Origin of the sequence: Streptacidiphilus fuscans, assembly GCF_015690355.1 — a bacterium.
In the GTDB taxonomy this organism is placed as follows: Bacteria; Actinomycetota; Actinomycetes; order Streptomycetales; family Streptomycetaceae; genus Streptacidiphilus; species Streptacidiphilus fuscans.
The window spans coordinates 57672-147806 of the sequence record NZ_JADPRT010000017.1 but is presented as its reverse complement, the minus strand read 5'-3'; the positions used below and the strand labels follow the sequence as shown (position 1 = coordinate 147806).

Below are 90135 nucleotides of genomic sequence, written 5' to 3'. Positions count from 1 at the left end.
CCACACCCTCGGCTGACGAGCGCGCCCCCCCCCCGCGTGGCCCGGGCCCCCGCGGTGGCTGGGGGGGGCCGGCACCTCTCGGGGTTTGCCGGGAGCGCTCGGATCAGCCGGTGAGGGCGGTCCGGGCAGCCAGGACGGTCGGGGCGGCCTGGGCGGTCAGGACGGTCGGACGTGTCAGGCGCGGTGGTACTGGATCGGGGTGGCGACCTCGCCGTCGAGCGCGGCGGCGGCCTGACGCGGCCAGTAGGGGTTGCGCAGCAGCTCCCGGCCGAGCAGGACGGCGTCGGCCCGGCCGGAGGCCACGACGGCCTCGGCCTGCGCCGGCTCGGTGATCATGCCGACGGCCGCCACCGGCAGGTCCGTCTCGACGCGGACCCGCTCGGCGAACGGGACCTGGTAGCCGGGGCCCGCCACGATCTTGGCGTCCGGGACGTTGCCGCCGGTGGAGACGTCCAGCAGGTCCACGCCGCGAGCCTGGAGCTCCTTGGCGAACTGGACGGTGTCGTCCGCCGTCCATCCCGACCGGGCGTCCTCCGGGTTCTCGTCGACCCAGTCGGTCGCCGAGATGCGGAAGAAGACCGGGAGTTCCTCCGGCCACACGGCGCGGACGGCGTCGACGACCTCCAGCGCGAACCGCGTCCGGTTCTCGAAGGAGCCGCCGTACTCGTCGGTCCGGTGGTTGCTGTAGGGGGAGAGGAACTGGTGGATGAGGTAGCCGTGGGCGCCGTGGATCTCGGCGACCTGGAACCCGGTCGCGAGCGCCCGCCGCGCGGCCTCGGCGAACTGCTGGACGATCTCCTGGATCTGATCCTGCGTCAGTTCACGCGGGGTGGTCGACTTCTCGCCGAAGGCGAGGGCGCTGGGGCCCACGGGGGTCCAGCCGTACTGCTCGTCGGGGCTGATCGGCCGGCCGCGGTCCACCCAGGTGCGCTCGGTCGACGCCTTGCGTCCGGCGTGGGCGAGCTGGATGCCGGGGACGACGCCCTGGCCCTTCAGGAAAGCGGTGATCCGCTGGAACGCGGCGACCTGGGTGTCGTTCCAGATGCCGAGGTCGTAGGGGGAGATCCGCCCCTCCGGGCTGACGGCGGTGGCCTCGGTGATGATCAGCCCGGTGCCGCCGGTGGCCCGGGCGGCGAGGTGCGTGAAGTGCCAGTCCGTGGGTGCGCCCACCGCTTCGCCCTCCGGCGCGGCGCTGTACTGGCACATGGACGCCATCCAGATCCGGTTGGGGATCGTCAGCGACCGCAGGGCGAAGGGGGTGAAGAGCGAGGTCACGGCAACTCCTGAGGAAAGCACGAGAGGGACGTGGCCAGCCCTGCGGCGGAGACCGTCGCAGCAACTGTGCCTCTGGCGCAATAGTTGCACACACGCTCTATCTGCGCCAGCTCGATAGATGTGAGGGAAAGAACTTTGGTCGACCGTCCGGGCTCGTTTGGGTCGAGGGGCCGGTCGAGCGTGGTCAGTGGTGGACGCGGGTCCGGGTCTCGGGCGTGGCGGTGAGGTCCGTGGTGCGCACCGGGTGCGTGCCACGGCGTTCGAGGGCCGCGGACCAGAAGGCGAGGACGAGGGCGGCTGCGGCGAGTGCCGCGCCGACCCAGTTCGGGGCCGTGTAGCCGAGGCCCGCGCTGATGACGAGGCCGCCGAGCCACGCCGACAGCGCGTTGCCGAGGTTGAACGCGCCGATGTTGACCGCCGAGGCCAGCGTGGGCGCTCCGTGGGCCTGGTCCAGCACCCGCTTCTGCAGCGGCGGCACAGTGGCGAAGCCGAGCGCGCCGATCAGCAGGATGGTGACGGCGGCCAGGACCTTGGTGTGTGCGGTGAGGGTGAACAGCGCCAGCACGACGGCGAGTCCGCCGAGGCTGGCGTAGAGCATCGGCATCAGCCTGCGGTCGGCGAACCGGCCGCCGAGCAGGTTGCCGAGGAACATGCCGACGCCGAAGAGCACCAGCAGCCAGGTGACCGCGCCGTCGGAGTACCCGGCGACGTGCGTCATCATCGGCGCGATGTAGGTGATCGCGGCGAAGACGCCGCCGAACCCCAGCACGGTCATCGCCATGGCGAGGACCACCTGCGTGTTCCGGAACGCCGCCAACTCCCGGCGCAGGTGCGCGCCTTCGGGCCGGGGCAGGGCGGGGACCAGTTTGGCGATGCCGAGCAGTCCGACCACGCCGAGCGCGGCCACGGCGCCGAAGGTGATCCGCCAGCCCACGACCTGTCCCACGAAGGTGCCCAGCGGCACGCCGACGATGTTGGCGACGGTCAGGCCGGTGAACATGGTGGCGATGGCGCCCGCCTTCTTGGACGGTGCCACGAGCTCGGCCGCGACCACGGACCCGATGCCGAAGAAGGCGCCGTGCGCCAGCGAGGTCACGATCCGCCCGGCGAGCAGCAGTGGGAAGTCAGGCGCGAGCGCGGAGAGCACGTTGCCCACGGTGAATAGGCCCATCAGCAGCATGAGCATGTTCTTGCGGCTCACCTTGGTGCCGAGCACGGTCATCAGCGGCGCGCCGACGACGACTCCGAGCGCGTAGCCGGTGACCAGCAGGCCGGCGGTGGGGATGGAGACGCCGTAGGACCCGGCGATCTGAGGCAGTAGGCCCATGACCCCGAATTCGGTGGTGCCGATTCCGAAGGCCCCGATGGCCAGGGCGAGAAGCGCGAGTGGCATGACGCGGTCCTCCATGCGATTGCTGGTGCGTCTTACGAGCCTCGACAATAGTTGCACACGCGCTATAAAAGCAAGTGCGGGTTGTCTGTCCGTGCATCGGGTTCGGGGTGGTGGACACGATGCTTGCATGGGCTTCACGTGCGGCTTGTCTGTCCGCGCATGGGGTTCGGCGGGGACGGGCGTGTGCGGGATGCTTGCACAAGCTTCAAGTCCGCTCTCGCGGATATTTCCAGGAGTGGCTATCCTGGAGGGCAGTCCTCCCCGGAAGGAGACACGGACCGATGACCGCAACGGACCCCGCGCTGACCGCCCTCGCCAACGGCTGGGCCGCCCTCTCCCTCCTCCACGGCAGGATCGAGGCGCACGTCGAGCGTGCGCTTCAGGCCGAGCACGACCTGAGCGTGCGCGAGTACTCGCTGCTCGACGTGCTGAGCCGCCAGCACGACGGCGACGGCGGGCACCTCCAGATGAAGCAGGTCGCCGACGCGGTCGTGCTCAGCCAGAGCGCCACCACCCGCCTGGTCACCCGCCTGGAGGACCGCGGCCTGCTGGCCCGCTACCTGTGCCCCACCGACCGCCGTGGCATCTACACCGACGTCAGCGACGCCGGTCTGAAGCTCCTCGAGGAGGCCCGGCCGACCAACGACGCCGCCCTGCGCGAGGCGCTCGACGTGGCGGCCCGGAACCCCGAACTGGCGCCCCTGGTCGAGGTGGTCGAGGGCATGCGCAGCTCCGGCGCTCCCGCGCGGCGTTAGACGCTCGGCGCTCGATCGGTCAGCGGCGCGGGGGCGCGGCGGCCCGTCGTGGTGCCCGACACGCGAGCGGGGACAGCAGAATCGTTTGGCCACGGACGACCGGCCCTAGTGTGAGCGCCGTCCCCGTGACCACTCCGTTCGAGGAATACCCATGCGCCTGCGCAACGCCGTCACCTCGGCCGCCGCCGCCCTGCTGCTCGCACTCGCCGTCCCCGCCTCCGCCCACGCCGCCTCAGGCGAGTTCCGCTACCAGTTCGGCCCCGGCTACACGTCCTCCCTGGAGGACCCGCCGAGCGGGGTGTGCATCGACATTCCCGAGGCCACCATCGACAACCCGGCCTACGCGCCGCAGAACTTCACCGACTCGACGGCGACGGTCTTCCGGGACCTCGGGTGCGACGGCGACGTCTACTACGTGATGCCCCCGGGCATGGTGCGCGGCCAGCGCCTCATCGTCCGCTCCGTCATCTTCTCCTGACGTCCTCCTGATTCTCCTGACGTTCTCCTGACCTGACGCCAGGAGCCGTACCGCGTCGCACCACGGCCACGGCCGCCGCCCACTGCACCTGGGCGGCGGCCGTCGCCGTGTGCCTCCCGGAAAGGGCGTGCAGCGGGGCACGTCCGTTGCACTGCGATGATGGGACCCGTGCGCTACCGCATCCTCGGCACCACCCAGGCGCTCCGCGACGACGGCACGGCCGTCCAGGTCGGCGGGGCGCGGCTGCGTGGGCTGCTCACCGTGTTCGCGCTGCGGCCCGGCCGCGGCGTGCCCGTCGCGCTGCTCGTCGAGGAGGTGTGGGGCGCGGACCCGCCCGCCGACGCGCCCGGCGCGCTGCAGGCGCTGGTGGGGCGGCTGCGGCGAGCTCTCGGGCCGGGCGCGATCGTCTCGGTCGACGGGGGCTACCGGCTCGCCGCCGCAGCCGAGGACGTCGACCTCTTCCGGTTCGACCGCCTTGCCGCGGACGGCGCCCGCGCGCTCGCGGACGGCAATCCGGCCAAGGCCGTCGAGGTGCTCGACGACGCGCTCGCCCTGTGGCAGGGGCCCGCTCTCGCCGATCTCCCCGACCGGGAGGCTGAGGCCTCGCGGTGGGAGGTCCGGCAGTTGGACGCGCGCCGCGCCCGGCTCGACGCGCTGCTGGCACTCGGCCGCGCGGACGAGGCGCTGCCCGAACTCGCCGCCCTGTGCGACGCGTCCCCGCTGGACGAGCTGTTCCAGGCGCAGCGGCTGCGGGCGTTGCGGGACTCGGGCCGCACCGCCGAGGCGCTGGCCGGGTACGAGGACGTCCGCCGCAGTCTCGCCGACCGGTTGGGCGCCGACCCCGGCCCCGAACTGCGCGCGGTGCAAGCCGAGTTGCTGTCCCCGGCCGAGCCCGCCCGCACCACCGCGTCCCCGCGACCGGCTCGGGCTGCCGATGCCGTCGCCGTGCCGGCGCGCACCGCCGCCGCAGCCCGTACCCCCGGCAACCTGCGCGCGCGGCTCACCTCCTTCGTCGGCCGCAGCGCCGACATCGACGCCATCCGTGCCGATCTGGGCAGGGTCCGACTGGTCACCCTGATCGGTCCCGGCGGCGCGGGCAAGACGCGGCTCTCGCAGGAGGTGGCCGAGGGGCTCGGCGGCACCGCGGCCGCGCCGGACGGCGTCTGGCTCGCCGAGCTGGCTCCCGTGGGAGACCCGTCGGCGGTGCCGGAGGCGGTCGTCAGCGCCCTCGGCGTCCGCGAGACCGTGCTCTCCAGCGCCGGTGCGGAGGAGCTGCGTGCCGTCTCCGAGCGGCACGGCGACGACCCGCTCGCCCGGCTCGTCGAGCACTGCGGTGACCGCCGCATGGTGGTGATCCTCGACAACTGCGAGCACGTGATCGACGCCGCGGCCATGCTGGCCGAAAACCTCCTCGCGCGCTGCCCCGGCCTGACCGTTCTCGCCACCAGCCGTGAACCGCTCGGCGTGCCGGGGGAGTTGCTGCGACCGGTGGAGCCCCTCCCGGAGCCCTACGCGCTGCGGCTCTTCGGTGACCGGGGCGCGGCGGTGCGCCCCGGATTCACTCCGGACGAGGACCCGGAGGCCGTCGCCGAGATCTGCCGCCGCCTGGACGGGCTGCCGCTGGCGATCGAACTCGCGGCGGCCCGGCTACGGATACTGGCGCCGCGTCAGATCGCGGACCGGCTCGACGACCGGTTCCGGCTGCTCACCTCCGGTTCGCGTACCGCGCTGCCCCGGCAGCAGACGCTGCGCGCGGTGGTGGACTGGTCCTGGGACCTGCTCGACGAGCCCGAACGCGCCGTGCTCTCCTGGCTGTCCGTCTTCCGTGGCGGCTGCGACCTCGCGGCGGCCGAGGCGGTGTGTGGTCCCGACGCGCTGGACGCCCTGGCCTCGCTGGTCGACAAGTCGCTGGTCGTGGCCGGTCCCGACGAGGGCGACGGCGTGGGCGGCGTGGGCGGTGTCGACAGCGGCGTCGCGAGCGGCGGTGGCGGGGGCATGCGCTACCGGCTGCTGGAGACGGTCGCCGAGTACGCGGGCGACCGGCTCGACGAGCGCGGCAGCCGTGCCGACGCCGAGCGCGCGCATCTCACCTACTACCGCGAACTCGCCCGCACCACCGACCCGTTGCTGCGCGGGCACGGCCAACGTGACGCGATCGCCAGGCTGGAGCGTGACTACGAGAACCTGCGGACCGCGCTGCACCGCGCCGTCGACGCCCGGGACGAGCAGGAGGCGATCTGCCTCGTCCTGTCGCTGAGCTGGTTCTGGCAGATGCGCGACCTGCGTCCTGACGCCCGCACCTGGGCGGAGGCGACCTCCGCGCTCGGCCCCGACCCGTTCGCGGGTCCGGTGCGCCCGGCGCCGCCGATCTTCCAGCGTTGCACGGACACCCCACCGCCGCTGACCGGCGACCTGCTCGACGAGGCCCGACGCCAGGTCCAGTTGCACCGGCTCGCGTACCTGGACGTGGAGTCGGAGCAGTGGCAGACCGAGGAGGGTCAGGCCCGGCTGCGCGCCATCATCGACACCTACCGCGCCGACCTGCCGCAGGCCTGCCGTCCGCCCGGCAACGTCTGGTACTTCGCGGTCCTGTTCGCGGGCCGACCGGAGACGCTGCGCGAGCTCAGCGACCTGACCGTGCGCACCTGCCGCGAACTCGGCTACGTCTGGGAGCTCGCCCTGGTGCTGGAGACACGCGCCAACCTCCTTGCCAACCGCAGCGAGTGGGCGCAGGAGGCGCTCGCGGACGCGGACGAGGCCATCGAGCTGTTCGCCCGGCTCGGTGACGAGTGGGGCGTCGCCGAGGGCCTGTCGGTGCGCGGTGAGGCCCACGAGAAGCTCGGCCGTCTCGCCGAGGCAGCCGCCGACTACGTGAGTGCCCGTGAGGTCGCCGAAGGCATGGGTGCCCACACCCAGGTGACGATCCTTCAAGTGAGGCTCGGTCAGGTGCTCATCGACCAGGGCGAGGGGGAGCGCGGTGAACGGATGCTGCGCGAGACCCTGGAACCGTCCCGCCGACTCGCCAACGAGGCACGCCCCGCCGCCCGGATGTTCCTGGTCACGCGGCTCGGCGAGACCGGTCGCCTCACCGAGGCACGGGAGCAACTCGCCCTGCTGCGCGAGGAGGTCACGTCGCGCGAGGCCCCGTTCGTCCACGGCGTGCTGGCCGGGATGGAGGCGATGATCGACGTGCTGGACCGGCGTCCTGACGCCGCACTGGAGCGGTTGGAACAGGCTCTCGCCCTCGGCACCGACCCGATCGTCTCGGTGATCATGCCGCACCTGAGGGCGACGTATCTGCTCACGGCCGCCCGCGCCCTCGCCCAGCGCGGGGACCAGGACGACGCCCTGCGCGCCGCGCGGCTCGTCGGCGCCTCCGACGCCGCGCTGCCGGACGGCCATGTCGGGACCGCGACCGAACAGCGTTGGCGGACGGCGGCCGAGGAGGAGGCACGGGCCCTGCTCGACGAGGTGGACTACGACCGTGCCTACGCCGAGGGCGGCAGCCTCTCCGTGGAGGAGGCCGCCGCCCTGCTGTGACGCGTGTCGGGGGGTAGGGGTACGCCGTCGGGGCGAGCCCCGATTCTCAGCTCTTCCTGGTGAACTTGCGGATGGCGATCGGGGCCATGACCAGGGTCAGACCGGCGGTCCAGACGAGCGTCACCGTCAGCCCGTGGGCGATCGGGCCGCCGGTCATCAGGCCGCGCGCCGCGTCGGCGAGGCCGGACATCGGGTTGTACTTGGTGAAGCTCTCCAGCCAGCCCGGCATCGAGGTGGTCGGGGCGAAGATCGACGAGCCGAACTGCAGCGGCATCATCACCAGGAAGCCCATCGCCTGCACGGACTGGGCGTTCTTCATGGTCACACCGAGGACCAGGAAGATCCACATGACGGCGGAGCCGAACAGCGCGGACAGCCCCATGGACGCCACCAGGCCGGCCCAGTGGCCGTTGATGTGGAAGCCGACCAGCAGCGCGACGATCATCTGGACCGTCATGGCGACGACGAGTCGGGCCAGTTCCACCGCGATCTTCGCGACCAGCACGGAGCCGCGTCCGATGGGCAGGGACCGGAACCGGTCCATGATGCCCTTGTTGAAGTCCTCGTTGAACCCGGTGCCGACGGCCTGCGCGATGTTCATGCTCATCATCGCGATCATGCCCGGGATCACGTACTGGACGTACGCGTCCTGGCCGCCGCCGAGCGCCCTGCCGATCGAACCGCCGAAGACGTAGACGAAGAGCAGGGTGAAGATGATCGGCATCAGGACCGCGTCCATCATGGATTCGGGATCCTGCTTGATCCACAGCAGGTTGCGGCGTATCAGCGCGCCGGTGTGGCGGAGGTGGCCGCGCAGCCCGATCTTCGGGTCGGCCTTGACGGTGATGGTGGGGACGGTGGGGGAAAGGGTGGCGGCGCTCATGCGGAGACCTCCTCGAGAAGCGGCGCGGTCTGCGCGGTGGACGCCTTCTGGCCGGTGAGAGACAGGAACACTTCGTCCAGGCTGGGCAGTTCGGTGGTGATCGAGCCGATTGTGAGACCGCGGGCGCTGACCGCGCCGACGACCGTGGTCAGCTGCTCGTCGCTGACGATCGGCACCAGGACCTCGCCGGACTCGGCGTCGACGGCCGGTTCGCCCAGGCCCAGTTGGCGGAGAGCGTGCGTCAGCGGATGCAGCTCCAGCGGGTCGGCGGGTCGTATCCGCAGGGTGCGGCCGCCGACCTTCGCCTTGAGGGCGTCGATGCCGCCGTTGGCGATGACCTTGCCGCGGTCGACGACGGTCAGCTCGGAGGCCAACTGCTCGGCCTCCTCCATGTACTGGGTGGTGAGCAGGACGGTTACGCCGTCCCGCACCATGCTTCGCACCTCGCTCCACACCTCGTTGCGGGTGCGGGGGTCGAGGCCGGTGGTCGGCTCGTCCAGGTACAGCACGTGCGGGCGGCCGATCATCGACGCCGCCAGGTCGAGCCGGCGGCGCATGCCGCCGGAGTAGGTGCGGGCGGGGCGGGTCGCGGCGTCGGTGAGCGAGAACCGCTCCAGCAGCGCGTCCGCACGGGAGCGGGCCTCCTTGCGGGACAGGTCCAGCAGGCGGCCGATCAGATAGAGGTTCTCCCGGCCGGAGAGCTTCTCGTCGACCGAGGCGTACTGGCCGGTCAGGCCGATCACCCGGCGCAGCTGCCGGGGCTGCCGCACCACGTCGTACCCGGCGACGACGGCGTGGCCGGCGTCCGGGGTGATCAGGGTGGAGAGGCAGCGTACGAGGGTGGTCTTGCCGGCGCCGTTGGGGCCGAGGACACCGAGAACGGTGCCCTCGTGCACGTCCAGGTCCACGCCGTCCAGTGCCCTGGTCTCGCCGAAGTGCTTGACCAGTCCCCGGACGGACACGGCCACCGGACGGCCGGATTCGGGGGTCTTGTCGATTCGCGTCATGCCGACCAAGCTGCCAGGCCCCGCCGACAGGCCGCCGACACGGCGCCGACAGGCGCTGTTGCGGCACGGCGTCCGCCGACAGAACGCCGACAGAACGCCGACAGAACGCCGCCGGGCCGCCGGGCCGCCAAGCCGCCGAGAGGCTACTCCCCGGACCCGGCCATGGGACGAGTACGGAGCATTTCCGGCCATTGTGCGACCGGGTGCCGTTGCGTACTACACCTACACCGGGACGTGGACTACGTTGGCGACGTAGTTAGGTGTTCATGCCATGTACCTGGAGGCCCGTCATGCGCGTCAGTGTCGACCCGGACCGTTGCTGCAGTTCCGGTCAGTGCGTGGCAGCCGTCCCCGAGGTGTTCGACCAGTCCGAGGACGACGGGGTCGTCCTGCTGATCCAGCCCCTGCCCCCGGCGGAGCTCCAGTCCGCCGTGCGCACGGCGGCCGGGATCTGCCCGGGTCGAGCCATCTCCGTACAGGAGCTCTGAGCGGCCGGGCGGCGCCCGTCCCCCCGCGCCGCCCGCCGCGGAACCGTGGAGGAGAACCACCCGTGACCACTGTGGAGCCGATCGACGCCATCACCTTCCCGGCCGCACGCGGCGGCTGCCCGTTCGCGCCGCCGCCCGCGTACCAGGAAGCCCTGGAGCAGCGGCCGATCACCCGGATCTCGCTCTGGGACGGTTCCCGCGCCTGGCTCGTCACCCGGCACGAGGACGTCCGCACCATCATGGGCGACCGGCGCTTCAGCGCCGACGCACGCAACGACGGCTTCCCGTTCCTCAGCAACGGGCGCCGGGAGCTGGCGGCGGAGAAGCCGTCGTTCATCAGGATGGACGACCCGGAGCACGCCCGGTTCCGGCGCATGCTGACCGGCGACTTCATCATCAAGCGCGTGGAGGCGCTGCGGCCCGAGATCCAGCAGATCGTCGACGACTTCCTCGACCGGATGACCGCGCACCCCGCCCCGGCCGACCTGGTCACGGAGTTCGCGCTGCCGGTGCCGTCGCTGGTGATCTGCAGGCTGCTGGGCGTGCCCTACGAGGACCACGACTACTTCCAGGAACGCAGCCGGATCCTGCTGCACAACCTCAGCACGGCCGACCAGGTGCGCCAGGCACGCGACGAACTCACCAACTATCTGGAGGAGTTGGCCGACCGCAAGGCGCAGGAGCCGGACGAGCGGATCGTCAGCCGTTTGGTCGCGCGCGGGGATCTCACCCGCGACGAGGTGGCGAGCATGAGCCTGCTGCTGCTCATCGCGGGCCACGAGACCACGGCCAACATGACCGCGCTGTCCACGCTCGTGCTGCTGCGCGACCCCGCCCAACTCGCCCGGCTGCGCGAGGATCCGACGCTGATCAAGGGCGCGGTCGAGGAGTTGCTGCGCTACCTGAGCATCGTCCACAGCGGCACGGTCCGGGTCGCGGTCGAGACCGCCGAGATCGGCGGCACCACCATCGAGGCCGGGGAGGGCGTGGTGTGCATGCTCTCCACCGCCAACCGCGACGCCTCGGTCTTCGCCTCGCCGGACGAGCTGGACGTGGGCCGGGAGGCCAGGCGGCACGTCGCCTTCGGGTTCGGCGTCCACCAGTGCCTCGGACAGCCGCTGGCCAGGCTGGAGTTGCAGATCGCGCTGGACACCATGATCCGGCGGCTGCCGGACCTGCGGCTCGCGGTCCCGTTCGAGCAGATCCGGTTCCGCAAGGACGCCGCCATCTACGGCGTCGAGGAGCTGCCCGTCGCCTGGTGAGCGGAGCCCTCGTGCCCGACCTCGTGCCCGCCCTGCACTGACGCAGGGCGGGCACTCGGCCGTGCGCGTGCGTCAGCGATGTGCGCCTGCGTCAGCCGGCCCGGTGCGACCCGCAGTCGACGGGCCGAGCACCCCCCCGGACTTGGTGCTCGGACCGGACTGCGGGTCGCACACTTCGGAGTGCGGGGCCGGCGCTCCCACACCCGGGTCGGACACTTCACCCGGCGCCTGATTCTGGGTCGGGCGCGGCGAAGGTCGGACCTCCTCCGTGGCGGACAGCGATCGGTTGTCAGCCTGGGGTGATCCTTTCCTGGCAAAGAGAACATGTCAACTGTCAGTTAAGTCCAGGAGTGAAGTCCGGCCATTGGCAGTGAGGTTGGGGAATGAGGGAGATTGACGGCGCTCATTGCCGCAGGGGCTCGGCATGGTTGCACTTAACTATCAGTTTTTGTGGTGAGTAGTCCGCAGACGTCCCTTGGCAGTACAGTGCCAAGCATTTCCCGATCATGCTCGACTGCGGTGGCTCTGCCCTCGGCCCGCCGTCGCGACCGACGCGCCACCAGGAGGAAGACAGTGGACAGCGCCGTTCCTGACCCGGGGTCCGTGCCCGAGGTGAATGTGGCGTCCCTGGCCGCACAGCCGTACGCGACACTCGAAGGGCTTCGTGGAGCCTGCCCGGTGGCCAGGGCGGTCGGACCGGACGGGGCGCCGTTCTGGCTCGTCACGCGCTATGCGGACGTCGCCGCAGGTCTGGCCGATCCTGATCTGTCGCTGGACCGACGCAACGCCACTCCGGGGCAGTACCACGGGCTCAGCCTCCCCCCTGCTCTGGACGCCAACCTGCTCAACATGGACGCGCCCGACCACACCCGGGTACGCGCGTTGGCCGCGCGGGCGTTCACCGCGCAGCGCGTCGAGGCACTCCGGCCGTCGATCCAGCAGGCCGCAGACGAACTGATCCGAGGATTCGCGGCGCGGGGCGAGGCCGACCTCGTCGCCGACTACGCAGCCCCGCTGCCCATTCTGATCATCTCTCAGATCCTCGGAGTGCCCGCGCCCGACCGCTCCGACTTCCGTCTGTGGACGGACGCCATTCTCGCCGCGAGCGCCGATCCGGCCGCAGCGAAAGCCGCGATGGTCCAACTGACCGGATTCCTGGGCCGACTGGTCGCCGACAAGCGCACCTCGCCCGGTGCCGACCTGCTGTCGGACCTGGTGCAGGCCCGGGACGAGAACGGCAGCCTCAGCGAGGAGGAGCTCACCTCACTGGCCTTCCTGCTGCTGTTCGCCGGATACGAGAACAGCGTCCACCTGATCGGCAGCAGCATCCTCGCCCTGCTCGACCACCCGGACGAGATGAAGCGCCTGCTGGCCCAGCCCGAGCTGCTGGAGGGGGCGATCGAGGAGCTGGCGCGCTACGACGGTCCGGCTCCGCTGGCCATCCGACGCTTCCCCACGCGCGACGTGGAGATCGGCGGCACCAGGATCGGCGCGGGCGAGACCGTCATGCTCTCCCTGGCCGCCGCCAACCGCGACCCCGCCCGGTTCCCCGAGCCCGACCGCCTCGACCTTCAGCGTTCCACCGGCGGGCACGTGGCGCTCGGCCGAGGCGCGCACTACTGCCTGGGCGCTCCGCTCGCCCGCCTCGAACTGCAGATCGCGGTGGACACCGTGGTCCGCGGACTGCCGGGGCTACGCCTGTCCGTTCCCCGTGACGACGTGCGGTTCCGTCCCTCGATCCGCACGCGCGGACTCACCGCCCTGCCGGTCGCCTTCGACGCCGGTGACGGCCGTCAGCCGCAGCTCCAGGAGGGGCGGCAGTGACCGAGACCCTCGGGCAGCGTCTCACCTACCTGTTCGAGAACATCCACCCCGAGTCCGGCCCGTACACCAACGCCTACGTCGCCGAGCAGATCAACGCGAACCCGGACAAGTTCGGCGGGGTCCGGGTCACCGAGCAGTACCTGTCGATGCTGAGACGCGAGCGCCGCACCAACCCGCACCAGGACCTGGTCCGGGCGCTGGCCGCCTTCTTCGGAGTCTCCGCCGGGTACCTGCGCGGAGACGACTCCGAAGCCGACCACCTGCGCACCACCGAGCAGGTGGCCTTCATGGCCGCCATGCGGGACCAGAACGTGCGGACGATCGCACTGCGCTCCGCCGGTCTGCCCCCGGAGGTCCAGGCGAGCCTGACGGGGATCATCGACCAGTTCCGCGCGCAACTGGGACTGCCCGAGGACCCGACGAGCGCGGACGAGGCGCAGAGTGAGTGAGCTCAGGTTCCGCTTCTGGAGACGGCCGGACAAGCCGCAGGGCTCGCTGTCGCGCTGCCGGGCTGCCGTCAAGAGCCTTGACCTGCCGCCGAACGCCGGCATGGACCTGGTCTGCAGGCAGGTCGGCGCCGCGCTCGGACGCCCCATCAGGACCCAGCCCTTCGCGTTCGGTGGCGTGACGTCAGGAATGACCGTGTTCCACGGCAACACCTACGTGATACTGCACGAGCGCTACACCTCCGCGTGGCACCAGCAGCAGATCACCGCCCACGAACTCGGCCACCTGCTCATGCGGCACGAGGCGGACGGGTCGACCGCCCGCGAGGCACTGCAGGTCTTCGTCCCCTCCCTCGACGTGGACACCGTCATGCGCCACATGGGCATCGGCCCCTCCTTCGCCCGCCACAGCGCGTACTCCAAGGACGCCGAGTGGGAGGCCGAGTACATCGGCACGCTGCTGGTCGAGCGCATCTCTCCCGGTCTGGGCGAGGACGACGCGCTCGACGCGGAGGAGTCCGAGATCGCCGCCCTCATCGGCCCCGCGCTGCAACTGCTGCGCACGTCGGGGCGCGCCCACGGAAAGGCCGACCCCCGTGCGTGACGTCCTCTACCTCGCCATCGCCTGCGTCGGCTGGGCGATCTGCCTCACCAAGACCGGCGGCTGGCTGCGGGACCGCGGCAATGCGGACCTCGGCCTCGTCGCCGTCATGTCCGGGGCCATCGCCTCCGTGATGATGTGGTCGTCCCCGGCGCTCTACATCTGGCTCGACCAGCGGTTGCGCGTACCCAACCTTGGCATCGCCGTCATCTACTCCAGCGTGATCGTCTTCGTCGCCGGAGCCCAGGCGCTGCTGCGCAACTGGACGGCCCGAGGCGACGACGCCGCCCGGCTACGTGCCAGGCGCCGCACCCGGATCAACGTGGTCACGCTCACCGTGCTGTGGGCGGTCGCCCTCGTCGGCTTCGCCGTCGGCCGCCCGGACGCGGTCGAGCACCCGAAGGACTTCTCCACGGTCTACACCGGCCGGGCCGGGGTGATGGTCTTCCTGCTCGTCTACATCGCGCTGTTCGGCTGGTGCATGACCTCCCTGGGCCTGCTCTGCCGCCGCTACGCCGCTCCGCTGCGCACCAAGCGGCCCTGGACCGCCCGTGGCCTGGGGCTGGTCACCCTCGGCTCCTACGCCATCCTCTTGTACTGCCTCGCCAAACTCGCCACCCTGATCGGCAGTTGGGCGGGCGCGAACATGGACGTGCTCGGTGATAGCGTCGCCCCGCTGTGCGCCTCCGTCGGAGCGCTGCTCGTCGTCGCCGGCTTCGCCGTCCCCTCGGCCGGAGCCCGCTGGAGCGCCCGACGCCGGGTCCGCCAGTTGACTCCGCTGTGGCGGACGGCGGTCGCGGCCGCCCCCGACGTCGAGATGGAGGACCGGGCCCGATACGTGCGGGTGTCCGCCGAGTTGAAGGCGACGCGCCAGATGACGGAGATCCGCGACGCGCAACTGATGCTGCGCGCCTACGTCGACCGTGACCTCATCGAGGCCGCGCTCCAACTGGCCCAGGGCGACGGTCTGGACGCGGACGAGACCGCGGCCCTGGTGGAGGCCGCAGCCCTGCAACGAGGGCTGGCGAACCGGAGCGCAGGGCGTCCGGCCGCCGAGCCCGCGGTCACCATCGTCACCGTCGGCCAGGGCGACCTCGCCCGCGAGCACGCCCACCTCGTGCGCGTCGCCCAGGCCCTGGACGGCGAGCGCGCGGACCGCGTCCTTGCCGCCGCCCCGACCCGACAGGCGGGGTAGCGACGTCAGCAGTGCTTGATGATCCTGCTCCACTGGGCGTAGGTGCCGGTGGTCAGGTACCGGTCGTTGACGTAGCCGTTGAAGTTGGAGCCGTCGTCGACGGAGAACCAGTAGTGGTCACCCGTCCCGTCGGCGTCGTCGGCCCCGGTGGCCCAGCAGTAGACGATCAGCTGGTTGCCGTTGTGGCCCTGGTAGTACGCGTTGTGTCCGTGGTCGTAGTCCGGCGCGTTCTGCAGGGAGAGGTACGAGCCGGAGGCAATGCCGGTGACGTGCGCGCACCAGTCGTTGGGGTTGCCGCCGATGGAGCACTTGTAGAGCCCCGACGGCGGCCCGGGGGTGGGCCCGGCGCACTGAGGCACACCCGGCAGCCACGCAGGCCCCTTGAGGAAGACGTTGGCGATCCACCCGTGCTGGGCCGGCAGGTAGGACCAGACGTCGTTGGTCACCCCGCCCGCCGTGACGGGGTCGGCGTGCTCCTGGCAGCTGACGTAGACCGTCGTGGGGGAGGGGAGCGTCGCCGCGACCGCCGCCTGCGTCGTGGGGGCGGTCCGCACGTGGACGTTGGTGGCCCACATCTGCTCGGGGGTGCCGCTCGGCGGCGGCGGTGTGGGCCCGGGGTGGACGAGGTCGCGCTGGCGGATCGCGGCGGCGACCGCGCGCTCGGCGGTGTCGGCCGCCACGGCGTGCGCCTTCACGTCCTCACTCGCGGCGTCGCCGTAGTCGCGGTACGACACGTGCGGTGGGTCGTCGCCGATGAAGGCGCTTTCGGCGAAGTCCGTGAGCCACTTCTGCTGCCAGCTGGAGGAGCCGGGAGGAGCGGACTCGTTGCAGACCGCGTCGTCGACGCGGCACACGTCGAAGTACCGTCCGTCGCCCGCGAAACCGGCGAACACCTCGGGCACGGGCAGGCGCTGCATCAGGCCGCCGTGGTCGACGTCGGCGGTGCCGACGGAGAAGTCGGGGTTCAGCGTGGTCATGTACCCGCGCTGGGCCAGGCCCACCTGGCCGTTGTAGCGCGACGCGTCGCCCACATTGACGATCGCGCCGATCTCGTCGGACGCTCGCTGGTCGCCCGCGATCGCCGACTGCGCGATCGCGTTCTTGACCACCTGGGCCCCCTGCGAGTAGCCGAGCAGGATCAGGGTCGGGCGGCTGGGGCAGGCCGCGTAGAACTGGACCGCCTGGACGAGCTTGTGCCACCCCTCGTCCATCGACACCGGGTAGTCGACGGGCCCGAGGTGCCAGGGAAACCACGAGGGCAGGTTCGCTGCCGACGCCGGGTAGGGAAGATTGCGCACGGTGAGCTGGTCGGACGGCACGTGCTGGTCGGCCAGCGCGGTCTCGAGCGCCCTGACGTAGGTGTTGTTGACGCCCACGTCGCCGTACGGGAAGACCGTCCCGGTGGAGTTGTCCCTGTCGTACTCGCCCGTTCCATAGGCGGAGAGGATCACCCAGGGCTTCGTACAGTCCATCGCCGGCTGCGGCGCCGGATACTCCGCGTGTGCCGTCGTCGCGTTGCCCAGCGACAGCAGGGACGCCAACGCCAGCAGCAGTGCCAGTGCGGCTGCCCACACCGGCCTTCGGAACTCCCCACTCGTCGTCGGCATCAGCTGCCCTCCTCCGCGCGATCCGGTCCGCACCTGGGCATCCGTCAACTGGCGTGTGTCCCGGGCACGTGACGACCGTACTGGACGTGTACGTCCGATCTCAGGGCAAGTCTGTTTGACTACTCGATCGAGTGAAGGAATGCCCCGCCGGCGCACGCGCGAGTGCGCCCTTTTGCTGACTGTTCGTATGCGCGATGATGCGGAGCGCAGTCGACCGAACGCGGAAGGGGGTGCGTGGTGACGACCGACGCAGCGGGCCACGCGGTGGTGGTCGGGGCAGGGGTCTCCGGTCTGCTGGCCGCCGAGGTGCTGGCGAGGCGCTTCGAGCGGGTGACGGTGGTCGAACGGGACGCGTTACCCGAGGGGGAGCCTCGGTTCCGCGCCGGTGTACCGCAGTCGAGGCACGTGCACATCCTGTGGTCGCGCGGCGTCGCCGCCTTGGAGTCGCTCCTGCCCGGCGTCGTGGCGGCGCTCGAAGCCGCCGGGGCCGTCGTCGTCCACACGCCCGAGCAGATGCGCTGGCTCTCCCCGGCGGACTGGTTCGCCGGGGTGACGGGCACGCACTTCCTCTCCGCCTCGCGGGAACTGCTGGAGGCGACCCTGCGCCGTCGGCTCGCCGCCCGGTCCGCGATCACGCTGATGGACCGTCACGAGGTCGCCGGGCTCGTCCCGACGTCGGGCGGCGGGGCCGTGGGCGGCGTCCGGCTGCGCGAACGCGGCAAGGACGGCCGGGAGTCCGCTCTGGACGCGGAGCTCGTCGTGGTCGCTGCCGGTCGCAGCGCCCGGATCACGGACTGGCTGGCCGCGCTCGACTACCCCGCTCCGGTCACGGACCGGTTCGACGCGCATCTCGGCTACTCCTCCCGCTACTTCCGGCCCTCGGCCGTGCGGCGGGACTGGACGGCGATGTACGTGCAGGGCAATCCGGACGTGCCGCGCGGCGGCGTGATCGTTCCGATCGACGGCGGACGCTGGGTGGTCACGCTCATCGGTCAGGGCGAGCACCAGCCGCCGATCGAGGAGAAGGAGTGGCTCGCCTTCGCCGCCTCCCTGCGCTCCGGCGAGCTGGCGGAGGCGCTCGCGGATGCGGAGCCGCTGTCGGACGCGGTCGCCTACCGGGCGACGGCGAACGAGTGGGCGCACTTCGAGCGACTGCGGCGCTGGCCGCGCGGGCTCCTCGTGGTCGGCGACGCGCTGTGCCGGTTCAACCCCGTCTACGGGCACGGGATGACGGTCGCGGCCCTGCAGGCCCAGGTGATCGCCGAGCGGACCGCCGCGAGTGAGCCGGCCGCGGTCGCCGCCCAGGCACGGCAGTTGCAGAAGGCGGTGGCGAAGTGCCCGAGGGCGGCTTGGGCGATCGCCACGGGAGAGGACTCGCGCTACCCGAGCACGGACGGGCCGGCGCCGGGCCGACTCGTCAGGATGCAACAGGACTACATGGCCCGCGTCCTGGCCGCGGCGAACACCGACCCGGTGGTGGCCGAGGGCTTCTTCGCGGTGCTCTCGCTCAACCGCCGCCCGGAGACGCTGTTGACGCCGCAGATCGCGGCACGCGCCCGCCGCCGTCGGGCCTGAGGTTCGCAGTCGGAGCGGCTCAAGGGGTGGCGTGGCCCCTCTCGGAGGGCGAGGACGCCCGCCGGGCGGGCTGCACCGGCTGTGCGGGCACTGCGGGCTGAGAGGCGGTCCGGGCGACCGCCCGGACGGCGGACGTGGTGGGCAGACCGGCGCCGCCCGTGGTGCGCACGGGCGTGGGGGCGCCGACGGACTCGGTCGAGGGACGGTCGCCACGCCCCGGGGCGGAACTCGGGGCGGACTTCGGGGCGGCAGCCGGGGTGGTGGCCCGGATCCGGTCCACCTGGACGACGATGTTGCGCTCCAGGGTGTCCCAGGGCCAGTCGACGTCCTTGCTGCGGACGACCTGGCTGCGCACGTCGCCGTTGTCCTGCCAACGGCTGTGCAGGTCACGGACGTTGGCCGACCAGCGGCCGTCACGCTGGTGCTCCAGGGTGAGCCGGAAGTCGGTCTCGACCGTCACGGTCTCGCCGATCCGTCCCGCGAGTTCGATGGTGCCGCCGTACTCGACCTTGACCGTCGCGCGCTGCGGAAAGTCCGAGTCGATGCCGATCACGGTGATGCGGCAGGGGCCTTCGTACCAGGCGGCCATGTGGTCTCTCCCTCGGTCGGGCGGCGTCGGTGCGTCCCGGGTTCAGGTTCAGGTTCGGATCTCAGGTCTCAGGTCTCAGGTGTCTCGGACGGGAGAACGGGGCCGCCGCCTGCGTCGGTTCACCGGCCGTCAGGGTGGTCACGATATTGGCCGGTTCGGTCACTTGGCGTACTCTCGTGCCATCCTTGCAGCTCAGTGGGTGGGGTGGACGGTGCAGCTTCTGCTTCTCGGGCCGGTCACGTTGCGCGATGCGGGTGGCCGGACGGTTGAGGTGGGAGGACCGAAACGGCGCACCGTCCTTGCCGCGCTCGCGATCCAGGTGAACCGTCCGGTGTCCGTGGAGCGGCTGCTCGACGTCGTCTGGGACGGTGAGCCGCCCGCCCAGGCCCGCGCCGCGCTCCAGGGCCATATCGCCGCCCTGCGCAAGGCGCTTCCACCGGGCTTCGCGCTGGAGACGCTGCCCGCCGGATACCGCCTGAGCTGCGATCCGCGGCAGGTGGACACGGCCGCCTTCGACGAGAGGGTGCGGCTCGCCCAGGGGGCGAAGGACCCCGGCGAGCGGTCGGACCTCTTGCAGCAGGCACTCGGCCTCTGGCGCGGCAGCGCGCTGGCCGACCTCCCGGCGTCCGAGTTCCAGCGGACCACCGCCGCCTGGCTGCGCGACCGGCGGCTGGCCGCGCTGACGACCTGGACGGAGTGCGAACTCGCGCGCGGCGAGGGAGCGGGGGTGATCCCGTGGCTGCAAGGAGCGGTCCGCGTGGACGGCCTGCGGGAGAACCTGGTCGCCGGGCTGATGCGCTGCCTGGCCCAGGCGGGCCGTCAGGCGGAGGCGCTGGAGGAGTACCAGCGCACGGCCGCGCTGCTGCGCGACGAGCTCGGCACCCGTCCGGGCCCCGAACTCCAGGCGGCGCTGGCGGAGGTGCTCTCGGGCGAGCAGGCCCCGGAGCCTCCGGCCCGCGGCGTCCTCCCGGCGTCCGAGGAGCAGGTCGCGCAGGAGCAGAACGGGCTGCCCCGGCCGGTGCGGCTGATCGGGCGTCAGGAGGACCTGGACTGGCTGGACTCCGTCGTCCGACCGCACACTCACGCCGCGCCCGCCGCCGTGGTGGGACCGGCCGGGATCGGCAAGACCTCGCTCGTGCTCCACTGGGCGCACCGCGCGGCCGAGCGCTTTCCGGACGGTGTGCTCTTCGCGGACCTGCGCGGCTTCGCCGACGAGGAGCCGCAGGACCCGCAGGACGTGCTCGCCGCCTTCCTGCTGAGCCTCGGCGTCCCCCAGGGCTCGATCCCCGCCGCGCCGGAGGCCCGTGCGGACCTCTACGCGCGCCTGACCCGCGACCGCTGCCTGCTCGTCGTGCTGGACAACGCGCCGTCGGCGGAGGCGGTGCGGAGCCTGCTGCCCGCCGGGGACGCCGGCGCGGCCGTGGTCACCAGCCGGGCGGCGCTGCTCGACCTGGTCGCCAGGGACGGCGCGGTCTGGCGGGCCCTCGATCCGCTGTCCGCCGACGAGTCGGTCGCACTGCTGGCGACCGCCGTCGGCCGGGCACGCGTCGACGCGGAACCGGAGCAGGCCCGGCGACTGGCCGTGCTGCTGGACCGACTCCCGCTGGCGCTGCGGATCTGCGGCTCGCGGCTGGCCGTCCGCCCGGCCTGGACGCTCGCCCAGCTGGTGGCCGAGTTCGAGGACGAGGGCGCCGGTCTCGACGGTCTGGACACCGTGGACGCGAACGGCATCCGGGCCGCGCTCACGCTGTCGTGCCGGCACCTCGCGCCCGCCTCGGTCCGGCTGCTCGCGCTGCTCGCCCTCTATCCCGGGCCGCGGATCACGCCGGGGGTGGCCGCGGCGCTGCTGGGCACGGGTCTGCCGACCGCCCGCCTGGCGCTCGACGATCTGGCGGCGCATCACCTGGTCACGGAGGAGCGGCTGGGCGTCCACTCGCGCACCGGCCTGGTGCGCCGCTTCGCGCGCCATCTGCTGGAGGAGACCGTCCCGCAGGAGGAGCGCAGGGACGCCTTCGACCGGCTGCTGGACCACGCGCTGGCGGTCAGCGCGTCCGCGACGCTGCCGAGTCAGCTCTTCCCTTGGCTGGTCGAATGGCCGTCGGGCGACCGGCCGGTGGGCGTGCGGCACTGGACCTCCGGTGGGGAGGCGCAGGCCTGGCTCGACGAGGAGGAGCCGACGCTGCGCTTCCTGCTGCGGGAGGCCGCCCGGACCGGTCGGCACGACCACGCCTGGCGGCTGGCGGAGAACCTCTACACCTACTACGTGCGGGTCGCCGCCCACGGCGACACCTGGGTGGAACTCGCGGGCGTGGCGCTGAGCTCCGCGGAGGCCTCCGGCTCCCCGCTCGCGGTGCGCCGGATGCGGAGCCATCTGAGCACGGCGCTGGCCGGGACGGGACGTGCCGAGGAGGGTCTCTCCTACGTCCGGAGTGCGCTGGCGCTCGCGGGCGCGGCGGGCGACCTGGAGAGCCTGTGCGTCGCCCAGGTCCGGCTCGGCGTCTGCCTGGAGCTGCTGGAGCGGCCCGCGATGGAGGTCAGGGCGGCGTGGGAGGCGGCGTTGAGCATCGCCCGCGCCCTTGACGAGCCGCGGGCGGCGGCGGCGATCCGCAGCCGGGCGGCCCGCGCGGCAGCACTGTGCGGCGACCCCGAGCAGGCGCTGCGCTATGTGGAGGAGCCGGAGGACTTCCCCGAGACCGGTTCCACCGACCCGGCTGACGCCGCCTACGCGGCCGTCACGGAGGAGACGCGGATCGCGTTGGCACTGGAGCGCGCCAGGGCCCTGCACGACCTCGGACGGTCGGCGGAGGCGCTCGTCGCCGCGCGGGACGTGCTGGCCCGGATCGAGCAGATGCGGGAGCACGTGCTGGTCCGCAGGGAGACCTGGCTGTCGGACGCGCGTCGGCTGGTCGAGGCAGCAGAGGCAGCCGAGGCAGCAGCGGCGGCTGAGACCGAGGCTGCTGGGGGGTGACCCGCCCGGCTTCGCCGCACGCCCGGTCGTCCGGTGGGCCGCTCGACCGCTCACCCGTTCGTCGAACGGTCGCGCACCCGGACCGCTCGTCCGTGACGGGAACCACTGAACGCACGCGCCGCCCACGCCGTGGAGCCTGAGGGAACTCCGCGTGCTGCCGGACGGGCCGGACGCGAGCACGGGGGAATCGGCCGTCCGCGGCCGGGAAGGTGGGCCGAGTTGGAGCACGTGAACGGCATGTCCGAGCCGCCGATCGACGGATCGACCGATCACGCGACGGAGTTGGCGATCCGTCAGCTTGTCGCGTCGTGCCGGTCGGGCGGTGCGAGTACCGATGGTGCGGACACGGACGACGGCGACAGGCCAGGTCAGGGCACGGGTCTGGAGCTGCCCCCGGCGGACGCGGGCACGGTGGCCCGTGCGGCCCGGCGGCTGGCGCGGAACCGGCGCGTCCGACTGGTGCCGCCGCTGCCGATCGCGGCGGCGCTGTGGGTCGCCCGCGCGCTCGTCGTCGACGAACACCCGTCCGCCGCGGAGTGGGAGCCCGCCGACCGCGAGGAGGTGGTGGCCTCCGTCGCGCTGCTGCTCCAACGCTCCGGCGAGGACGGCGTCCGGATGCTCGTCGACGCGCTCGGCGGTCGGCGGCCCGGCGCGCGGTCAGCGGTCGGAAGGACGAACGGCTGACGTCGCGTCGAACGGCTCGGGCGTCCCGGCGCGGTTCGCCGGACCGCGGGCGTCAGCGGCATTGGCGCGGACCGGCGCCGACCGACATCGCCGCAGGTCAGAGCGGCAATAGCGGTGCCCGCTCCGGACGTTGGCGCTTCGTTGGACCAGCGTTGGTGACGGACGTCACTGTTTGTTCCGTGAGACAGCGCGAACGAGCCGGCCCCGCTGTGACGGCCCTCGTTCGGTCCTTCAACGGTGATGCGGACCAACCGGGAGTGGTGGCAATGCGGGCACAGGAGATCGGGACGGCACGGACGGCACCGGACGCGGACGCGGACGTCGAGGCGGCGGCGCGGACGGCCCGGGCGGCGCGGCCGACCCTCGACCAGGACACCCTGGCTGAGCTGGTCCGCCTGCACGGCCCCTACCTGCTGCGGGCGTTGATGCGGCTGACCAACGGCGACCGGGGCCGCGCCGAGGACATCCTGCAGGAGACCATGGTCCGCGCCTGGCAGCACCCCGAGGCCATCATCGGCGGGCCGGAGGCGAGCCGGCCGTGGCTCTTCACGGTCGCCCGGCGCATCGCCATCGACCACTTCCGGATGCAGGCGGCCCGTGCCCGCGAGGTGATGGGCGAGACGCCTGAGGAGCGCCCCGTCGCCGACCCGTTCGACGAGGTGCTCGGCGCCCGCGACATGGCCGCGGTGCTCGCCGAACTTGCGCCGCACCACCGCGAGGTCCTGGTCGAGCTGCACCTCAACGGCCGGTCGGTCGCGGACACCGCGGTGCTGCTCGGCATCCCGGAGGGGACGGTCAAGTCCCGCAACTTCTACGCGATCCGGGCGATCCGGCCGCTGCTGGAGCGCTACGGGATGAGCCTGGTCGCCTGAGCTGAACCCGGAGGGGACCCGCGTCCGTGGAACCGGGAGACGGGACAGATCGCGCCCTGACGGATCACGCCCTGACGAAGTCCGCCCCGACGAAGGGAAACCCCGGCATGTCGCGCCCTATCCTGACGGTGTGCGCGGAGCAGCGAAACGGCTCCTACCGCACGATCGGCGAGGCCTTGGAGGCGGCGCGCAGCGGCGCGGTGATCTCGGTGCGCCCCGGGCAGTACGAGGAGAGCCTGGTCATCACCAAGATGGTGACCATCACGGCCGAGGAGCCCCGGGGGAGCGTACGGATCTCCCCCGAGCGTGGCCCGGTCGTCCAGGTGGTCGCCGACGCGGTCCAGCTCACCGGCCTGGTGCTGCAGGGCCGTGACGACGACATGCCCGCCCTCGACGTCCCGCGCGGCCAGGCCGCGTTGCAGGACTGCGACGTGATCGGCAACGCCTGGACCGCCGTACTGACCCGCCAGCAGGGCGCGTTGGCGATGCGCGGCTGCCGGATCGTCAACCCGGCCGGTGCGGGCCTGGTGGAGACGTCCTCCGGCACCAGCGTGGTCGAGGACTGCGTGATCGAGCATCTGGCCACCTCCGCCGTGGTCATCGGGGAGCGCGCCAATCCGGTGATCCGCCGCACCGTGATGCGTGACGCGCGCGGCAACGGGGTCTGCGCCAACGGCGAGGCCCGGGGCAGCATCGAGGACTGCCAGATCTCCGCGACGGACAAGCCGGGCATCGCCCTGGAGGAGCGCTGCTCCACCCGCGTGGTGCGGACGACCGTGCGCGACGCGCCGCTCGGCGTCTACATCAGCTCGGCGGGGCGCGCGGTCCTGGAGGACTGCTCGGTCACCGCCAGCAGCGGCTACGGGATCGCCCTGTCCGGCGGGACCGATCCGGTGCTGCGCCGCTGCCGCACCGGGCGCACCAAGGGCCACGGGATCCATGTCACCGCCAAGTCCCGTGGCAGCTTCGAGGAGTGCGAGGTCAGCGGTGCCGACGGGGTCGGCGTCTGGGTGGGCGAGGCGTCCAGCCCGGCCTTCACCCGCCTCTCCGTCTGGGACTGCAAGGACGCGGGCGTCGAACTGACCGGCGACAGCGCGGCCGAGTTCGACCGGCTGGAGGTCCGCGACATCCCCGGCGAGGGCGTCGTCGTGCAGGAGGGGGCGAACCCCCTGCTGCGCCGGGCCAGCGTCTCCGACGTGCGCGGTCACGGCGTGGAGGTGCGCCGGGACGGGCGCGGGCGGCTGGAGTCCTCGGAGGTGACCGCCACCGGCAAGTCGGGCATCCGGTTCGCGGAGGGGGCCAACGCCTACGTCGGCAACACCACCGTGCGCGAGGCCGGCACGTCGGGCGTCAGCGTCGGCGGCGGCGCGCAGGCGACGCTGCGCGACTGCGACCTGTCCCACTCCCGCGAGGAGGGCCTGGTCGTCGAGGACGGCGGCGAAGCCTCCGCCACCCGGACCAGGGCCCGCGGGAACGGACGGCACGGCTTCCTGCTCGCGGCGGGCGCACGGGCGAGTCTGACCGCGTGCGAGGCGTTGGACAACCAGATGGACGGCCTGCGGATCGACTCGGTCGACCCGGTCCGGATCATCGACTGGACCGCCACCGGCAACCGCGGCTCCGGTCTGCGGCAGAGCAAGCCCAGCGAGCGGCTGTCGGTCGAGAACGTGGAGAGCCAGGACAACGGCGTGCCGGACGCCTTCGGCCAGGCGACGGCGGAGGCCGAGGACGCGTCGGCGGACGGCACGCTGGTGCAGGCGACGAGCCTCGCCGGGCAGGAGGAGCGGGTCGACCCCGAGGGCCCGATCGCCGTGCTCCAGGGGCTGGTCGGCCTCGACGGTGTCAAGGAGCAGGTCAACACCCTGGTCAACCTGAACAAGCTGGCCAAGCGGCGGGAGCTGATGGGCATGCCCTCGCTCCCGATGAGCCGTCACCTGATCTTCGCGGGACCGCCCGGCACCGGCAAGACGACGGTGGCCCGCCTCTACGGCTCGATCCTCGCCGAGCTCGGCGTGCTGCGCTCCGGCCACCTGGTCGAGGTCGCGCGGGCCGACCTGGTCGCCTCGATCATCGGCGGCACGGCGATCAAGACCACGGAGGTCTTCACCAAGGCCCTCGGCGGCGTGCTCTTCCTCGACGAGGCGTACACCCTCTCCCAGGGCGGCGGCGGTTCCGGCCCGGACTTCGGGCGCGAGGCGATCGACACCCTGGTCAAGCTGATGGAGGACCACCGCGACGACGTGGTGGTGATCGTGGCCGGGTACTCGGCCGAGATGCAGGGCTTCCTCGACTCCAACCCGGGCCTCGCGTCCCGCTTCAGCCGCACGGTGGAGTTCGAGAACTACTCCGTCGAGGAGCTCACCACCATCGTCGAGCGGGCCGCGGTCGAGCACGGCTACGAACTGGCCGAGCAGACCCGCGAGGCGCTGGCCTTCCACCTGGAGAAGCTGCCCAAGGGCCCTGACTTCGGCAACGGCCGAGCCGCAAGGAAGGTCTTCGAGGAGATGGTCGACCGCCAGGCCTCCCGCCTGGCGACGCTGCCCGAGATCGGGCCGCGCGACATGGTCCAACTGCTGCCCCTGGACGTGAGCGTGGCGGCGGCCGAGGCGCTGACGCAGCCCGTCGGCGCGGTGGGCGCGGTCGGCGCGGAGCGGACCACCGAGCTGCTCGACGAACTGCGCGCGATGATCGGTCTGAGCGCGGCCAAGCAGCAGGTCGAGGACCTGGTCAACCTGGTCAAGCAGATCAACCGGCGCAAGGAGGCCGGTCTGGCCACCGCGACCATGAGCCACCACTGCGTCTTCAGCGGACCGCCCGGCACCGGCAAGACCACCGTGGCCCGGCTCTACGGCCAGATCCTGGCGGAGCTCGGCGTGCTGCCCGGCGGCCAGCTGGTCGAGACCGCCCGCGCCGACCTGGTCGGCCGGTACGTCGGCCACACCGCACAGTTGACCAAGGACGCCTTCGAGCGGGCCCGGGGCGGCGTGCTCTTCGTCGACGAGGCCTACACGTTGACGCCGCGCAACGGCGGCGGCAACGACTTCGGCCAGGAGGCCGTCGACACGCTGATGAAGCTGATGGAGGATCACCGCGACGAGGTCGTGGTGATCGTGGCCGGATACCAGGACGAGATGCGGCACTTCCTGGCCTCCAACCCCGGCCTGGCGTCCCGCTTCTCGCAGAACATCGTTTTCGAGCACTACAGCGACGACGAACTGGTCACCATCGTCGAGTCGATGGCGACGGCCTCCGGCTACGTCTGCGCGCCCGAGACGGTCGAGGCGCTCGGCGGGCTCTTCGCCGAGCTCCCGCGCGACCGCACCTTCGGCAACGGCCGTACGGCGCGGCAGATCCTGGAGGCGATGATCACCCGTCAGGCCGGCCGGCTCAGCAAGCTCGACATCGACGACGTCAGCGAGCTCAGCCTGCTGCTCCCCGCGGACCTTCCGACGGAGCCCGTGGGCAGCGCGGTATGAGCAGGGCCTCGGCGGTCCCGGCAGCTCCTCCTGCTCTCGCGTGGGACCGGGCCGACGGTCCGGCGGCGACGGCGACGGCGACGGCGACGGCGACGGCTACAGCGACGGTGGCGTGGGCGGTGGCGCTCGCGGAGGTGCTGCCGCGGCTGAAGGACCGCGGGCGGGAGGCGGGCGCGGCGGTCAACTCGGCCGTGGGCGCGGCGTTCTCGGACGGCGAGGGGCCGGTGCCGCCGGAGGTGGCGCGGATGCTGGCGGACGGCGAGCGGCTGACCCGGCTGCTGGAGTCCGGCGCACCGGAGAGCGCCGAGCGCCACGAGGCGAAGCTGGTCCGGGAGGCGCTCGAACTGCTGCCCGCCGGGCGCGAGTTGCCGGACGACCTGGCGGGGCGGGCGGTCGCGGCAGCGGCTGCGGTCGCCCGGGTGCGGTGCATCGCCGCAGCGTTGACGGACGGTGCTGCCGAGGAGGACGTGGCCGCCGAGCGCCCTGCCGCCCCGCCGTCGGAGCTCTTCACGCTGGTGCCCCGCGCGCGGAGCGCCGCCGTGGCCCGCGCCGGTGCGGCGGAGCTGGACCGGCGCCTGCCCGAACTCGTGTGCGCAGCGGAGAGGTTGGCGGAGCGGCTCAGTGCGCCCGGGGCCTCTCCGGCGCGGGCCACGGCGCTCGAACGCTCGGCGCGGGCCGCCGTCCGGAGCCGGATCGGCGCGTCCCGCAGACGCCGCCTCCGGCGCGCGGCCGAGCTTGTCGAGCAGGTGCGGGAGCGGCTGTCGGACGGTACCGCTCCGGCCTGCGCGCCCGCTCCGCCCGGCGATCCCGCACTGCTGACCTGGCTGCGTCGGCTGACCCAGTACCAGCTCCACGCCCCGGAGTTCGAGGCGGTCCAGGAGGCCTGGCTGGCCGGTGACCCGTTCGGCCTGCGCGCGTTGCCCCCGCCGCCGTCCTTTCTCGACGGCCTGGACATCGGCTCGCTGCCCGCCGCGCACGTCGCGCCGCTGCTCCGCCGGATCAGCCTGACCCGTGCCGCGCCGAGCGCCGACGAGCTCACCCCGGAGGCGCTCGCCGCCGACGCGGGCTCTGTCAGCGTTGCCACCCGCACGGCGGAGGCTCGGCGTTGGGGCCGCGCCCGGGGGAGCGGAGCGCCGCTGCTGGCGGAGACGACGGCGATCCCGCACGTCGTGCACGGGATCTGGGTGGGCGGGCCGATGCCCAGCACCACCGTCTTCCGGGAGAACTACGCACGCGCCGCCCGCCGTTACGCAGGGAAGGTCGACTTCGTCGTCTGGACCGACGTCCCGCGCGCACAGTTCGACGCGGCACGGGACGCGCGGGAGCAGGGGCCTGGGGAGCGCGCGCGGCCGTCGGGGTCGGCCGAGGTCCGCTCCATGCTGGACTGGGCGGTGGACAATGGCATCCACCTGGTGAGCATCCACGAGGTCTTCCACGCCGGGGCCCCGATGCGGCTCCACGCGCCGTTCGTGCTGGAGATGACCAAGCAGCTGCCGCGCGGATACGCGTCCGCCAGCGACCACCTGCGCGTCGACATCGTCTCCCGCCTCGGCGGCGCCTACGTCGACGGCGACGTCGTCCTCTGCGGCGACGAGCACGGGACGGCCGATCCGGAGGAGCCGCTGCCGGACTTCCTCGACCGGATCGCCGGGTCGCTGCACGGGTTCACCATGAACCCGCTCGCGGGCCAGGGCGTCTGCAACGACATCGTGGTGGCCCCGGCCGGGCATCCGGCGCTCGCGCTCTGGATCGAGTGCGCCCGGATCAACTACTGCCGTACCCAGCCCGAACTCTTCGGCGGCGTCCGGACCATGGCGAAGCCGTACGTCGGCCAGAGCGACCAGGCGCTGCGCTACGTCGCGCCGAGCCGGACCGGTCGCGTCCACCACACGGTCCTGCAACTCCTCGGCATGCCCAGCGACGACCTGCCACCCTGCGACCGCGCCCGCCACTACGGCAGCGAGGGCAGCTGGGCGCATGCGCTGCCGGAGTGCCCCACGGCTCCGCGCACGGTCCCGGCCGAGGCGGTTCCGGACGTGCTGGCGCGCTGCCTGACCTTCCTGCGCTGGCAACTCCTGGCCAGGGACGGGGACCTGTACCTCGCCCCGGTCGACACGGTGCTCCGCCGCCTGCCCGACCCGGAGGCGGCCTGGAGCGCACTGCTCGCCGTCCTGCCCGAGCTGCTGGACGGGCTTCCCGTCGCGGTCGCGTCGGTCACCGACGGCCGCCGCAACGACGACGGAACGCTGGAGCGGACGGCCCTCCCGCCCGAGGCGGAGCTCGCCCTGGACCGAACGGCCCGCCCGGAGCGGTGGATCGGCGCCCCGGTGTCGGCGACCGGCGGTCCGGTGACGCTGCTCGACGAGTTCGTCGGGCCGGTCGCGCTGCGGGCGGAGCCGGCGGACCGTCCCGAGGTGGGGGTGGTCGCGCGGGCGACGCGGGCCTGGCGGGCCTGCGCGGCCTGGGCCGACTGGACGGAGGTCGCGCTCGATCCGCTCGGCACCGTCGTCGGGCTCTGGCTTCGCCCGCCGCACGGCACCGACGTGTGGCGCTATCCCGGACGCTTCACGGGAGTTGCCGACGGGCGGCTGCGGATCAGCCTCGGCCTGACGCCGAGCGTGGACTGGGCCCGTGAGCTGGAGATCCACCCCGAGACGCTCGCACAGCTCGTCCTCGCCGTCGGCGCGGCGGGCCGCCCGGTGGAGCTGGCGGTGCCGACCGGATGCGCGGACGGCAGAGGCGCGTTCGCGGAACGGCTCCAACGGTTGCTGGGAGCGCCGGTCTCGGTGGTGGAGTTCGGCCCGGGGGCCGTCGCCGCTCCGCCGACCGTCGCGCCGGTCGTGCCGGAGTTCCGCTGCGTGCCGCTCTCGGCCGTGGCCAAGGGACTCCGAGCGACCTGACCGACTCTGAGTGACCGTCAGAGCGGTGAACCAGCGGGGCCCACGGCCCCGTAGAACCGATTGCCCGAGACCGGGACATCACTGCGACAGGGAGAGACATTGCGCACAATAAAGGCAGCCGGAGTCATGGGCGCGGCTGCACTTCTGACGATGCTGGGGACCGGGACCGCGTTCGCCTGGCACAAGGGCGACGCGACGCTCACCGAGGGATGCCGTCCCGACGCCTCGCACGTCGAGCTCTACATGCACAACAACTACACGGGCAGCGGTCCCTACAAGCTGACCGAGGCGGGCTCGGCGAGCTCGGCGTCCTCGTACACCGGCGTGATCAAGGCCAAGTCGGTCATCGAGGTGACGGTGCCCTACACCGGCCCCGGTGACGTCTGGCACCTGGCGATCGCCGACGCCACGGCCTCGCTCACCGTGGGCGACGTCTCGCTGTGCTCGTCGAGCACGCCGAGCCCGAAGCCGAAGCCGAAGCCGAAGCCGACGCCGACGCCCAAGCCGACTTCCACGCCCTCGCACACGGCCGTGCCGACGCCTGCTCCCACCACCCCCGCGTCCCCGCCCTCCGGGGGCAAGCTGGCGGAGACCGGCGCCGGTGACACCGCGCTCATCGGCGTCGGCGCGCTCGCGGTCACGGGCCTCGGCGTGGCCCTCCTGGTCGGCACCCGACGCAGCCGTCGGCGTGCCTGAGACCTGACGCGCAGAAAGCGGGCCTCCTGCGGTGGTGTCAGCGCCACCGCGGGAGGCCCGTACGCGTGCGGGCGGCGCGGCGCTAGCCGCCGGTGAGCGCCATCTCCTCGCCGACGAGGGCGGCGAGGTCGAAGAAGGCCTGCCCGGTGGCCGGTTGGAGCAGGTCCAGGTCCACCCGGCCGCCCACCGAGAGGTGCTTGTCGAACGGCACCACCACGACGGCGCGGCACCGGCTCCCGAAGTAGGTGACGAGCGAATCCAGGTGCACGGCCCTGGACGTGTCGCGCGCGGACGAGACCACCACGACTCCCCGGCGCACCAGGTGGCCGTAGCCGTGGGCCTCCAGCCAGTCGAGCGTCGTGGCGGCACTGCCCGCGCCGTCCACGCTGGGCGTGGCCACGACGACGAGTTGGTCCGCCAGGTCGAGCACACCGGACATGACGCTGTGCAGCAGGCCGGTCCCCGAGTCGGTGAGGACCAGCCGGTACTGGCTGCTCAGCGTCTGCATGACCTGCCGGTACTCGGCGTCGTTCAGCGCGGTCGACACCTCGGGGTCGACGTCGTTGGCGAGGACCTCGAGTCCGCTCGGCGTCCGGGAGGTGAAGGCGCGGAGGTCCATGTAGGTGGAGACCGACGGCAGGGCGGTGACCAGGTCGCGGATCGTGCGGTCGGTCTCGGCCCGGACCCGGCGGCCGAGGGTGCCCGCGTCGGGATTGGCGTCCACGGCGATCACCCGGTCCGAGCGCTCACGCGCCAGCAGGGAGCCGAGGCCGAGGATGGTGGCGGTCTTGCCGACGCCGCCCTTGAGGCTGATCACGGCGATCCGGTGGCAGCGGTGCAGGGGAGTCCGGATCGCCTCCAGCTTCTGCTGGTGCTCCGCGCCGCCCGCGCCACGACCAAGGCGCAGGCGGCGTCCCCAGTCCGTCCTCCTGGACTGACGCCGCACGAGCTGCTCGTCCGAGAGCGGGGCCGGGACGGCGGCCGAGGTGGGCAGCGGCTCGGGCAGCGGTTCGGCCAGCGGTTCCGGTGCGGGCGCGGGCTGGTACGCAGGCGCGGGCTGGTACGCGGGCGCGGCGGGTTGGACGTCCGGTGTCCTCGGGAGCTCGATGGTCTGCTCGGCGAGCTCGCGTCGGGAGGCCCAGTCCTCGGGGGTGTAGTCGGGGGCGCGTTCCCAGTCCAGGTCCGCGTCATGACAGTGCACGACGGCTCCGCCGCCCTGCTGTCCCTCGGTCATCGAATCCTCCCGGCACGAGGCATGCGTGCAAAGCAAGAGTGCAAAAGGGTGCCCGACTGGAACACGTGGGCCGGTTGCGGCGGGTTCAGCACTCCGACGACTGTTCCGGGACCGGCGGGCGCAGGGGATGGCATGCTGGACGGCGTGGATGTCGGCCCGGAGGTACCCGAGACGCCGGAGACCCGGGAGACCCGGGCCTTCGTCGCCGCCCTGCTCGCGGACGGTGCAGCGGATCACGATCCGGACCCGGCCGCCGCGCTGCCCGTGCCCGAGGCGGACGCCCGGACGGTGGTCCGCGAGGCCCGGAGGCTGGCGCAGCGCGGGCTCAGCGGCTCGGTGCGTCCCGTGCCGGACGAGGGCCTGACGGCCGTCGCGGAGGCGCTGGTCGTCGACGAGCATCCGTCCGCCCACCGCTGGTCCGAGGGCGAGCGGCGCGAGGTGGTGCGGTGGGTGGCACTGCTGATCGAGCGCTTCGGCGAGGACGGCGTGCAAGAACTCATTCTGGCGCTGGCCGAGCGGCGAGCTGAGGCGTAGCGCAGCGGAGCCGAAGCGGAGCGCGACCGGACAGGCATGGAGGGCTGAACAAAGCTGAACCTCGTTGAACCCCGTTGCTGTTCCCGCCCGTCGAGTGGGGTGTCGGGAACAGCCAGTCGAAGCGGCGCGCACGCGCGCAGCGCACGAGTGAACACGGGAGCCAGACGTGGAGACGCAGCGGCACGGTAGCGCGAACGGGTCGGCGGGGGAGGCCGGAAGTGCCTACCAGTTGCCGACGGTGGCCTGGGAGATGGCGGAGCCGGAGGAGCAGCCCGCCGCTCCGGCTCTTCCCGAGGCCGAGGCGGTAACCGAGGCCGTGGCCGAGACGGAGCCCGAGGGCGAGTCCGAGTCCGAGTCGGGTGAGGCGTCGGGCCTGTCCATTCTGACGCAGGGTCAGGTGCCGGACCTCCCCGCCGAGGCCGAGTCCGAAGCCGCCGTCGGTGCCCAGGCGGCCGAGGCGGCGGAGGGGGTCGAACTGGCCCAGGCGCCCACGGAGTTGGAGGCCGTCGCGGGGACGCGGGTGGCCTCCGTCGGGAAGTCCGGGCGGCTCTCCAAGCCGTTGATCGCCGCGGCGGCCACGGCCGGAGTCGTGCTGGTCACGCTTCCGCTGCTGCTGATGCACGTCGGCAGTCCGCAGGCCGGCGGTCCGAGCACGCCGCCGCACCAGCCGCCCGCGGGCTTCACGCAGCCGAACGGAGGCACCGGGTTCGTCCCGGGCGGCGGCAGTTCGGCCGCTCCCGTCGGAGGCGCGCCGTTTGGCAGCGGGTCGAGCAGCGCGCCGCACACGCCCGGCCACTCCGGCGGCGGGTCGGCGCCGTCCCACGGGGGCGGTTCCACGTCCGGCGGCGGGTCGCAGTCCGCGCCGCAGGGCGGCGGCTCCGGGCACACCTCCGGTGCGGGGAACGGATCGGGCGGATCCGGTGGCTCGGGTGGCTCCGGCGGCTCGGGTGGTTCCGGTGGAAGTGGCGGGGGCGGCTCGCACCCGCAGCCGGCGACCTACAACTCCGTCGCGGGCCCCGGGTGTTCGGGCGGCGGAACCGGCTTCACCACGAACGGCTGGTTCAACCAGGGCACCACCGGTTGGAAGAACTACTCGGGTGGCCTGTCCGGAAACGGCTGCAACGGCACCTTCACCGCCGTCCCGATGTCCGGCAACGCGAGCGCCGACGACGGCAACTCCGCGGTGTGGACCTTCTCCACCGGGGCGGTGACCCGGGGCAACTGCCAGATCTCGGTCTACATCCCCGCCAGCGGCAACATCGAGCAGGTGGGCGGCGACCCGACCTACTACACGGTCCAGAACCAGTTCGCGGCGGGGTCGGGCACGATCGGCTCCTTCTCGATCACTCAGATCGACCAGCGAGGCCAGTGGGTGAACGCCGGGAGCTTCCCGGTGAGCAACGGTCAGATCGCCGTGATGCTGCACACCCGCGGCCAGGACTGGAGCGGCAACACCGTCACCTACGCCCACCACGCCGCGGACGCGGTGATGGCCGCGTGCACGGCCTCGTGAACGGCCTGGTGAACGGCCGGTCGCGGCTGACGGCACTGGCGCTGGGCGGTGTGCTCCTGTTCGCTCCGGCCGCAACGGCGGCAGCCGACGCCTCCGCGCCGTCGTCCGCGTCCTCGGCGTCGTCCGCGGATCCGACCAGCCTGCCCGGACTCGCGCAGACCGACAGCAACATCCAGCAGGACGGCTGCCGCAAGCCGTCCACCGCGGTCAGCGACCGCGTCCCGTGGGCGCAGGCCTATCTCCGGCCCGACCTGGTCTGGCCGTTGACCGAGGGCGCGGGTGTCACCGTCGCGGTGGTCGGCTCCGGGGTGGAGGACACGGCCGGGGTGCTCGGCGGGCGGCTGGCGCTGGGCGCGCGCGCCTGGGGCAGCACCACCTCCGGGCAGGACTGCATCGGCCAGGGCACCTTCGTGGCGGACCTGATCGCCGCGGCCCGCCGGTCCGGCACCGGGTTCGCGGGGATCGCCCCGGCGGCGAAGGTGCTCGCGGTCGGCGTCACCGACCAGACGGGCATCACCATCGGGGACGTGCTCGCCACCGGGATCCGCACGGCCGTGGACGGCGGCGCGCGTGTCGTCGACGTCGCGGTGCCGGTGCAGGCCGGAACGTCCGCGCTGGCCGCCGCAGTTGCCTACGCCACCAGCAAGGGCGCGTTGATCGTGGCGCCCGACGCCTTCGACGGCGGCGGGCAGGCGAGCAACCAGAGTCCGGTGTATCCGGCCGCCTACCCGGGCGTGCTCTCGGTCGCGGACCTCGCGCCGAGCGGGAGCACGCCGCAGGGCAGCACGCCCGTGCAGCGGGTCGACCTGGCCGCTCCGGGCGACCAGGTGATGAGCCTCGGCCCGGGCGGGGCCGGGTACTTCACGGCCACCGGCCCGAGCTACGCCGCCGCTCTGGTGGCCGGAACGGCGGCGCTGGTGCTGGGCGCGCAGCCGAAACTGACGGTGGCTCAGCTGCGCTCCCGCCTGGAGTCCACCGCGTACCACCCGGGCACCGCACTGCCGGATCCCCAGGTCGGCTACGGGACGGTCGACCCCGTGGCGGCGGTCACCGACGTGCTGCCCGGCGAGGCTGGAGTGACGGCGTCGGCAGGCCCTCGTCGTACCCAGGCCGACGCTATGACGCGGCCGGTCGTCGTCGACAACTCCCGTGCCGAGGACTCGGCGTTGACGGTCGGGGCGGGCGCGCTGGTGGTCGTCCTGGTGGCGGGCGCGCTCGGACTGGCACTGCCGAGGGCCCGCAGGCGCGGCTGGCGGACGGGGCCGGTGCCGCCGGGCGCCGCTGCCTCCGCTTCCGCGCGCGAGGTCTGAACCCGGACCGCGTCGCGGGCCGTTCCATCCATCAGGGCGTCCGGAACCGGATCCGGTGACGGTCGTATGCCGCGAAGGAGTTGATCATGGCTTGGTACCAGGGACGCTGTCGGATCACGGTGACCGCGGTCGAGGGCGACCGGCCGCAACGGGCCGTCGTGACCGTCCGGGGCAGCCGCCGCACCATCGTCGTTCCCGGAACGGCGGGGGAGAGCCAGATTGTCGACGAGGACAGCTGGGACCTGGCCGTCGAGCACCGGATCGACGGCGAGTGGCACCCCAACATCCGTGCCGTGCAGTCCCGTTGGCAGGAGAGCGGCGGCGTGACCAGCCAGCTGGTGCGCAGCAAGGACCGGGACCGTCCCGGGGACCGGCGTGACCGGACCCTGGTGCTGCGCCTGGAGCGGCTCGAACGAGACATCCCCGCCGCCCGGCCGACCGAGGTCCTGGAGGACCGGCCCACCGTGCGGACGACGGCCGGTGGCCTCGGCCGTACGGCCGGCGGTCCCGGCCGGGTCAGCACCACGGCGTCCGGCCCGGACGCGCCGGCGCCCGCGCCCGCGCCGGTACGGACCACGACGTCGGGCAGCACCACGACGTCCGGCGGAACGACGCTGACCAGCAGCGGCTTCTGACGGAGCCACTGACAGAGCCGCTGACGGGGCCACTGACGGGGCCCGAGCGAAGCCAGAGGAAGAGGAGAGGGAGACCGTGAGCAGCAGTGTGGTGGCCGGACTGTGCCGCCTTCGGTTCCGGACGTCCGAGGGGAGTTTCGAGCTCGCGGTCCCGACGGACGTCCAGCTCGCCGACGTGCTGCCGACCGTGCTCGGCTACGCGGCGCCCGGTTACGCGACTCCCGGACCGACGCTGGAGAAGGGCGCGGGCGAGCCGGACGAGTGGATCCTCCAGCGCCTCGGCGGCGAACCGCTGAGCCCTGACCGGACGCTGGCGGTGCTGGAGCTGCACGACGGCGACGAGCTCCACCTGCGGCGGAGTCATGAGGCGCTGCCGCAGGTCCGCTTCGACACCGAGGCCGAGCAGTCCGAGGCCTCGGCGCGCGGGGGACGCGCCCGCTGGCGTCCGCTGTTGACGCATCACGCCGCGCTCGGCTTCTGCGTGTTGGCGCTCGCCGGTGGGCTCGCCCTGCTGACGCTGCCGGGACCGCACGCGCTGCGCGCGTCGGCGGCGGCGCTGACCGCGCTGCTCCTGCTGGGCGCGGCGTTGGCGGCGGCGCGGAGCGTCGGGGACGCCCTGGCCGGTACCGCGCTCGGCATGCTGGCCGTGCCCTACCTCGCCATGGCCGGTCTGCTGCTGCCCGTCGGGGCCTCGGGGCTGGCGCTGACCGGTTCGCGGCTGCTGGCGGCGGGTTCCGCCGCGGCCGGGGCGGCGGTGCTGGCGCTGGCCGCGGTCGGCGGCTCGGCGCCGATCTTCCTGGGGACGGTCGTGCTCGCCCTGCTCGGCGTGGTCGCCGGGGCCCTGGCGCTGGCCGGACTCGCGGTGCCGGACACGGCGCTGGTCGTCGGCGTGGTCGTGGTGCTCCTCGGGGCTGTCATGCCGTCGTTCTCCTTCCGGCTGTCGGGTCTGCGGCTTCCGGCGCTGCCGCGCAACGCGGAGGAGCTCCAGGAGGACATCGAGCCGTTCGAGGCCGAAGGTGTACTCAACCGCGCGCTGGTGGCGGACGGTTACCTGCTCTCCTTCCAACTCGTGGGCGCTGCCGCCCTTGTCGCCTGCCTCTCGCTGGCGGCCACCGCGCCGAGCACCGGCGCGCACGCGTACACCGCCACGCTGAGCGTGTTGCTGCTGCTGGACGCGCGGGTGAAGGGCAGCAGCCGGCAGCGGCTCTGCGTACTGCTGCCGGGTCTGTACGGGCTGGCCCTGCTCGCGGTCGGATCCGCGCTGCGGGGGTCGCCGGCGGAGCGCGTCGGCGAGCTGGCGGTGCTGGTTCCGCTCGCGGCGGGTCTGCTGGTGGTCGCCTGGACGGTGCCAGGGAAGCGGCTGCTGCCCTACTGGGGCCGGGCCGCGGACCTGCTGCACACGCTGTCGGCGGTGAGTCTGGTGCCGCTGGCCCTGTGGGGCATCGGCCTCTTCGGCAAGGCCAGGGGCCTGGGCGGCTGAGCGCGCAGCCGTGTCGGTGAGTCAGGGCAGGTCAGAGAGCTAGGTCTGAGGAGGAAAGATGCAGTCCAGACGCGATCAGGTCCAGGCGCACCTGTTCGTGATGAGCAGGCTCGCCTCGGGCATGCAGCGGGGAGAGCCGGACGCGCCGGACGCCCCGCACGTCCGTACCACCCGGGGGACCTCGGTGGGTGTGGCGCTGGGCATGGCCGTTGCGGCGGGCCTGGGAGTCTTCGGCCTGATCTCCCCGGCCGCCGCCACCGCGCTGCCCAAGGTCGGCACGCTCGTCGTCGTGAACGAGACGGGCGCTCGCTATCTCAGCACGGGCGGCGCGCTGCATCCCGTCCTCAACGAGGCCAGCGCCAAACTGCTGGAGGGGGACCAGATGGCGGTTCAGCAGATGAGCCTGGCCTCCCTCCAGAACCTGCCGATGGGCGCGCCCGTCGGCATCGTCGGAGCCCCCGACGGCCTGCCCGCCGCGACGGGGCTGGTCTCCGGCGCCTGGTCGGTCTGCGGGGTGCAGAAGCCAGGCACGTCCACGGCGACGGTGCCGCAGACGGTGCTGTCCGTGGGCCGCGGCCAGGCGGGGATGCCGCTGACCGCCGGTCAGGGGACGCTCGTCGTCACTCCGGACGGCACGGTCTCGCTGCTCTGGGACGGCCAGCGGCTCACTGTGGACACCGCCGACAGCGCGCTGCAGGCCCTCGGCTACGCGCAGACCGCGCCGACCCCGGTGGCCGCCGACTTCCTCGACGCCCTGCCCGCAGGGCCTGAGTTGGGGCCGCCCGCTGTGGCGGATCGCGGCAGCGCCGGTCCGGTGCTGGCCGGGGCCCGGACCCGGATCGGCCAGCTCTTCTCCGGTCCGAGCGGCGGGCAGTACCTGCTCACCACGGCCGGTCTGGTGCCGCTCACGACGACCCAGCTGGACCTGCTGCGCGGCGACCCGCACACCCAGCAGCAGGCCTACCACGGCGGCGCGGTCACCCTGCTGCCGCTCGGCCCCGAGGACCTGGCCGTGCATCTGGCCGCAGGCGCTCAGTCCGCCGCCGGACTGCCCGCCGCCGGACTGCCCGCCACGCCGCCGACGCTGGTGACGGCCGACCAGAGCCAGGCCGTCTGCGCGGACGTGGCGCCCGGCGCGGCGAGTCCGGTGACCACGATCGACATCGCGGACGCGCAGTCCGTGGCCGGAACGCCGCCGGTCCCGATGCCGGGAGTCGCGGCGTCGTGCACGGCCGCCGACGCGATCTCGGTGCCCGCCGGCGGCGGCGCGCTGGTGCGGGCGGTGGCGGGCGGCGGCAGCGGCGCCACGGAGTACCTGGTGACCGACACCGGGGTGAAGTACCCGCTCCCGTCCGCCGACGTGGCGAAGACGCTCGGTTACGGCGCGGTGGTCCCGGCCGCCGTCCCCGACGGGGTGCTCGGCTTTCTGCCGACCGGGCCCAGCCTGGACCCGACGCTGCTGGGCAACGGCGGCGTGGTGCAGGAGGCGGCCCAGCAGTCGCATGCCTGTCCGTGAGCTGCCTGTCCGTGAACGCACGGAGAGCTCGCGTCCGCTGCGCCCGTCGTCACCCGACGGCGGGCGTGGCGGCGCAGGACGCCTGAACTCCCCGGTGGTACTTGGGAACCCGCACGGTGATCTTCATGCCCGCCCCCATCGCGGTCTCCACGACCAGGCCGTGGTCCTCCCCATAGACCTGCCGGAGGCGCTCGTCCACGTTGAAGAGCCCGATGCCGGAGTCCACCCGCCGTTCCCCGTCGAGGATGCGGCGCAGGCGTTCCGGGTCCATCCCGACGCCGTCGTCCTCGATCTCCACGACGGCGTCCGGTCCGGAGTCCCGGGCGGTGACGGTGATCAGGCAGGGCTCGGTCCGGTCGGCCATCCCGTGCTTGATGGCGTTCTCGACCAGCGGCTGCAGGCAGAGGAACGGCAGCGAGACGGGCAGCACCTCGGGGGCGATCTCCAGGCTGACCTGGAGCCGGTCGCCGAAGCGCGCGCGGGCCAGGTTGACGTACTGCTCGACCGAGTGGAGCTCCTCCGCCAGCGTGGTGAAGTCGCCGTGCCTGCGGAACGAGTACCGGGTGAAGTCGGCGAACTCCAGCAGGAGTTCGCGCGCGCGGTCCGGATCGGTGCGGACGAAGGAGGCGATCACGGCCAGCGAGTTGTAGATGAAGTGCGGGGAGATCTGGGCGCGCAGCGCGCGGATCTCGGCCTCGATCAGCCGGGTGCGCGAGCGGTCCAGCTCGGCCAGCTCCAGCTGGACCGAGACCCAGCGGGCCACCTCGCCCGCCGCGCGCACCAGGACCGCCGATTCGCGCTCCGCGAAGGCGATCAGGACGCCCTGCTGGGTGTCGTCCACGGCCAGCGGCGTCGCCACCGCCCACTGGAGGGTGCAGTCCGCCACCCGGCAGCGGGTCGGGAAGGCCTTGCCCCGGCCGGTCGCCAGCACCGAGGCGACCTGCTCCATGATGAGCTCGCCGTGGTGGGCGAGGCCCGGACCGTCCCAGGCGAGCACCTGCTCCCGGTCGGTGAGGCAGAGCGCCTCGGTGCCGAGCAGCGCGCGCAGTCGACGGGACGCCTTGCGGGCCGACTCCACGGTCAGGCCGCCGCGCAGTGGCGGGGCGGCGAGGGAGGCGGTGTGCAGGGTGAAGAAGGTGGCGGCCTCGGTCGGCGTCCCCAGATCGCTGTCGCGCGTCCCGTGGGCGCAGCGCGAGCTCCAGCGGCCGAGGGCGACACCGCAGCCGAGGGCGACCAGGGCGGTGACGAGGGCGGTCAGGGTCAGCGCGGTCATCGGCGTGCTCCGGGAACGGCGGGGCTGGAGTGCGCGGAGAGCCCCTCGGGGGTGTGCAGTCGGGTCATGAAGGCCCCGGTGCCGGGCGGGATCCGGTGCCGGGTGGCCAACGAGACCGTGACCGTGGTGAACAGGCCCAACGCCACCGTCCAGACGGCGGGCGAGGACAACAGGGCGTACAGCCAGCCGGAGCCGGTGACGCCGGTGATGGTCAGCGCGATCGCCACCAGCGCCGCGCCGCCGCCGACCAGCATGCCGGCGATCGCGCCGGGCGCGGTGAGCCGCGGCCACCAGATGCCGAGCAGCAGCAGCGGGCTGAACGCGGCGGCGGCCAGCGCGAAGGCCAGGCCGACGGAGTCCGCTACCGGCAGGTCGCCCACCAGCGCCTGGCACGCGGCCGGTACCGCCATGGCCAGGGCGGCGGCCCAACGGAAGCGCCGCACCCACCAGTTGGCCTCACGCTTCCGTTTCGGCAGATGCTGGGTGAGCACGCCCGTGACCGCCATCGTCAGCCCCGAGGCCGTCGCCAGGAACGCGGCGAAGGCCCCGGCGGCGAGCAGCGCGGCGAGCAACTGGCCGGGGACGCCGCCGATCGCGCGGACCGGGAGCTCCAGCACGGCCGCGTCCGCGTCGCCGGTCAGGGTCAGGCCCGGTAGGTAGGCGCGCGCGAGCGCGCCGTAGAGCGGCGGCATCAGGTAGAACGCGCCGATCAGGCCGAGGACGGCGACGGTGGTGCGGCGCGCGGCCACCCCGTTCGGGCTGGTGTAGAAGCGGACCACCACGTGCGGCAGTCCCACGGTGCCGAGCAGCGTGGCGATGATCAGGCTGTAGGTGCTGTAGAGCGGATGCGGTCGAGGCCCGCTCGCGAGCGAGCTGGACACCCCGCCGTTGGCGACCGACTCGCTGACGGGGACGGCGGCCCCGGCGGGGAAGGTCAGCGTGGTGGCCGCGTCGAGATGGTGCCGCCCGGGCGTCAGCTCGGCGGCCTGGTCGGCGTAGTGGCGGCCGTCGACGACACCGGTCGCGGTGACCCGGACCGGTGCGGTGAGCGTCAGGTCTTCGGCTCCCCCGAAGGACACCCGCGTGGCACTGGGGAACTGCAGCGGCCGGTCCAGGCCCAGCGTGCCGCTGCCGTGCGACTGCCAGGCGAGCAGCAGGAAGACCAGCGGCACCAGCAGCGCGGTGAACTTCAGCCAGAACTGGAAGATCTGGACGAAGGTGATGCTGCGCATCCCGCCCGAGGCCACGATCACGAACACCACGACGCCGACCAGCAGCCCGCCGAGCCAGTGCGGCGCTCCCGTCAGCACGCCCAGCGTCAGGCCCGCGCCCTGGAGTTGCGGGATCAGGTAGAGCCAGCCGACGACCACCACGAACGCGGCGGCGATGCGCCGCACGGCCACAGAGCCCAGCCGTGCCTCGGCGAAGTCCGGCAGCGTGTACGCGCCGGAGCGCCGCAGCGGCGCCGCGACCAGCAGCAGGACCAGGTATCCGGCGGTGAAGCCGAACGGGTACCAGAGCATGTCCGTGCCGTAGACGAGCAGCAGCCCGGCGATCCCGAGGAACGAGGCCGCGGACAGGTACTCGCCGCTGATCGCGGCGGCGTTGAGGGCCGGCCGGACCGAGCGGGAGGCCACGTAGAACTCCGAGGTCGTCCGGGCGACCCGCACGCCGAACGTGCCGATCAGCACCGTGGCGACGACCACGAGCGCGATCGCGGGGATGGTGTACGCGGGGTTCAGCGGGGTCTCCCAGGGCGAGGTGCGAACAGGAGCCTTGGGGGGCTCCGGAGAGGGTGGTGGCGGTGCTCAGTCGGTGTCGACCAGTCGCGCGAAGGCGCGCTCGTTCTCGTCGACCTGACGGACGTACCACCAGCCGAGGGCGACCAGCAAGGGGTAGGCCGCCACCCCGAGCGTCAGCCAGCCCACCGCGGCCTGGGAGCCCCACCCGCCGGTGCCCTTGGGCAGGTGCGCCAGCACCAGCGGCAGGATCGCGGACGGGACCGCGAGCAGGATCAGCACCACCAGGGCCGTGCGGATCTGCGTGCGGATCAGCGAACTCAGGTAGCTGCTGCCCAGGGTCGTCTGGTCGTCGATCTCGACGCGGGGAGCACGTCCGCGCTGCTGCTCCGGCCGATGCGAGGAACGCGTCACGACGACCCGGGCCGACGCCGGGTCGGACATCGCCGCACGGTCCGGGCGCGGGGCCGGTTCCGGCGTCATGGCAGCCCCTTCCCGGTGTGGAACGGTGTGTTCCTCGCTCCTGGTAAAGGGAGTTTACTCAGCTGACGGGGCCACGACCAGAGCCGTCACGCCCTCTGTGTGAGGGGAGTTTGTGCAGGGGGAGTCGTTCGAGGGCCGCTCCGTGGGCGATCTCCAGCTCCACGTAGGACTGCTCGGCGCGCCGGAAGGCGATCTCCAGGGCTGCGGCGCTGCCGGGTTCGGCGAGGGTGCGCGTCGCCTCGCAGACGTCGCCCAGCACGTCGGACCAGCGGGCGGCGGCGGAGCGCAGCCGGGCCAGCAGCGCCGTCAGTTCCGCGGGGTCGCGCGGGTCGAGGGTGGGGATCCCGAGGAGCTCGCCCACCAGTTCGTCTACTCCGCCCACGGGTGACTCCGCCCATGCTCCGATCAGCGCGGTCGGAGCGTGCCGCTGTCCTGAGCCCGCTCAGCGGGTGGGACCACGCTAGCCCTGCGGACGGCGGCCCGTCGTGCCTCGGGCACGGCCGGGTCCGTGAATGGTGGTAAACGTGCGCCGAATGGCAACTGGCGCACGCCGAACGGTTCGCCGAACGGGTTCGTCGGCGAAGCACCGTTCCCCGTCAGCGCTTGGTGCGCTTCACCAGCAGCTCGCGGAGCTCGCGGGAGTGGCGACGGCTCACCGCCAGGATCACGTCGCCGATGCGCACCTTGAGCGCGGTGCCGTCGAGACGCATCTCGTCGATGCGCTTCCACGCCACCAGGTGACTGCGGTGGATCCGGATGAAGCCGCGGTCGCTCCAGCGCTCCTCCAGCGTGGTCAGCGGGATGCGCACCAGATGGCTGCCGGTGGCCGTGTGCACCCGGGCGTAGTCGCCCTGGGCCTCGACGTAGGTGATCTCGTCGATCGGGACGAACCGGGTCACTCCGCCCAGCTCGATGGGCAGTTGGTCCGGGGTCGAGATCTGGGCCCTGGGCGCCTCGACGACCTCCCGGTTCTGCCGGGCCGGCCAGGCCGCAAGGGGCGGCTGGGCGGCGACGGGCGGTTGGCTGGCGACGGGCGGTTGGGCCATGCTCGCCGGAACGGCGGCGAGCGCCGCGGGAGCAGCGGGTTGGGTCGCGCGTCCGGCATCCAGCCGCTCGCAGGCGCGGCGGATCGCCTCGGTCAGCCGCTCCCGGCGGACCGGCTTGAGCACGTAGTCCACGGCCTTGAGATCGAAGGCCTGGACGGCGAAGCCCTCGTGGGCGGTGACGAAGACGACCAACGGCGGCGCGGCGAACCCGGCGAGCAGGCGCGCGACGTCCAGGCCGGTCAGGCCCGGCATGTTGATGTCCAGGAAGACCACGTCCACCCGGTCGTCGCTGTCGGGGGCGGCCTCCACGGCCGCGCTGATCCGGCGCAGCGCGTCGGTGGCGTTGGACACGCCGTCGGCCCGCGCGATGCGCGTGTCCGCGCGCAGCAGGTAGAGGAGCTCCTCCAGCAGTGGCGCCTCGTCCTCGACGGCCAGAACTTGCAGCATGGAGCCGGAGTGTACGGGGCGAAGCCGCTGACGACGAGTGCCCGGATCGATGCGGACGGCCCTGGCGGCCCGTGGTTTCCCAAGTTCTAGTAAAGGACATTAACTCAGGGTGAACGCGATCGGGGTGGCGATCCGTGGAGCACCGTGAGCTGGTCGTCCGAGCGGCTCGGGTGAATTGTCAGACTCTGTGCTATGTGTGCGAGTTGTCCGAGGGGGACGGATGCAGGTACCAGGGGGCGGGGTGTGGCGGCGCGAGCGTGCGGACCGGGCGCGCGTCGTCGGCGTCCATGTCGCGCAGTTCTTCTCCGTCCTGAGCAGACCCCACGGCATCGTCCCCACCTGGGACACGCCACTGAGCTGCCTCGACCGCGACCACCTGCTCGCGCTCGCCCGTCAGCGCGGTGTCGCGGCCTCGGCGCGGACGCGGATCGACTTCAACAGCATGGCAGTTGGCGCGCTTGATGAAGTTGAGGTGGCTGGCGGCACGTCACCGTGGTCGCGGGTCGAGGGCGCGTCCGACGCGTCCGCCGCGGCGGCGCTGGTGGAACCCGCAACCGGACGCCGGGGCATGCTGATCAGGTCCGGCTCCTGGTTCGCCTACGCGCGCGACCGCGCGGTGGCGCTGGACGCGGGCGCGCCGCTGGTGGAACAGGTCCGCTGCGCCGCCACCACGGCGGAGGCGGTGGCCCTGCTCGACTGCGAGATCTCGCTCGGGCGCATCGACGCCGGCCGCTGGCTCGTCACCGAGTCCACGCTTCCGCACCGGATCTCCACCTGCCCCGGGCCGGAGCTGCGGGGCAGCATGTTCGAGCTGCTGTCCGTGGCGGACACCACGTGCGAGGGCCGGGAGTTCACCCGCACCTGGCAGATCACGGAGGCGACCGGTCTGCTGCACACGCTGTCGTCGATCGTGCGCTGACGGAGGATCGCAGCGTCTCGAGCGCGCGGCGGTGGTCGGCGGTCGGCGGTCGGCAGTCAGGCGCGCAGCGCCAGGCCGGGCGTGAGGTGGAAGCGTTCCGGGCGGTCCATGCTCCGGCGCTCGTGGGCGGCCACCCCGTCGCGACGCTCCAGCCAGGACCGCAGGCGCTGCGCGACGGCGCGCTCCCGCTCCGGGTTGGGCTCCTCGTCGACCGGTCCGACCTCGCGCAGCAGGATCCGGTGGGGCGTGCCGGGCTCGGTGCCCGGTTGGGTGCCTGGCTGGACGGAGAGCACCTGGAACCGGCTGCCGGGCGGGAAGACGACGCAGGCGTCCTCGCCGGGAGCGGCGAAGAGGGCGGTCCTGCGGCCCGTGGTCGACCAGACGGCGAACTCGACCAGCGCGCCCAGGTCGACGTCGTACGCCGGGAGCGCGGTGACGGGGGCGGGTTCGACCAGGACCGCGCCCTCGGTGTAGTGCTGGACGTCGCTGTCGCTCGCCAACGCACCGAGCAGTACGGCGCCGTGATGGCTCGGCAGCCGGCGCAGCCCTGAGCCCAGGCAGGAGAGGAACGGTGTCAGCGGGCCGGGCGCGCCGTTGCGGGCCGCCGCGACGACGTCCGCGCGCGGCGCGGGAACGCCGGTGTCGGCCTGGTGGAGCAGCACCGCGACCAGGTCCGCCTTGATGTCGTCGGCCGGAGTGGACCGCAGCGCGGGCAGCCGGGTGGCGATCTGGTCCGCCTTGTTGGCCTGCCGCACGAACGCCGGTCCGAGCAGCGCCTTGAACCGCTCACGGTCCTCGGCAGAGCTGGCTCCCGGGGTCGCGGCGGCGTCCGCGCGGGTGAACGCCCGGGGGGACGCGGGGGGTTCGGGGCGCGCGGCGGGCTCGGGGCGCGCGGCGGCTTCCGGCTCGGCGGGCTCGGGGCGGACGGACAGGTCCCGCTCGGCGACCACCGGTTCGGCGACCAACGGCTCGGAGGGTACGGGTTCGGACCGTACGGGCTCCGAAGGTACGGGCGCGGCAGCCGTCGTGGAGACGCGCACGGGCGGTTCGACGACGGCCACCGTTGCCACGGGCGTAGCCGCTTCCACGGGCTCCAGCGGTTCGGCCGCCTCGGAATGCTCGTCAGGTTCGGCCGGCAGCGAGGGCGCAGGCGGCCCGGCGAACACGATCGGCTCGGGCTCCACCTCCACCTCCACCTCGACCTCGACCTCGCGATCGCGCTCGACCTCCACCTCGCCCTCGGGCGTGACCCAGCCGAGTCGGTGGGAGCGGGCCGCGGAGCGCGCGAGCGCGGCGTCGGCCGTGCTCAACTCGTGGTTCGCCAGCAGCGCCAGGCGTGCCTCGCCGGAAAGCGGCAGGCCGTCGAGCAGCTCGCCGAGGCACTCCCACAGGAACGTCGGCGCAAGGTGGTCGGGGTCGCCGACGACGAGGAGCGGATGCCGAGGGTCGGGCCGCATCCGGCGGGGAGCGCAGTCGGCGGGGCAGCCCTCCGCGCGGAGCCAGAGGCCCGCCGGTATCGCCTCCAGCACCCAGCCGGGCGCGGCCGGGTGCCGGAACACCGCGGCCGTGACCGGCCGCCAGGCGCCGCCCGCCGCGCGCCACGCGGACGGGACGACGCGGAGCCGCCGCGACGACGCGGCGAGCTCGGTGAGGAACGGCTCCCAGGTCGGCAGGCACTCGCCGTCGAGCAGCACGGAGGGGGTGGCGTGCGTGATGTCCCTTGCGAAGCCCACTGCCGCGCGGACGTCACCCCCGAGCTCCACGGCGAGACCGAGCGCCAGCTCGGCCAGCTCGACCGGCGTCGCCCACGGCGCGCTGAGGCAGGCCGAGCTCGCGTCCGGTGCGCAGCTCCGCAGCGCGGCGGCCAACTGGTCGACCGGAAGCGTCGGTTGTGACGGCGAGCCGACGACCAGGACCGCGAGGTCGTCGACGGGCCCGCTGTTCAGGAGCAGCGCGTCGAGCCGCTCGCGCAGCAGGCCGTCCTGCTCGCTCGTGGCCGAGCGCACCCACGCCGCCCCGCGCAGCAGGTCGAGGGCGAAACCCTCGGCCGCCCGCTGCGGGGGCCAGGCGGGCCAGGCGGGCCAGGTGACGCCGAGGCGCTCGGCCTCGGCTTCCGCCGTGCACCGCCACCACGACGCGTCCTCGCCGACGACGACAAGCATGCCGTCGGGTTCCAGGGAGACCGTCCCGTCCGGGGCGACGACTGTCAGCCCGGTCATGGCGGCGATCTGCTCGGCGGGACGCTGTACGCCCGGCGCGGCGGAGGCGAGCCCGGAGGCCGCGAGGACGACGGTGGTCGCCCCGCGCTCGGCCGCCGTCCGGGCGAGCGCCGGGAGTTGCTGCCGGAGCGCCGGAGCCGCGTTGGGCGTGGCCACCAGCAACGTCAGCGCGTCCGCCACGGCGGGCAGCCTGCCGAGCGCCGACCACAGCCGCGCGTCCTCGGCCCCGGGCGGGGCGAGGACCAGGTGCGGCCCGACCGGATGCAGGATTCCCGTGACCGGCGCCGGAGTCGGCGCGCCCAGGATCGGCTCCTGGCCCCGCGGTGTGCTCGTGAGGGTGCCGTTCATCGTGTCCTCCTGCCTGTGCATGAGTGCGAGCCTGTGCGTGCGTGCCTGTGCGTGCGTGGCGGTGTGTACGTGCCTGTGTGTACGTCAGCGGTGAGTGCTCGTCAGTTCACGTCGAGCTGCCCGGTCTGCACCTGGACCGTGCGGCGCCGGGTGATGTAGAAGGCGCGTCCCGGGACGAGCTGACGCGGCTTCACGCCGCCGAAGAAGACGCCCTCTGACGGCGGGCAGGAGAGCAGCACCGCCGGGGAGTTGACCTCCTGGATCTTCCGCAGCAGCGGGTCGTTGAGCCCCCGGGCCACGCCGTTCGCGCCGCGCGCGACGACCAGGTGGAGGCCGATCTCGGTGCCCTGGGCCAGGTACTCCAGGATCGGGGCGAAGGGATGGCCGCCCGTCCCGGCGCTGATCAGGTCGTAGTCGTCGACCAGCACGAACAGCTCCGGGCCCTGCCACCAGTCGCGCTTCTTGAGCTGCGCCGGGGTGATGTCGGCGGAGGGGACGCGGTTCACCATGGCCCGCGCCGCGCCGTCGACGATCTGCCGGACGTTGTCCACCGAGACCGCGTAGCCCAGGCGGTAGGACTCCGGCACGGTCTCGTAGAGCTCGCGGCGGAAGTCGACCAGCATGATCCGGGCTTCGGCGGGCGTGTAGGCGGCCATGATCGACTTGGCCACCAGCTTCATCAGGTTGCTCTTGCCGGACTCGGTGTCGCCGACCACCATCAGGTGCGGGTCGGTCTCGAAGTTGTGCCAGAGCGGCGAGATCTCCTGGTCCTCCAGACCCAGCGCGATCTGCAGGGCGCCACGCGGGGCCGGCAGGTCCGCCGCGTCCAGCGAGATCGGGAGCATCCGGACCTGCGGCGCGCGCGGGCCCTGCCAGTGGTCGGACACGGCGTCTACCAGGTCGGCGATGCCCTCGCCCAGGTCGTCGGTGGTGCCGGAGCCGTCCATCCGGGGGAGCGCGGTCAGGAAGTGCATCTTGTCGTCCGTCAGGCCGCGTCCGGGGAACTTGGGAACCTGCTGGGCGGCGCGCATGTTGATCTGCGAGTCCACCGCGTCGCCCAGGCGCAGCTCGAACCGGGTCTGCAACTGGTCGCGCAGCGCGCCGGAGAGCTCGCCCCAGCGGCTGGTGGCGATCATCAGGTGGACGCCGTAGTTGAGGCCGCGCTGCGAGATCAGCGCCAGGACCGGGACCAGGTCGGGGAACTCCTGGCGGACCGTGTTCCAGCCGTCGATCACCAGGAAGACGTCGCCGTTGGGTTCGTCCGGGAGCTCGCCCGCGGCCTTGAGCTTGCGGAACGCGGTGATCGAGTCGATGCCGCGCTCGGCGAAGGAGCGCTCGCGCCGGGTGATGATGCTGTTGACCTCGGCGATGGTGCGCACCACCCGCTCGGGGTCGTGGCGGCCGGTGATGCCCGCGATGTGCGGCAGGCCGCGCAGCGCGGACATGGTGCCGCCGCCGAAGTCGAGGCAGTAGAACTGCACTTCGGCCGCGGTGTGGGTGAGCGCCAGGCCGGTGATCAGGGTGCGCAGCACGTTGCTCTTGCCGCTCTGCGGAGCGCCGGCGATGCCGACGTGGCCGCCCGCGCCGGACATGTCCGCGTACATCACCTCACGCTGCTGCTGGAACGGCCGGTCGATGACGCCCACCGGGACGCGGAGCGTGCCGCGCTCGCTCGGGCTGTCGACGGTGAGCCCGTACTGCGGGTGCGGGGTGAGCGGCGGGAGCAGCTCGTCCAGGGTCGGCGGCACGTCCAGCGGGGGGAGCCAGACGCGGTGCGCGGGCGGACCGGCGTCGTAGAGCTTCTCGGCGGCGAGTTCCAGCAGCGAACGCGTCTCGGTCGCGGCCGGGGTCTCCTCCGGCAGCTCGGCGGGCAGGGTGCGCGGGGTCACGTAGTCGGTCCCGTAGCGCACGACCTGACCGGCCACCACGGCCTGTCGGGCGGCCTTGCGCTTGAGCTGGTAGGTGCCGGAGACGTAGGCGGCCTTGAACCGGCTGAGCGTGGAGATGTCGCTGCGCAGGAAGCCGTTGCCGGGCTGCGAGGGCAGGTGGTAGGCGTCGGGGACGCCGAGCACGCCGCGGCTCTCCATGGCGGAGAAGGTGCGCAGACCGATCCGGTAGGAGAGGTGGGACTCGAGCGCGGTCATCCGGCCCTCGTCCAGGCGCTGCGAGGCCAGCAGCAGGTGCACACCGAGCGATCGGCCGAGGCGGCCGATCATCACGAACAGCTCCATGAAGTCGCGGTGCGCGGCCAGCAGTTCGGAGAACTCGTCGACCACCACGAAGAGGCTCGGCATCGGGTCGAGTGGAGCGCCGGCGAGGCGCGCGGTCTCGTACTCCAGCAGCGAGGAGTAGTTGCCCGCCGCGCGCAGCAGCTCCTGACGGCGGACCATCTCGCCGTGCAGCGAGTCGCGCATCCGGTCGACCAGGTGCGCCTCGTCGGCCAGGTTGGTGATGACGGCGGAGGTGTGCGGCAGCCCGTCCAGGCCGAGGAAGGTGGCACCGCCCTTGAAGTCGACCAGGACGAAGTTGAGCATCTCGGAGGAGTGGGTCAGCGCCAGCGCCAGCACCAGGGTGCGCAGCAGCTCCGACTTGCCGGAGCCGGTCGCGCCGATCAGCATCCCGTGCGGGCCCATGCCGCCCTGCGCCGACTCCTTGATGTCCAGGTCGACCGGCTGGCCGTCGGCGCGCAGGCCGATCGGGATCCGCAGCTTGGTCGCCAGCGTGCGCTTGGCCCAGTGCGCGGCGACGTCGTGCTCGTAGAGGTCCGGGATGCCGAGCAGGGCGGTCAGGTCGAAGTCGGTCTCCAGCGGCTCGCTGGTGTCGGCCGAGTCGCCGATCCGGTAGGGGGCCATCAGCACCGCCAGCCGGCTGACCGCCGCGAGCGACATGCCGTCGGGGCGGCCGAGTTCGGTGTCCTGGTCCTTGCGGTTGCGGTCCGCCGTCACCATGGAGAGCGTGCCGTCCTGGATGCGCAGCCGCAGCGTGTACTTGGCGTGCTTGAACTCCAGCCCGCCGCTGAGGTCGACGAGGATCGCGTTGCGGTAGCCGGTCAGTGCGGCCCGGCTGGTCGCCGGGACGACGGGACCGTCCACGATCAGGACGGTGAACGGCTCCTCACGGTTCGGGACGGCGTCGGCCTCGTAGGGCGGGCGGCTGCCGAACTCCTCGCCGAGCAGCTGCTCGACCTCCAGCACCGAGCCCGCCACCAGACGCACCGCGCCCGCGCCGTCCGTGTCGGTCGGATGCAGCGCGTGGGGCAGCCACTTGGCCCACTCCCACTCCTCACGCCGCTCGTCGTCCGCGACGACCGCGACCCGCAGCTCCTCGGGCGAGTGGAACACCGACAGCTGCGCGACCATGGCCCGCACCATCGCGCGGGCGGCGTACACGTCGTCGGTCTGCATCAGGAGGTGGGAGAAGCCGCGCAGGTAGATGGCGATGGGCTGGTCGGACAGCGTGCCGTAGGCGTGGATGAAGCGCCGCAGCGCGTGCGCGGTCAGCGGCTCCAGGTCCTCGACGGGCTTGGTGGCCAGCGGTGCGAGCTTGGCGGCCAGCCGCTGCGGGCCGGTGCCGATCCGGACGTCGCTGAAGTCGGGGTGCTGGGTGCGGCGTTCCCACAGCCGGGTGGTGCGCACCAGCCCGGCGAGCTCGTCGGTGACCGGGTGGCGCCAGGCCTGCGCCTCCTGCTGCTTGGCGATGGTCTTCCGCACCTGCTTGCGCATCTGCGACAGGTAGCGCAGGTAGTCGCGGCGCTCCGCCTTGAGCTGACGCTTGCGGTCACCCGCGCCGCGCAGCATCGACACCACCAGCATGCCCACCGCGGACAGGCCCATCATGCCGATGGCCACCCACGACATGGCGCCGCCGGACCCGCCGGGGCGCAGGAACATGAAGACCATCGAGAGCGAGCCGAGTGCCATCGGCGCCATCTGCATCATGCTCGACATGGCGCTCTGGGGTTCCGGGAGCGGCGGCGGCTCCTGGAGCTGGATCTCCCCTTCCGGCATCTCGGGGCCGGGGCGCCTCGGAGTGCGACTGACCAGGACAACGCTCAACGCAGGCTCCTCCGCGTGCGGGTGGACATCGTTCTGGTCCACGGGCGGCGCGGCGGCTCCGGTTCACCCCGGGTTCGGGCGCGGCTGAACCTGCCTGATCCCGCCCCCCGTTGGTCCGGTTGAGCCGTGAGCGTCGAGGTGTGCGCCGAAGGAACCGAAGGGGTGGCCAGCGTGGTCGGGAGTGTCGCGAGTGAAGTGATCGTCGGGTACCGCCGGTTGAGGTTCCGGACGCCGGAATCCGGCTTCGAGCTCGTCGTGCCCGCGGATCTGCGGCCGGCCGAGCTGCTGCCGGTCGTGCTCGGCTACGCCGGGGGAGCCGAGCTGGAGGAGAAGGGCATCGAGCACGGCGGGTGGGTCCTGCGCCGGGCCGACGGCACCGCCCTGGACGAGGAGTGCCCGCTGTCGGAGCTGGAGCTGCGCGACGGCGACGAGTTGGAGCTCTGCCCGCGACGGGCGGAGTTCCCCGCGGTGCACTTCGACGACATGGTCGACGCGGTCAAGACCGGCGTGGAGGAGCAAGGGGACAGCTGGCGTCCCGCGCTGACGCACCATTTCGCCCTGGGCTCGGGCCTTCTGGCTCTGGCCGTGGGGTGGGCGCTGCTGGCTCTGCCGGGTGCGCATCCGCTGCGGCTGACGGCCGCCGCGGCCGTCGGCGTCCTCCTGCTCTTCGGCGCGGTCAGCGCCGCTCGTGCCGTGGGCGACGCGGTGGCCGGGGTCGCGCTCGGCGCGACGGCGGTGCCCTACCTGGCGCTGGCCGGTGTGCTGGCGCCGACGGGTGCGACGGGCCGCGCGCACCTCGCCGCGCACCACGGCATGGAACTGCTGACGGGCGGCGCGGCCGGGCTCTGCGCGGCGCTGCTGGCGCTCGCCGCGGTCGGTTGCGACGCGCCGCTCTTCCTCGGGGCCGTGCTGCTCGCCCTGGTGGGCGTGGCGGGCGGGGCCTCCCTCCTGTCCGGCCTGTCCACGGCGGACGCGGCCCTGGTCGCCGCCCTGGTCACGGTGGCGCTCGCCGCCCTCGTGCCCTGGCTCGCGTCGTGGCTGTCCCACCGGAACGTCGCGGCGCTGCGGCGCGGCGTGCCCGGGCAGGAGGCCGAGCCGGACGACGTCGAGGCCGACCTCGACGCGGTGAACGACCGCTACCGGTCGGCGTTCCGGATCGCCGCCGCACTGGGTGCGGCCGCCTGCCTGACCGTCCTGGCTGCGACCAAGGGCACCCCGCCGCACTCCTTCGCCGCGGCGCTGAGCCTGCTCGTCGTGCTGCACGCGCTCACCACCGACAACGCCTGGCAACGACTCGCGTTGCTGCTGGCCGGCGCATACGGAACGGCGCTGCTCGTCGCACACGAGGCCGTCAGGCACTCCGCCACCGTGCGGCTCGGCCTGCTCGGGGGACTGCTCGTGCTCGGCGCGCTGCTGTTGCCGGTGGCCTGGCGCGTCGCGGGCAGGCAGACCCCCGCGCTGTGGCCGCGCGTCGTCCAGGCGCTGCGCCTGGCAACGGTCGTCGGGCTCCTGGCACTTGCGGCGTGGGCGATCGCCGGAGGGTGAACCCGGGGCTCCCGGCGGTCCGTGGAGACCAGTGAGACCGGACCGGTTCTCTTCATCGAGACGGGAGCGAGAGTGGCAACCTCACAGAAGAACCAGGCGGACGTCCAGTCGGTCATCAACGGCCTGCAGGAGCACGTCTCGCAGATGATCTCGCACGCGCAGGTCATCGAGCAGGTCACGCAGGACGTCGAGACCAACTTCCAGTCCCTGGCCAGCACCAACTTCACGGGCGCCATGCGGGAGTGGAACACGAACTACACCGCGCTCATGAACGGCTTTCAGACGTTCCTGGAGGCGACCGTCCACGCCGACACCGTGCTCAACCAGGCGGAGGACGAGGCCGGGGTGATCGGCGGCAACTGGGGCAGCAACAGCCTCATCACCAAGACCCTCGGCGGCTGAGCAGCGCGCCGGGCCCGCACGCCGGGCCCGCACGCAGGGCCCGCACGCCGGGCTCGCACGCAGGGCTCGCACGCAGGGCGCGCAGCACCACGCAGCAGAACCGACCACGGGAAGGGACCCAGAGACATGGCCGACCAGAACCTCCTCATCCGCTATGAGGAGATCGAGAACGACATCAGCAAGTACAGCTCCGCCGCGCACGCGATGGAGGACGACATGAGCTGGCTGATCCAGCAGCTCGCCGCGCACACCGAGACCTTCCAGGGTCCGTACAAGCAGCCGTTCGACGACTTCTCCGCGCTGCTCCAGCGCAGCCACGACCAGCTGACCTCGGACCTGACCTCCGGCTCGGCGGCCCTGCAGCACATCGCCGACGCCCTGCACGAGGGCGACGCCGCCGCCACCCGCGCCTTCGCCCACTAGCGGGGAGGCGAGCGGCAGTGAGCACGAAGAACCCGATCATGGACACCGGCAGTACGGGCGTCACCAAGGTCACCGACGCCTGGTTCAGCGAGTTCATGGTCCCTCACCTCAACGACCTCTACCACGATCTGACCGGTAGCTCGACGAACAACGGGACCTACCTGATCGACCGGGTCAAGGAGTTCTCCGAGGGACCGGGCGGCGCCAGCACGACCAACCCCCCGCAGGGAGGTGGGTGACCGTGGCCAACAACACCAACCCGGGCAACTCCTCGCCCACCGACGGCCGTGGTGGGCCGGGCAGGTACTCGCTGCTCATGCCCGGCAACTCCGCCTACTTCACTCCTGCCGGGGACCTCCAGCAGAAGTGGAAGGGCTTCTGCACCGCCCTGCTCACCCAGATCGGGACCATCCAGACGCGTGTCGAGAACACGTCGCTGGACCTGCAGCGGGCCCAGACCGTCCTGCACAACGCCGACACCGACAGCCTGACGGCTGCGGACATCTGGCTGATCCTCGGCGACGTGATGCCGGGAGCGAGCACGGGGACGAACCCCAACCTCACCCCGCCGCCCGTCACCGGCTGACACCGATCGTCGCTGCGGCGCCGATCACCGCAGGCCCGGCCGATCCGCGGCCGGGCCTCGTCCTCACTCAGGAGAAACCGTGGCGGCAATGTCATGGGAGAACGCCTTGGCGACCTTCGCCGACACGAAGGAGTTCCCATCCATCACCCAGCGGGCCACCGTCGCCGCCGACGGCACCGACTCCAGCGGCAACGGCGGCTATCCGTGGTTCACGCCGTCCGAGCGCTACGTCTGGACGAACAACCAGGACCTGAGCAGCCTCTTCGACTTCTACTGGTCCGTCAGTTTCGACACCGGCGGGGGCTTCTACAACTCGACCACGCTGAGCGGCAAGGTGAACGACTCCAGCGGCTCCGGCATCGTCTACACCACCTGGATCGGCTTCAAGGCCAACCAGGCGGCGTTCACCACCGGCAGCCCGTACGACGGCTTCATCACCCAGCCCGCCACCACCTGGCAGGAGCTGCTCTACGGCCCCAGCCAGAACAACACGACGAGCGTGTGGAGCTTCGACGCGGCCTCGCAGCTGATCCGCGACCTCGACGTCGCGATGAGCGGCTGGCAGCAGTCACTCAACAGCTGGCGTGACACCGTCGGCGATCCGACCAGCGACTGGCAGGGGAGCGCCGCCAACGAGTTCCGTGTGGTGCTCGACATGCTGATCAACGACTTCAACAGCCTTCAGACGCAGCTGGACCAGCACAACCTCGCGCCCGCGCTCGACTCCGTGCGCCAGCTGCTCGGCCAGACCAACTCCCAGCTCTACACGGCGTACTGGAACTGGCGCGCGGACACCTACTCCAACCCGCTGAACTGCCTCGCCTGGGCGATCTCCGTCGACGGCGGCATGGCGGGGGCGAGCGCCACCGGGGTCTTCGGCAGCCAGGACCACTACCAGCCCTCGCTGATCACCGTGAACACCCCGTACGGCGTCGTCGTCGACCACCCGGACAGTGGCTCGTACTACACCCCCGGCCTCTTCGCCTCGAACCCGCAACCCGACTCCGGGCATGCGGACTTCTGGAACAACCTGAAGCAGGGCGCGTGGAACAAGTGGCTGGACAGCATCACCCGGCTGCTCGACCCGACGGCGAACAACGCGATGGGGACGTACGCCAACGCCCTCAACCAGCTGACCGACGCGATCCCGTCGGCGTTCACGCTGCCGCCCAACAACCTTCCGGGCATCACCGACACCGGCAATCTGAACGCCAACCTCAACGCGAACGCGAACGCCAATGCCAACGCGAACCTGAACGCGAACGCCAACGGCAACGCGAACGCGGGCGGCAACGGCAACACCACCGTCACCTCGGGTCCGGCGACCAACGGCGGGAACGGCAACGCCTCGCCCAACATGCCCGGAACGAACGGGAACCCCAACACCGGCGTCACCCCGCCGCCGTTCCTGACCACGTCCACCAGCACGTCGACGTCCTCCTCGTCCAGCACCGGCAACTCGTCCGGCAACGGCGGGATGGCGCCGCTGCTGGGCGCCGACGGACAGCCGCTGTCGGACCGCAACGGCATCCCGATCATGGTTCCGGCCGGCTCCACGATCGGGAAGAACGGTGAGCTGATCGGGCCGAACGGGGAGCCCGTCCTGGTCGGCGGCCAGCCGTACTTCGCGCCGCCCGGCTCCAAGGTCGGCTCCTCGCCGAACCCGTTCGGCGGGATCGGCTTCAACACCCCGATGAAGGTGCCGCCCGGCTCCCACATCAACGCCGACGGCACGGTCACCGCCCCGGACGGCAAGCTGGTGACGGACAGCAACGGCAACAAGGTGATCCTCAGCCACGGCAGCACCCTCGCCGCTGACGGCACCGTCCTGGACTCCGGCGGCAACCCGGTCTCGCAGCAGACCCAGCTGCTCGCCGACGAGCAGCACGCGCTGCCGCTCGCGCCGCCGCCCTTCGCGTCCAGCGGATTCGGCGCCGGCGGGCCGCCCACGACCTCGTCGGGACCGGCCACGGGAGCGGGAGCGGGAGCCGGGGCGGTGACGGGAACCGCGGCGAGTACGGAGTCCACGGGCCTGTCCCAGTCCGTCACCACGGTCGGAGGCGGCAACTACCAGAGCGGTGTCAACGAGCAGAACCTCGCCGAGAAGGGCCTCGGGCTCAACACCGACCAGACCGCCCAGGCGGCGCTGGCGGCGGCCAGCGGGGACGCCTCGGCGGCCGGGGAGATGCCGATGACGCAGTCGATGGGCGGCATGGGCATGGGCGGCATGGGCGGGCTCGGCGGCGGCATCGGCAACCCGAGCGGCCAGGACCGGCAGCGGACGACCTGGCTGACCGAGGACGAGGAGGCCTGGGGCACGGAGACCGAGGGGGTTCGTGGCGTGATCGGCCGATAGCACCGCCCGTTCCCCTGGTTCGTCCGCGTTCCCCGCGTCCCCTACTACCTGATCTGGAGTCAGCCGCATGCTTATGAACTGGGAGCAGACCCTTCTGACGTTCACGGACACCGTGGCGCGCCCGAACATCACCGACCGTTCCGTGGTGGCCTCGGACGGGAGCAACCCCTACGTCAAGGACTCCAGCGGCAAGCTGAATCTCAACTCCAGCAGCAGCATGCCGACCCAGTGGTTCGTCCCGAGCGGTCAGTACGTCTGGAGCACCGACCAGAACATCTCCTCGATGTTCGACGCCTGTCTGATCGTCTCCTTCCCGGCCACCCAGACGTATCCGAACGGGTTCGCCACCTATATCGGCGTCTGCCTGAACTGGGGGGCGTTCGGCACCGGATCTCCCTACTCCAACTTCCTTGGCGACCCGCCGGCGGTCTTCAACAACCTGCTGAGCGGCCCGTGCCAGAACAACTCCACCAGTGTGTGGAGCTTCGACTCCGCCGCCCTGATGCTGAGCGACTTCGACGGCTTTCTGAGCTCGTGCAAGCTGAACCTCCAGACCTGGCGGGACACCGTCGGCGACCCGAACAGCGACTGGCAGGGGAGCGCCGCCAACGAGTTCCGGGCGGTGCTGGACGACCTGTGGAACCAGTTCGACAACATCCAGTTCCAGATCCACATGCAGCCGACCGGTCAGTCCCTGGCCGAGGTGCGGTCGTCGCTCGGCAGCACCAACAGCTCGCTGTGGAACGCCTACTGGGAATGGCGTGCCAACCAGTACGCCTATCCGGCCAACTGCGTGAAATGGGCGCTCGGCACCGATCCCGGCGAGCCGATGAACGGTGTCACCGGCACGGCCACGTACTGGAACGACCCCAACTCCAGCGCCCAGTACTTCCAGCAGATCGTCATCCCCACCCAGTTCGGCACCATCACCGACAGTCCGTCGTACCCACTCCAGTACAACGTGCAGCCCGACGGCGGCCCGAACACGGACTTCTGGGCCAACGTGCGGAACGCGGCGATGAAGCAGTGGCTGGACACGGTCGCGTCGGTCCTCGATCCGCAGGCCAACTCGCTGATGGACTCGTTCGCCCAGGTCATCGCCACCGCGACCGACAACATCCCGGGCTCGATCGCTCCGGCCAAGCCGATGTTCTCCAACGCCAACGCCAACCTGAACGCGAACCTCAACGCCAACCTGAACGCCAACCTCAACTCGAACCTGAACTCGGACCTCAACTCCAACATCGGCCTGCCGAACTCCGGCAACTCCGGCCTGCCCGGCGGGGGCGGCAGCCCGAACCTCAACAGCGGCCTCAACAGCAAGAGCAACCTGCCCGGCCTGAACTCCAACAGCACGAACAGCGGCCTGAACCCGAACCTCAATTCCAAGCCGGGCAACGTCAACCTCAACAGCAACGGGCTTCCCAACAGCAACAGCCTCAACAGCAACGCGTCGTCCGACGTCCCGCTGCTCGGCCCCAACGGCCAGCCGCTGAAGGACAAGAACGGCAACCCGATCTCCGTCCCGCCCGGCTCCACGATCGGCAAGAACGGCGAGTTGATGGGCCCGGACGGGCACCCGTACATGGTCGACGGGAAGCCCTACTTCCCGCCCAAGGGGAGCAAGGTCGGGAAGGTGCCGCAGTCGCAGCCGAACGCCCCGGGGAGCACGGCGTTCACGGTCCCGGCGGGGTCGAAGATCAACAAGGACGGGACCGTCACCGGTCCGAACGGCAAGGTCCTGACCGACTCCAACGGGTACAAGATCGTGCTGGGCAAGGGCGACGTCATCAAGCCGGACGGAACGGTCGTCGACGCCAACGGCAACCCGGTCGACCAGTCGAGCCAGCTCCTGAACGACGAGGAGGCCGCGCTCAGCACCAGCCATCCGACGCAGCAGCAGGGCGGTTGGGGCCAGTACGGCTCCGGCGGGTCGTCGACGCCGACCAGCAGCAAGGTCTTCGACTCCTCCGGGATGTCGAGCTCGTCGCCGTTGCCGTTCACGAGCGGCGCGTCCACCGGGTTCAACCCGCAGCAGGTCCTCAGCAGTGGCGGTCTGCTGACGCCGGAGCAGACGGCCGCCGCGGAGGAGGCCGCCGCCGCGCAGCAGGCGGCAGCCGCGAGCGGCGCGGCGTCCGGCCAGAGCGCCGCCGCCGCGCAGCAGTCGATGATGCCGCCGATGAGCGGCATGGGCGGCATGGGCGGGATGGGCGCCGGCGGGCAGCAGGGCCAGGACCGGCAGCGCACCACGTGGCTGACCGAGGACGAGGAGATCTGGGGCACCGAGTCCAGCGCGACCGACGGCGTGATCGGCCGGTAGGTCACCCGCGCCGACTGAACCCACCGGCCGCCCGCAGCCGTGATGCCGGACAGAGACCAGCGGCACCGGCGTGTACGGGAGAGGCGTGGCATGACCGAGAACGACGACCAGTCAGGCTCCCCGCGCGTGCGGGAGGCGATGGCCCGCCTCGCCGAGCGGCGGGCCAAGCTCCAGGAGATGCGCCGCGAGTACCTGGAGACGACCGCCGAGGTCACCTCCAAGGACCGCATGGTCACCGCCAAGGTCGGCGCGCAGGGCCAGGTGGTCTCGCTGACCTTCCACACCAAGGCCTACCAGTCCATGGCCCCGGCCGAGTTGGCGAGCGCGCTGACCGACCTGCTCAACCGGGCCCGGGCGGACGTCGGCGAGAAGCTGATCCGGTCGACCGAGCGCCTGGACGGCGTCCAGGACCTGCTCCGGATCGCCGTCCCGGGCGGCGGGGAGCTGAAGGACGTGCTGGAGCCGCTGCGCGCGATGCGGCCCGGCTACGCCGAGGAGCAGGCCAGGAAGAACCGGACAAGGAAGCAGGAGGAGTTCAATGGCTGACCAGCTCTACCTCAACGGCCTCACCGGCAAGGGATTCCAGCTGTTCCAGCAGTACCAGGACGCGCTGGGCCGGGTCAGCCGCGACGTGACCGCCATCCGCGAGGACCGGATCAGGTACGGCGGCAACCCCGACGAGGACCCCACGGCGGCTGCGTTCAAGCAGCAGACCGAGCCGGAGGAGGAGTACACCCAGCAGCTCGTGGACGGGTTCACGGAGCAGCTCGGGGCGACCAGCCAGAACGGCGGGCACGTGGTCAACAGCCTGTTCGAGATCGGCGACGACACCCACGTTCCGACGACCGAGTAGTGCCGCCTTCCACCCAGCCCGGTTCCGACTGACGTAGCTGACGTAGTCGACGTAGTGAGGATCTGCCGTCGTGGCCACCACACTGAGTGACGACCTGAAGAACATGCTGGCGATCATCGGCGGTCAGCAGTGCTGGCCGACGATCGACCCCGACGGCATGCGCGTGGTGGCCGCCGACTACGCGGACCTGGCGGAGGCTTTCCCCGATCTGCGGTCGTCGATCCAGCAGCTCACCGAGTGGCTGTCGGAGAACTTCCAGGGCCAGGCCGGGACCGCGTTCGTGGAGTCGATGCAGTCCCTGGTGGGGAGCACCGACGGCAGCGATCCGCTGGCGTCGGCCTCCGACCAGCTGCGTCAGCTGTCGGAGTACGCCAAGCAGACGGCCGAACAGGTCGAGTACTCCCAGCTGATGATCATCGCTCAGCTGGTGGACCTACTGCTGAACGCGCTGGACGCGTACGCGCTCGCGCCGATCGACCCGGCGGCCCTGTTCGAACTGGCCTGGGACTACGCGGCGACGCGGGCGGAGCTGGGCCATATCGCGGAGTGGCTGCTGGAGCAGGTCATGAAGCCCGCGTTCCACCAGGCGATCAAGAACATCGAGATGGACCTGGTGGTCCAGGGCATCCAGATCGCCGAGGGCCACCGGGACGGCATCGACACCTCCAGCCTCCTCTCCGACCTGGAGAACGCCGGGATCAACGCCCTGCTGGAACCCGTGATGCACACCCTGGGCGGGGCCATCGGCGGCGTCGTCACCAAGCTGCTGGGCCACGACGCCTCGGGGGCGGCGGAGAAGGACCTGACCAAGACCCTGGACGGCACGGCCGACGGCGGAGCGCCGGTGGACGAGCACGCGACGCCGGGCGAGTCGACGCCCGCGCCGACGGAGGCGGGCGCGGGGGCGGGTGCGGGGGCTGGCGCGCCGGGCATCGGCGACGCGGCCGCGCGGGACGCCGCGGCGCAGGAGCTGGCCCGGTCGGTCACGCTGACGACGGAGGAGGCCCAGGCCTTCGCGTCGAGCTATCTCGCCCCGGAGGCAGCCGCCGCGTTCACCCGGGACCTCGACGCCGTGGCCAAGGAGACGCTGGGCCAGCTCGGCGGCGCGGTGTCCGAGGCGGAGCAGACGGCGGTCGCCGACGCGTTCGGGCAGAGCATGGGCGAGGTCTTCGCCACGCACCTGGGCGTCGGACCGCTGAGCGCGGAGGCCGCGCGGAACATCGGCGAGGACTTCGGACGGACCCTCAGCGACCAGTGGCGGGCCGATGCCGAGCACGGCGCGCTGGACAGCGCGTCGACCGGTTCTGCGGCGCGGCTCGACTCGGTCGCGCCGCCACTCGGGACGCCGGCCAAGGTGCCGTCGGGGCTGGTCGCGCACCTGAGCACGAAAACGGGCAACGGCCTGGCCTTCCGACTGGGCATGGAGCTCGTCGGCTACGTGCAGGCGGGCGCGCAGAACACGCTGGCGAGCGCGGTCATGAACGCCGTCAACGGACAGGGGTTCACGGCCGACTACACGGCGTTCGTGTCCGGCATGGCGATGGGCCTGATCGGTCGTGGGGTGCACTTGGTCACCGAGCCGCTCAACCACTGGTACCACGCGCAGTTGGAGAACTGGCGCGGCGCCTCCGACGACAGCGGCGCCTCGTCCTCCACCGCGTTCCCGTCCCCGTCCGCCACCCGGACCACGGGCGGCGACCCGGCCACCGGCCTGCCCGAGGCAGCACCCGAGGCTGCCCCGGGGACACCGGAGACAGCACCTGAGGACGTGCCGGTGGAGCGCCCGGCGACCTCCTCCGACGGCGCCTTGGAGCCGCCGAAGGTGGGCCTCGGGACCGAGGACTCGGCCACCATGGTCGACGAGGTCCTCGGAAAGTCCGGCCTGAGCCCGCTGGCCACCGAGAGCACGGGACTTGACGAGAGCCTCCGACCGAGCGAGAGCAGCCAGCCGAGCGCGAGCACCGATCTGCCCCCGGACGCTCCGGTCAAGCGGGCGACGAGCTCCTCCGGAGGCGAGCCCACCGAGTCGAAGACCAAGGAACCCGGACCGGGCACTCCCGAGCGGACCGCGTCCGCGTCCGCGTCCACGTCCGCGACCGACACCAGCCACGAGCCGGTCCTCTCACACCCGACGGCCACCGAGTCCCACACCACCGAGTCCCACACCCCCGATCCGCCCAGCGCGGTGCCCCACACCACAGGGCTCCACACCCCCGAGCCGAGTCCGGACAACAGCCCGCACGACGGGCCGACGGTGCTCCACCTGCCGTCCGGCGCCGTCGTGGGCGCACAGGACCGGTCGAACGCGTCGGCGGGCGAACTACTCGATGTGGTGCGGAAGATGCAGAACCTCGGAGTGCTGCCGGACCACGCGGCCGACGAACTGAAGGCCGAGCTGCAGCCGCTGGTGGAGAAGGACCTGGCGAAGAAGGCCACCGTGTCGGCGGTGATCGGCCCGGTGAAGGGACGTCCCCCGGCGAAGCCCGCCGTCGTGCCGCTGGAGGTCGCCGAGAAGCTGCTCGCCCACGTCGAGTCGGCCGATCACGTCCCGCTCTCCCCGGAGCACCTGAACGATCTCGGCGTGGAGGTGTCCGGCTCCGTCGGTGAGGGTGGCGTCAACGACCCGGCGGACGTGGCGAAGCTGCGGACCTTCCTGGAGCAGCACGACGTCCCGAACCCGGCCGACTCCGCCGAGGCGCTGGCGCACCAGCTCCTGATGCACCACATCTCCGGCGGGTTGGACGACGTTCCGGGCCGGGCGGGCCGTCGGGTGTCCTCGCTGCTGGACACCATGGCGAAGAGCGGCACCACGATGAAGTGGGACTCGTCCGGTGCCGAGTCCGAAACCCGGTTCTCCGCCTGGGCGCGCAACGGAGCGCCCAAGGACGAGGCGCCGCCGCTGAGCGAGGAGACCTCCGCGAACTGCTGGGAGGCCGTGATGCTGGCGGGCTACCACGAGGGCGTGCTGTCGTCGGAGTGGATCGCGGAGACCTACCAGTCGGAGGACACGGAGGGAAAGCCGTGGCACGTGTGGCTGGCCACCCGGTTGCTGCCCTACACGCGCAGTCTCTACGTCGAGGGGACGAAGGAGCCGAAGCCCGGTCAGATCGTGGTCCTGGGCCACAACTCCCAGCACGTGGCGATCGTCGTCGAGGGCCGGGACCCTGAGGGCAAGGTCAAGGTGGTGGGCCTCGGCTGGACGAGCCCGGCCTTCGAGAACGAAGACGTGAACAAGATCGCCTATGCGTCGATCGACGACATGGCCGGCACGATCTACTTCGGCAACGGCCCCTTCCACCTGCCCGACAACGCCCCGCTCACCCGGCCCGACGGCTCGGTCATCGACGACTCCGCGGTGCAGACCCACCAGCTCTCCGACCCGACCGGCAAGCCCTTCGGCCGCGCCGTCTTCCCGGAGTCGGACTGGGAGTACCGCAAGGACCTCTACAAGGAACTGACCAGCCTCGACCACTACGAGCAGCGCCCGGACTGGTCGACCCCGACCGGCGACGTCCACGAGGTCCCGTGGGACCCGAAGAACGTGTACGTCTTCGCGGACCACCACGACGCCCGCGGCTTCCACCTGGAGACCGACGACGCCGGGGGCAGCACGTCGGACGTGGTCGACGGCCGACAGCTCGGCGGTCTGCTCAACCGGCGTCCCAGCCTGGCGGACCTGAAGCAGGCCCAGCGGTCCGGCAGCGACCGCTCCGCTGCCAAGCCCGCGTCGATCGTGCTGCTGAGCTGCGAATCGGCCGCGGACGCGCAGGCGGTGGCCGACCGCACCGGCATGGTGGTGCACGCCGCGACCGGCAAGACCGGCCTGGTCGGCAAGGACCCGTCCAAGCCGTTCGACTCCTCCGCCGGAGCGGTGCTCTACGTCAAGCCCGGACCGGGCGGCAAGCCCGGCACCTTCGACACCTTCCGCCCCCGGACCACCGGCGGCCACGCCGCGCCGGAGCCCCCGCGCACGACCGAGCACGCACCGACCCAGCACACGTCGACCCAGCACACGTCGACGGACGGCCGCTCCGCCGGTCCGAACCCCGACAACGGACCCGACGACGAGCGGGTCAACCAGATGACCACGGCGCTCACCACCCACCAGGCGGGCGACAACCACCTGCTCCACGACGGCCCGGCGACCAGCAGGCACGCCTCGGTGCTGCCGCGCTTCCCGAAGGACGACCGCTTCTTCACCGTCGCCATGCACACGGACAAGGACGGTTGGCCGATCTGGCGCGGCGTCAGGGTCACCCCGGCCGAGCTGGCCCGGACGATCGCCGAGCTGTACCGCACCGGCGTCTGGGACGGCAAGAAGCCGCTCCAGCTGACCGCCTGCGACCTCGGCACCGACCGCAACGCCTCGCACGCGGCGGAGACGCTGGCCGAGCTCCGCACGCTGGTGCCGGACCTCCCGCTGAAGGCCTTCGTGCCCGAGGGCCCGCTGTACTTCACCCCGGCGGTGAGGGACGACGGGCTGGACCAGGAGGGCGAGGGACACCTGGTGGTGGGCCTCGGCGTGCTCAACAAGTTCGGCCAGCCGCACGTGCTGGTCAGCCCGGACACCGGCTGGCTGGAGATGTCGCTCGAACCGCACAGCTCCGAGCTGAACATCACCGAGCTCAGCGCGCACCTCCCGGTGGACGGCAGCATGCCGCCGAACTCCAAGGCAGCGCCCGAGGGTTACGGCCACGTCGTGGGCAGCGGGAAGGCGGGCGGCGCGCTCTCCTTCGGCCCCTTCGGGCGGCGGAGGTCCTCGGTCGTCACCGGCGTCGAGGAGATGAAGGTGGCCCAGCACCCGCTGGACACGCCCCGGCACGCGGAGGGGGACCGGACCCCTGACCCGTTCAACTCCGCCGCGGACAGCTGGCGAGAACTGGCCGACCACCGCAGGGAGCTCGCCGAGCTGCGCGCCGACCCGTCGAACGCATCGCCGGAGCGGCAGGCCAGGATCAGCAAGCTGGAGCGCGACATCAGTCGCAAGCAGGGCCAACTGGGGAACGCCTTCGGGCTCTACCTTCGCGCAGGGGACAAGCTGCTCCAGGCGGGCGCGGCACGCCGCGAGAAGGAGATCGAGAAGCTCCGCACCGAACTGGCCGAGTCATCCGGGAACCGGTCGCCGCAGTGGCAGGTCGAGCACACCAATGCACGGCTCTCCCATCTGAACAGCGAACTGCTCGACATCCAGAGCGAGCTGAGCCTACGTCCGGCCCGCTCCCGGCAGGACATGGTGGTGAGCGCCAGGGACCTGCAACTCGTGGAGGAGTTGCGGACGCACGGGCAGGAGGGTCTCACCGAGCGTCTGAGCGAGGAGCTCGGCCGGGCGACCAAGCTGGCGGAGGGCGCACCGGAGAACCCGCTCTACGCGCTCGACCTGAAGCGCGCGCAGCAGGACGTGGACCTCTTCGCCAAGCTCGCCCACCGGACCGACTGGAGCCGCCTCGACCCGGCCTCGGCGGCGGCGCTCGTCCTCGCCGAGCGGAAGGGACTGGAGTCCGCCGCCCGCGAGCACGACCTGCTGGTGACCAACCTCCGGAACGCGAAGGGCGAGTGGGCCTGGGCCGCGAAGTATCCGACCGGCACCGACGAGGAGGTCAACGCGCTGATCGACGCGGTGACCCGGCACATGCACGACGACATGGGCGTGGCCACCAACTTCTACCTCGACAGCCCGCTGAACGCGAACCGCAACCTGAAGGACGGGGAGGACGCCGACACCGAGACGCTGCTCGACAAGCTGATCGCGGACCCGCAACAGCTCTTCCGCAACGCCTGGGAGACCGGTGCGTCACAGGCCGCCGTGGTGGAGGCGCGGCGTGGGTCGGTCGAGGAGCGGATGGGATACCCGGCGACGCTCAAGCGCGACCCGAGCACCCGGCACCTGTTCCAGAACACCGACAGCGAAGAGAGCAAGTTCGATCCCGAGCAGCGCGAACTGCTGCCGAAGTACGGCGCCCTGGTCTCCACCAAGTGGCAGCCCCGTGGCGTGGCCCCCCGCTACGGCGCGTTCGTCATGCACTGGAAGCCCGAGATCCGCGGCAGCGTGACGCACACGCCGCGCGACAGCTGGTCGGCCGGCCGGCTCGGGTCGCGTTCGTTCACCTCCGACTCGCACCTGCTGCCGCTGCTCAACCACGGCGACCCGGAGCAGGTGCGCTTCACCGTGGCGGCCGCGACCGGCTTCCAGCACGATCCGGAGTTCGGCGCCCGCGCGGCCAAGTCCGGTCTGACGACGGACTCGTACTTCGAGACGCAGCTGCACGGCCCGGTCCACTGGAGCGACCTCAAGAAGATCACCATCAACCACCAGGGCCCGACCGGCGGTGATCCGGAGAACCGGGGCAAGCTGCCGACCCAGGAGCGGGCCGAGCAGCTCAAGGCGAGGATCGAGGCCCACGCCGCCGGCAAGGGGTACGACCTGACGGTCGAGCTTCGGCAGCACGACGCGCCGCCGCCCGGCGCGACCGACCCCGGGCACGGCGTCGACCCTGAGGCCGACCCCGAGGGCGCCCCCGAGGTCGAGGGCGAGGTCGAGGGTGTGGTCGCGTTCGGCGGGGAGCGGAACGAGGAGCCCGCTCCGCCCCCTCCGCTCTCCTCGGACGCCGCGGACAAGACGGGTGCTCCGCCCCCTCCCGGAACGACGGGCACGACGGGCGCGACGGGCACGTCGACACCCGGCGCACAGTCGGCGGGCCCGAGCCACGCGAACGGCCCCTCGACGGTGGCGGTGACGGAGCCGCACGACTCAGCGCAGGTGATGCGGGACCTGCTGGACTCCTCGGTCCTGGACCGGCTGGAGAAGATCGATGCCCTGAGCGGTGAGAACCGCCGGTGGCTGGCGCAGCAGCCGGCCTTCGTGGACGAGCTGCGCGGCAAGCTGCCGCCGCAGGCCTTCGCCCGGGCGGCGGCGCACCTGATGGTGGATCTGGACCACCGGGTGACCGCGATGCCCTCCGCCCGGGCCGAGGCTCGCAGGCAGGTCGAGCGGATGCTCCAGGACCCGGAGGTCGCGACCAGCCTGCTCACGTCAGGCGCGAACGCCGTCGTCATCCCCCGCGACGTGAAGATGACCGAGGTGGACCCGTACCGCTTCCTCGCGGGCGTCCGGATCAGCACGGCGGACAACGACCGGCGGCTGTGGGACTACGTCCGGGGCTCGGGCGGGAAGAACGTGGCCGTCACCGAGGAGAACCTGACGGGGGATCACACCTCCGTCACGGCGGGCAGCAAGCACTACCCGGAGGGCTACTCGACCACCACGCACGAGTTCGCGCACGTGATCCAGGACCACGGGCTCTCGGCGGCGGACCGTCAGGCGGTCACCGACGTCTACCAGGCCAAGCTCCAGGACCCGGCGGCGGTCTGGCCGGACGGATCGGGCGCGGAGAACTACTCGCGGCGCGACGAGCGGGAGTTCTTCGCGCAGTTGACCAACACCTGGCTCGGGACCAACCACGGCTTCGACCCGTACACCAACGAGCAGCGCAACAACGGGGCCGAGTGGGTACGGCTCCACGAGCCGTCCCTGGTTCCCCTGCTGGAGCGGCTCTACGGCGTGGAGCCGGAGTCGATCCATGACGAGCCCGCCAACCAGGTGCGGGCCAACACGGGCCAGTACGAGGACCACCGCCTGTTCTGGGAGGGCGTCGCCGAGCAGTACCCCGACGCGGGCCGGCACGTGCCGACTGCCTCGGAGGCCGTCGACAGCGGCTCCGACGGCACGTCCGACAGCGCGTCCGACGGCCCCGGTACGCCGGACTCGCAGCGGTCGGACCCCTTCGGCGACCACCACGTGGCCTCGGACTCCGAGCGGTCCGACTCCGAGCACTCGGACCCGTTCGGAGACCAGCACCGGGCGGCCTCGGACTCCGAGCGGTCCGACTCCGAAGGCTCGTTGAGCGACCACGAGAGCACGTCACCGCCCCCACCCCCGCCACCGCCCGTCGCGTTGTCGAACGACGGCGTGCACCGGACGTTCGGGCTCTCCGAGCAGCAGCACGCCACACTGGGCGAGTTCGACAAGTTGGCGGGGCGACTGCCGCTCCAGCATGGTGACGACCTGCTGCTCGACGCGATGCGAGGCGGCCACAGTGAGGCGCTGCTGGACGAAGAGACGGGTGAGCCGCTCTCGAAGCAGCGCATCCGTGCGGACCTGGCCGAGGAGCTCCTGGGGCAGCTCTACGGCCGCAACTCCTTCTCCCTGAGCGAGATCTCGCGGTACGAGGGGCACCCGCTCGACGACGAGGCCAAGCTGCGGATCCGGGACGCCCTGATGGACGACGGATGGCACCCCGCCTTCGACACCGTCGTCCCGCATCTGGTGGAGCAGGTGTACCGGTCACGAGTGCTGACCCTCTCCGAGGACGGCAGGTTCCGCGACCCGTACGGCGAGGTGGTCGACGAGTGGCCGCCGGACGACGCCGTGATCGTCGCCAAGCTCCCGGAGCAGGGCGGCCGGAGCGACCTCGTCGTTCCCGTCCTTCCGCACAGCTGGAGTCACGAGGCGGAGCCGCGCGACGAACTCGGCACCTGGACCGCGGACGAGGCGTCCGGCGCGCCCGCGCCCGCGCCCGCTCCTGCGACGGAGTCGCGGTCGGACTCCGCGGTGCAGATGACGTCCGCCGAGCCGGGTCATGCGCCGCACGTGTCCCCCGCGACGCACGAGCCCGCTGCGGATCACTCCGCCATGGCCTCCAGCGCGGAGCGCTCCACCGTCGAGCAGCCCTCCGTGCCCGAGGCCGACGGCCTCGCCAAGCTGTACGGCGGCCTGCCGGGCGGCTCGCGCCTGTTCTACCGGTCCGACGAGGAGGAGGCCAGGGACCGCTGGGCGCAGGCGCTGGACCGGAACCCGTCCCTGGCCGAGCACCCGGCGGTCCGCGCCGTGGTGTCCGACCTGACCTCCGACGCGGCCGCGCTGCGCCGTGGGGCGTTCCAGGTGCTGCGGGCCGAGTCGACCCGCTACCGGTTCACCGAGGACGTGCGGTCGCACGGCGTCGAGGGGGTCAACCGTGACGTCGACCCGGTGGTGAAGCACCGTCGCGAGCTCGCCCAGGAGGTCGAGCTGCGCAAGGGCATCGGCGACGACACCCCGGTGGACATCGAGTACGAGGACGTGCCCGGCCGCAGCGCGGAGAGCCTCCGGGAGGCCGCGGTCACGCTGGCGGCCCTGCGCCGGGGCACGCGCGCGGCGGAGGATCTCCCCGGCATCAAGTACGACCCCTCCTACAACCGGGCGTTGCGCCTCCAGCGCCGGATCCTGGACGCCTACCCGGTGCTGCGTCTGGCGCTCCGCCGGGGTGACCACGCACTCGTCGAGTTCGCCGAGGCCGACGACCTCTCCGCGGCCTCGGACGCGCTGCTCGACGAGCTGGACGGAGCGGCAACCGGCGACGACCTGTCGTCGCTGCGACCGGAGGCGGAGTCGCTGCTCGGCACCGGGAGGGCCGACCGGCCGCAGCCGCTGCCGAGCGGGCGGGACTGGAACGACCCGACGGTGGCGGCGCTCGCCTCCGTCCTGTTGGAGCACTCCGGCGCCGACGCGCACCCCACCGAGTCGCCCACCGAGTCGCCCACCGGGTCGGACTTCGCCGAGTTGCAGCCCAGCGGGCACGACGAGTCCGAACTCCTCAGCTGGCGGCAGCAGATGGACGAGGCGCCCGGCCTCCTCCGCGATCTGGACGCGCACAGCGGGTCGCCCAAGGACAGCTCCTCGCTTCGCTTCCTGAACGACCTCGGCGTCAGCAGCGGCCTGCTGCTCCCGCACCCGACTCCGCGCGACGGGACCTCGGACGCGACGAGCTTCGCGGCCGACCCGGAGAAGTTCTTCGAGGTGGTGGACAGCGCCCGCACCCGGACGGACGGCAAGGTGCCGTTCATCAAGGCCGACAACGTCCTCGGCGGCGGCAAGGGCCGCGCGTTCGGCCTCGAACTCACCTTCACGTTCCCCCACACGATGCCGGAGGACGTCCGGCAGGAACGTCTGCGGGCCATCGGCGAGACCCTGGTGAAGAAGGGCCTGGCAACCCGGCCCGACCTCTACCAGCAGAACGAGCTGCGCAACGAGGGCTACACGACGGCGCGGAACGGCAACCGGCTGGAGAGCGAGCAGCGGGTCGCCGCCGAACTGGTGACGACGATCCTGCACGACACCAAGGAGGACTGGCAGGCGCTGGAGGACATCTGCACCAGCGTCGAGGAGTTCGGCGGCATCGCGCCCTTCGGCGAGGGCGGCGCCCATGTGAACATCAGCCTCGGTGACTTCGGCGCCGAGGGCCACGAGGAGGTGATCCGGAAGTTCAAGGAGAACGAGGACGCCCTCTACCGGTTCGCCCACCACCCGCTCACCGACTCCCACCGCGGCACCCGGCACTGCCAGCCGAACGACGAGCCGCCGCGGAACGGCTTCCACTCGCTCGCCGACCTGACGAACCCTCACAACGGCAGGTACTGGGCCGTCCAGATGGCGCACTCGGTCTTCGGCAAGGCCTCGCGCGGCGAGTTCCGCCTCTGGGGGGCCAGCGTCGACCCGGGCACGCTCCAGTCCTACGTCCGGCTCTCCGCCGGCCTGGTCGACTGGGCGGCCAACTCGACCTTCCACCACGGTCCGACGACGTCCGCCTCCCGGGAGCCGGTGGGCAGCCACCGGGCCAAGGCCGGTGACGGCCGGGAGCTGTCCGGCGAGGACTTCGCCAAGGACACCGAGTCGGTACGCCGCTTCATCGACGAGATGGCGCACGACGAGGCCGGGCGCAACCAGCTCGCCACCCTCTTCGGCATGACGCGGTGGCAGAAGGACCTCACCCAGGAGCCGACGGCCAAGCTGACGTACCAGCAGCTCGAGGACGCCGAACTGCGCATCACCAGCCAGGCGCCGCCCCAGGCGGTGGACGACTACATCCTGTCCGTGCTCTCCGGGGGCGGCCTGTGAACCCGTCGTGAACCCCGGTACGTGTCACCGAGGAGAACAGCGCGTGCGGGCGGAGAGGGAGGAGTCACCGTGGCAACAGCGATCAGTGACCAGGGGGCCGAGGTGCGGGCGTTCCGGCTCGCGGCGGTCTTCGACGTGGTCGACCCCATCACCGGCCCGGCGTTCACGGACGACCACCCGGTGATCGAGGACGAGCGGGAACTCTCGTGGCTGCTCGACTACCTCGACGCCGGGGTGCCCATCCTGACCACGCCCACCCTCATGGACGACGTGGTCGAACCGGCACGCGGTGCGGTCGTGCCGCTCAACTTCCGTACGGACGGCGAGTGGATCTGGACCGACACGGTCAATTACTACCTGGAGGAGTACGGCCTCGCGCCGGAGCCCGAGCTGCTGGCGCATCTGCGCGGCCGGGCAGGGTTCTCCTGGCAGCCCGACCAGGAGACGGTCCAGCAGGCCGTCGCCTTCGTGATGAGCCCGCCGGAGGACGAGGACGACGAGCCCGTCTGGCGCACGGGCTGACGGCCGCCGGGCGACTGAACCTGATTGCCCGGAGGAGCCGTTCACCAGGGAGAGCCCGCAACACCCGGCGGGCGCACAGGACGTGGGAGAGGGCTGGGAAGTTGAACCGTTGGTCGACCGATGACATGCCGGTGATTCGCACCGACTTCTCCGACGCGGAGGCGTGGGCGAGCGTGCGCACCGGCGATCCGCCCGTCGGACGGGAACGGGAACGGCGACGACGAGGGCCTCACGGCCTACGTCGAGTTCGTCGACGACCCCGCGTTCGAGGACCTCGGCCCGGAGCAGGTCCTCGCCCTCGCCGACGAGGACGTCGCGGACCGCCATGTGTGCGTCTTCGTCGTCGACCGGGTCACCCTGGGCTCCTCCGAGTGGCCCGTCCTCGTCATCGGCCTCGGCGAGGACCTGGGGAGCAGCTTCCGCGTCGTCGCGAGCAAGCTCTATCTGGTGGAGAACAACCTCTCCATCGGCAACGCGGACTTCTGCGACTTCGCCGAGGGCGTCGACGACGACGGGATCTTCCGGGGCGAGGGCGCGCCGGACCCGGAGGAGGCGTTCGCCGCGATCCGCGCCGCCCAAGCCGCGTACAACGCCCAAGCCGCGTACAACGCCCAAGCAGCGCATGCCGCCCAAGCCGCGCGACTCGCGCAACCCGCACAAGCAGCGCGACCCGCGACCGTCGCAGGCGGTGCCACCGCTGCTTACGCCGGCCGCCCGCTCGGGGTCATCCGGCCCCTCCGGCCCGGCGGTCAGAGCCCGGCCAGCAACTCCTCCAGCCGCTCCGTGGACTTGCCCTGACGTTGCGTCAACTCCAGCGCCAACTGCCACTGGATCCGCGCCTCGTCGGTGCGTCCGCTGTCGCGGTGGAGTCGGCCCATGAACTCGGCGCAGTACGCCCCGATCCACTGGTTCCCCTGGGTACCGGCCAGTTCGCCGGCGCGCGTGCTGTCCCGGAGCGCCTCGTCGACCCGACCCAGTTCGGCCAGGACCTCGGCGCGCGTCTGGAGGGAGATCACCAGATAGGGATCGGCGACGTTCTCCCGCAGCAGCGCGAGCGACTCGTCCGCCCGGGCCAGTGCCTCCTCCAACCGGCCGATTCCGAGCTGTGCGTGGGCGAGGTTGTTGAGCGCCTGCGAGATCATCCGCAGCTCGCCCACCTCCTTGGCCGCCTCCAACGTGGCCTGAAGCAGCGGGAGGCACTCCTCGTACGAGCTCGCCTGGGCCTTGATGGTGGCCAGCCGCGAGCGGGTACGGTGGCGCACCGCCGGGTCGCTCACGTGCTCCGCGAGCACGTACGCGCGCTCCGCCGCCCGCACCGCGTCGTCCAGCCGACCCAGTCCGTAGAGCGCCACGCCGTGGTCCGAGAAGAGGAGCGGCCAGTCGCCCGGCTCCGGCAGCAGGCCGAGCAGCTTCGCGCACGCGCCCTCCCACTCCCGCAGCAGCCCGCTCTCGTAGTACAGGGCGGCGCTGTTCTCCAGCAGCGCGCAGCCGGTCGTGAGCAGACCCCACTCCGCCGCGCCCTCGACGAGTCCGCGGACCGCCGGTTCCTCCCGCCCGAACCAGCGCAACGCCTGCGCCGTGGACGGCATCGCGGGCGTGCCGCCGACCGGAGTCACGTCCGGGAGGTGCAGGCGGCGGGAGCTGGTCCGGTGGGCCTGGGCGGCGTGGGTGGCCACGAGGTAGTGGTCCAGCAGACGTCGCACGGCTGCCGCCTGTTCGTCCCGGGGGAGCAGGCCGTCCAGCACCTCGCGGGAGTAGAGCCGGACCAGGTCGTGCCGGGCGTAGCGGCCGGGGGCCCGCTCGGAGACCAGATGGTGGCTCGCGAGCTGGTCCAGGGTGGCGCGGCCCTGCTGCTGGCCGGTGTCCAGCAGCGCGGCGGAGACATGGCCGTCGGCCTCGACTCCGGGGTGCAGCGCCAGGAGCGCCAGCAGCCGCTCCGCCTCCGGGGTCAGCACCCGTCGGGTGGACTCCAAGGTGGAGACCACCCCCAGGCCCGCCGCGGCGTCCAGGGCGGAGAGCCGCGTCTTCTCCTCGCCCAACTGCTCGACCAGCTCCGCGACCGACCAGGTCGGGTGCACGGCCAGCCGGGCGGCGGCGATCCGCAGCGCGAGCGGGAGTCGGTCGCACAGCTCCACCAACTGCCGTACCGCGTCCGGCTCCTGCGCGGCCCGGGCGCAGCCGATCACGGAATCCACAAGCTCCACCGCGTCGGCCGGGGGCAGCACGTCGAGGGGCACGAGCGCGGCGTTCTCGCTGACGGCCAGGCCCTGCATCACGTTCCGGCTGGTGACCAGCGTCAGGCAGGACGCGCCGCCGGGCAGCAGCGGGCGCACGTCCTCGGGACGGGCGGCGTTGTCGAGCACGACCAGGACCTGACCAGTCGTCAGTGAACGGAACAGCTCCGCCCGTTCGGCCGAGGTCGCGGGGACCGACCCGCTCGGCACACCCAGCGCGTCGAGGAACCGGTGCAGCACCGAGGAGGGGTCGACGCCGCCGCCGGGGTCGAACCCCCGCAGGTCGGCGAAGAGTTGGCCGTCCGGGAAGTCGGCAGCGACCTTGTGGGCGTAGGTCAGCGCCAGTTCGGACTTCCCGACCCCGCCCGGGCCGACCACCACGGCGATCCGGCTCGGGTCGTGCAGCCGCAGGTGCTCCAGCTGGTCGCGCTCGGCTTCGCGCCGGACGAAGCCGCGTGCGACGCGCGGCAGCATCCGGGGCACGTTGGACGGCGTCGCCGTCGGCGCCGGAGCAGGGCCGGCACCAGTGCCGGTGCCGGGGTCCTGGCGTATCGCGTCGAAGGCGGCCGTGAGCCGACGCCCGGGATCGACGCCGAGTTCCGCGGCCAGCCGTTCCTTGGCCGTCTCGTAGCGGCTCAGCGCGTCGTCGCGGCGGCCCGCCCCGGCCAGGCAGCGCATCAGCAGCGCGGTGGCGGATTCGCGCAGGCCGTCCTCGGCGACGACGGCTTCGAGCAGTGGGGTGACCTCCTCCGTCTCCCCGGCCAGCAGGGCCTGCTCGGCCCATGCCTCGACCGCGGCCGTGCGACGCCGTTCCAACGACTCGGCGAGGGAGTCACGCATCTCGCTGTCCGGCAGGTCGCCCAGCGCCGCGCCGTGCCACAAGCCGACCGCCGCGCGCAGCGAGTCCGCCGCCTCGGCCGCGTCGTCCTGCTCCGCCGCGTCCGCGAGCAGCGCGTCGAACCGGGTCAGGTCGCAGGCGTCCGTCGGGCCGGTGAGCAGATACCCGGTGGGCCGGGTGAGCAGCTCCAGCGGCCCGCCCGCCAGCAGCTTCCGCAGCGCGGCGACGTGCCCTTGCAACGCGGCGCGCGCCTGTGGGGGCGGCGCGTCGTCCCAGAGCATCTCGAAGAACTGCTCCGCGGTGACCACCTGGCCCATGTGCACTGCCAACAGGGCCAGTACCGCCCGGCGTCGGGGTCCGCCGACCGGAACGATCCCACCGTCCGCCCCCTGCAGGCGCACGGGACCGAGGACGATCACTTCCACTACGCCTCCACGCTCATTTCCCAGGTGAGTCTTTACACCACGGAACGTCATGTGGCGAGGTGACGCGGAGCGCATCGTCGCCGACCGAGCGTTCGCGGGCACCAGCGGACCCGACCTGAACGGATCCGGCCCCGGCCCCGTGTCTCCGGGCAGCCCACCACGGAGGAGCGCCCCCCATGCCCGTCGTCACCCTGTCCGCCGCCCTGATGACCCTCACAGCCGCCGCTCTGATCGTCGCCCTCTGGCGCTGGGACCACTACGCCCGCCGCGCGCTCGCCGAGTCCTGGTCCCTGCTGGACGACGCGGAGTACCCGGAGGACGCGAAGGACCAGGCCACCGAGCCCCAGAAGCCCGTCTCCCAGGCCGCGTAGCGGCCCAACGGCCGCTGCCGACCAGGGGCGCCCCCGAGTCTGCGGTCAGCGCAGGTAGGTCTCCCGCCACTCCAGCGTTGTCATGGTCAGCGCCGCCTCTGCCAGAGCCTGCGCCGACGCCGTCTTGAGCTTGGCCATGCTGGAGTCGATCCACGGCTGCACGTGCGGGTAGCCGGACTCCCGGTACTCGACCGCCTGGACCAGGCACTCCACCTTGTCCGCGTCGTGCGCGCAGATCACTTCCGGGCTGTCGCCCTGTTCGTACTCCTCCACGATCTGCGCGATACCGGACCGCACCGCCGGGTGCGCCGTACTGACCTGGTCGGCGGTGACCTGCTCGTTGGACGCTGCCCTGAGGTAGCGGCGCCCGATGTGCGGAATGTCGCCCACCCGCGTCTCCTGGCTGTCGTGGAAGGTCGCCAGCAGCGCGGCCTTCGCCGGGTCGGCGCCCTCCATCATGGCCAGCACCGCCGCGATCACGGAGGTGCGCCAGGAGTGCTCGGCGATCGACTCCGGGTCACGCACCCCGGCATGCCACCAGCCGGTCCGGCGCACCCGCTTCAGGACGCCCATCTCTGCCACGAAGGTCGCCGTGCCGGCCGCTTCCTCGGGGGTGATGTCGTCTGCCATCAGGTGCTCCTTAGCGCAGAGTGCTGGTGTACGGCGGTGATCTCCCGCCGGGCTCTTGAGGATAGGACCGGACCCGCGCCGTCGAGCAGCTTCTCCGCCTGTGAGGTGAGAAGCCCGGCGGTGCCGGGGACGGCGAGCGGGAGCCAGGGATGGAGGCGCAGCAGCGCCCACAACGTGTGCGCGTACAGCTCCACATAGGTCGGCGCTTCGTCGACTCCCTGGACCAGGAGCCGGAACAGCGCCACCGGTTCCCAACCCGTCAGATCACGGTCGGCCATGAACCGGTCGTCGGCATGCTGTCCCCTGCCCGCACCGAGCCAGTGCGCCCAGTAGTTGAGGTTCGCCGCCTCGCCCTGGTCGTCGTCGCACAGGGCACGGTCGATGAAGTCGACCAGGGGCTGCGGGTCGCCCTGCCGTGCCAGCGCGGTCGCGGTGGACCGGGCCTCAGCCCACCGGTCCGACCAACCTCGCAGCCCCAGCACCCGTCGCCCCTGATGGAGGGCGTGGGTCGTCCAAGCCCGGGCCTCGGGCCGCCGGTCGTAGCTGGTGAGGTAGAGCGCCTGACGCCGCAGCAGTGGGGCTGCCTGGCCCGCCCGGTGAGCCTCCTCGGCGGCCTGGCGCAGATGCTCGAAGAACTGCTGGCGATCCGCAGCCGGCAACAGTGGAGTCTTCGGTGCCGCACCCCGCCGAGGTGGCCGTGGCCGGGCCGCGATCTGCGGTGGGGGCGTGCCCTGCGCAGCCCACCCGATCATGTGGGCCACAGCCCGGTCGTGCACCCATCCGGCCAGCGGATGCCGTGCAGCATCCTGGGGCGGGCCGAGCGCCGCGCCGATGATCCGGTCCGCGTCCATGGCCGCGTCCAGCATCCCCACCAACGCCGCGTCCGCCCCCAGAGCAGGCAGCCTGCGCCGCAGCTCCAGCAGTGCACCAGCCTTCATGTTCGCCAGCGGACGTCGCCCCGACTCCCACCCCTGCACGGTCGCCAGGTCGACGCCCAGCACCTCGGCGATGCGCGCCTGCGTGTGGCCGGCGGACTCGCGGCACAGACGCAGCACGAACCCGGCGACGATCCCCGTCATGGCCTGCGCTCCCCGAGCCGGCGGTCAATACGTACTGCCAGTCAGTCCTACCCCCATTCGGCGGCCCGTACGGTCCACATGACACAACATCAGCACGTCGAGCGACCGGGCAGGGATGGCGACCATGACGGACCACCAGTCGACGCGACGGGGAGGACTCGATACACAAGCCGGCAGCCCCGCTGAGTGGAGCGTCGCCCAACTCCCTGCGGCCCCGACGATCCGACCGCACGCCATGACCCTGCGCGTACTGCGTCAGGACGCGGCCGGCACATGGCAGGAGGTCTCGTCGACTGTGGTCTCGGGCGACCACTCCGACCTGTACAGCTTGGCTTTCCCGCCTTGCGCCTGCTCACGATGCTCCGGTCCGCCCGGCAGGCAGACCGGTAGAGATCGACGGAGGGGTGCATTTCCCCCCGTGGCAGCTGGCCGTCCCACCTGCTCCTCCCCACCGGACCGGAACCCGACGTCTTCCGGCGGGGAGGCCGCACCACCGCCCTGTCAGCAGCAGCAACCGAAGGAGCACCAATCATGAGTACGTCAATCATCGAGCGCCGAGGCGTGCCGTTCGGAGCGCGTGGGGTTCAGCCCCCGCACACGGTCACCATCGACCCCGCCGAGTTCGCGTTCGACCCGGAGCGCCAGGTCAACGTCATGAAGGCCGACGGCTCCCTGTGGGCCGAAACTCCCGTGGCCGCATCCAGTACCGCCACCAACAACGACACCAGCCCCGGCAACCCGCCCGACGAGCAGTCCGACCCGTACGCCTTCCCCGGTGAGGAGATGGAGTAAGCCGATGACCAGCGCACCGCGTGGGCATGTCCTCATCGTGGCCGAGGACTTGGACCCGTCTGCTGACCTTGTGGTTCAGGCCCTCGCTGACAGGGACGTACCGGTGATGCGGTTCGACCTGGCCGGCTTCCCGCAGCGTCTGAGCCTGGCCGCCGAGCACGATGGCCTGACGCCAGGGTGGTCAGGGGAGTTGGCGACCGCTGCCCGCGCGGTGCCCTTGGAGCAGGTCCGGGCCGTCTACTACAGGCGGCCCGGCCTGCCGACCGTTGCACCAGAAGTCGCTCCGGAATACCGGAAGTGGGCGCAGGCGCAGGCTCTGGTCGGCATGGTGCAGATACTGGGCTCTCTGCCGGTGGCGTGGATGCACCACCCGGACACGTACCGGGCCGCCGCACACAAGCCCGGCCAGCTGGTCGCAGCCACCGCCTCCGGCTTGCGGGTGCCGCGCACCCTGGTGACCAACAACCTGGCCCGGGCGAGGCGTTGGGCTGTCTCGGTCGACGGTCCACTGATCGTGAAGCCGGTCACCGCAGGCGCGATCAGTCTGCAGGGCCGCGCCATGATGCTGCCCACCCGCCGATTCGAGGCGGCCGAGCTCGACGAGTCGCTGGAGCTGACCGCGCACCTCCTCCAGGAGTGGGTACCGAAGGCGTTCGAGGTACGGCTGACCGTCGTGGGCGACCAGATGTTCCCCGTGGCGATCCATGCCCGCAGCGACGCCGCAGCGGTCGACTGGCGCAGCGACTACAACTCGTTGGAGTACGAGGTCGTACCCATCCCGGGCCCGGTGGCCGACAGTGTGCGCCGCTTCCAGGCCCACTACCAACTCAACTACGGCGCTTTCGACTTCGCCGTGACCCCGTCCGGCGAGTGGGTGTTCTTCGAGTGCAACCCAGCCGGACAATGGCAGTTCATCGCTGCTGCCACGAAGCTACCCATCGCCGACGCCCACGCCTCCCTCCTGCAAGGAGCCATCGCATGACCCGGGCAGTTGACACCGAGGAGGCCCGTGTCCTGCGGGAAGCCCTCGCTCGCCGCCTCGCCGACGCCGGACACAGCCAGGAGTGGCTGGCGACCGTGCGCACCGTCCCGCGCCACCGCTTCGTCCCGGTGTTCCACCAGCAGGACCACGTCGGCCAGTGGGTCACCGTCGCCGCAGGAGAGGACGGCTACCTGGAAGGCGTCTACGCCGACCGCGCACTGACGACGCAGCTGACCGACGGCGCGCCCACTTCCTCATCCAGCGAGCCGGACCTGATGCTGACCATGCTGGACGCCCTCGACGTGCGTGTCGGCCACCGTGTCCTCGAAATCGGCACTGGCACCGGTTACAACGCGGCGCTGCTCTCCCACCGCCTCGGCGACGCCAACGTGACCACGGTCGACGTGGACCCTGAGCTGACCGCCCGCGCCGCTGAGCGCCTGGCCGCCGCCGGGTACCAGCCGCACGTGGTCACCGGAGACGGAGCCGCCGGGGTGCCGGAGCGCGGGCCGTTCGATCGGATCATCGCCACGTGCGGCATGCAGTCGATCCCCCCGGCCTGGATCGAGCAGGCCGCCGACGGCGCGTTGATGGTCGTTCCGATCGGCTGGGGACTGGCCCGGGTCACCGTGCAGGACGGCCACGCGCACGGCCGGTTCCTCCCGGCCGGTGCGTACTTCATGGCACGGCGTGCGCCTGGAGCCGAGCCGAAGTTCGCCGAGCTGGCCGACGTGGAGCCGACCAGCACCAAGACGGCGGCGACCGAGGCCGACCGCCTCAAGTTCCCGCTCGTCCTCGCTCTGCCCGGCTACCGCTCGTGCACCTGGTCGGACGAGAGCGGCGCGGTCTACTCCGTGGGCCTCTGGACCCCCGACGGCTCGACCGCCACCGCGCATGTCGACGGCACGCTCCGGCAGATCGGCCCACGCCACCTCTGGGACACGGTGGAGGAGCTGCACCAGCTGTTTGACGCCGACCCCGTCCGGGAGGACTTCGGACTGACCGTCAACCGTGAGCGTCAGTGGGCCTGGTGGCGTACGGAAGGCGGCCCCGGCTGGGATCTGCCCGAGGTTGTGTTCGCTTGAGTCAGCCAACAACGCGGCCTCTGCCCGTCCGGGCTCGGGAGACGGGCTACGGCCTACCGGGCTGTCGCCCACGCGACTCACGCCCAGACGTCGGGCCCGCCGCCCTGCCACTCGACCATGCTCGCGGACTCGAGGTCGAGTTCTTCGAGGCCGGCGAGGCGGCAGAACTCGGCCACGTCCGCGAGCGTGTAGGCCTTGCCGACGTGCCTGCCGAGAACGGTCACGGGCCGGTACGCGCCGGCCATCGGCTCGGTGTGGACCGGGTGGACGACGACGTGCGCGTGATGGCCGGTGCCCTCCGGGCTTGAATCGCTCATGGCGCCCAGCCTGCGGTCCTCACGGGGTGATCGCATCCGGGCGCGATCGCCGCCGCTCGAACGAATGACGGTTCGGCCCCGCCGCGCGCTCCGCCGTCCGCGCCGACGTCCGCACCGTCCTCGGCGCGGGGGAGGAGGGGAATGCCTGGTTCTACGCCTCGCCCCGGCCGGTGGCGGCACAGGCGTCGGAGCAGAAGCGGGTGCGTGCGCTGCTGCCCCAGCGCTCGTGCTTGGTGCCGCAGCGGGGGCACTGGCGGGTGATGCCCGCGGCGACGTGGTCGATCAGATCCAGAGCGTGCAGCAGGTCACGGCAGTCGTCCGCACCCTGCGCCCTGGAAGCCACCAGGAGGCGGGCCTGCTGGCGGGTCTTGCGGTCCTGAAGGGTGAAGACGTCGAAGTCGCCTGAGCTGTAGGGGTCGTTCACGAGTGGGCCATCCCTCCGCACCGCGGTCGCGGTGTCCGATGTCGCTTGCCACCCGGCGGGTGGACTGTCGCGCACCGCGCCCGAGGGGCGGTGGGCGGGTGGGCGACGCGGTCCGCCGGCCGGTCGCGGTTGTGTGGTTCAGCGTGCTCCGTCGCGGATGTCCCAGCTGGCGAAGCCCAGCGGGTCGGGTGGGTTGAGTGCCTCCAGGCGTGCGTGGAGCCAGGCGATGCGCTGGTCGGCGTCGTCGCCGCGGATGCCGAACGTCAGGCTGTGCGGACCGCCGCGGTGGCGGCGCTGACGGTCGCCGGCGGCCTGCTCGAAGGTGTCGAGCGCCTTCTCGTACAGCAGGGCGTCGGAGCGGCCGAGCGGGGTGAGGTTGTCCAGGGTGAGGAAGCGCCATCCATGGGCGATGTCGCCGGCCTCGGCCACGAGGAGCTGCTCGGCAAGGAACCGCGCGTCGTCCTCGGTGGTCACCGGACCGCTTCCAGCAACAGGTCGGCATGGAACAGGTCGGCGTGGCCGGGCCTGTGCGCCGGTGCCCCGGTCCGCGGCGTGCGAGCTCGGCCGGGACGGCGTGGGATGTGGAGGATGAGGCACCTTCTCGCTTGCACGTCGGCGGGAGCCGCCTTTGACGAGGACACCTGCGGTGCAGGGTGGCTGCCTGCCGTCGTGGGCCTTTCGGACAAGGTTCGCGCAGGACAGGGGTGTCTGGCTAGGGGCAACGGCCGAGAGGTGCCAGGCAGGCAGACTACGCCAGGCAGGCGGACTACTGGTCGACGTAGCCGAAGTCCCCGGCGGTCCAGGCGCTGACGTCCGCGATGGCGATCCGGTACATCCCGCCGGTCTCCGGAATGCCCATGTGTCCCTGGAGGATTCTGGCCAGATGGAAGTGGAGGTGTGACGGCGCCTCGGCGGCCCGCCCCTCCCCGTCCGCGGTCGGCCCCATGAAGATGCCCGCGAAGGGCCCCAGGCGCTGGGAGTCCCGAAGCAGCTCCGCGACGTGCTGTCGCCAGACCCTCTCCGGAACCAGCCTGCCGGTGATGACCGCGCCGTGGACCACCACGGTGAGCGGCATCTGATTGGTCTGCTCCGCTTCCACGGTGGTGGCGATCTCCATGAGCAGCGCATCAGGCGTCGACATGGTGCCGAGGGTACAGGCCAGGGCGTCGCGCGGTGGGTCGACGGCGGGGTCGAAAATGAGCGCTCGGGCTGGGCGCGGGCCCGCGACGCGCCGCAGAATGCTGCGGGTTCGGCAACGTTCCGTGCTACTGTCGATATCAGTTGCAGTTGTGGTTCCCAAAACTTCGAGTCGCCTGCCGGCCCCTCCGGGCCTGCGGGCGTGCTTGTGAATTTCCGGTTCTTCCGGACGGGGCAATCATCGCGGTGACGCGGGTTCCGCAAGGTGCGGGTCCCGGGTATTGCCCCTGAAGGAGATTCAAGATGGCATCCGGCACTGTCAAGTGGTTCAACGCGGAAAAGGGCTTCGGCTTCATCGAGCAGGAGGGCGGCGGTCCCGACGTCTTCGCCCACTACTCGAACATCGCCACCCAGGGCTTCCGTGAGCTCCAGGAGGGCCAGAAGGTGACCTTCGACGTCACCCAGGGCCAGAAGGGCCCGCAGGCCGAGAACATCGTTCCGGCCTGACGCTGACGCGTACGAAGCGGCCCGGGGCCCGCATCCGTGTGGTGCGGCCCCCGGGCCTTCGTCGTCCCGTCGTACATTTCTGAACCAATTGCCTCTGATTGTGTTCATTCTCTGATTTGCGCTCATAAGACCGGACAGGGCTTTCCGGTCATGTGATCCGAAAAATCGGCCGTCCTTTTCTGCCGCCCTACGGCGGCGCGGGTGGGAAACAGGCGTCCTGGACGTTGTTTCTGTTGTTCCGGTTCGGTCCTGCAATTCGCCGGCCTTCGACGGCCACGAATTCCTCGACGCGCCCGCTCGATCGAGGAGGCTCCGCATGAACCGTGCACACAGCCCGGACGACCTTTTGTCTCCGACCGGTTCGAGCGACTCTCCTGGCCCGGCCACAAGCCCTGCCGCCGGCCCGACCAGCGGCCCTGCCGCTGGACCGGCCACCCCGGTGCCCGTCGTGACGTCCTTCGCCGACCTGCGCCTGCCTGCCGCGCTGCTGAGAGAGCTGACCCGCCAGGGTGTCTCCGCGCCGTTCGCGATCCAGGCCGCCACGCTCCCCAACTCCCTTGCCGGGCGCGACATCCTGGGGCGCGGGCGGACCGGCTCCGGGAAGACGCTGGCGTTCGGCCTCGCCCTGCTGGCCCGGATCGCGGGGCAGCCTCGTGCCGCCCGTCGGCCACGGGCCGTGGTCCTGGTGCCGACGCGCGAGCTGGCCCAGCAGGTGACCGAAGCGCTCGCCCCCTACGCGCGATCACTCGGACTCGGACTGGTCAGCGTGGTCGGCGGCCGGTCGATCAGCGGCCAGGCCCGCGCTCTGCGCGCGGGGGCCGAGGTCGTGGTCGCCACGCCGGGTCGGCTGGCGGACCTCGTCGAGCGCGGCGACTGCCGGCTCGACCGCGTCGCCGTCACCGCGCTGGACGAGGCCGACCAGATGGTCAACCTGGGCTTCCTGCCCCAGGTCACCGCCCTGCTCGACCAGGTGCCGCCCGGCGCCCAACACCTGCTGTTCTCCGCCACGTTGGACGGCGACGTCGACCTGCTGGTGCGCCGCTACCTGACCGATCCGGCCGTGCACGCGGTCGAGACCTCGGTCGACGACGCGGGCAGGACGGAGCACCACGTCGTCGAGGTCGCCGCCGCGGACAAGCACGACGCCGTCAGCCGGCTCGCTGCCTGCGGCGAGCGGGTGCTGCTGTTCGTGGAGACCCGTCAGGCGGTCGACGCGCTCGCCGAGCGGCTGCTGGGCGACGGCATCCGTGCGGCACCGCTGCACGGGGGCCGGTCCCAGGCCCAACGCTCGCGCACGCTGGAGCAGTTCAGGGCCGGGCAGGTCACCGCACTGGTGGCCACCAACGTCGCGGCCCGCGGTCTCCATATCGACGATCTCGGCCTGGTGGTCAACGTCGACCCGCCCGGACACCACAAGGACTACCTGCACCGCGGTGGACGCACCGCCCGCGCCGGTGCCTCGGGCAGCGTCGTCACCATAGTCCTGCCCCAGCAGCGTCGCGCCGTCGCCCAACTGCTGGCTCAAGCCGGTGTCGTCCCGCAGACCACCCGGGTCGGCTCGGGCGGCGGCGAACTGAGCCGCATCACCGGCGTCCGGCGACCGTAGCGAAGCGCGGGCCAGGCCCGGTGTCCTGCCCTTGCTGCGCACAGAACCTGCCTACCAGGCAGGATCCCGGTCATCGGGCGTCAGAGCCGGAGTAATGTGGGGATCACCGAGGAAGCGCCTTTCCACCAGCATTCGCGCTGGTGCCGCCCTGGGTCATGACAGGTCCGCTCGCGGACCGGACGGGCGGCCCCCTGTGGTGTCGGCTCCTCTCCCTCTTCCTCATTCCCCGTCACTGCCTCCTCCACTGGACGTGGACGCTCTCGGCGCCCCGCTGCTGCCCAGGCTGCTGCTCGAACCGACGCAGTCGCGTACCGGCATGTTCGACGGCGCCTGGTGGCCGCGATCGAACCGCGTCCGTGCCGAGCTGCCGGACCTGATCACGGCCCTCGCCGCGCACCTCGGGCGGATCGTCCGGGTCGGGCTCGACACCGCGGCCTGGGACGAGGTTCCCCGGACGGTCATGGCCAACGGCCTTATGGTGCGCATCAGTTGGTTCGCCGGGTGCGACGGCACCATCAGCGTCACCCGGGGCTTTCAGGACCACTTCCTCCTCCTGGTCGTGCCGCCCGGAACCGACCCGCGGACCGCTTCGGCCGCGATGATCGAGGCCGCCGGCGGCGACAACCGCCGGTCCGCGGGGGAACTCCTGGCCCGCAGGCCCGGCTTGCTCTCCGGGCGCAGCTGACCTCGACCACGGGCCCGCCCCCGGCCTCGCTTCCGCTCCAGCTCCCGGCACGCCTCCGCCACCGTCACCGCTTCCGTCCCCGCCCGACGACGGAAGCGTCCTTCGGCACGTCAGTTTCCGCGGGCGGGGCCGGACCCACGGCCGGAGTATCCTTGAGAGGTCCAGGGCATTTCGTATCCGGTACTCGTTCCGGCTCGTCCTGGGCTCACCACAGTGCCGGGGGCCGCTGGCTTCCCGGAGACAGGCTCGGTGCCACCGTGGCCAGCCAGACTCCCTCCCCTGCAGGTTCCGGTTCCTGCCTCACCGTGGCCGACGCCATGCAGCCCCACACGCACCAGATCGCCGACGACACCACCATCGACCAGGCCAACGACCTGTTCGACGACCCGCGCGTGCCCTACCTGCTCGTGCGCGACGCCGCAGGCCGCTGCGAGGGCCTGGTCACCCGGTCACGGCTCCTCGTCTTCCTGGCCCGCTCCTGGTACACCGAGCGCACGTTCATCCGCGACACCACCCACCAGCGCGGCCCCTTCGCCCGGCCGGCCATGGCACTGGAACACGCCGCGGAAGCCATGCGGATCGGCAACCTCAGGGTCTGGCCCGTCGTCGACGACAAGGGCCATCTCCTGGGGGTCCTCAGTGCGCGCCACGTCGCGGGCCTCCTGTCCGCCGCGAGGCAGGCCGTGAGTCACGCAACCAGTCAGGCAGCACGACAGGACTCCTCGATCTCCGTGACCCGGCAACGGGTAACCGTCACAAAACCTGCGCTCTCCGCATCGTGACGCGTGTCACAGTCCCGGCGGGCCTTCGCAGGACGCGGGCGAGGGGTGATGTTTGGGCTCCGGGACCGCATACTTGCAGCAATGACAAGATCTGAGGGACCCCGACGCATTCTGCCCACCAGCCCGTTCACGCGCCCCACGGCGCCAGCCCTCGAAAAGTTCGCCGTAGGTGACCGGGTTTCGCACGACAAGCACGGCCTCGGCCGTGTGGTCGCGGTCGAGGACGACTACTCGGTGATCGTGGACTTCGGTTCGGCCCACCGGCGCATCTCGACGCCTTTCAGCTCGATGACAAAACTCTGACCGTCCCCGCCAGGCCCTGGTGCCCGCTGCGCTCAGCGCAGGCAGTCGGGACAGGGATGGCGGTGGGCCAGGGCCTCGCCGAGCGGGACGAGGACGACGTCGGGAACGCCGCCGTCGTTCGTGCCGTCGGTGACCTGGCCCGCAAGGAAGATCTTGCAGTCCCTGCGGGAGTGGTAGACGTCGCTGGTGCTGGTGGTGACGACGACCGCCGGGGTCGGCATGGTGGGGTCCTCCTCGCGCTCGTCGGGTCAGGCCAGGGAGTCGTGGGCGTGCCGGGTGCGGATGTGAATGCGGTCGCGCGTCGGGGTGGTCGAGGGCGGCTCGGGGCCGTCGGCGACCAGTGCTCGGGCGGTCCGGTGGTTGCCAGGCTGTGCTGCGGCGGTCATCAGCTGCTTCGCCCGCCAAGGGGCGCTCGCCGGCGGCACCACGAGCAGCTGCCACTGCGCGATGCGGTAGGAGAAAAGGGTGATCGCGAAGGGATCGTGGGTGTGGTCGTACCAGTTCACCCGCACGTCGTGTGATCCGGACGGGATGCTGTGACCCAGCCGCGTCCAGGCGGCGTCGGCGACGGCGACTCGGGTGATGCGCCCCCAGGTTCCGTCCAACTCTGCGATCAGGTCCGGGAGTTGATCGACGAGATCGCGCGAGTGCGGCCACCAGGCGCCCGCGAGCAGGGACTGCGGACCGTCCGGGGTCAGCGCCAGCCGCAGCGAAGGGCGAGCCTGCGGACCGGCCGCGACTGCGGGGATGGTGTGCGTGGCCATGAGGTGACGGCCTTTCTCGCTCGCGGTTCAGGGACGTGTCGTGTCGGTGGGCCTGATCAGTCGGTGGGCGTGATCAACGGGACGGACAGCGGCGCGCCGCCTTCGGACTCCCATGCGGCTTCCGCGCGGACATCGCCGGGCGGCCTGACGTCAGCACTGGCGTCGAACCTGTCGTCGGTCCGGCGGCGACCGGCCACCGTGGCGGCGGCCATCAACCGCGCGGCGGCCACGCGGCTGGTGCGCGGAGGGACGACGAGCAGGTTCCAGCGGCGTGCGCGGTAGGACAGCAGGAGCAGATGGTGCGGGTTCTGCCCGACCGTGCACCGGCCGACCGTGACGATGTGACCCGGGACCGGGACCGCGCGCGGTAGGGACTGCCAGTGGGTCGGGTCGACCTCGACCCGGGTGACGCGTCCCCACGTCCGGTCCAACAGGGCGATGAGAGAGGGCAGTTCGCGAAGGAGGTCGTCGGAACGCGGCCACCACGCGCCGGCCAGGGCTCCGCGGGGGAGACCGCCGCCTTCGCCGTGCGGACGCAGGGCGAGACGCGGCGTCCGGAATTCCGCGCCGGGTAGGGGTAGGGCGACCGATGACGGCCGGAACAGTGACACGGACATGATGTCCGTCCTGTCTCCGGGCCTCCGCGCAGGCCCGGATGTCGGCGTTCGCCGAGAACGACAGGGGCACTGCAGCCGGTGTACGGAAAACCCTCGGTACTTTCACCGTACTCCGCGCCGGACCGCAGCGGGCCGACGCCAGCTCCCCGGTACCCGCGCGCCTCGGCGGCTTGCGCCGGGCCGGAAATGCAGCCTCCGCAGGGGGCCTGCTTTGCGGTACTCCGGGTGCACGATGGAAGTGACACACCCTCGATCTCCGAATCGGCATGCCCTCCCAGGATGGATCCCCTTCGGCCCGGGGCGGCGCATGGCCGAGGTCCGGTCGGACCTCGCAAGCGGCGCCCGGAGGAGCGGGCCGCCACCGGACGGCCCGATCGGATCCGACGGGGGCGGTGTCCGCAGAGGAGATGACCATGTTCGGTTACCGTGTTCCCGCTCCGGACCAGGCAATGCTGATCTCCGGAGGCCGGCGCGGCATGGGGACGGCGCCGTTCCGCGTCGTCACCGGCCACGGCGCGTTCGTGTCGCCGGTCTTCCGCAAGACCCGCTTCCTGACGCTCGCGATGTGCGAGGCGGAGGTCGACGAGAAGTGCGTCACGCACCAGGGCATCGCCTTGACGGTGCGCGCCGTGATCGCGTTCAAGGTGGCCAACGACAAGGAGAGCATCGTCAACGCAGGTCAGCGGTTCCTGTCCGACCAGGACCAGATGTCGGTGCTGACCGGCCGGATCTTCGCCGGTCACCTGCGGTCGATCATCGGCTCGATGACGGTCGAGGAGATCGTCACCGAGCGGCAGAAGCTGGCCACCGAGGTGCTGGAGACCTCCAAGGCGGAGATGGGCAAGATCGGCCTGATCGTCGACTCGTTGCAGATCCAGTCGATCGACGACGGGCAGACCGGCTACATCGCGGCGATGGCCGCCCCGCACCAGGCCGCGATCCAGCGGCAGGCGAAGATCGCCCAGGCCCAGGCCACCCAGGCCTCCGCCGAGGCCGAGCAGGCCGCGGCGCGGAACCAGGCCGAGTACGCCCGGCAGACGGCGGTCGTGAAGGCCGAGTACACCGCCCAGGTCGACCGGGCCCAGGCGCAGGCCGCGCAGGCCGGTCCGCTGGCCGCCGCGCACGCCCAGCAGGAGGTGCTGACGGCCCAGACCGAGCTGGCCCAGCGCGCCGCCGAGCTACGCCAGCAGCAACTGGTGGCGGAGGTCGTGCGACCCGCCGAGGCGGAGGCCGAGCGGATCCGGGTGCTGGCCTTGGCCGACGCCGAGCGGATGCGGATCCAGGCGGAGGCGGCGGCGTCCAACGACCGCGTCGCGCTCGACAGGATGCTGATCGACCAGCTGCCGCTGATCGTCAAGGAGGCGGCCGGCGGTCTGGCCGGCGCCAACGTCAACGTCCTCAACGGCGCGGACGGCCTCGGGCAGATCGCGGCAGGGCTGGTCGGCCAGGGTCTGACGATCCTGGACTCGGTCCGGCAGAACCTGGCCACCCCCCGCACCGCCACCGACCCCCGCGCCGTCACCGACGGCGACGGCGCGGCGCGCGCACGGCACCTCGGCCCGGTGGACTGACCGCCGCCGGGGTCCGACTGCCGGGGTCAGAGTGCCCGGGTCCGGCAGCCGGGATCTGGCTGCCGGGCTCTGGCCGCCCGTGGCTCAGCCCAGCGGCTGGTTCGGCACCAGCAGGTGGGAGAGGTCCTTGGCGATGTTGTTGCTCAGGTTCTGGACGCTCTGGTCCGTGGTCGGCGAGTAGGTCACGGACAGGGCGATCGACAGGTCCTTGGACGGCAGATAGGCCATGATCGCGGCGTAGCCGGAGAAGGACGGGTTCGAGACGATCCAGCCGTTCACCACGAGCACGGACACCCCGAAGTGGACCGCCTCGGTCTGCGGCATGCACACGGTCGCCGGGCACTTCGTGGTCGGCGTGCCCAAGCCGATCGTGCCGGGGTCCAGCAGGGTCTTGTAGCTCTTGCGGCTGATGGTCTGTCCGGAGCCGATCCCGGCTCCGGCGCGGGCGAGGTCACAGATGTCCATGTTGATGACCGCGCCTGCGGCCGTCGTCCAGGACGGGTTCCAGAACGTCGACTCCTCGTACTTGCCGCGCTCGGAGGTGAAGGCGTGCAGGACCGGTGACGGCATGTCAGGGGTGTAGCTGTTCGACGTCGCGTGCAGGCCGAGCGGACGGTAGATGCGCTGCTCCAGCAGGCGGTCCAGCCGGGTGTGGGTGATCTGCTCCAACGCCTCGCCCAGCAGCAGGAAGTTGGCGTGGGAGTAGCTGAAGTTCGTGCCGGGCTTGTAGAGCAGGTCGTGCAGGTGCGCGTAGGAGAGGATGTCCTGGGCCGTCCAGTGCTTGAACGGGTGCGCCTCCAACTCCTTCAGGAACGCGGCGTCGGTGACGTAGTCGTGGAAGCCGGAGGTGGTGTCGGCGAGCATCCGCAGCGTGATCTCGTTCGCGTGCGGCACCTTTGGGAGCCAGCGCGACAGGCGGTCGTCCAGGCTGACCCGCTTCTCGTCGACCAGCTGGAGCAGGATCGTGCCCATGAAGGCGATCCCGACGGATCCGGCGCGAAAGCGCATGTCGGGGCGGGCCGGTACGTCGGTCATCGAGGGCCCGACCGCGCCCGTCCACAGGTCGCGGCCGTGCTCGGTCACCCGGCCCACGACCGCCCGCAGCTTCAGCTCGCGCTGGTCGCGTTCGACGACGTCGAGGATGGCGCGGGCCTGGCCGCCCGTCGGGGTGGGGGAGGAGACACAGTCGTGCCCGCGCCGCGTGGCGCCGTCGGCGGAGGCCGTGGTGCCCGCGAGCAGCGGGGCGGAGGAGATGAGCAGGGCGCCGGCGCACAGCAGGGCAGTTCGTTTGCGAGTCATGAGTCACCATGTCCGCAGCACAGGCGGAAATCGGTGCAGGACACCTCCGCATCCACTCCGACGGCGGACAACGACGCGATCCGCCGCCGCACGGCGGAAGCCGCCTGAACAGACCGGTGCGCCGGATCGCGTTTGAGACCCCGGCCAGAGGCTAGGGGACAGGTGGCTGCCGCACCTCACAGGACCGTAGCGCGGTGGCCGGGCGCCCCGGGCACCCCTTTCTCCCCCACCCCTGGCCCGGGACGTCCGCAGGGCCGACCTCCGCTTCGCTCTCACCTCGGCGCCCCCGGCGCGCTCCCGCGCCCGCTACGTGGTCTGGCTCGTTACGTCGCCTGGGCGGCTACCTGGTCTGCGCGGCGACGTGGTCGATCATGGCGTTGAGCGTGATCTCCAGGGGGCGGACGTCGCGGTGGATCTGGGTGAGCAGGAGTCCGCCCTGGAGTGCGGCGAGGATCGTGAGGGCGAGGTCCTCGGGGTCCGCGGTG

Annotated in this window: 70 protein-coding genes (1 of these 70 cut by a window edge); 44 read left to right on the top strand and 26 right to left on the bottom strand. The window is 72.1% G+C overall.

Going from position 1 to position 90135, the window contains the following annotated elements; genetic code table 11:
- Positions 1 to 174 precede the first annotated feature (174 nt).
- Entirely contained in the window at positions 175 to 1275 is a 1101-nt protein-coding gene (locus tag I2501_RS31800) for an NADH:flavin oxidoreductase/NADH oxidase (protein ID WP_196197781.1), read from the bottom strand.
- Between the two features lie 184 nt (positions 1276 to 1459).
- A complete protein-coding gene (locus tag I2501_RS31795) occupies positions 1460 to 2668 on the bottom strand; it encodes an MFS transporter (RefSeq protein WP_196197780.1) in 1209 nt (402 codons plus the stop codon).
- Between the two features lie 281 nt (positions 2669 to 2949).
- On the opposite strand from I2501_RS31795, the gene I2501_RS31790 reads away from it, so the two are divergent.
- From I2501_RS31790 to I2501_RS31780, 3 genes are all read left to right on the top strand, one after another.
- Positions 2950 to 3423: a MarR family winged helix-turn-helix transcriptional regulator gene (locus I2501_RS31790; protein WP_196197779.1), complete on the top strand. Its 474-nt coding sequence runs from the start codon at positions 2950 to 2952 to the stop codon at positions 3421 to 3423.
- Positions 3424 to 3574: 151 nt separating this feature from the next.
- Complete coding sequence (locus I2501_RS31785) at positions 3575 to 3901, top strand: hypothetical protein (RefSeq protein WP_196197778.1); 327 nt, start codon at positions 3575 to 3577, stop codon at positions 3899 to 3901.
- A 159-nt stretch (positions 3902 to 4060) separates the two neighbouring features.
- Positions 4061 to 7441 carry an AfsR/SARP family transcriptional regulator gene (locus I2501_RS31780; protein WP_196197844.1) on the top strand — a complete coding sequence of 1127 codons (3381 nt, stop codon included), beginning with the start codon at positions 4061 to 4063 and terminating at the stop codon, positions 7439 to 7441.
- Between the two features lie 46 nt (positions 7442 to 7487).
- Here the strand turns inward: I2501_RS31780 and I2501_RS31775 are convergent, their stop codons facing one another.
- The gene (locus tag I2501_RS31775; protein WP_196197777.1) at positions 7488 to 8324 is read right to left on the bottom strand and encodes an ABC transporter permease; all 837 of its coding nucleotides are present in this window, start codon (positions 8322 to 8324) and stop codon (positions 7488 to 7490) included.
- The gene (locus I2501_RS31770) at positions 8321 to 9331 is read right to left on the bottom strand and encodes an ATP-binding cassette domain-containing protein (RefSeq protein WP_196197776.1); all 1011 of its coding nucleotides are present in this window, start codon (positions 9329 to 9331) and stop codon (positions 8321 to 8323) included. Before I2501_RS31770 ends, I2501_RS31775 begins: the two co-directional genes overlap by 4 nt.
- Positions 9332 to 9597: 266 nt before the next feature.
- Between I2501_RS31770 and I2501_RS31765 the strand changes: the two genes are divergently transcribed.
- The 6 genes from I2501_RS31765 (at position 9598) to I2501_RS31740 (ending at position 15147) form a co-directional block, all read left to right on the top strand.
- Complete coding sequence (locus I2501_RS31765) at positions 9598 to 9819, top strand: ferredoxin (protein WP_408022807.1); 222 nt, start codon at positions 9598 to 9600, stop codon at positions 9817 to 9819.
- Positions 9820 to 9881: 62 nt separating this feature from the next.
- A complete protein-coding gene (locus I2501_RS31760) occupies positions 9882 to 11081 on the top strand; it encodes a cytochrome P450 (protein WP_196197774.1) in 1200 nt (399 codons plus the stop codon).
- 603 nt (positions 11082 to 11684) lie between these two features.
- A complete protein-coding gene (locus tag I2501_RS31755) occupies positions 11685 to 12905 on the top strand; it encodes a cytochrome P450 family protein (protein ID WP_196197773.1) in 1221 nt (406 codons plus the stop codon).
- A complete protein-coding gene (locus I2501_RS31750; RefSeq protein ID WP_196197772.1) occupies positions 12902 to 13354 on the top strand; it encodes an XRE family transcriptional regulator in 453 nt (150 codons plus the stop codon). The genes I2501_RS31755 and I2501_RS31750 overlap by 4 nt, the downstream gene beginning before the upstream one ends.
- Positions 13347 to 13955 (top strand): hypothetical protein, encoded by a 609-nt coding sequence (locus tag I2501_RS31745; RefSeq protein WP_196197771.1) that lies wholly within the window; start codon positions 13347 to 13349, stop codon positions 13953 to 13955. Before I2501_RS31750 ends, I2501_RS31745 begins: the two co-directional genes overlap by 8 nt.
- Complete coding sequence (locus tag I2501_RS31740; protein WP_196197770.1) at positions 13948 to 15147, top strand: MAB_1171c family putative transporter; 1200 nt, start codon at positions 13948 to 13950, stop codon at positions 15145 to 15147. Before I2501_RS31745 ends, I2501_RS31740 begins: the two co-directional genes overlap by 8 nt.
- Before the next feature lie 5 nt (positions 15148 to 15152).
- On the opposite strand, the gene I2501_RS31735 is transcribed toward I2501_RS31740, so the two are convergent.
- Positions 15153 to 16754 (bottom strand): cutinase family protein, encoded by a 1602-nt coding sequence (locus I2501_RS31735; protein WP_196197769.1) that lies wholly within the window; start codon positions 16752 to 16754, stop codon positions 15153 to 15155.
- A gap of 237 nt (positions 16755 to 16991) precedes the next feature.
- On the opposite strand from I2501_RS31735, the gene I2501_RS31730 reads away from it, so the two are divergent.
- Positions 16992 to 18329 carry an FAD-dependent oxidoreductase gene (locus I2501_RS31730; RefSeq protein ID WP_196197768.1) on the top strand — a complete coding sequence of 446 codons (1338 nt, stop codon included), beginning with the start codon at positions 16992 to 16994 and terminating at the stop codon, positions 18327 to 18329.
- A gap of 19 nt (positions 18330 to 18348) precedes the next feature.
- On the opposite strand, the gene I2501_RS31725 is transcribed toward I2501_RS31730, so the two are convergent.
- Positions 18349 to 18918, bottom strand: coding sequence for a hypothetical protein (locus I2501_RS31725; protein WP_196197767.1), 570 nt, complete (start codon positions 18916 to 18918; stop codon positions 18349 to 18351).
- Positions 18919 to 19189: 271 nt separating this feature from the next.
- Here I2501_RS31725 and I2501_RS31720 point away from each other — a divergent pair, with 271 nt between their 5' ends.
- The 6 genes from I2501_RS31720 (at position 19190) to I2501_RS31695 (ending at position 30514) form a co-directional block, all read left to right on the top strand.
- Positions 19190 to 21886 carry an AfsR/SARP family transcriptional regulator gene (locus I2501_RS31720; protein ID WP_196197766.1) on the top strand — a complete coding sequence of 899 codons (2697 nt, stop codon included), beginning with the start codon at positions 19190 to 19192 and terminating at the stop codon, positions 21884 to 21886.
- 219 nt (positions 21887 to 22105) lie between these two features.
- On the top strand, positions 22106 to 22570 hold the full coding sequence (locus I2501_RS31715; protein WP_196197765.1) for a hypothetical protein: 465 nt from the start codon (positions 22106 to 22108) through the stop codon (positions 22568 to 22570).
- Between the two features lie 266 nt (positions 22571 to 22836).
- Entirely contained in the window at positions 22837 to 23442 is a 606-nt protein-coding gene (locus I2501_RS31710; protein ID WP_196197764.1) for a sigma-70 family RNA polymerase sigma factor, read from the top strand.
- Positions 23443 to 23549: 107 nt separating this feature from the next.
- A complete protein-coding gene (locus I2501_RS31705) occupies positions 23550 to 26918 on the top strand; it encodes a right-handed parallel beta-helix repeat-containing protein (protein WP_196197763.1) in 3369 nt (1122 codons plus the stop codon).
- Positions 26915 to 29818: a hypothetical protein gene (locus I2501_RS31700; protein ID WP_196197762.1), complete on the top strand. Its 2904-nt coding sequence runs from the start codon at positions 26915 to 26917 to the stop codon at positions 29816 to 29818. Before I2501_RS31705 ends, I2501_RS31700 begins: the two co-directional genes overlap by 4 nt.
- Positions 29819 to 29968: 150 nt before the next feature.
- Entirely contained in the window at positions 29969 to 30514 is a 546-nt protein-coding gene (locus I2501_RS31695; protein ID WP_196197761.1) for a hypothetical protein, read from the top strand.
- An 82-nt stretch (positions 30515 to 30596) separates the two neighbouring features.
- On the opposite strand, the gene I2501_RS31690 is transcribed toward I2501_RS31695, so the two are convergent.
- Positions 30597 to 31748 carry a MinD/ParA family ATP-binding protein gene (locus tag I2501_RS31690; protein ID WP_196197760.1) on the bottom strand — a complete coding sequence of 384 codons (1152 nt, stop codon included), beginning with the start codon at positions 31746 to 31748 and terminating at the stop codon, positions 30597 to 30599.
- A gap of 132 nt (positions 31749 to 31880) precedes the next feature.
- Here I2501_RS31690 and I2501_RS31685 point away from each other — a divergent pair, with 132 nt between their 5' ends.
- The 6 genes from I2501_RS31685 (at position 31881) to eccB (ending at position 38736) form a co-directional block, all read left to right on the top strand.
- Positions 31881 to 32282 (top strand): hypothetical protein, encoded by a 402-nt coding sequence (locus tag I2501_RS31685; RefSeq protein WP_196197759.1) that lies wholly within the window; start codon positions 31881 to 31883, stop codon positions 32280 to 32282.
- Between the two features lie 166 nt (positions 32283 to 32448).
- Entirely contained in the window at positions 32449 to 33795 is a 1347-nt protein-coding gene (locus I2501_RS31680) for a hypothetical protein (RefSeq protein WP_196197758.1), read from the top strand.
- Positions 33780 to 35105, top strand: coding sequence for a S8 family serine peptidase (locus tag I2501_RS31675; protein WP_196197757.1), 1326 nt, complete (start codon positions 33780 to 33782; stop codon positions 35103 to 35105). The genes I2501_RS31680 and I2501_RS31675 overlap by 16 nt, the downstream gene beginning before the upstream one ends.
- A gap of 86 nt (positions 35106 to 35191) precedes the next feature.
- Positions 35192 to 35740: a hypothetical protein gene (locus I2501_RS31670; RefSeq protein WP_196197756.1), complete on the top strand. Its 549-nt coding sequence runs from the start codon at positions 35192 to 35194 to the stop codon at positions 35738 to 35740.
- A gap of 76 nt (positions 35741 to 35816) precedes the next feature.
- Positions 35817 to 37220 carry a type VII secretion integral membrane protein EccD gene (gene eccD / locus I2501_RS31665; protein WP_196197755.1) on the top strand — a complete coding sequence of 468 codons (1404 nt, stop codon included), beginning with the start codon at positions 35817 to 35819 and terminating at the stop codon, positions 37218 to 37220.
- Between the two features lie 58 nt (positions 37221 to 37278).
- Entirely contained in the window at positions 37279 to 38736 is a 1458-nt protein-coding gene (gene eccB / locus I2501_RS31660; protein WP_196197754.1) for a type VII secretion protein EccB, read from the top strand.
- A 49-nt stretch (positions 38737 to 38785) separates the two neighbouring features.
- On the opposite strand, the gene I2501_RS31655 is transcribed toward eccB, so the two are convergent.
- The 5 genes from I2501_RS31655 to I2501_RS31635 all read right to left on the bottom strand — a co-directional run bounded on the left by I2501_RS31655 (position 38786) and on the right by I2501_RS31635 (position 43724).
- Complete coding sequence (locus I2501_RS31655; RefSeq protein WP_196197753.1) at positions 38786 to 40009, bottom strand: sensor histidine kinase; 1224 nt, start codon at positions 40007 to 40009, stop codon at positions 38786 to 38788.
- Entirely contained in the window at positions 40006 to 41751 is a 1746-nt protein-coding gene (locus I2501_RS31650) for a sodium:solute symporter family transporter (protein WP_196197843.1), read from the bottom strand. Before I2501_RS31650 ends, I2501_RS31655 begins: the two co-directional genes overlap by 4 nt.
- A gap of 66 nt (positions 41752 to 41817) precedes the next feature.
- Positions 41818 to 42231, bottom strand: a complete 414-nt coding sequence (locus I2501_RS31645; protein WP_236047632.1) for a hypothetical protein — start codon at positions 42229 to 42231, stop codon at positions 41818 to 41820.
- Positions 42232 to 42289: 58 nt separating this feature from the next.
- A complete protein-coding gene (locus I2501_RS31640; RefSeq protein WP_196197752.1) occupies positions 42290 to 42613 on the bottom strand; it encodes a hypothetical protein in 324 nt (107 codons plus the stop codon).
- Between the two features lie 214 nt (positions 42614 to 42827).
- Complete coding sequence (locus I2501_RS31635) at positions 42828 to 43724, bottom strand: LytR/AlgR family response regulator transcription factor (RefSeq protein ID WP_196197751.1); 897 nt, start codon at positions 43722 to 43724, stop codon at positions 42828 to 42830.
- Positions 43725 to 43944: 220 nt separating this feature from the next.
- Here I2501_RS31635 and I2501_RS31630 point away from each other — a divergent pair, with 220 nt between their 5' ends.
- Positions 43945 to 44643: a hypothetical protein gene (locus tag I2501_RS31630; RefSeq protein ID WP_196197750.1), complete on the top strand. Its 699-nt coding sequence runs from the start codon at positions 43945 to 43947 to the stop codon at positions 44641 to 44643.
- 56 nt (positions 44644 to 44699) lie between these two features.
- Here I2501_RS31630 and I2501_RS31625 read toward each other — a convergent pair whose 3' ends face one another.
- Together I2501_RS31625 and eccCa are read right to left on the bottom strand one after the other, a co-directional pair.
- Positions 44700 to 47210 (bottom strand): hypothetical protein, encoded by a 2511-nt coding sequence (locus tag I2501_RS31625; protein ID WP_196197749.1) that lies wholly within the window; start codon positions 47208 to 47210, stop codon positions 44700 to 44702.
- A gap of 101 nt (positions 47211 to 47311) precedes the next feature.
- Positions 47312 to 51217 carry a type VII secretion protein EccCa gene (gene eccCa / locus I2501_RS31620; protein WP_196197841.1) on the bottom strand — a complete coding sequence of 1302 codons (3906 nt, stop codon included), beginning with the start codon at positions 51215 to 51217 and terminating at the stop codon, positions 47312 to 47314.
- Between the two features lie 174 nt (positions 51218 to 51391).
- Here eccCa and eccD (I2501_RS31615) point away from each other — a divergent pair, with 174 nt between their 5' ends.
- The 12 genes from eccD (I2501_RS31615) (at position 51392) to I2501_RS31560 (ending at position 72000) form a co-directional block, all read left to right on the top strand.
- Entirely contained in the window at positions 51392 to 52810 is a 1419-nt protein-coding gene (gene eccD / locus I2501_RS31615; RefSeq protein ID WP_196197748.1) for a type VII secretion integral membrane protein EccD, read from the top strand.
- Between the two features lie 72 nt (positions 52811 to 52882).
- A complete protein-coding gene (locus I2501_RS31610) occupies positions 52883 to 53212 on the top strand; it encodes a hypothetical protein (protein ID WP_196197747.1) in 330 nt (109 codons plus the stop codon).
- Between the two features lie 126 nt (positions 53213 to 53338).
- Positions 53339 to 53635, top strand: coding sequence for a hypothetical protein (locus I2501_RS31605; RefSeq protein ID WP_196197746.1), 297 nt, complete (start codon positions 53339 to 53341; stop codon positions 53633 to 53635).
- A gap of 17 nt (positions 53636 to 53652) precedes the next feature.
- The gene (locus I2501_RS31600; RefSeq protein WP_196197745.1) at positions 53653 to 53874 is read left to right on the top strand and encodes a hypothetical protein; all 222 of its coding nucleotides are present in this window, start codon (positions 53653 to 53655) and stop codon (positions 53872 to 53874) included.
- A gap of 2 nt (positions 53875 to 53876) precedes the next feature.
- Entirely contained in the window at positions 53877 to 54221 is a 345-nt protein-coding gene (locus tag I2501_RS31595) for a hypothetical protein (RefSeq protein WP_196197744.1), read from the top strand.
- A gap of 79 nt (positions 54222 to 54300) precedes the next feature.
- On the top strand, positions 54301 to 56577 hold the full coding sequence (locus I2501_RS31590) for a hypothetical protein (protein ID WP_196197743.1): 2277 nt from the start codon (positions 54301 to 54303) through the stop codon (positions 56575 to 56577).
- Between the two features lie 67 nt (positions 56578 to 56644).
- Positions 56645 to 58897 carry a hypothetical protein gene (locus I2501_RS31585; protein WP_196197742.1) on the top strand — a complete coding sequence of 751 codons (2253 nt, stop codon included), beginning with the start codon at positions 56645 to 56647 and terminating at the stop codon, positions 58895 to 58897.
- A gap of 90 nt (positions 58898 to 58987) precedes the next feature.
- A complete protein-coding gene (locus tag I2501_RS31580) occupies positions 58988 to 59443 on the top strand; it encodes a YbaB/EbfC family nucleoid-associated protein (protein WP_196197741.1) in 456 nt (151 codons plus the stop codon).
- Positions 59436 to 59750, top strand: a complete 315-nt coding sequence (locus tag I2501_RS31575) for a hypothetical protein (protein ID WP_196197740.1) — start codon at positions 59436 to 59438, stop codon at positions 59748 to 59750. The genes I2501_RS31580 and I2501_RS31575 overlap by 8 nt, the downstream gene beginning before the upstream one ends.
- 70 nt (positions 59751 to 59820) lie before the next feature.
- Positions 59821 to 70680 (top strand): WXG100-like domain-containing protein, encoded by a 10860-nt coding sequence (locus tag I2501_RS31570; RefSeq protein ID WP_196197739.1) that lies wholly within the window; start codon positions 59821 to 59823, stop codon positions 70678 to 70680.
- 69 nt (positions 70681 to 70749) lie between these two features.
- Complete coding sequence (locus I2501_RS31565) at positions 70750 to 71202, top strand: hypothetical protein (RefSeq protein ID WP_215910175.1); 453 nt, start codon at positions 70750 to 70752, stop codon at positions 71200 to 71202.
- 186 nt (positions 71203 to 71388) lie between these two features.
- On the top strand, positions 71389 to 72000 hold the full coding sequence (locus tag I2501_RS31560; RefSeq protein ID WP_408022808.1) for a DUF6924 domain-containing protein: 612 nt from the start codon (positions 71389 to 71391) through the stop codon (positions 71998 to 72000).
- On the opposite strand, the gene I2501_RS31555 is transcribed toward I2501_RS31560, so the two are convergent.
- On the bottom strand, positions 71952 to 74699 hold the full coding sequence (locus tag I2501_RS31555; protein ID WP_196197737.1) for an AfsR/SARP family transcriptional regulator: 2748 nt from the start codon (positions 74697 to 74699) through the stop codon (positions 71952 to 71954). The genes I2501_RS31560 and I2501_RS31555 overlap by 49 nt on opposite strands.
- A gap of 176 nt (positions 74700 to 74875) precedes the next feature.
- On the opposite strand from I2501_RS31555, the gene I2501_RS31550 reads away from it, so the two are divergent.
- Entirely contained in the window at positions 74876 to 75070 is a 195-nt protein-coding gene (locus tag I2501_RS31550; RefSeq protein ID WP_196197736.1) for a hypothetical protein, read from the top strand.
- 45 nt (positions 75071 to 75115) lie between these two features.
- Here the strand turns inward: I2501_RS31550 and I2501_RS31545 are convergent, their stop codons facing one another.
- Together I2501_RS31545 and I2501_RS31540 are read right to left on the bottom strand one after the other, a co-directional pair.
- Entirely contained in the window at positions 75116 to 75700 is a 585-nt protein-coding gene (locus I2501_RS31545; RefSeq protein WP_196197735.1) for an HD domain-containing protein, read from the bottom strand.
- Entirely contained in the window at positions 75700 to 76779 is a 1080-nt protein-coding gene (locus tag I2501_RS31540; RefSeq protein ID WP_215910174.1) for a helix-turn-helix domain-containing protein, read from the bottom strand. The genes I2501_RS31545 and I2501_RS31540 overlap by 1 nt, the downstream gene beginning before the upstream one ends.
- 531 nt (positions 76780 to 77310) lie before the next feature.
- On the opposite strand from I2501_RS31540, the gene tgmA reads away from it, so the two are divergent.
- From tgmA to I2501_RS31525, 3 genes are read left to right on the top strand one after another with little or no spacing between them, the layout of a single operon-like run.
- Positions 77311 to 77571, top strand: a complete 261-nt coding sequence (gene tgmA / locus I2501_RS31535; RefSeq protein WP_196197734.1) for a putative ATP-grasp-modified RiPP — start codon at positions 77311 to 77313, stop codon at positions 77569 to 77571.
- Positions 77572 to 77575: 4 nt separating this feature from the next.
- On the top strand, positions 77576 to 78553 hold the full coding sequence (gene tgmB, locus I2501_RS31530) for an ATP-grasp ribosomal peptide maturase (RefSeq protein ID WP_196197733.1): 978 nt from the start codon (positions 77576 to 77578) through the stop codon (positions 78551 to 78553).
- On the top strand, positions 78550 to 79638 hold the full coding sequence (locus I2501_RS31525; protein ID WP_196197732.1) for a methyltransferase domain-containing protein: 1089 nt from the start codon (positions 78550 to 78552) through the stop codon (positions 79636 to 79638). Before tgmB ends, I2501_RS31525 begins: the two co-directional genes overlap by 4 nt.
- Before the next feature lie 77 nt (positions 79639 to 79715).
- On the opposite strand, the gene I2501_RS31520 is transcribed toward I2501_RS31525, so the two are convergent.
- The 4 genes from I2501_RS31520 to I2501_RS31505 form a co-directional block, all read right to left on the bottom strand.
- The gene (locus I2501_RS31520) at positions 79716 to 79955 is read right to left on the bottom strand and encodes a hypothetical protein (protein WP_196197849.1); all 240 of its coding nucleotides are present in this window, start codon (positions 79953 to 79955) and stop codon (positions 79716 to 79718) included.
- A 151-nt stretch (positions 79956 to 80106) separates the two neighbouring features.
- Positions 80107 to 80379, bottom strand: coding sequence for a hypothetical protein (locus I2501_RS31515; RefSeq protein WP_196197731.1), 273 nt, complete (start codon positions 80377 to 80379; stop codon positions 80107 to 80109).
- A 138-nt stretch (positions 80380 to 80517) separates the two neighbouring features.
- On the bottom strand, positions 80518 to 80853 hold the full coding sequence (locus I2501_RS31510) for a hypothetical protein (protein ID WP_196197730.1): 336 nt from the start codon (positions 80851 to 80853) through the stop codon (positions 80518 to 80520).
- A 292-nt stretch (positions 80854 to 81145) separates the two neighbouring features.
- Complete coding sequence (locus I2501_RS31505) at positions 81146 to 81520, bottom strand: hypothetical protein (protein ID WP_196197729.1); 375 nt, start codon at positions 81518 to 81520, stop codon at positions 81146 to 81148.
- Between the two features lie 299 nt (positions 81521 to 81819).
- On the opposite strand from I2501_RS31505, the gene I2501_RS31500 reads away from it, so the two are divergent.
- The 4 genes from I2501_RS31500 (at position 81820) to I2501_RS31485 (ending at position 85096) form a co-directional block, all read left to right on the top strand.
- Positions 81820 to 82023 carry a cold-shock protein gene (locus I2501_RS31500; protein WP_031482971.1) on the top strand — a complete coding sequence of 68 codons (204 nt, stop codon included), beginning with the start codon at positions 81820 to 81822 and terminating at the stop codon, positions 82021 to 82023.
- Positions 82024 to 82339: 316 nt separating this feature from the next.
- Positions 82340 to 83629 (top strand): DEAD/DEAH box helicase, encoded by a 1290-nt coding sequence (locus I2501_RS31495; protein ID WP_196197728.1) that lies wholly within the window; start codon positions 82340 to 82342, stop codon positions 83627 to 83629.
- Between the two features lie 250 nt (positions 83630 to 83879).
- Positions 83880 to 84314 (top strand): DUF5994 family protein, encoded by a 435-nt coding sequence (locus tag I2501_RS40380; protein WP_196197727.1) that lies wholly within the window; start codon positions 83880 to 83882, stop codon positions 84312 to 84314.
- Positions 84315 to 84631: 317 nt separating this feature from the next.
- On the top strand, positions 84632 to 85096 hold the full coding sequence (locus I2501_RS31485; RefSeq protein ID WP_196197726.1) for a CBS domain-containing protein: 465 nt from the start codon (positions 84632 to 84634) through the stop codon (positions 85094 to 85096).
- Between the two features lie 335 nt (positions 85097 to 85431).
- On the opposite strand, the gene I2501_RS31480 is transcribed toward I2501_RS31485, so the two are convergent.
- The 3 genes from I2501_RS31480 to I2501_RS31470 are packed head-to-tail and all read right to left on the bottom strand — an operon-like array spanning position 85432 to position 86780.
- Positions 85432 to 85620 carry a hypothetical protein gene (locus tag I2501_RS31480; protein ID WP_196197725.1) on the bottom strand — a complete coding sequence of 63 codons (189 nt, stop codon included), beginning with the start codon at positions 85618 to 85620 and terminating at the stop codon, positions 85432 to 85434.
- Positions 85621 to 85647: 27 nt separating this feature from the next.
- Complete coding sequence (locus I2501_RS31475) at positions 85648 to 86163, bottom strand: DUF5994 family protein (protein WP_196197724.1); 516 nt, start codon at positions 86161 to 86163, stop codon at positions 85648 to 85650.
- Positions 86164 to 86219: 56 nt separating this feature from the next.
- Positions 86220 to 86780 carry a DUF5994 family protein gene (locus I2501_RS31470; protein ID WP_236047627.1) on the bottom strand — a complete coding sequence of 187 codons (561 nt, stop codon included), beginning with the start codon at positions 86778 to 86780 and terminating at the stop codon, positions 86220 to 86222.
- A gap of 413 nt (positions 86781 to 87193) precedes the next feature.
- On the opposite strand from I2501_RS31470, the gene I2501_RS31465 reads away from it, so the two are divergent.
- The gene (locus I2501_RS31465) at positions 87194 to 88351 is read left to right on the top strand and encodes an SPFH domain-containing protein (RefSeq protein WP_196197723.1); all 1158 of its coding nucleotides are present in this window, start codon (positions 87194 to 87196) and stop codon (positions 88349 to 88351) included.
- An 84-nt stretch (positions 88352 to 88435) separates the two neighbouring features.
- Here the strand turns inward: I2501_RS31465 and I2501_RS31460 are convergent, their stop codons facing one another.
- Positions 88436 to 89650: a serine hydrolase domain-containing protein gene (locus tag I2501_RS31460; protein ID WP_196197722.1), complete on the bottom strand. Its 1215-nt coding sequence runs from the start codon at positions 89648 to 89650 to the stop codon at positions 88436 to 88438.
- A 340-nt stretch (positions 89651 to 89990) separates the two neighbouring features.
- Positions 89991 to 90135 carry the 3' end of a TetR/AcrR family transcriptional regulator gene (locus I2501_RS31455; RefSeq protein WP_236047626.1) on the bottom strand. Its footprint extends 485 nt past the window's final position, so only the last 145 of its 630 coding nucleotides appear in the window; its start codon lies beyond the right edge, outside the window; its stop codon occupies positions 89991 to 89993.

Excerpts from the sequence above, each read along its gene's own strand:
- I2501_RS31795 (WP_196197780.1), bottom strand. The coding sequence starts at position 2,668 with ATGCCACTCGCGCTTCTCGCCCTGGCCATCGGGGCCTTCGGAATCGGC.
- I2501_RS31790 (WP_196197779.1), top strand. The coding sequence starts at position 2,950 with ATGACCGCAACGGACCCCGCGCTGACCGCCCTCGCCAACGGCTGGGCC.
- I2501_RS31785 (WP_196197778.1), top strand. The coding sequence starts at position 3,575 with ATGCGCCTGCGCAACGCCGTCACCTCGGCCGCCGCCGCCCTGCTGCTC.
- I2501_RS31780 (WP_196197844.1), top strand. The coding sequence starts at position 4,061 with ATGGGACCCGTGCGCTACCGCATCCTCGGCACCACCCAGGCGCTCCGC.
- I2501_RS31775 (WP_196197777.1), bottom strand. The coding sequence starts at position 8,324 with ATGAGCGCCGCCACCCTTTCCCCCACCGTCCCCACCATCACCGTCAAG.
- I2501_RS31770 (WP_196197776.1), bottom strand. The coding sequence starts at position 9,331 with ATGACGCGAATCGACAAGACCCCCGAATCCGGCCGTCCGGTGGCCGTG.
- I2501_RS31765 (WP_408022807.1), top strand. The coding sequence starts at position 9,598 with ATGCCATGTACCTGGAGGCCCGTCATGCGCGTCAGTGTCGACCCGGAC.
- I2501_RS31735 (WP_196197769.1), bottom strand. The coding sequence starts at position 16,754 with ATGCCGACGACGAGTGGGGAGTTCCGAAGGCCGGTGTGGGCAGCCGCA.
- I2501_RS31725 (WP_196197767.1), bottom strand. The coding sequence starts at position 18,918 with ATGGCCGCCTGGTACGAAGGCCCCTGCCGCATCACCGTGATCGGCATC.
- I2501_RS31710 (WP_196197764.1), top strand. The coding sequence starts at position 22,837 with ATGCGGGCACAGGAGATCGGGACGGCACGGACGGCACCGGACGCGGAC.
- I2501_RS31705 (WP_196197763.1), top strand. The coding sequence starts at position 23,550 with ATGTCGCGCCCTATCCTGACGGTGTGCGCGGAGCAGCGAAACGGCTCC.
- I2501_RS31700 (WP_196197762.1), top strand. The coding sequence starts at position 26,915 with ATGAGCAGGGCCTCGGCGGTCCCGGCAGCTCCTCCTGCTCTCGCGTGG.
- I2501_RS31695 (WP_196197761.1), top strand. The coding sequence starts at position 29,969 with ATGCTGGGGACCGGGACCGCGTTCGCCTGGCACAAGGGCGACGCGACG.
- I2501_RS31690 (WP_196197760.1), bottom strand. The coding sequence starts at position 31,748 with ATGACCGAGGGACAGCAGGGCGGCGGAGCCGTCGTGCACTGTCATGAC.
- I2501_RS31685 (WP_196197759.1), top strand. The coding sequence starts at position 31,881 with ATGCTGGACGGCGTGGATGTCGGCCCGGAGGTACCCGAGACGCCGGAG.
- I2501_RS31670 (WP_196197756.1), top strand. The coding sequence starts at position 35,192 with ATGGCTTGGTACCAGGGACGCTGTCGGATCACGGTGACCGCGGTCGAG.
- eccB (WP_196197754.1), top strand. The coding sequence starts at position 37,279 with ATGCAGTCCAGACGCGATCAGGTCCAGGCGCACCTGTTCGTGATGAGC.
- I2501_RS31655 (WP_196197753.1), bottom strand. The coding sequence starts at position 40,009 with ATGACCGCGCTGACCCTGACCGCCCTCGTCACCGCCCTGGTCGCCCTC.
- I2501_RS31645 (WP_236047632.1), bottom strand. The coding sequence starts at position 42,231 with ATGACGCCGGAACCGGCCCCGCGCCCGGACCGTGCGGCGATGTCCGAC.
- I2501_RS31635 (WP_196197751.1), bottom strand. The coding sequence starts at position 43,724 with ATGCTGCAAGTTCTGGCCGTCGAGGACGAGGCGCCACTGCTGGAGGAG.
- I2501_RS31630 (WP_196197750.1), top strand. The coding sequence starts at position 43,945 with ATGCAGGTACCAGGGGGCGGGGTGTGGCGGCGCGAGCGTGCGGACCGG.
- I2501_RS31625 (WP_196197749.1), bottom strand. The coding sequence starts at position 47,210 with ATGAACGGCACCCTCACGAGCACACCGCGGGGCCAGGAGCCGATCCTG.
- eccCa (WP_196197841.1), bottom strand. The coding sequence starts at position 51,217 with ATGCCGGAAGGGGAGATCCAGCTCCAGGAGCCGCCGCCGCTCCCGGAA.
- I2501_RS31605 (WP_196197746.1), top strand. The coding sequence starts at position 53,339 with ATGGCCGACCAGAACCTCCTCATCCGCTATGAGGAGATCGAGAACGAC.
- I2501_RS31585 (WP_196197742.1), top strand. The coding sequence starts at position 56,645 with ATGCTTATGAACTGGGAGCAGACCCTTCTGACGTTCACGGACACCGTG.
- I2501_RS31580 (WP_196197741.1), top strand. The coding sequence starts at position 58,988 with ATGACCGAGAACGACGACCAGTCAGGCTCCCCGCGCGTGCGGGAGGCG.
- I2501_RS31575 (WP_196197740.1), top strand. The coding sequence starts at position 59,436 with ATGGCTGACCAGCTCTACCTCAACGGCCTCACCGGCAAGGGATTCCAG.
- I2501_RS31550 (WP_196197736.1), top strand. The coding sequence starts at position 74,876 with ATGCCCGTCGTCACCCTGTCCGCCGCCCTGATGACCCTCACAGCCGCC.
- I2501_RS31545 (WP_196197735.1), bottom strand. The coding sequence starts at position 75,700 with ATGGCAGACGACATCACCCCCGAGGAAGCGGCCGGCACGGCGACCTTC.
- I2501_RS31540 (WP_215910174.1), bottom strand. The coding sequence starts at position 76,779 with ATGACGGGGATCGTCGCCGGGTTCGTGCTGCGTCTGTGCCGCGAGTCC.
- tgmA (WP_196197734.1), top strand. The coding sequence starts at position 77,311 with ATGAGTACGTCAATCATCGAGCGCCGAGGCGTGCCGTTCGGAGCGCGT.
- tgmB (WP_196197733.1), top strand. The coding sequence starts at position 77,576 with ATGACCAGCGCACCGCGTGGGCATGTCCTCATCGTGGCCGAGGACTTG.
- I2501_RS31525 (WP_196197732.1), top strand. The coding sequence starts at position 78,550 with ATGACCCGGGCAGTTGACACCGAGGAGGCCCGTGTCCTGCGGGAAGCC.
- I2501_RS31520 (WP_196197849.1), bottom strand. The coding sequence starts at position 79,955 with ATGAGCGATTCAAGCCCGGAGGGCACCGGCCATCACGCGCACGTCGTC.
- I2501_RS31505 (WP_196197729.1), bottom strand. The coding sequence starts at position 81,520 with ATGTCGACGCCTGATGCGCTGCTCATGGAGATCGCCACCACCGTGGAA.
- I2501_RS31500 (WP_031482971.1), top strand. The coding sequence starts at position 81,820 with ATGGCATCCGGCACTGTCAAGTGGTTCAACGCGGAAAAGGGCTTCGGC.
- I2501_RS31495 (WP_196197728.1), top strand. The coding sequence starts at position 82,340 with ATGAACCGTGCACACAGCCCGGACGACCTTTTGTCTCCGACCGGTTCG.
- I2501_RS31485 (WP_196197726.1), top strand. The coding sequence starts at position 84,632 with ATGCAGCCCCACACGCACCAGATCGCCGACGACACCACCATCGACCAG.
- I2501_RS31480 (WP_196197725.1), bottom strand. The coding sequence starts at position 85,620 with ATGCCGACCCCGGCGGTCGTCGTCACCACCAGCACCAGCGACGTCTAC.
- I2501_RS31475 (WP_196197724.1), bottom strand. The coding sequence starts at position 86,163 with ATGGCCACGCACACCATCCCCGCAGTCGCGGCCGGTCCGCAGGCTCGC.
- I2501_RS31470 (WP_236047627.1), bottom strand. The coding sequence starts at position 86,780 with ATGTCCGTGTCACTGTTCCGGCCGTCATCGGTCGCCCTACCCCTACCC.
- I2501_RS31465 (WP_196197723.1), top strand. The coding sequence starts at position 87,194 with ATGTTCGGTTACCGTGTTCCCGCTCCGGACCAGGCAATGCTGATCTCC.
- I2501_RS31460 (WP_196197722.1), bottom strand. The coding sequence starts at position 89,650 with ATGACTCGCAAACGAACTGCCCTGCTGTGCGCCGGCGCCCTGCTCATC.